Source organism: Nocardioides nematodiphilus (genome assembly GCF_020216525.1).
GTDB classification, from domain to species: domain Bacteria; phylum Actinomycetota; class Actinomycetes; order Propionibacteriales; family Nocardioidaceae; genus Nocardioides; species Nocardioides nematodiphilus.
In genome coordinates, this window is sequence record NZ_JAIWOY010000004.1 from 206288 (window position 1) to 319027 (window position 112740).

The 112740-nt window shown below is 71.3% G+C and carries 102 protein-coding genes, 1 tRNA gene and 2 pseudogenes (2 of these 105 only partly in view); 31 read left to right on the plus strand and 74 right to left on the minus strand.

Translation table 11 applies throughout. The annotated features are described in order from the left end of the window. Positions 1-191: the 3' end of a hypothetical protein gene (locus tag KSO98_RS09100; protein WP_225285060.1), read on the plus strand. The gene continues 751 nt to the left of window position 1, outside the view; 191 of the gene's 942 nt are visible here — the last part of the coding sequence; its start codon lies beyond the left edge, outside the window; it ends in the stop codon at positions 189-191. Between the two features lie 81 nt (positions 192-272). Here KSO98_RS09100 and KSO98_RS09105 read toward each other — a convergent pair whose 3' ends face one another. Beyond that, on the minus strand, positions 273-950 hold the full coding sequence (locus tag KSO98_RS09105; RefSeq protein WP_225285061.1) for a class E sortase: 678 nt from the start codon (positions 948-950) through the stop codon (positions 273-275). Between the two features lie 63 nt (positions 951-1013). Continuing rightward, a complete protein-coding gene (locus tag KSO98_RS18860) occupies positions 1014-1640 on the minus strand; it encodes an acyltransferase (protein WP_308012749.1) in 627 nt (208 codons plus the stop codon). Positions 1641-1786: 146 nt separating this feature from the next. On the opposite strand from KSO98_RS18860, the gene KSO98_RS09115 reads away from it, so the two are divergent. Next, positions 1787-2950 (plus strand): hypothetical protein, encoded by a 1164-nt coding sequence (locus KSO98_RS09115; protein WP_225285062.1) that lies wholly within the window; start codon positions 1787-1789, stop codon positions 2948-2950. Next, positions 2911-3852, plus strand: a complete 942-nt coding sequence (locus KSO98_RS09120; protein WP_225285063.1) for a WecB/TagA/CpsF family glycosyltransferase — start codon at positions 2911-2913, stop codon at positions 3850-3852. Before KSO98_RS09115 ends, KSO98_RS09120 begins: the two co-directional genes overlap by 40 nt. 83 nt (positions 3853-3935) lie before the next feature. Here the strand turns inward: KSO98_RS09120 and KSO98_RS09125 are convergent. After that, a pseudogene (locus tag KSO98_RS09125) lies at positions 3936-4604 on the minus strand (FkbM family methyltransferase); the annotation flags it as partial. A 319-nt stretch (positions 4605-4923) separates the two neighbouring features. Between KSO98_RS09125 and KSO98_RS09130 the strand changes: the two are divergent. The 7 genes from KSO98_RS09130 to KSO98_RS18865 all read left to right on the plus strand — a co-directional run bounded on the left by KSO98_RS09130 (position 4924) and on the right by KSO98_RS18865 (position 13205). Continuing rightward, complete coding sequence (locus tag KSO98_RS09130; protein ID WP_225285064.1) at positions 4924-5832, plus strand: hypothetical protein; 909 nt, start codon at positions 4924-4926, stop codon at positions 5830-5832. 227 nt (positions 5833-6059) lie between these two features. Further along, positions 6060-7535 carry a DUF4082 domain-containing protein gene (locus tag KSO98_RS09135; protein WP_225285065.1) on the plus strand — a complete coding sequence of 492 codons (1476 nt, stop codon included), beginning with the start codon at positions 6060-6062 and terminating at the stop codon, positions 7533-7535. A 148-nt stretch (positions 7536-7683) separates the two neighbouring features. Beyond that, entirely contained in the window at positions 7684-8475 is a 792-nt protein-coding gene (locus KSO98_RS09140) for a YveK family protein (RefSeq protein WP_225285066.1), read from the plus strand. Further along, complete coding sequence (locus KSO98_RS09145; RefSeq protein ID WP_225285068.1) at positions 8472-10457, plus strand: O-antigen ligase family protein; 1986 nt, start codon at positions 8472-8474, stop codon at positions 10455-10457. Before KSO98_RS09140 ends, KSO98_RS09145 begins: the two co-directional genes overlap by 4 nt. A 10-nt stretch (positions 10458-10467) precedes the next feature. Continuing rightward, the gene (locus KSO98_RS09150) at positions 10468-11379 is read left to right on the plus strand and encodes a glycosyltransferase family 2 protein (protein ID WP_225285069.1); all 912 of its coding nucleotides are present in this window, start codon (positions 10468-10470) and stop codon (positions 11377-11379) included. 24 nt (positions 11380-11403) lie between these two features. Beyond that, positions 11404-12126 (plus strand): class I SAM-dependent methyltransferase, encoded by a 723-nt coding sequence (locus KSO98_RS09155; RefSeq protein ID WP_225285071.1) that lies wholly within the window; start codon positions 11404-11406, stop codon positions 12124-12126. Next, the gene (locus KSO98_RS18865) at positions 12123-13205 is read left to right on the plus strand and encodes a glycosyltransferase (protein WP_225285073.1); all 1083 of its coding nucleotides are present in this window, start codon (positions 12123-12125) and stop codon (positions 13203-13205) included. The genes KSO98_RS09155 and KSO98_RS18865 overlap by 4 nt, the downstream gene beginning before the upstream one ends. Positions 13206-13259: 54 nt before the next feature. On the opposite strand, the gene KSO98_RS09165 is transcribed toward KSO98_RS18865, so the two are convergent. The 12 genes from KSO98_RS09165 to KSO98_RS09220 form a co-directional block, all read right to left on the minus strand. Next, a complete protein-coding gene (locus KSO98_RS09165) occupies positions 13260-14651 on the minus strand; it encodes a glycosyltransferase family 4 protein (RefSeq protein ID WP_225285074.1) in 1392 nt (463 codons plus the stop codon). Between the two features lie 2 nt (positions 14652-14653). Further along, positions 14654-15685 (minus strand): glycosyltransferase family 2 protein, encoded by a 1032-nt coding sequence (locus tag KSO98_RS09170; protein ID WP_225285076.1) that lies wholly within the window; start codon positions 15683-15685, stop codon positions 14654-14656. Next, entirely contained in the window at positions 15682-16731 is a 1050-nt protein-coding gene (locus KSO98_RS09175; protein ID WP_225285078.1) for a glycosyltransferase family 2 protein, read from the minus strand. The genes KSO98_RS09170 and KSO98_RS09175 overlap by 4 nt, the downstream gene beginning before the upstream one ends. Further along, positions 16724-18232, minus strand: a complete 1509-nt coding sequence (locus KSO98_RS09180) for a lipopolysaccharide biosynthesis protein (protein ID WP_225285080.1) — start codon at positions 18230-18232, stop codon at positions 16724-16726. Before KSO98_RS09180 ends, KSO98_RS09175 begins: the two co-directional genes overlap by 8 nt. After that, complete coding sequence (locus tag KSO98_RS09185; protein WP_225285081.1) at positions 18229-19155, minus strand: glycosyltransferase family 2 protein; 927 nt, start codon at positions 19153-19155, stop codon at positions 18229-18231. Before KSO98_RS09185 ends, KSO98_RS09180 begins: the two co-directional genes overlap by 4 nt. After that, a complete protein-coding gene (locus KSO98_RS09190) occupies positions 19152-20270 on the minus strand; it encodes a DegT/DnrJ/EryC1/StrS family aminotransferase (RefSeq protein WP_225285082.1) in 1119 nt (372 codons plus the stop codon). The genes KSO98_RS09185 and KSO98_RS09190 overlap by 4 nt, the downstream gene beginning before the upstream one ends. Further along, positions 20267-20911 (minus strand): PglD-related sugar-binding protein, encoded by a 645-nt coding sequence (locus tag KSO98_RS09195; RefSeq protein WP_225285083.1) that lies wholly within the window; start codon positions 20909-20911, stop codon positions 20267-20269. Before KSO98_RS09195 ends, KSO98_RS09190 begins: the two co-directional genes overlap by 4 nt. A gap of 67 nt (positions 20912-20978) precedes the next feature. Next, on the minus strand, positions 20979-22106 hold the full coding sequence (locus KSO98_RS09200) for a DegT/DnrJ/EryC1/StrS family aminotransferase (RefSeq protein WP_225285084.1): 1128 nt from the start codon (positions 22104-22106) through the stop codon (positions 20979-20981). Then, positions 22103-23125, minus strand: a complete 1023-nt coding sequence (locus KSO98_RS09205) for an NAD-dependent epimerase/dehydratase family protein (RefSeq protein ID WP_225285085.1) — start codon at positions 23123-23125, stop codon at positions 22103-22105. The genes KSO98_RS09200 and KSO98_RS09205 overlap by 4 nt, the downstream gene beginning before the upstream one ends. After that, the gene (locus tag KSO98_RS09210) at positions 23122-24198 is read right to left on the minus strand and encodes a Gfo/Idh/MocA family protein (protein ID WP_225285087.1); all 1077 of its coding nucleotides are present in this window, start codon (positions 24196-24198) and stop codon (positions 23122-23124) included. Before KSO98_RS09210 ends, KSO98_RS09205 begins: the two co-directional genes overlap by 4 nt. A gap of 71 nt (positions 24199-24269) precedes the next feature. After that, positions 24270-28370: a DUF4082 domain-containing protein gene (locus tag KSO98_RS09215; protein ID WP_225285088.1), complete on the minus strand. Its 4101-nt coding sequence runs from the start codon at positions 28368-28370 to the stop codon at positions 24270-24272. A 30-nt stretch (positions 28371-28400) separates the two neighbouring features. Next, on the minus strand, positions 28401-29276 hold the full coding sequence (locus tag KSO98_RS09220; protein WP_225285090.1) for a glycosyltransferase family 2 protein: 876 nt from the start codon (positions 29274-29276) through the stop codon (positions 28401-28403). A gap of 119 nt (positions 29277-29395) precedes the next feature. On the opposite strand from KSO98_RS09220, the gene KSO98_RS09225 reads away from it, so the two are divergent. From KSO98_RS09225 to KSO98_RS09240, 4 genes are read left to right on the plus strand one after another with little or no spacing between them, the layout of a single operon-like run. Beyond that, positions 29396-30535: an LCP family protein gene (locus KSO98_RS09225; protein ID WP_225285092.1), complete on the plus strand. Its 1140-nt coding sequence runs from the start codon at positions 29396-29398 to the stop codon at positions 30533-30535. Between the two features lie 27 nt (positions 30536-30562). Then, entirely contained in the window at positions 30563-31228 is a 666-nt protein-coding gene (locus KSO98_RS09230) for a hypothetical protein (protein ID WP_225285096.1), read from the plus strand. Beyond that, positions 31221-32324, plus strand: coding sequence for a TolB family protein (locus tag KSO98_RS09235; protein WP_225285098.1), 1104 nt, complete (start codon positions 31221-31223; stop codon positions 32322-32324). The genes KSO98_RS09230 and KSO98_RS09235 overlap by 8 nt, the downstream gene beginning before the upstream one ends. Next, positions 32321-32872 (plus strand): acyltransferase, encoded by a 552-nt coding sequence (locus tag KSO98_RS09240; protein ID WP_308012750.1) that lies wholly within the window; start codon positions 32321-32323, stop codon positions 32870-32872. Before KSO98_RS09235 ends, KSO98_RS09240 begins: the two co-directional genes overlap by 4 nt. 121 nt (positions 32873-32993) lie before the next feature. Here KSO98_RS09240 and KSO98_RS09245 read toward each other — a convergent pair whose 3' ends face one another. The 3 genes from KSO98_RS09245 to KSO98_RS18870 form a co-directional block, all read right to left on the minus strand. Further along, the gene (locus KSO98_RS09245; protein ID WP_225285099.1) at positions 32994-33647 is read right to left on the minus strand and encodes a sugar transferase; all 654 of its coding nucleotides are present in this window, start codon (positions 33645-33647) and stop codon (positions 32994-32996) included. A 95-nt stretch (positions 33648-33742) separates the two neighbouring features. Then, entirely contained in the window at positions 33743-34456 is a 714-nt protein-coding gene (locus KSO98_RS09250) for a LuxR C-terminal-related transcriptional regulator (protein ID WP_225285100.1), read from the minus strand. Further along, positions 34434-35840, minus strand: coding sequence for a sensor histidine kinase (locus KSO98_RS18870; protein ID WP_225285102.1), 1407 nt, complete (start codon positions 35838-35840; stop codon positions 34434-34436). Before KSO98_RS18870 ends, KSO98_RS09250 begins: the two co-directional genes overlap by 23 nt. A 459-nt stretch (positions 35841-36299) precedes the next feature. Here KSO98_RS18870 and KSO98_RS09260 point away from each other — a divergent pair, with 459 nt between their 5' ends. Continuing rightward, positions 36300-37016 carry a helix-turn-helix transcriptional regulator gene (locus KSO98_RS09260; RefSeq protein ID WP_225285107.1) on the plus strand — a complete coding sequence of 239 codons (717 nt, stop codon included), beginning with the start codon at positions 36300-36302 and terminating at the stop codon, positions 37014-37016. On the opposite strand, the gene pth is transcribed toward KSO98_RS09260, so the two are convergent. The 4 genes from pth to glmU form a co-directional block, all read right to left on the minus strand. Continuing rightward, on the minus strand, positions 37006-37587 hold the full coding sequence (pth, locus tag KSO98_RS09265; protein WP_225285110.1) for an aminoacyl-tRNA hydrolase: 582 nt from the start codon (positions 37585-37587) through the stop codon (positions 37006-37008). The genes KSO98_RS09260 and pth overlap by 11 nt on opposite strands. 7 nt (positions 37588-37594) lie before the next feature. Next, complete coding sequence (locus KSO98_RS09270; protein WP_225285112.1) at positions 37595-38221, minus strand: 50S ribosomal protein L25/general stress protein Ctc; 627 nt, start codon at positions 38219-38221, stop codon at positions 37595-37597. A 230-nt stretch (positions 38222-38451) separates the two neighbouring features. After that, a complete protein-coding gene (locus KSO98_RS09275) occupies positions 38452-39435 on the minus strand; it encodes a ribose-phosphate diphosphokinase (protein ID WP_225285113.1) in 984 nt (327 codons plus the stop codon). A gap of 45 nt (positions 39436-39480) precedes the next feature. Further along, entirely contained in the window at positions 39481-41001 is a 1521-nt protein-coding gene (gene glmU / locus KSO98_RS09280; RefSeq protein WP_225285114.1) for a bifunctional UDP-N-acetylglucosamine diphosphorylase/glucosamine-1-phosphate N-acetyltransferase GlmU, read from the minus strand. 59 nt (positions 41002-41060) lie between these two features. Here glmU and KSO98_RS09285 point away from each other — a divergent pair, with 59 nt between their 5' ends. Then, positions 41061-41753, plus strand: a complete 693-nt coding sequence (locus KSO98_RS09285) for a GntR family transcriptional regulator (RefSeq protein WP_225285115.1) — start codon at positions 41061-41063, stop codon at positions 41751-41753. 9 nt (positions 41754-41762) lie between these two features. On the opposite strand, the gene KSO98_RS09290 is transcribed toward KSO98_RS09285, so the two are convergent. The 22 genes from KSO98_RS09290 to KSO98_RS09395 form a co-directional block, all read right to left on the minus strand. Beyond that, entirely contained in the window at positions 41763-42485 is a 723-nt protein-coding gene (locus KSO98_RS09290) for an SDR family oxidoreductase (RefSeq protein ID WP_225285116.1), read from the minus strand. Further along, positions 42482-43120: a TetR/AcrR family transcriptional regulator gene (locus tag KSO98_RS09295; protein WP_225285117.1), complete on the minus strand. Its 639-nt coding sequence runs from the start codon at positions 43118-43120 to the stop codon at positions 42482-42484. The genes KSO98_RS09290 and KSO98_RS09295 overlap by 4 nt, the downstream gene beginning before the upstream one ends. Continuing rightward, positions 43117-44544, minus strand: a complete 1428-nt coding sequence (locus KSO98_RS09300; RefSeq protein WP_225285118.1) for a carboxylesterase family protein — start codon at positions 44542-44544, stop codon at positions 43117-43119. The genes KSO98_RS09295 and KSO98_RS09300 overlap by 4 nt, the downstream gene beginning before the upstream one ends. Continuing rightward, on the minus strand, positions 44541-46490 hold the full coding sequence (locus tag KSO98_RS09305) for a flavin-containing monooxygenase (protein WP_225285119.1): 1950 nt from the start codon (positions 46488-46490) through the stop codon (positions 44541-44543). The genes KSO98_RS09300 and KSO98_RS09305 overlap by 4 nt, the downstream gene beginning before the upstream one ends. After that, entirely contained in the window at positions 46487-48100 is a 1614-nt protein-coding gene (locus tag KSO98_RS09310; RefSeq protein WP_225285120.1) for an FAD-dependent monooxygenase, read from the minus strand. The genes KSO98_RS09305 and KSO98_RS09310 overlap by 4 nt, the downstream gene beginning before the upstream one ends. Before the next feature lie 25 nt (positions 48101-48125). Further along, entirely contained in the window at positions 48126-48953 is an 828-nt protein-coding gene (locus KSO98_RS09315) for an ABC transporter ATP-binding protein (RefSeq protein WP_225285121.1), read from the minus strand. Further along, a complete protein-coding gene (locus KSO98_RS09320) occupies positions 48946-49716 on the minus strand; it encodes an ABC transporter permease (RefSeq protein WP_225285122.1) in 771 nt (256 codons plus the stop codon). The genes KSO98_RS09315 and KSO98_RS09320 overlap by 8 nt, the downstream gene beginning before the upstream one ends. Beyond that, complete coding sequence (locus KSO98_RS09325; protein WP_225285123.1) at positions 49713-50558, minus strand: ABC transporter permease; 846 nt, start codon at positions 50556-50558, stop codon at positions 49713-49715. The genes KSO98_RS09320 and KSO98_RS09325 overlap by 4 nt, the downstream gene beginning before the upstream one ends. A gap of 67 nt (positions 50559-50625) precedes the next feature. After that, positions 50626-51612, minus strand: coding sequence for an ABC transporter substrate-binding protein (locus KSO98_RS09330; protein WP_225285124.1), 987 nt, complete (start codon positions 51610-51612; stop codon positions 50626-50628). Between the two features lie 121 nt (positions 51613-51733). Then, positions 51734-53383 carry a bifunctional 3-(3-hydroxy-phenyl)propionate/3-hydroxycinnamic acid hydroxylase MhpA gene (mhpA, locus tag KSO98_RS09335; protein WP_225285125.1) on the minus strand — a complete coding sequence of 550 codons (1650 nt, stop codon included), beginning with the start codon at positions 53381-53383 and terminating at the stop codon, positions 51734-51736. Further along, entirely contained in the window at positions 53380-54114 is a 735-nt protein-coding gene (locus KSO98_RS09340) for an HpcH/HpaI aldolase family protein (RefSeq protein WP_225285126.1), read from the minus strand. Before KSO98_RS09340 ends, mhpA begins: the two co-directional genes overlap by 4 nt. Continuing rightward, entirely contained in the window at positions 54111-54572 is a 462-nt protein-coding gene (locus KSO98_RS09345; RefSeq protein ID WP_225285127.1) for a nuclear transport factor 2 family protein, read from the minus strand. The genes KSO98_RS09340 and KSO98_RS09345 overlap by 4 nt, the downstream gene beginning before the upstream one ends. 8 nt (positions 54573-54580) lie before the next feature. Continuing rightward, positions 54581-55405: a 2-keto-4-pentenoate hydratase gene (locus KSO98_RS09350; RefSeq protein ID WP_225285128.1), complete on the minus strand. Its 825-nt coding sequence runs from the start codon at positions 55403-55405 to the stop codon at positions 54581-54583. 3 nt (positions 55406-55408) lie between these two features. Beyond that, entirely contained in the window at positions 55409-56284 is an 876-nt protein-coding gene (locus KSO98_RS09355) for an alpha/beta fold hydrolase (RefSeq protein ID WP_225285129.1), read from the minus strand. Beyond that, positions 56281-57225, minus strand: a complete 945-nt coding sequence (locus KSO98_RS09360; RefSeq protein ID WP_225285130.1) for a 3-carboxyethylcatechol 2,3-dioxygenase — start codon at positions 57223-57225, stop codon at positions 56281-56283. Before KSO98_RS09360 ends, KSO98_RS09355 begins: the two co-directional genes overlap by 4 nt. 98 nt (positions 57226-57323) lie before the next feature. Next, complete coding sequence (locus KSO98_RS09365; protein WP_225285131.1) at positions 57324-57986, minus strand: CoA-transferase; 663 nt, start codon at positions 57984-57986, stop codon at positions 57324-57326. Next, entirely contained in the window at positions 57983-58678 is a 696-nt protein-coding gene (locus KSO98_RS09370) for a 3-oxoacid CoA-transferase subunit A (RefSeq protein WP_225285132.1), read from the minus strand. The genes KSO98_RS09365 and KSO98_RS09370 overlap by 4 nt, the downstream gene beginning before the upstream one ends. Beyond that, positions 58675-59886 carry a thiolase family protein gene (locus KSO98_RS09375; RefSeq protein ID WP_225285133.1) on the minus strand — a complete coding sequence of 404 codons (1212 nt, stop codon included), beginning with the start codon at positions 59884-59886 and terminating at the stop codon, positions 58675-58677. Before KSO98_RS09375 ends, KSO98_RS09370 begins: the two co-directional genes overlap by 4 nt. Continuing rightward, positions 59883-60878, minus strand: coding sequence for a 3-carboxyethylcatechol 2,3-dioxygenase (locus tag KSO98_RS09380; RefSeq protein ID WP_225285134.1), 996 nt, complete (start codon positions 60876-60878; stop codon positions 59883-59885). The genes KSO98_RS09375 and KSO98_RS09380 overlap by 4 nt, the downstream gene beginning before the upstream one ends. Then, positions 60875-61729 (minus strand): fumarylacetoacetate hydrolase family protein, encoded by an 855-nt coding sequence (locus tag KSO98_RS09385; RefSeq protein WP_225285135.1) that lies wholly within the window; start codon positions 61727-61729, stop codon positions 60875-60877. The genes KSO98_RS09380 and KSO98_RS09385 overlap by 4 nt, the downstream gene beginning before the upstream one ends. Before the next feature lie 164 nt (positions 61730-61893). Further along, positions 61894-62844 (minus strand): AraC family transcriptional regulator, encoded by a 951-nt coding sequence (locus KSO98_RS09390; RefSeq protein ID WP_225285136.1) that lies wholly within the window; start codon positions 62842-62844, stop codon positions 61894-61896. A gap of 35 nt (positions 62845-62879) precedes the next feature. Then, positions 62880-63233 carry a hypothetical protein gene (locus KSO98_RS09395; RefSeq protein ID WP_225285137.1) on the minus strand — a complete coding sequence of 118 codons (354 nt, stop codon included), beginning with the start codon at positions 63231-63233 and terminating at the stop codon, positions 62880-62882. Positions 63234-63341: 108 nt separating this feature from the next. Here KSO98_RS09395 and KSO98_RS09400 point away from each other — a divergent pair, with 108 nt between their 5' ends. Continuing rightward, positions 63342-63782, plus strand: coding sequence for an SRPBCC family protein (locus KSO98_RS09400; RefSeq protein WP_225285138.1), 441 nt, complete (start codon positions 63342-63344; stop codon positions 63780-63782). Between the two features lie 100 nt (positions 63783-63882). On the opposite strand, the gene KSO98_RS09405 is transcribed toward KSO98_RS09400, so the two are convergent. The 4 genes from KSO98_RS09405 to KSO98_RS09420 all read right to left on the minus strand — a co-directional run bounded on the left by KSO98_RS09405 (position 63883) and on the right by KSO98_RS09420 (position 66238). Further along, positions 63883-63964: transfer RNA gene (locus KSO98_RS09405), tRNA-Gln, on the minus strand. Positions 63965-63981: 17 nt separating this feature from the next. Next, positions 63982-64209: a DUF6752 domain-containing protein gene (locus KSO98_RS09410; protein WP_225285139.1), complete on the minus strand. Its 228-nt coding sequence runs from the start codon at positions 64207-64209 to the stop codon at positions 63982-63984. Beyond that, positions 64206-65810, minus strand: coding sequence for a class I SAM-dependent methyltransferase (locus tag KSO98_RS18875; protein WP_225285140.1), 1605 nt, complete (start codon positions 65808-65810; stop codon positions 64206-64208). The genes KSO98_RS09410 and KSO98_RS18875 overlap by 4 nt, the downstream gene beginning before the upstream one ends. Next, positions 65807-66238, minus strand: coding sequence for an FAD synthase family protein (locus tag KSO98_RS09420; protein WP_225285141.1), 432 nt, complete (start codon positions 66236-66238; stop codon positions 65807-65809). Before KSO98_RS09420 ends, KSO98_RS18875 begins: the two co-directional genes overlap by 4 nt. 131 nt (positions 66239-66369) lie before the next feature. On the opposite strand from KSO98_RS09420, the gene KSO98_RS09425 reads away from it, so the two are divergent. From KSO98_RS09425 to KSO98_RS09435, 3 genes are read left to right on the plus strand one after another with little or no spacing between them, the layout of a single operon-like run. Continuing rightward, on the plus strand, positions 66370-68190 hold the full coding sequence (locus KSO98_RS09425) for a chorismate-binding protein (RefSeq protein WP_225285142.1): 1821 nt from the start codon (positions 66370-66372) through the stop codon (positions 68188-68190). A gap of 13 nt (positions 68191-68203) precedes the next feature. After that, positions 68204-69298: an ATP-dependent DNA ligase gene (locus KSO98_RS09430; protein WP_225285143.1), complete on the plus strand. Its 1095-nt coding sequence runs from the start codon at positions 68204-68206 to the stop codon at positions 69296-69298. A 21-nt stretch (positions 69299-69319) separates the two neighbouring features. Then, a complete protein-coding gene (locus tag KSO98_RS09435; protein ID WP_225285144.1) occupies positions 69320-69874 on the plus strand; it encodes a hypothetical protein in 555 nt (184 codons plus the stop codon). Between the two features lie 260 nt (positions 69875-70134). Here KSO98_RS09435 and KSO98_RS09440 read toward each other — a convergent pair whose 3' ends face one another. Next, a complete protein-coding gene (locus tag KSO98_RS09440) occupies positions 70135-71235 on the minus strand; it encodes a DNA polymerase domain-containing protein (RefSeq protein ID WP_225285145.1) in 1101 nt (366 codons plus the stop codon). Positions 71236-71309: 74 nt separating this feature from the next. Here KSO98_RS09440 and msrB point away from each other — a divergent pair, with 74 nt between their 5' ends. Beyond that, entirely contained in the window at positions 71310-71711 is a 402-nt protein-coding gene (gene msrB / locus KSO98_RS09445; RefSeq protein ID WP_225285146.1) for a peptide-methionine (R)-S-oxide reductase MsrB, read from the plus strand. A gap of 136 nt (positions 71712-71847) precedes the next feature. Here msrB and KSO98_RS09450 read toward each other — a convergent pair whose 3' ends face one another. The 4 genes from KSO98_RS09450 to hemQ all read right to left on the minus strand — a co-directional run bounded on the left by KSO98_RS09450 (position 71848) and on the right by hemQ (position 79469). Continuing rightward, complete coding sequence (locus tag KSO98_RS09450) at positions 71848-74001, minus strand: methyl-accepting chemotaxis protein (protein ID WP_225285148.1); 2154 nt, start codon at positions 73999-74001, stop codon at positions 71848-71850. Between the two features lie 113 nt (positions 74002-74114). Next, positions 74115-76304, minus strand: coding sequence for a methyl-accepting chemotaxis protein (locus KSO98_RS09455; protein ID WP_225285149.1), 2190 nt, complete (start codon positions 76302-76304; stop codon positions 74115-74117). A 121-nt stretch (positions 76305-76425) separates the two neighbouring features. After that, a complete protein-coding gene (locus KSO98_RS09460) occupies positions 76426-78642 on the minus strand; it encodes a methyl-accepting chemotaxis protein (protein ID WP_225285150.1) in 2217 nt (738 codons plus the stop codon). Between the two features lie 98 nt (positions 78643-78740). Next, entirely contained in the window at positions 78741-79469 is a 729-nt protein-coding gene (gene hemQ / locus KSO98_RS09465; RefSeq protein WP_225285151.1) for a hydrogen peroxide-dependent heme synthase, read from the minus strand. Between the two features lie 72 nt (positions 79470-79541). Between hemQ and KSO98_RS09470 the strand changes: the two genes are divergently transcribed. Next, positions 79542-79955 (plus strand): hypothetical protein, encoded by a 414-nt coding sequence (locus tag KSO98_RS09470; protein ID WP_225285153.1) that lies wholly within the window; start codon positions 79542-79544, stop codon positions 79953-79955. Here KSO98_RS09470 and KSO98_RS09475 read toward each other — a convergent pair. The 13 genes from KSO98_RS09475 to KSO98_RS09535 all read right to left on the minus strand — a co-directional run bounded on the left by KSO98_RS09475 (position 79921) and on the right by KSO98_RS09535 (position 93992). Further along, positions 79921-80580, minus strand: a complete 660-nt coding sequence (locus tag KSO98_RS09475; protein ID WP_225285154.1) for a response regulator transcription factor — start codon at positions 80578-80580, stop codon at positions 79921-79923. The two genes, KSO98_RS09470 and KSO98_RS09475, sit on opposite strands and share 35 nt — an antisense overlap. Then, positions 80577-82646, minus strand: a complete 2070-nt coding sequence (locus KSO98_RS18880; RefSeq protein WP_225285156.1) for a sensor histidine kinase — start codon at positions 82644-82646, stop codon at positions 80577-80579. Before KSO98_RS18880 ends, KSO98_RS09475 begins: the two co-directional genes overlap by 4 nt. A gap of 77 nt (positions 82647-82723) precedes the next feature. Next, positions 82724-83443: a hypothetical protein gene (locus KSO98_RS09485; RefSeq protein WP_225285157.1), complete on the minus strand. Its 720-nt coding sequence runs from the start codon at positions 83441-83443 to the stop codon at positions 82724-82726. Positions 83444-83729: 286 nt separating this feature from the next. After that, positions 83730-85043, minus strand: coding sequence for a protoporphyrinogen/coproporphyrinogen oxidase (locus tag KSO98_RS09490; RefSeq protein ID WP_225285158.1), 1314 nt, complete (start codon positions 85041-85043; stop codon positions 83730-83732). 77 nt (positions 85044-85120) lie between these two features. After that, on the minus strand, positions 85121-85645 hold the full coding sequence (locus tag KSO98_RS09495; protein ID WP_225285159.1) for a flavin reductase family protein: 525 nt from the start codon (positions 85643-85645) through the stop codon (positions 85121-85123). Beyond that, positions 85642-86136, minus strand: a complete 495-nt coding sequence (locus KSO98_RS09500; RefSeq protein WP_225285161.1) for an NADPH-dependent FMN reductase — start codon at positions 86134-86136, stop codon at positions 85642-85644. Before KSO98_RS09500 ends, KSO98_RS09495 begins: the two co-directional genes overlap by 4 nt. Positions 86137-86176: 40 nt before the next feature. Further along, positions 86177-87409, minus strand: coding sequence for a multidrug effflux MFS transporter (locus tag KSO98_RS09505; protein ID WP_225285163.1), 1233 nt, complete (start codon positions 87407-87409; stop codon positions 86177-86179). 11 nt (positions 87410-87420) lie between these two features. Next, positions 87421-88761, minus strand: coding sequence for an LLM class flavin-dependent oxidoreductase (locus KSO98_RS09510; protein WP_225285164.1), 1341 nt, complete (start codon positions 88759-88761; stop codon positions 87421-87423). Then, complete coding sequence (locus KSO98_RS09515) at positions 88758-90113, minus strand: LLM class flavin-dependent oxidoreductase (protein ID WP_225285165.1); 1356 nt, start codon at positions 90111-90113, stop codon at positions 88758-88760. The genes KSO98_RS09510 and KSO98_RS09515 overlap by 4 nt, the downstream gene beginning before the upstream one ends. An 11-nt stretch (positions 90114-90124) precedes the next feature. Beyond that, positions 90125-90967 carry an ABC transporter permease gene (locus KSO98_RS09520; RefSeq protein ID WP_225285166.1) on the minus strand — a complete coding sequence of 281 codons (843 nt, stop codon included), beginning with the start codon at positions 90965-90967 and terminating at the stop codon, positions 90125-90127. Next, a complete protein-coding gene (locus KSO98_RS09525) occupies positions 90957-91796 on the minus strand; it encodes an ABC transporter ATP-binding protein (RefSeq protein ID WP_225285168.1) in 840 nt (279 codons plus the stop codon). Before KSO98_RS09525 ends, KSO98_RS09520 begins: the two co-directional genes overlap by 11 nt. Continuing rightward, positions 91793-92890, minus strand: coding sequence for an ABC transporter substrate-binding protein (locus KSO98_RS09530; RefSeq protein ID WP_225285171.1), 1098 nt, complete (start codon positions 92888-92890; stop codon positions 91793-91795). Before KSO98_RS09530 ends, KSO98_RS09525 begins: the two co-directional genes overlap by 4 nt. Positions 92891-93086: 196 nt before the next feature. Beyond that, positions 93087-93992 (minus strand): TauD/TfdA dioxygenase family protein, encoded by a 906-nt coding sequence (locus KSO98_RS09535; RefSeq protein ID WP_225285172.1) that lies wholly within the window; start codon positions 93990-93992, stop codon positions 93087-93089. A 193-nt stretch (positions 93993-94185) separates the two neighbouring features. On the opposite strand from KSO98_RS09535, the gene KSO98_RS09540 reads away from it, so the two are divergent. The 4 genes and pseudogenes from KSO98_RS09540 to KSO98_RS09550 all read left to right on the plus strand — a co-directional run bounded on the left by KSO98_RS09540 (position 94186) and on the right by KSO98_RS09550 (position 96687). Next, entirely contained in the window at positions 94186-94905 is a 720-nt protein-coding gene (locus KSO98_RS09540; protein ID WP_225285173.1) for an ABC transporter permease, read from the plus strand. Next, positions 94902-95153: pseudogene (locus tag KSO98_RS18530) on the plus strand (ATP-binding cassette domain-containing protein); the annotation flags it as partial. The gene KSO98_RS09540 and the pseudogene KSO98_RS18530, both read left to right, overlap by 4 nt. 107 nt (positions 95154-95260) lie before the next feature. Beyond that, positions 95261-95701: an ATP-binding cassette domain-containing protein gene (locus KSO98_RS18535; protein WP_263642555.1), complete on the plus strand. Its 441-nt coding sequence runs from the start codon at positions 95261-95263 to the stop codon at positions 95699-95701. Continuing rightward, a complete protein-coding gene (locus KSO98_RS09550) occupies positions 95698-96687 on the plus strand; it encodes an ABC transporter substrate-binding protein (protein ID WP_225285174.1) in 990 nt (329 codons plus the stop codon). Before KSO98_RS18535 ends, KSO98_RS09550 begins: the two co-directional genes overlap by 4 nt. A gap of 70 nt (positions 96688-96757) precedes the next feature. Here the strand turns inward: KSO98_RS09550 and KSO98_RS09555 are convergent, their stop codons facing one another. Beyond that, positions 96758-97909, minus strand: a complete 1152-nt coding sequence (locus KSO98_RS09555) for an LLM class flavin-dependent oxidoreductase (protein ID WP_225285175.1) — start codon at positions 97907-97909, stop codon at positions 96758-96760. An 82-nt stretch (positions 97910-97991) separates the two neighbouring features. On the opposite strand from KSO98_RS09555, the gene KSO98_RS09560 reads away from it, so the two are divergent. Further along, on the plus strand, positions 97992-98906 hold the full coding sequence (locus KSO98_RS09560; RefSeq protein WP_225285177.1) for a LysR family transcriptional regulator: 915 nt from the start codon (positions 97992-97994) through the stop codon (positions 98904-98906). Here KSO98_RS09560 and hemE read toward each other — a convergent pair. After that, a complete protein-coding gene (gene hemE, locus KSO98_RS09565) occupies positions 98894-99979 on the minus strand; it encodes a uroporphyrinogen decarboxylase (RefSeq protein WP_372457775.1) in 1086 nt (361 codons plus the stop codon). The genes KSO98_RS09560 and hemE overlap by 13 nt on opposite strands. Positions 99980-100011: 32 nt before the next feature. On the opposite strand from hemE, the gene KSO98_RS09570 reads away from it, so the two are divergent. Continuing rightward, positions 100012-100635 carry a DUF3000 domain-containing protein gene (locus KSO98_RS09570; protein ID WP_225285180.1) on the plus strand — a complete coding sequence of 208 codons (624 nt, stop codon included), beginning with the start codon at positions 100012-100014 and terminating at the stop codon, positions 100633-100635. Then, the gene (locus tag KSO98_RS09575) at positions 100632-101939 is read left to right on the plus strand and encodes an HRDC domain-containing protein (protein ID WP_225285182.1); all 1308 of its coding nucleotides are present in this window, start codon (positions 100632-100634) and stop codon (positions 101937-101939) included. The genes KSO98_RS09570 and KSO98_RS09575 overlap by 4 nt, the downstream gene beginning before the upstream one ends. 36 nt (positions 101940-101975) lie before the next feature. Here KSO98_RS09575 and KSO98_RS09580 read toward each other — a convergent pair whose 3' ends face one another. The 4 genes from KSO98_RS09580 to KSO98_RS09595 all read right to left on the minus strand — a co-directional run bounded on the left by KSO98_RS09580 (position 101976) and on the right by KSO98_RS09595 (position 108620). Beyond that, positions 101976-103352: an extracellular solute-binding protein gene (locus KSO98_RS09580; protein WP_225285183.1), complete on the minus strand. Its 1377-nt coding sequence runs from the start codon at positions 103350-103352 to the stop codon at positions 101976-101978. A gap of 136 nt (positions 103353-103488) precedes the next feature. Then, positions 103489-104079 carry a hypothetical protein gene (locus KSO98_RS09585; RefSeq protein ID WP_225285185.1) on the minus strand — a complete coding sequence of 197 codons (591 nt, stop codon included), beginning with the start codon at positions 104077-104079 and terminating at the stop codon, positions 103489-103491. A gap of 58 nt (positions 104080-104137) precedes the next feature. Then, the gene (hrpA, locus tag KSO98_RS09590; RefSeq protein ID WP_225285188.1) at positions 104138-108004 is read right to left on the minus strand and encodes an ATP-dependent RNA helicase HrpA; all 3867 of its coding nucleotides are present in this window, start codon (positions 108002-108004) and stop codon (positions 104138-104140) included. A 34-nt stretch (positions 108005-108038) separates the two neighbouring features. Beyond that, positions 108039-108620 (minus strand): TetR/AcrR family transcriptional regulator, encoded by a 582-nt coding sequence (locus tag KSO98_RS09595; RefSeq protein ID WP_225285190.1) that lies wholly within the window; start codon positions 108618-108620, stop codon positions 108039-108041. A 58-nt stretch (positions 108621-108678) separates the two neighbouring features. Here KSO98_RS09595 and KSO98_RS09600 point away from each other — a divergent pair, with 58 nt between their 5' ends. Together KSO98_RS09600 and KSO98_RS09605 are read left to right on the plus strand one after the other, a co-directional pair. Then, the gene (locus KSO98_RS09600) at positions 108679-110220 is read left to right on the plus strand and encodes a flavin-containing monooxygenase (protein ID WP_225285191.1); all 1542 of its coding nucleotides are present in this window, start codon (positions 108679-108681) and stop codon (positions 110218-110220) included. Continuing rightward, complete coding sequence (locus tag KSO98_RS09605; RefSeq protein WP_225285192.1) at positions 110217-111062, plus strand: SDR family NAD(P)-dependent oxidoreductase; 846 nt, start codon at positions 110217-110219, stop codon at positions 111060-111062. The genes KSO98_RS09600 and KSO98_RS09605 overlap by 4 nt, the downstream gene beginning before the upstream one ends. Before the next feature lie 6 nt (positions 111063-111068). Here the strand turns inward: KSO98_RS09605 and KSO98_RS09610 are convergent, their stop codons facing one another. Together KSO98_RS09610 and KSO98_RS09615 are read right to left on the minus strand one after the other, a co-directional pair. Continuing rightward, positions 111069-112196 (minus strand): FUSC family protein, encoded by a 1128-nt coding sequence (locus tag KSO98_RS09610; RefSeq protein WP_225285194.1) that lies wholly within the window; start codon positions 112194-112196, stop codon positions 111069-111071. 82 nt (positions 112197-112278) lie between these two features. Further along, on the minus strand, positions 112279-112740 hold the final stretch of the coding sequence (locus KSO98_RS09615) for a site-specific DNA-methyltransferase (protein ID WP_225285195.1). The gene runs 726 nt beyond the window's last position; 462 of the gene's 1188 nt are visible here — the last part of the coding sequence; its start codon lies beyond the right edge, outside the window; it ends in the stop codon at positions 112279-112281.

The window sequence follows — 112740 nt, forward strand, 5'->3', positions numbered from 1 at the left end:
ACGTCATGCGCCGAGCGGGTATCGACGACGATGCGTGGCGGAGCATCCTGCTCATCGCGAAGGACATCTACTCGACTCCCGGGGAGACGGTCGAACGGATCCAGCGCGTCCTCCTGGAACGCGGCGAGTCCGGGGTCCCCAAGCGGCTCAGCGACCGCTGGCGTCGCTACTTCCCCGAGCGGGGCACGTGACACACCGCGCACCTGAGCGATGCGTACGGGCGGACAGCCCTATCTGCCGCGCCAGGTCCCGCGAGTGCGGGGTCTGACACGTCAGGGACGCGGCAGGCGGCGGACCAGGACGGCGATCTTGTCGATCCGGTGCTGCGGGTTGCCGAGCCGGTCGGCCCAGTAGTTGCCGCGGGCGTGGTCCTCGGGCGTCGCGCAGGTGGAGAGCGTCATCCAGGCCCGCTTCGCGGGCACGCCCGGCTGGCCGGGCACCGCGGCGCGCTGCAGGCGCAGCGAGTGCGGGGAGCGGAAGTCGGTCCAGCGGGTGCGGACCACGCGGTAGACGTAGCGCCACCGACCGGCGTCGATGAGGATCCGGGCGCCGCGCGCCAGGGAGGGCGTACGGCGGAACGGCGCTCCGTGCGAGCTGCGGTGGGCGGCGACCTGGTAGTTGCCGACCCCGCCGGGGCCGACCCCACCGCCCCGGCTCACCGGACCGATCGAGGCGGCCGCGATGCCACGGTTCTGGATCACGGTCCCCGGACCGTCGTCGGTGCGCCCGCGGTAGGCGACCACGGGGAGGCGGTGGATCCCGATCGCCGGGATGGTCAGCCGGGCGTCGCGGGCGGCACCGTCACTGGCGATCCTGGCGGTGCGTGCTGTCGGCGGGAACCACGCCGGATGGCCGCTGTCGGCGGCCTGCGCGGGAGGCGGGGCGAGCACCGCGAGGGCGGTGCCGGCGGCGGCGAGCAGGGTGACGGGGACCGAGAGACGGCGATTCACGGTTCAACAGTCCCCCGCCGTCCTGATTTCAAGCAGGCGCCCTCCTTCGTACGGACGCGATGATCACTCCCAGACCACGTCGGCGCGGATCACGCGCGCCGGGACACCCGCGACGAGCGCCCCGGGCGGGACGTCGCGGGTCACCACCGCACGGGCGGCCACGACGGCACCGTCGCCGATCGTGACCCCCTTCAGGATCGTGGCGCCCAGCCCGATCCACACGTGGTCCCCGATCCGGATGGGGGCGGTGTGAGGGTGCTGGTCGCCCATCGCGCTCTTCACCTGGTGGTTGTCGCTGTCGCGGATGACCACCTGCTCGGCGATCGCGACGTCGTGGCCGATGGTGATCGCCGAGAAGCACGCGATCCGGGCGTCGGAGTTGATGTAGCCGCTCCCGATGGTGAGCACCGCGTCGTCGTCGACCACGATGCGGGTCCCGGCGAACACGTGGAAGCTGCCCTCGACGCGGACGGCTCCCGAGGCGGCCACGTACAGCTGGCTGGGCGCCGCGAAGCCGTTGCGCCCCCACCGGAGCCCGACGTCGAGACGGCCGCCCACGCGCATGGAGCCCGCGACCTGCGTGGTCGCCGGGCGATGGACCCGGACCGTCCCTCCGCTGCGCCTGCTGAGCAGGAGACTGCGCAGCACGTGGAGCCGGCGCAGTCCGCCCCAGCGGCTCAGGCGGGACAAGCGGGACACTGTGCGGATGCCCTTCACCGTGCCGACGCTAGGTCTCGGACCACCGGCGTCGTGGGGCGAGATCCATGCTCCCCCATTTCGGGGAAAGCAGGCCGCTTCGCCTTAACCGGTCGCAGCCTGCGCGCGACGTTTCAATCATGGTCGCGACGCACCCCCACGCACAACAGGTCGGCACCGCCCGCGCCGATGCCATCGATCAGGTCAGCCTGGGCCTCGGCGCCTGGATGGGCCATCTGGTCTCGCTGGCCGCCCGTGGCCTGGCGACCGCCTACGACCCGGATGCGGACCGATTCCCGCAGACGGTACGGGCGGTGCGCGAGCCCGGCGGCGTGCACCTGCAGCGCGAGGGCACCAGCCTGCGCTACGCCTCGATCGCGGCCCTCGGCCTGAGCCGGGTGCCGCTGGCCCAGCAGCAGGAGATCCTCGGCGGCCTGGGCGCCGACGAGACGGCGGCACTGGCCGTACGTCGCGCGCAGCTCTCCGACGACGTCGGCGCCATCGCGCTCGCGACCTGGGCGGCCGCCGAGACCGGCGCATACGCCCGCCACCTGGTGGCGCGGCTCTGGTCGGCGGTCACCGAGGGCGACCCGTTGTCGACCGTCGATGCTGCGTGGACGCTCACCGCGGCCGTGAAGGCCAACGCCCTCGGCGACACCGACGACCTCGTCGCGGCCGCGACCGCGCTGATGCTCAGGCACGACGGGCCCGCGTATCCTCACACGCTGCCCGCGTCGGGCTCCTCGCGCTGGCGCGCGCACGTGGGCAGCTTCGCCGATCAGGTCTATCCGATCCAGGCGCTCGCGCTCGCGGCCACCCTCAGCGGCGACCACGCCCTGCTGGAGCGCGCGGACCGGACCGCCGCCACGATCGTCGCCGCCCAGGGCGAGGCCGGTCAGTGGTGGTGGCACTACGACGCCCGCGACGGAAGCGTGGTCGAGCGCTACCCGGTCTACAGCGTCCACCAGCACGCGATGGCTCCGATGGCGCTCTTCGACCTGTGGGAGGCCGGTGGTGCCGACCATCGCGAGGCGATCGCGCGCGGCGCCGGCTGGCTGATCAGCCACCCCGAGACCCTCGACGAGCTCGTCCACGAGCGCTACGGACTGGTGTGGCGCAAGGTCGGCCGGCGCGAGCCGCCCAAGGCCGCCCGCGCGGCGGGCGCGCTGACCACGTCCGTACGCGCCGGGCTGCGGATCCCCGGCTTGGACCTGGTGCTCCCCCCGGGCCCCATCGACCACGAGTGCCGTCCCTACGAGCTCGGATGGCTGCTGTACGCCTGGCTGCCACCGGTCGACCGATGAGCGACGGGGGCTGCCGCCTCTACGGCCTGGAGCTAGCGCCGCTCACCCTCGACGAGGCGGTGGAGCTGGCCGACGACGCCGTGGTGACCCGCACCCGTCTGCTGATCGGCGTGCTCAACGCCGCGAAGGTGGTCAAGCTGTCCCAGGACCGGGTGCTGCGCGACTCGCTGCTCGAGGCCGACGTGCTGCTCGCCGACGGCCAGTCGATCGTCTGGGCGAGCCGCCTGCTGCGCCGCCCACTGCCGGAGCGCGTGGCTGGGATCGACCTCTTCGAGGCGCTGCTCGGGCTGGCCGACCGGCACCGCCTCCGCGTCTACCTCCTCGGCGCGCGCCCCGACGTGCTGTCCGCCGTCGAGGAGACCATCCACCGGCGCTGGCCCGCCGCCCAGGTCGTCGGCAGCCGGGACGGCTACTTCGCCGAGGAGGAGTCCTCCGATGTCGCCGCCGACATCGTCCGCTCCCGGGCCGACCTGCTCTTCCTCGGCATGACGACGCCGAAGAAGGAGGTCTTCCTCGGCACGTACGGCCATCTGCTCGGCGTGCCGGTGATGCACGGGGTCGGCGGCTCCTTCGACATCCTCGCCGGGATCACCCGCCGCGCACCCGAGGCCTGGCAGCGCGCCGGGATGGAGTGGGCGTACCGCGTGCTGCAGGAGCCGGGCCGGCTGTGGCAGCGCTACCTGACCACCAACGCGGCGTTCCTCGGCATGTCTGCAGCCGAGCTCGTCCACCGGCGCATGCCCTACCCGCGCCCGTGCGACACGGTCACGCCGGTGCCGGCGAGCACACCTAATGCGCCATCGTGGATGGCGATGACGTGGCGCGCCGGCGAGGGCGGGTTCTCGAGCGCCTCGAGCGTCAGCTCCGGGAGCTCGCACAAGGTCCCGGTCGCCGGCACGTAGAAGAAGAAGCGGTAGCCCCATCCGGCGCAGCGCTCGTACCACGGGATCGAGCGCTCGCCGATGAGCATGATCATCACCGCGATAGCGCCGCGGGCCAACAGCGGCTCCGCCCCGGCGAGCACCTCAGGCTCGTAGCCGGCGACGTTGAGCTTGAGCACCGCGATCCGGTCCAGCCCCAGGTCGGCACAGACCCCGGCCAGGGTGCGGACGGGCACCCGTTCGGTCTGCGCGCCGACCCCGGCGTCGGGGCGGCTGAGGTAGGTGTTGCCCTGGGTGGCGAACTCCTGCTCGCCCTCCCAGCCGGCGAGGGCGAGGTGGTGCACGTGCACCCGTTCGGTGAGGCCGTTCTCGGTGAGGTTGCGCTGCAAGGTGGCGATGTTGCGTCCGCTCGGCTCGAAGGCGTGCACCACCGCGCCCGGCTGGTGGGCCGCGAACAGGGTGAACTGCCCGATCGCGGCGCCGACATCGAGCACGATCCCCTCACAGCCGACCTCGGAGAGGAAGGCGAACTCCGGGTCGATCAGCGTCCGGAAGACCACCAGTGCGGGCGGGACCTGCCCGGGCACCTCGAAGCCGACGGTGACCCCCGAGCGCAGCGGCGCGTGGGCGTACGTCGTCCGACCGAGCCGCAGCGCGGCCAGGCGAGCGACGCCGACAGCCGTCGGTCCCGCGCCGACGATCCCGGCGCCCCACCGGAGCTTGTGCCAGCCCTGGCTGGCCCGGCCACGAGCGGTGGCGAAGGTCGCGCGCATGGCGTCACTCTCTGCTGCGACGGCCTGGGGCGGCTGGATCGGCCGACCGCATCCCCTATTTGGGGGAGAAGTACCGCGCTCAGAGCGTGATCTACCTCACAGCCTCCCACCACTTGTCCAGTTTGCTCAGGGCGTAGATGCACCTTTCCCGGCAAATTTCTACGCTGCCTCGTCCCCCAAATTGGGTATATCCCACCCGCTAATATGCACGCCGTCCGGGTCGATATTCGTCCGAAAGGCGATTTGCGTCAGGCCACCTGGTCTGGACACTTGGTTGAAGTTCGAAGACATCCCCCGCCATTTCGTTCAGGAGACCGTCGTGTTGAACCTCCCTCGGGCTCGAAGCATCGTCATGCTCGCTGCCGCCGCCAGCCTCCCGCTCGGTGCGGTCGTGGCCACGGATGCCGCCGCAGCCGGCGCCCACCACAAGCATCATCACCACAAGCACCACCGCAAGCACGCCCACAAGCACCACCACAAGAACCGCCACCACCACAAGAAGGCACGTGCTGAGGTCGAGGCGGGCGTGGTCCCCGGCACCCGCCTCCGCTCCTCGGGCAGCGTCACGGTGACCACGCCGGGCACGGTCGTCAAGGGTCTCGACATCAACGGCACCCTCACCATCGCCGCCAACAACGTCACCGTGAAGAACACCCGCGTGACCTCCGGCAGCGCCTACAACATCGTCAAGGTCGACGACAGCGCCACCGGCGTCACCCTCGACCACGTCACCGTCGACGGCAAGGGCATGAACGGCACCGAGGGCGCCAACGGCGTCTACGGCCCCGGCACCTACAACGCCGTCGCCGTCTCCGGCGTCGAGAACGGCTTCGTCCCCAGCTCCGGTGCCACCATCACCGGCTCCTGGGTCCACAACCTCGCCTCGCCCGGCTCCCCGCACTACGACGGCATCCAGATCGACGGCGCCCGCTCCAACATCACCGTCAAGAACAGCACCGTCGACCTCACCGGACTCACCCAGACCTCCGCCGTCATGGTCGACAACTACTTCGGTCCCGCCACCAACATCAACATCACCGGCAACCGCCTGCTCGGCGCCGGCTACACCGTCTACGCCGACGGCCAGTTCAACTCCAACCCCATCACCGTCACCTACGCCAACAACCGCATCGGCAAGGGCCAGTGGGGCTACAGCCTCCTGCGCAGCGCGAGCGTCCGGTGGTCGGGCAACACCGACGCCCGCTCCGGGCACGCCCTCGGCCGCTGAGCTCCACCCGAGGGAGAAGCCCCGCCCATCGGGCGTCTCTTCTGCGCGGCTGAGCAGCAACGGAGCCACCGCGTCCCCCGCCTATACCCCAAATTGGGTATATCGGGCCGATATCTGTGCGCAGAGATCAGGCCCTCCCGCCGCGCGCCGAATTCTTCCGGCAATCGCCGCGACGCATCACCACCCCGCCATCGTCCTGCCCTTTCCCCTCATTGATCGGAAATCCCATGTTCTCCCGTTCCATCACGTCAACCAGGCCGAGCACCCGCCTCGCACTCGTTGCCGTCGCCGTCCTGCCGCTCTCGTTCGCGGTGTGTGAGGCCGTCGCCTCCACCGGATCGGCCTCGGCCGCGACCGCCGCGGTGGCGAGCACCGAGAGCTACTACCCGGCCACCACCACGGCCCCGGTCGAGATCGACCCCGCCTCTGTCGAGCTCGGCACCCGCTTCAGCGTCACCACCGCGGGCACGGTCACCGGAATGCGCTACTACGGTCCCGCGATCACGACGCAGCGCACTGGCAGTCTCTGGTCCAGCAACGGCGCCCGCCTGGCCACCGCCACCTTCGCGAAGAGCACGTCCGCCGGCTGGCAGAAGGTCACCTTCGCCACCCCGGTGCACATCAACGCGTCGACCACGTACGTGGTCTCCTACCTCTCCCCCGGCGCGGGCTACGCGTTCACCAGCAACGCTTTCCGCAGCACGACGACGCACGGCCACATCGTCACGAAGTACGGCGCCGGCGTCTTCAAGTACGGCACCACCGGCGGCTTCCCGAACCAGACGTACCAGAACGGCAGCTACTACGCCGACGTCCTGTTCACCCCCGACAGCGCCACCACGTCGGCCACGACCACGCAGCCGACCGGCACCACGACGCCGACGCCGACCCCCACTCCGACGCCGACGCCCACGCCGACGACCGCCCCGACGAGCACTGCCCCGTCCTCCGCGCCGACCACCGCCGCGGCCGCACCGTCGAGCAACTTCGGCTCCAGTGCCGGCGTCCCGGCCGGGACCGCGTTGAAGGCCTCCGGCAGCGTCACCGTCACCACGCCTGGCACCGTCGTCGACGGTCTCGACATCAACGGCACCCTCACCATCGCCGCCAACAACGTCACCGTGAAGAACACCCGCGTGACCTCCGGCAGCGCCTACAACATCGTCAAGGTCGACGACAGCGCCACCGGCGTCACCCTCGACCACGTCACCGTCGACGGCAAGGGCATGAACGGCACCGAGGGCGCCAACGGCGTCTACGGCCCCGGCACCTACAACGCCGTCGCCGTCTCCGGCGTCGAGAACGGCTTCGTCCCCAGCTCCGGTGCCACCATCACCGGCTCCTGGGTCCACAACCTCGCCTCGCCCGGCTCCCCGCACTACGACGGCATCCAGATCGACGGCGCCCGCTCCAACATCACCGTCAAGAACAGCACCGTCGACCTCACCGGACTCACCCAGACCTCCGCCGTCATGGTCGACAACTACTTCGGTCCCGCCACCAACATCAACATCACCGGCAACCGCCTGCTCGGCGCCGGCTACACCGTCTACGCCGACGGCCAGTTCAACTCCAACCCCATCACCGTCACCTACGCCAACAACCGCATCGGCAAGGGCCAGTGGGGCTACGCCCTGCTCCGCAGCTCCGCGGTGACCTGGTCCGGCAACACCGACGACACGACCGGTCAGCCCGCCAACTGACCGCTTCCCACCCACGACAGCCTGCCGCCCCCGATGGCAGGCTGTCGTGCATTTCCCGGCGCTCCCCGATTTGGGGGAAGCCGAGCGCGATGGCCTCCCGGCGCGACCTCCGCGACCGATCCTCGAGAAGAGGCTCAGGAGGCCCTATATGTATCTGCGTGACGTGATGGCAAGTCTTCTCCGGCGGTGGTACCTGGTGATCGTCGCCCTGCTGCTCACCGGTCTCGCGTGCGGCTACGTCGCCCGCGCCATCGGCCCGACGTACCAGATGTCGGCGAGCGTGCTCCTCATCCCACCGAAGGACCCGACCGGCCTCGTCACCAACCGCTACCTGAGCCTCGGCTCCACGGGCTCCGCGCTGCAGGTGCTCGCCCGCTCGATGAGCAGCGATCCGACGCACAAGGAGGTGCTCGCGGGATTCAAGGGCGCCGACTACACCGCCGGGCCCGACGGGGCGAGCAGCGCGCCGATGCTGCTGCTCAACGCGAGCGCGCACTCTCCGGCGGACGCCCGGGGGGTCCTCGCCCACGCGCTGGCCCGGGCGCCGCAGAACCTCGCCGCTCTGCAGCAGGCCCTCGGGATCGCGAACGCCGCCCAGATCGACTCGCAGCTGATCAGCCAGGACGCCGAGCCGAAGTTCGCACTGAAGCCACAGCTGCGCCCGACCATCACCGTCGGTGTCCTGCTGCTCGGCCTGTTCGCCGCCCTCATCGCCGGGATCGACACGCTGCTGTCGACGCGAGGCCGCACCCGACACGACCGTCCCTCGCGGCGGTCCCGGCGCGCAGCGCGCGCCGCCGGCGACGACCTCACCTCGGACCTCGAGGACGAGCCACGCGGCGACATCCGGCGCATCAGCCCGAGCGAGCCGAAGTCGGTGCGCAAGGCCGTGCCGAAGGCGGCCGCCGAGCCACCCCGGCGCGAGCGACGGTTCCGGTGAGCCGCCAGGACCACATCCCCAGCGGGCTCATCGCGTACCTCGTCCTGCTCTTCGCCGTGCCCTCGGCGCTCACGGTCCCCGCCCTCGGCGGGGCCGGCTCGCCGGCCCGGATCGTCGGGCTCCTGCTGATCGGCTGGTGGGGCTACGACCACATCCAGCAATCGCGGCGCGCCCCGAACGCGGTCCAGGCCGCGTACTTCGCCTTCCTCGCCGCGGTGCTGCTCAGCTACATCGCCGCCACCACCCGCGCGATCCCCGTCGAGGAGATCTCGACCGCCACCCTCGGGATCGTGCTGGTGATCTCCTTCGGTGGCTCCCTGTTGATCGCGAGCAACGGGCTGTCATCCGTGGAGGCGATCACGAGGATGCTGCGCCTGATCGTGCTCGCCGGCGCCGCCGTCGCGGCGTTCGCGTGCTTCCAGGTGTTCACCCACCGCGAGTGGGCGGACATGCTGCACATCCCAGGGCTGTCGGCGAACACCCCGATCTACCAGCTCGGCAACCGCGACGGGCTGCCGCGACCCAACGGCACCGCCACCCACCCCATCGAGCTGGGCATGGTGCTCACGATGGTCCTCCCGATCGCGATCAACCTCGCGATCACCGACCGGAGCCGCTCCGCGCTGCGTCGCCTGAGCCCCGTCATCCTGATCCTGGCCGCGATCTTCCTGTCGATCTCGCGCTCGGCGATGGTCGGGGCCGTCGTCGGACTCCTCGTGATCGCCGTGCGCTGGACGCCGGAGGTGCGCCACCGCGCGGCGCTGGCGGCGCCGGTCTTCGGCTTCGGCGTCTTCGTCATGGTCCCCGGCCTGCTCGGCACCATCGTCGGTCTCTTCACCGGGGCCGGCAACGACGACAGCGTGCGATCGCGGACCGACTCCTACGCGCTGGCGTGGTCCTTCATCCACCGTGCGCCGTGGTTCGGGCGCGGTCTGGGCACGTTCCTGCCCGAGTACCGGATCCTCGACAACCAGTGGCTGGGGCTCCTCATCGAGATCGGAGTGGTCGGCACCCTGTGCTTCGGCGTCCTGATCCTGACCGCGCTGAACGCTGCCGAGTCGGCGCGGCGCGCGAGCCTCGGTGCCGGCAGCGACCAGCTGGCCCAGGGCGTCAAGGCCTCGGTCGCGGTCGGTGCGACCTGCCTGCTGTTCTTCGACGGGTTCTCGTTCCCGGTCGGCTCGGGGCTGCTGTTCCTGATGATCGGCGTCGCCGGCTCGTTCGGGCGGCTCACCGCCGCGGCCCGCCGCCCCGAGCGCCATCCGCGGCTGCCGCAGATCGCCCCGCTCCCGCTCCCCCTTCGAGCGATGGGGCCGGCGGTCCTCCGCCGCTGGTACGTCACGGTGCCCGGGATCGCGCTCAGCCTGTTCGTGGCGATGAGCACCCTCAGCCGCCCGCCGCTCTACTGGACCCAGACCGACACCTACCTGCTCGCGCCGATCAGCCATCGCTTCCCCAACTCGATGACCTCGACCTCGGAGGCGCTGATCGCGACCGCGGGCCTCGTGGTCGCCGACGTCCAGGGACGCTCGCCCGTGCCACCCACCGCGTCGCCCAACGCCCACCTCACCGGGCTCGGGGTGCGCTCCGGCTTCCTGCTGCGGGTGCCGGACATGGGCGGGCAGTGGGAGCACAGCTTCACCCGCCCGGTGATCAGCATCGAGGCGATCGGCTCCGATCCGACCGCCGTGGCGAACCAGGCCGCTGACCTCATCGATCGCATCCGGACGGACCTCGCCGCCCGCCAGCAGGCCGACCACGTGCCCGTACGGGACCGGATGACCGCCACCCTCGCCCCGACGGCCACCCAGGTCTTCGACATGTCCGGACAGCCCTCCCGGGGCGCCGCGGTCACCCTCCTGCTCGGCCTGTGGGCGACCCTCATCGCGGCCGCGACCGCGGACTTCCTCCTCCCGCGCCTGCGCGCCCGCCTCCGGGCGCGCCGACGCGCCCGCCATCCGCGCGCGACCCCCGCTCTGCACTGAGGAGAGCCCGATGAACCCTCCCGAGATCACCCTCGTGGTGGTGACCTACAACAGCGAGCAGGTGATCGGCGATCTGCTCGACAGCCTCCCGGCCGCCCTCGCCGGGCTGCGCGCCGAGGTCATCGTGGTCGACAACTCCTCCACCGACGACACGCTCGAGCAGGTGCGGGCACACGCCGACCCGCACGCCGAGCCACTGCCGCTGCGCTTCATCATCGAGCCCAACCACGGCTACGCCGCCGGTCTCAACGCAGGCGTACGGGCGGCCCGCGGCACCGGCCCGATCCTGGCCCTGAACCCGGACACCCGGCTCGCGCCCGGCGCGATCACCGCGATGCTGCGCGCACTCGGGCCGGGCGTCGGGGTGGTCGCGCCGCGGATCGTGAACGCCGACGGCAGCCTCTTCTGGTCCCAACGCCGGCAGCCGACCCTCCTACGCTCGGTCGGCCTGGGCCGTACGGGCTGGCCGGTGTTCAGCGAGGAGGTCCGCGAGCCGGACAGCTACGACCGGACCGCCTGCCCGGACTGGGCACTGGGCGCCGCGCTGCTGGTCTCACGCGAGTGCCACGAGCTCCTGGGCGGCTGGGACGAGTCGTTCTTCCTCTACTCCGAGGAGACCGACCTGTGCCTGCGGGCGCGCGACGCCGGCCTGCGCACGGTCTTCGTGCCCGATGCCGTCGTCACCCACATCGGCGGCGCCTCCGGGCGCTCCGCGACGACCTACGCCATCGAGTCGATCAACCGGGTCCGCCTCTATCGCCGCCGCCACGGTCTGGCCCGGACGTCCGTCTTCTACGCGCTGGCGCTGCTGGCCGAGCTCTCCCGCGCGGTCCGGGGACGACCGGAGGCGCACGCGGCGCTGCGCGCGCTGGCACGACTCCCCAAAGTTGGGGAGCCCCTGCCGTGGTCGGCCGTCTCGTGACCGGCGCGATGCTCTGCTGATGCCATGACCGTGACCCAGCAGCTGAGCTCCGATCTGCCCGCCTTCCACCAAGGCGGCGCGGCCCACTGGAGTGCACTCCCCGGCATCCTGGCCGCACTCGAGCAGAGCGTCGGGCCGGGCGTCCGGTCCATCGAGACCGGCTGCGGAGCCTCCACCGTCGTCTTCGCTGCCGGCGGCGGCGAGCACACCGTGATCAGCCCCGACGCGCGCGAGCACGAGCTGGTCCGGACCTACTGCGACGAGCAGGGCATCGACCACAGCCGCGTCACCTTCGTCGCCGACTCCTCGGACCGGGTGCTGCCGCAGATCGCGACGCCCGGCAGCCTGGACCTCGCCTTCATCGACGGCGCGCACTCCTTCCCGTACGCGATCGTCGACTGGCACTACCTCTCGCTGGCGCTCAAGGTCGGCGGCCGGATGCTGGTCGACGACGTCGCGATCCCGGCGATCACGCCGCTCTTCCACTTCATGAAGAGCGACGCCGCCTGGCGCTACGAGTCGCTTCCTGACAACCGCGCCGCGCTCTTCACCAAGCTGGCCGAGCCGGCGGCGATCGAGGACTACACCAAGCAGCCGTACAACCGGCGCAGCGACTTCTCCTTCGCCCCGCCGCTGACACGTGCGCGGCTGATGGGCGAGTCGATCGCGACCCGCTCGCGTCGCTCGGTGGGCAGGCGGATCCCGGCTCTTCGTACGGCCTACCGGCGGTTGAACGAGCAACGGTGATCGTCCTCTCGGCCGCCAACTCCTGGGACGACCGCCGGATGGCGGACGCCCAGCTGGCGCTGGCGCTGAGCAGGCACGCCGATGTCCTGTACGTCGACCCGCCGCGATCCCTGCACCGGGCGCGGCTGGGCTGGGTGCGCCCCGGTCTCGCGCGGCTCTCACCGGAGGGCCTGCCGGGCATCTCCCGCGCGCCGGTCGCGGCGGCCAACCGCCGGCTGATCGCGCGTCAGGTGACGCGGGCGCTCCGCCGCTTCGAGAGCAGCGCGACGGCGCTGGTCGAGGCCAACCTGCTCAGCCCCGTCCTGGGTCTGGCAGACCTCGGTCGGACCGTCTATTGGGCACAGGACGACTTCGTCGCGATGGCGCCGTTGGTCGGAGTCGATCCGCGGATCTTCGCCGCCAACCACGAGCGGCTGATCCGCGAGGCGTCACTGATCGTGGCGGCCAACCCGGCCGTCGCCGCGAGCATCACCGCCGCCACCGGGCGGGACGTGCAGCTGATCCCGTTCGGCTGCGACGCCGCGCTCTTCAACCGCACCGCGCCGGCCGCGGCCACCGGCACCGCCGGTGGCCTGGCCGTCCTGATGGGCACCCTCAACGAGCGACTCGACCTCGGCCTGCTGACCGCGGTCGCCGACAGCGGCGCGAGGCTGCGGATCATCGGGCCGTGCAGCCCCCGCGGGGCGCCCCCGGGACTCGCCGGCCTGGTCTCGCGCGCCAGCGTGGAGTGGCTGGGCGAGCGGGCCTTCGCCGACCTCCCCCGCCTCCTGGCGGGCGCGAGCGTGGGCCTGGTGCCGTACACGCACTCGGCGTTCAACGAGGCGAGCTTCCCGCTGAAGACGCTCGAGTACCTCGCCGCCGGCCTGCCGGTCGTCGCCACCGACCTGCCCGCGGTCCGGTGGCTGGCCGCGCCCGACGTGCACGTCGCCGACGACGCCGCACTCTTCGCCAAGACCGTCCGGACGCTCCTCGACGTGACCCCCGCCGAGGCCGAGCAGACGCGGGAGCGCGCCCGGGCGACCGCACAGCAGCACACCTGGGCGGAGCGGGCGAAGCGGTTCGCCGACCTCCTCGGGTAGTCCGGGACGTTCTGGCTGGGTTCGGAGGGGGAACCCCAGCCAGAACGTCCCGGGCTATCCGGTGGCTCGGGCGGCACTGGCCGCCTGCTGCAGCACCTCGGCGTGGCGATCGAGGCAGCGCTGCGGATCGAAGCGCCGGGAGGCCTCGGCAGCCATCCGGTCGCGGCGGGCCGCCCACACGTCGCGCTCCACCACCATCCGGGTGAGTGCCGCGACCAGCTCGTCGTGGTTGGGCTGGCGGCGGAAGCGGGCGGCCGAGACGCTCTCCCAGCTGACCTCGAGATCACCGCCGGGGTTGCCGACCAGGATGCCGGCCGGCTCGCCGCCGGCCGGGAGGGCGAGCTGCTCACGGGCGCCTGCGACATCGGAGAGCACGACCGGCAGCCCGCTGGTCATCGCCTCGGTGGTGGCCAAGGACCAGCCCTCGAAGAACGAGTCCAGCACGAAGCAGTCGGCCGCGGCCATCAGCGCCACCGGATCGGGCGTGTGGTCACGCAGATGGATGCGATCGGCGAACGCCGAGGCCCGCGCCAACCTCGCCACCTGGGCGAAGTACCGCTTGCTGTCGACCCGCCCGGCGATCACCAGGTGCACCTCGGGATGGGCGGCGGCCACCTCGTCGAACGCGGCGACCAGACCGTAGCCGTTCTTCTGCAGCGCGTGCCGGGCGAGCGAGACGAAGAGGAACTCGTCGTCGAGCCGCAGCGCGGCGCGGGCCTGCTCGCGTACGACCGGCGGCTGCGCCCGCGACCAGGCGCCGTTGGGGATGGTCCAGGCGCGCTCGGGCGCGAAGCCCGGCGCGACGGCCAGGAACTGGCGGCGGACGAGCTCGCTCACCCCGACGACGCCGTCGAGGTGCGTGACCCGCTCGGCGAGCACCGCCGGGTCGGCGTCGAACGTCGCCCCGGCACCGTGCAGCACCTCGATCTGCGGTACGCCGAGGCGGGCGACCTCAGCGACCGCCCACCCCGGCGCGTCGTGGATGCTGACCACGTCGGGGTCGGCGGCGGTGAGCAGCTCGCCGAGCGTCGAGCGCGAGGCCGTCCGCACGGCGAACCCCTCGCCGGTGAGCGTCTCCGCCAGTCGACCCGCCCACCCGACCGGGTCGAGCGCGATCACGATCTCCACGACCGCGTCGCGGGCCGCGAGACCACGACTCAGCAGGGCCACGAACTCGTCGAGGCCCCCGACGTCGAGGACACTGGTCAGCACGACCACCCGCAGCCCCGGCACGCTGACCGCAGGCTCCGACAGGGGCGGCGCGACGCGCGGCAGCCGGCGCAGGTCCGCCACCGGGCCGTCGCCGACCAGCGCGGTCGACCAGTCCTCGGCGCCGGGCGCCGAACGGTCCGCGAGCGCACCGGCCAGGACGCGCAACAGGCGTCGTACGGGTGCCGGCAGGCGAGTCGCCCACCGGCCCAACGAGACCATCGTCCGCGCGAGCATGCTCAGATCCCGTACCGTCGCCACAGCCGCCACCGCAGCCGGCCGTCGAGGTCGCGATGGGCGCGGCCGGGCAGGCCCCACCACATCGGCCCGCCGGCATTGAGCTGGTGGGTCAGCGACCACCACTTCAGCGTCCGGACGACGTCCGGCCATACGTCCTGCGCCTCCCGCAGATAGGGGCGCACGTCGTGCCCGTCGTCGAGCTCCTCGAACGCGAGTCGCAGCGCGTCGCGCCCCAGCGCACGCTGCAGGACCTGCTCGAAGTCGCCGCGGAAGCCCAGCCGGTGCCCGGCCTCCTCGAGGAAGAGCTCGAAGGCGAGGCGGCGCGCCCGCAGATCAGCCAGCTTCCCGGCATGGATCGTGGTCGACATGCTCGCCGCGTGCCGGCGGTAGAGGCCCTGCACCGGACCGTGCAGCCGGGCGACGTCGCCGACCGAGGCGAGCCGCAGCCAGAGATTGAGATCGCTGGCCGCCGGCACCTCGGCCCGGTGGCCGCCGACCTGGTGCAGCGCCTCGGTGCGGATCATCACCTCAGGCTGCAGGATGACGTTGCGCAACCGGCGGGCGCGCTGCCAGATCCAGCGGTGCCCGGGCCAGATCATGACCGGTCGCAGCGACGGCGGCGCATACTCCGGAAGCGTCGGCGTCGGGCCCTCGAACGGCAGCACCGGACCGTAGACGAACGCCACCCCGGGATGGGCCTCGAGTACGTCGGCGGCCCGTCGCAGCGCCCCGGGCGCGAGCACGTCGTCCGGGTCGAGCTTGACCAGGTACGGCGCGGTGGCACTGCCCAGCGCCTCGTTGAAGGTCGCGATGTGGCCGTGGTTGCGCCCGTGCGCGATCACCCGCACCCGATCCTCGGCCTCCTCCCAGCCGCGCGCGATCCTCAGGCTGTCGTCGGTCGACGCGTCGTCGACGATGGTGACATCGACGTCCACGCCCGTCTGGTCGAGGGCCGAGGTGATCGCCTCGTCGAGGTAGCGGGCGTAGTTGTGGCTCGGGATCACCACCGAGACCCGCGGCAGCTCGCTCATCGCTGGTACCTCCACATCCAGTGGAGGTGGTGGTTCCAGTGCGCCTGGCGGGCGAGGCGCGAGGGCGAGCGGCGGGGCGTCGGCGTCTCCTTGCCTGCGGCGATCCGGTGCTCCAGCTCGTGCCAGCGCCGCGTCCTGCACACGCGCCGGTCGAGCTCGACCGCCAGGGCCCGCAGCTCATCGACCGGCGCCGAGGACGCGCGGGCGCCGTCGAACGCGTCGAGCGCGTGGAACACCGCCTCCCTCGCCAGCGTCAGCCGGATGCGGCGGCCCACCTCCGCCGCATCGTCCACGAGATGGCCACGCTCGTCGAGGAAGAGCTCGAACGCAGTGGCGCGGGCCCGCAGATCGCGCACGATGCCGGCGTGCAGGGTGTGCTGCATCGACTGCGGGTGCACGCGGTAGAGCCCCTGGACGGCGCCCCCGATCCGCGCGATGTCACCGACGGTCGCCAACCGGAGCCACAGGTGGTAGTCGCTCGCCTCCGGGATCTCCGGTCGGTGGCCGCCGACCTCCTCGAGGGCGGAGCGCCGGATCATCACCTCCGGCTGCCGGATGACGTTGATGCCGCCGCGGGCCCGGCGCCAGATCCACTCCTCGCCCGTCCAGGCCTCGGTCGTCACGACGCGGCGGCGCGGTGCCTGCGGCGGGTCGCCACGGAAGTAGAGGCTGCGACCGTAGACGAAGGCGAGCCGCGAGTTCTCCCGCATGGCCCGGGCGGCGCGCCACAGCGACCCGGGCGTGAGCAGGTCGTCAGGGTCCAGCTTCACGACGTACGGCGCGGTGGCCGACTCGAGCGCGTGGTTGAAGGTGTCGATGTGACCGCGGTTGGTCGCATGCGTGACGACCCGGACCCGGGGATCGACCTCGGCCCAGCGGCGTGCGATCGCCGGGCTGTCGTCGGTGGAGGCGTCGTCGACGATGGTGACGTCGAGGTCGACCCCCTCCTGGCCCAGTGCCGAGCCCAGCGCGTCGTCGAGGTAACGCTCGTAGTTGTGGCACGGCACCACGACGGAGACCCGTGGCATGACCATCGACTCAGGCATGGCAGCCCCTTCCCAAAGCTCCGAGGCGCCTCGACACGCGCCGCACCAGGCGAACCAGCTCGGCGTACTCCTCGGCGAGGACCAGCCGTACGACACCGAGGTGGACCACCCCGATGACCAGCCCGGTGAGCGCGACCGCCACCAGTGCGTTGGCGTCGGCGAGCAGGGCGAACGCCGCCATGCCCGCGGCGCTGGCGACGAGTGCCGCGAGCAGGACCCGGAAGAACGGTCGTGCGGTCGCTCTCGCGCTGATGCCGAGCAGGTCCCCCACGAGCCGCCAGCGCCACGCCGTCGCGACCAGGGCCACGCCGATGAGGCCGAGCACCGTCGCGAGCAGCCCCCAGTGCACCAGGACCGCCGTGGTCGCGACGGTCAGGACGTCGATGGCCAGCGCGTACCGGAACCAACGGCTCGGGCGGCCGCAGCCGTAGAACAGTGTCTGGTCCAGCGTGGCGGCCAGGGTGAGGATGCCGGCGACAGCGAGCGCCTGGGTCGGCGCCACGCTGTGGTCCCACTGCCGCCCGAAGACCAGCGGTACCACCCGGGGCGCCGCGATCGCGATCAGCACCATGATCGGGACGACGGCGGCGTAGGTGAGTCCGACGGCGCGCAGGTAGCCGGTGCGCAGCCGCTGCGCGGAGTCGCGGACCTTGGCGAAGAAGACGGTCGTCACCGGCAGCACGGCAGCCGCGCTCAGGTCCTGCGCGGCGAGGATCAGGCGTTGCGCGACGTTCAGGTAGCCCAGCCCGACGACGCCGAGGGTCGAGACGATGATGATGTTCTCGGCCCAGGTCCTGAGCAGCGCGACGATCTCCACCGCGACGACGTTGGCGCCGAAGCCGACGATGCCGCGCAGGTCCGCGAGCCGGAAGAGGAGGCTCGGGCGCCAGCCCGAGGCCACCCATGCGAAGACCGTCGTGCTCAGCTGGGCGGTGAGCGCCTGCCCCACCAGCGCCCAGGCGCCGGTGCCGAGGAGTGCGAGCACGACGGCCGCGACCTGGGAGAGCAGCGCCGCCACGCACGACTGGACGGCGAGCGTGCGGAAGCGCATCTGCCGACACAGGATCGCTGTCGGTACTCCACCGACCGAGACCAGCACGACGAGGGGCACCAGTCCGAAGATGATCGGGGTGGCCTCGGGGACGTCGAGGCTGGCGGCGAGCAGCGGGGCGCCGGCTGCCAGGCAGCCCGCCAGCACCAGACCCGCGCCGAGCGCGTACCAGAAGACCGTGCTCGTCAGCGCCGCGTCCGGATCCTTCGCCTGGACGAGGTAGGTGCCGAAGCCCATGTCGACCATGAGGTAGATCAGCGGCAGCACCGACATCGCCACCGCGACCGTGCCGAAGTCCGACGGGGCGAGCAGCCGGGTGGTCAGGATGACGGTCGCGAACCCCGTCAGGCGCGTCACCCAGCGCTGGACCGCGGACCACGCGACGCCGGTGATCGCGGTGTGCCCGAGCTCGTCGGCCGGCAGGTCCGGTTCAATGACGGGCGCGCTCATGTCCCCCACCAGCGCCAGCGGTACGAGCGCACGAACAGGTGGGCATCGCTGATCGCACGGGCCTGCCACCGCGCCGGGCCGTGGCCGGGATGGGCGGCCCGGGCGATCATGGCAGCCTCCCGCGCCAGGCCCCGCTCGAGCGTCCGGCGCAACCGGCCCAGCGCCGGCTCGGCCCGGAAGAAGGCCTCGAAGGCGCGCCCTGCCTCACTGAGATCCGTGGTGGGCTCCGCGAACCGGGTGAGGTGCATGTTGGCCTCGTGGAGTCGATAGCCGGCCTGCACCGCGCCGTTGACCCGACCGACATCGGAGACGGCCGCTGCGCGCAGCCACATCAGCAGGTCTCCTGCGTGGGGGTGCGCGATGTCGTAGCCGCCGATCTGGTTGAGGACGGATCTGCGCAGCACCGCCTCGGGACTGCTGATCACGTTCTGTCCCCGCGCACAGATCCGCTCGATCCACTGCTCGCCGCGCCATGTCGACCAGCTCACGCGGCGCGCCTCGCTGGGCGGTGGCTCGGTTGCGAACGACGCCGGCCGCCCGTAGACCAGACCGACCCGCGGGTACGCCTCCATCAGTGCGACGGCGCGGGTGAGCGAGTCGGGGGTGAGCAGGTCGTCGGCGGAGAGCAGCACGACGTAGTCACCGGTCACGGCCGCGAGGCCGTCGTTGTACGTCTGGATGTGGCCGCGGTTGGTCTCGTGGCGCAGGAGGCGCACGCGCGGGTCGGCGTCGGCCAGGCGCAGGGCGACGGCGGCGCTGTCGTCGGTGGAGCAGTCGTCGACGATCAGCACGTCGACGTCGAGACCGGACTGGTCGAGTGCGGAGCCCACCGCGTCGGGCAGGTAGCGGCCGTAGTTGTAGCAGGGCACGACGACCGAGACCCGGGGCCGGGTGCGCAGCGGGACCGGGCGCCGGCGCGTCATCGCAGGTCGCCGTCTGTGACGATCCGGCGCAGCTGGTCGACGACGTGCTCCTGCTCCTCGGCGCGCAGGTGCGGGTGCATCGGCAGCGAGAGGATCTCCCCGGCGGCGCGCTCGGCGACCGGGCAGGTGCCGGGGCCGAGCCCGAGGTGGGCGTACGCGCCCGTGAGGTGGACCGGCGTCGGGTAGTGCACCCCGGTCCCGATCCCGGCGTCGCCGAGGGCGGCCGCGACCCGGTCACGGTCGCGCAGCCGGACGACGTAGAGGTGCCAGACGTCCTCGTTCACGGGGATCGTGTGGGGTGCGAGGACGCCTGGCACGTCGGCGAGGAGCTGCGCGTACCGGTCGGCGACCTGGCGGCGCAGCTCGTTCCACTTCTCCAGCCGCCCGAGCTTCGCGCGCAGGTAGACCGCCTGGAGGGTGTCGAGGCGCGAGTTGCGCCCGACCACGTCGTGCACGTACTTCGTCGGCGATCCGTGGGCGGCGAGCACGCGTACGCGCACGGCGAGCCGGGGGTCGTCGGTCAGCACCGCGCCGGCGTCGCCGGCGGCACCGAGGTTCTTGCCGGGATAGAAGCTGGTCGCGGCGACGGTGCCCAGCGAGCCCGCTGAGCGGCCGTGGCGCCGGGCGCCCTGCGCCTGGGCGGCGTCCTCGACGATCGGTACGCCGACCGCCCGCGCGAGCGGCGCCAGCTCCTCGATCGGTGCGGTCTGCCCGAACAGGTGCACCGGCACGATGGCCTGGGTGCGCTCGGTGATGGCCCGCTCGACGGCCGCCGGGTCGATCAGCAGATCGAGGTCGCGGACGTCGACCGGCACCGGGACCGCTCCGATCGCGGAGACCGCCTCGGCGGTCGCGATGAACGTGTTGGCGGGCAGGATCACCTCGCCGCCCGGGCGTACGCCGACCGCGCGCAGGGCCAGCTCGAGGGCGTCTGTGCCGTTGGCGACGCCCACGCAGTCGCTGACGCCGATGAAGGCGGCGTACTCCTCCTCGAAGGCGGTGACCTGCGGCCCGCTCACGAAGGCGGTGCGCTCGAAGACCTCCTCCAGACCCTGGCGGACCTCGTCGGCGATCTCCGCGTGCTGGGCGGCGAGATCAAGGAAGGGAACGTTCATCGGACCAGCTGCCTCGGGATCGCGTGGTGCGCCGCGGGGACGCCGGTCCAGGTCTCGCCGGCGGGCAGGTCGCGCACCAGCACCGCGCCCATGCCGAGCACGGCGCCGGGACCGATGGTGACGTCCTGGCGCACGCTGGCGTTCATGCCGAGATAGGCCGCCGCGCCGACGGTGACGCCACCGCCGAGCGCCACCCCGGCGCACAGGGTGGCGTAGTCCTGGACCACGTCATCGTGGGTGAGGGTGACGTGCGGCATCACCACGACGTGCCGGTGGAGGTGGACGTCGCAGGTGAGCACCACCCCCGCCAGGAGCACCGAGCCGGGGCCGATCGTGCAGGTCGACGGGACCCGTACGGACTCCTCGAGCACCACCGGATAGCGATCGGCGCCCACCCCGAGCGCGCCCAGCCGCTCGACGATCGCGCGGCGCGCGGCTCCCGAGCCGACGCAGACCACGATGTCGCCGGTGCCCGGCTCGGCGGCCACCGACGGCGGACCGATGACCAGGGCACCGTGGATGCGGGTGCCCCACAGCTGCGAGTCGTCGTCGACCACGACGACGTCGTCGTAGCGATCGCGGACGACCATCATCACCTCGCGGGCGAGCCCGCTGGCTCCGACCAGGACGACGCTTCTCATCGACGTCCTCGCTTCACTCCGTGGGCCGACGGGGCACGATGACCGCCGCATCGGACGGTTCGCTCGCTCATCGCGACTCCTCCCGCAGCACGTCGATCACCCGGGCCTGCTCGGACTCGGAGAGCTCGTGGAAGAGCGGCAGGATGACGGTGGTGTCGGTGAGCCGCTCGGTCACCGGCAGGTCCGCGCTCGAGCCGCGGTACGGCGGCTGCCGGTGGGCGGCCATGATGCCCCGGCGCGCGGACACCTCAGCCTCGGCGAGCGCTGTCATGAGCTGCTCGCGATCGAGCGGGTAGGCGGCGCCGACCTCGACCCAGAAGGACTGGAAGTTGCCCGTGCCCCAGGGCGGGTCGGCGACGGCGCGCAGGCCGTCGATCTCGTCGATCGCCTTGGCGTAGACAGCGGCCAGCTCGCGACGGCGCGCGACGGCCTCCGGCAGCCGGCCGAGCTGGACCAGCCCGACGGCGGCCTGCAGATCCGTCATCCGGTAGTTGAACCCGATCTCGCCGTACTCCTCCGGCGGGGCCAGGACGCTGCCGTGCCGGTCGGCGGCCGAGACGCTCATTGCGTGCTCGCGCAGTCGGCGGGCGCGGGCGGCCCAGTCCGGGCGGGAGGTGGTGAGCATGCCGCCCTCGCCGGTGGTGAGGATCTTGCGCGGGTGGAAGGACCAGGCCGCGATCTCGGCGCCCGCTCCGACGGGGCGGCCGCGGTAGGTCGAGCCGGCACCGCAGGCGGCGTCCTCGATCACCACGATCCCGAGCGGGTCGCACACGTCGCGGATCGCCTGGAGGTCGACGGGCACGCCGCCCTGGTCGACCGCGACCACCGCCGTCGTGGCCGGGGTCAGCGCCGCCCGTACGGTCGCGGCGGTGAGGTTGCCGGTGACCGGGTCGACGTCGGCGAAGACGGGCCGCGCGCCGACGTAGGTGGGCGCGTTGGCGGTGGCGATGAAGGAGAAGGACGGGACCACGACGTCCTGGTCGCGACCGACGCCGGCGACGACGAGCGCGAGGTGGAGGGCGCTGGTGCACGACGAGGTAGCGACCGCGTGCGCAGACCCCATCGCGGTCGCGAAGGCCCCCTCGAAGGCGGCCACCCGCGGGCCCTGGGCGACCCAGCCGGAGCGCAGCACGTCCGCGACCGCGGCGACCTCCTCCTCACCGAGCCACGGCTGCATCACGTTGACGCGACTCATGACGCCACCGCCTCGGCCCGGGCGTCGGCGGAGGTACGGCCTGCGGCGATCTCGGCCCGAAGCGGCCGCCACCACTCGACGAGAAGCCGCAGGCCGTCCTCCAGTCCGATGGTCGGCTCCCAGCCGAGGTCGCGGCGCGCGGCCGTGATGTCCGCGAGCCGCCGGGTGACGCCGTTGACCGCACGCTCGGGCCCGTGCTCGACGCCGAGACCCTCGGCGCCCATGACCCGCAGCAGCGCCTCGGCCAACCCGAGGAGCGAGGTCTCGGTGCCGCTGGCGATGTTGTAGACGCCCTCGGTCAGGGGGCCGCTCGCGGCCAGGATGTTGGCGCGGGCGATGTCGGGCACGCAGACGAAGTCCATCGTCTGGAGGCCGTCGCCGAGGATCAGCGGTGGCCTGCCGTCGGCGATCCGCTCCATCCAGCGCACCAGCACCTCGGTGTAGAGGCCGTGCACATCCATCCGCGGCCCGTAGACGTTGAAGTAGCGCAGCCCGACGTAGTCGAGCCCGGTCATCGCCCGGAAGCTGCGCACCAGCCCCTCGTTGAAGGACTTGGCCGCGCCGTAGAGCGTGTCGTTGTGGTGATGGTGGTGCTGCTCGGGCGTCGGGAACTCCTCGGCCAGGCCGTAGACCGAGGCCGAGGAGGCGTACACGAGCTTGCCGACCTTGGCGGCGGCCGCCGCCTCGACGACGTTGAACGTGCCGTCGACCAGCACCTCCAGGGCCAGCCGCGGCTCCTCGGCGCACTGGGTGATCCGGATCGCGGCCTGGTGCAGGACGAGGTCTTTGCCGCGGGTGAGGTCGTGCACCAGATCGCGGTCGCCGATGTCGCCGGTGACCAGGTCGGCCCGGCCGGTGGCGAGTGCGTCATCGAGGTTCGCGCGGCGGCCGCGGACCAGGTTGTCGAGGACGTCGACGTGCCCGGCGCCGGCGGCGAGCAGCTGGTCGACGATGGTGGAGCCGATCGTGCCGGCTCCCCCGGTCACCAGCACCTGCGCGCCCTGCAGCGGCGCGCTCATTGGACGATCTCCAGCACCGGAGCGGGGGCGGCGACCTCGACGAGCGCGCCATGGGCCCGCAGGCTCGTCTGGGCCGCCTCGAGCACCGACAGCACCCGCAGCCCGGCGTCGCCGTCGGTCGCGGGATCGCGATGCTCGCGGATCGCCGCGGCGTACTCGCGCACCATCTCGCCGAGCGCCTCGCGCTCGGGCAGCGCAGGCGCCCAGGTGTCGCCGAGGCGGTAGTTGATCGAGGCCGTACGGCGATCGGCGCTGTCCACGCTCTGCTGGATGAGGTCGACGCCGCGGTCGAAGACGCTGAGCCGCTGCTGCGGGTTGAGGTCGTCCCAGACCAGGGTCCGCTTCGACCCGCCGATCACCATCTGGCGGATCTTGGTGGGGCTGAGCCAGTTGACGTGGACGTGGGCCATCGCGCCGCCCGCGAGCGGAAGGGTGAGGTAGCCGAGGCAGGACTTGCCGGCGCTGAGCGGGTCACCGCCCTGCGCGGAGACGCCCACCGGCTGCAGCCCGCCCGGGAGCACGTAGTCGAGGATCGAGAGGTCGTGCGGCGCCAGGTCCCAGAAGACGTCGACGTCGGGCTGGACCAGGCCGAGGTTGATCCGCACCGAGTCGACGAAGAGGATCTCCCCGAGCGATCCGTCCTCGACCAGCTCGCGGATCCGCTGTACGGCCGGGGTGTAGCAGAACGTGTGGTCGGTCATCAGGACCAGGCCGCTGTGGCGGGCGAGCTCCACCATGGCCCGGCCGGCCTCGACGCCGTCGGCGAGCGGCTTCTCCACCAGCACGTGCTTGCCGGCACGGAGCGCCTGCTCGGCGAGTGCGCGGTGCGTACGGGCGGGGGTGGCGATCGCGACGGCGGCGACGTCGTCGCGGGCCAGCACGGCGGCGAGGTCGCCGGTCACCTCGATCTCGCTCTGGGCGCCGACCACCTCCCGCGCGCGCTCGGTGTCGAGGTCGCACACCGCGACCAGGTCCCACTCGGGGCTGGCGCGGAAGTTGCGGATGAGGTTCGGGCCCCAGTAGCCGGCGCCGATCACGGCCACGCCCAACGGGGCGCTTGTCTCTGCGGTCATGACCTCATCGAATCGATCGGCGGGCGGCTTCGGGGGTGCTCCGGACGGCTATCCCCTCTATTGGGGAGTGCTCAGAGCAGGCCGGTGGTGAAGGTCCAGCTGGTCGTCGGCAGGGTGGCTCCAGCCGTCGAGGTGGCGCCCGTGATCGTCACCGTGTAGCTCGTGAACGAGCTCAGCCGCGAGCTCGGGGTGAAGGTCAACGTGCTGCCCGATCGGACGCTCGTCCCGGTCACGGTGGTCGTGCCGCGCTTGAGGCTGATCGTGCCGCCGGCGAGCGTCGCCGACAGGGTCGCGGCCGGCTTGACCGAGCGGCTCACGTTGCTCGCGCCCGAGGCGGGCGTACGGGAGGTGATCGTCAGGGGCGGCGGTGTCGCGGACGGTGTGGCCGACGGTGACACGGTGACGCTCGGTGACGCGCTCGCCGTGGCTGTCGGCGTGGCCGACGCGGACGCCGATGCCGAGGGCGACGGCGACGGCGCGACCCCGCCCGCGGTGTACGCGACGTCGACGAAGTAGTTCGTCGCCTGGTAGGTCGAGGTCGGGAAGCCGCCCCCTGCCCCGTAGAGATAGCGCCCGTTGCTTCCAGCCGGGGCCGTCAGCCCGCCCGCCGTGTAGTCGGAGGCGAAGTAGTTCGGCGTGTTCGCGTAGTGGCCCAGCGGCGCGAGGTACGACACGACGTACGTGGTCCCGGCGGTGACCGAGACGGGTGTCGAGAGGGTCGCGGTCTGCCAGCCCTGGCTGCTCTCGCCGGTGAACGTCACGCTCGCCAGCAGGGCACCGCTCGCGGACCACAGGTGCCCGACGTGGGTGCCGTCGTTGCCACTTCCCTTGTAGAAGCCGATGCCGCTGACGACGCCGTCCTTCGCCGGGACGAAGGCCGTCCCGAGCTCCACCGCGGCGCTGTCGTCGGTCGAGGCATACTGCGGCACCTGGCCGGGGAAGAGCGTGAGCCCCGTCGAGCCGGTCGAGCCCGTCGGCGTGAAGACCAGGTCGACGAGGTAGCTGTTGGACGTGGCCGTGGTCGGGAAGGCGGCGCCGTAGGAGTAGGCGCCCGCGGTGGAGGTGACGTGCAGTGGCCCGTACGACAGGTCGGAGGCGGCGAACGCGTTCGGCGTCGCGGAGTAGTTGCCGACCTCGGTGCGGTAGGACGCCACGTACGTGGTGTTCTTCGCGATGCTGACCGGTTGGCTGAAGGTCAGCGTGGCCCAGCCCGACGACGGCTCGTTGGTGAAGGTGCCCTCGGCCAGCTTCACGCCGCCGGCCGACCACAGCGTGCCGGTGTGGGTGCCGGTGTTGTTCGGGCCCTTGTAGAACCGGATGCCGGTGACGGCTCCGGCGGTGTCCGCGCTGAAGGAGACGCCGAGGGTCACCTGGTTGGTGTCCACCGCCTCGAGGAGGGTCGGCGTCGTGCTGTCGGAGAAGAGGCTGCACGGGCACACTCCCGGCGGACTCTGCGGCACCGCGGTGGTGAAGGACCAGCTCTTCCCTGCGCTCAGGGCGACCCCGGTCGGGTCGGTGGCGGCGAGCGTGACCGTGTACTTCGTCGCGCCGGCCAGCGCGGCCGAGGGGGTGAACGTCACGGTGCGACTGGTGCTGTCGTAGGTGGTGGTGCCGGCCACCGAGGCGCCGGCGGCGTCCTTGACGCTGACGCTCACGCTGGAGGCGACGACCGCCCTGGAGAACGTGGCGCGGATCGTGGTCGACGGCGGGACCGAGGCGGCGTCGGCCGCCGGCCACTGGCTGCCGGCGCTCAGCGGCGCGGAGTCGGTGGTGGTGAAGAGCGCGTCGACGTAGTACTGGCTGCCCTCGTAGTTGGATTGCGGGTACTTCCCCGCGAGGGCGTAGACCCCGGCCGGGGCCGCGCCGAAGCCACCGGCGACCTGCAACGGCGGCGCGAGGAGCGGGGCCTCGTTGAAGGCCCAGTACTGGTAGGCGTAGTGCCCGTTGGGCGCGGTGTAGGAGACCGTGTACGTCTGGCCCGCCGAGACCGGGATCCCGGCGCCGAAGGTGGCCTGCTGCCAGCCGGTCGCGGTCTCGTTGGCGAAGGTCACCGAGCCGAGCCGCTGGCCCGAGCTGTCCCACAGGGAGCCGACGTGCGTGCCGGTGTTGCCGGTGCCCTTGTAGAACCGCACGCCGCTGATGAAGCCGTCGCTCTGCGGGGTGAAGCGCAGGCCGAGCTCGACCGCGGAGCCGTCGGAGGTGTCAGCGGGGGCCGAGGGTCCGGTGACCGACGTCCAGGTGGTGGGCAGGGGGGTGGCGCCGAAGATGCTGCACGGGCAGGCCACCGCGAACGAGCGGCTCACGGCCGTGCCGATGTTGGCGCTGTCGTCGACCGCGCGCACCTGTACGGGCACCGTTCCCGACCCGTGCTGGGTGTAGGTGAAGCTCCACGACGAGGTGCCCTGCGCGGGGTGCCAGCTCGTGCCGCCGTCGAGGGAGTACTCCACCCCTGCCACGACGCCCGCGACCCCCGAGCCCGACGGATCGCTCGCGCTGCCGCTGACCGTGACGCGGGTGCCGTTGGCGATCGCGGTCCCGGCTGCCGGCGAGCTGATCGTGACCGTCGGCGCGGTGACGTCGGCGGACTTGCTGGCGGCGCTCAGCCCGCTCATCAGGGTCGTCGGCTGCACGCCCATGTCGGCCAGCACGTTGACCTGCGCCTGCTGCATCCGGCTGTCCGCCGGCGCGTAGGCGTACGGCGTGTCGTGGTCGTCGTCGAGACCCCACGCCCACTGCACCGAACCGGCGCTGAAGACCAGGGCCCCGCTCGGCGCCTTGTAGAGCGTGAGCGAGTGGGTGGTCGTCGCGGAGGTGGTGTTCAGGCCGTAGTCGGTCATGTAGTTCGAGACCTGACCGGTGGTGGTCGACAGGTCGATCAGCCCGGCCGGCCGGAAGCCGTTGTCCTGGTCCTCGTCGGACTCGTAGCCGACGGTGTGCGGCGCGAGCGACGTCGAGGCCCCACTCATCGAGGACAGCCCGGTGTTGCGCCACAGCCGCAGACTCCCCTGGGCCCGGGTGACCGTGAGGGGCAGATCGGTGTAGTTGGACATGAAGGTGGTGCCGCTCAGCGCGTTCTCCGGACGCCCGCCGCCCTGTGACGTCGGGGCGTAGCGCGGGTCGCGCCAGGTCGACGTCGACTCCGGCGAGGGGTCGATCTTGGCCTGGGCCCAGGCCTCCTTGTACGTGACGAGCGTGCGGTACGGCGTGTGGCCCGCGTCGATCGAGGTCTCGTACCGGGTGCGCCAGTAGACCTCGTTGCCGGAGAGGAACTGCAGGTTGACCCCCGCATCGCGCGCGGCCTCCACGTTGGCCCGTTGGGCACCGCTCCAGTACTCGTCGTGGCCGACCGACAAGAAGACCTGGTGGTTCTTGAGCAGGCTGCCGTAGCGGTCGGTGTCGACGCCGGAGATGTAGCTGAGGTCGTACCCGTTGCGCTCCAGGAACCGGATCGCGGGGTACTCGTTGGCCATCAGGAAGTCCTGGCCGCCGGGCGAGAGCCGCGCCAGCATCGGCCGGTTGTAGCTGACCTTGTAGGCGCGTCCGTGGGCGCCGCCCTGATAGAAGTCGGATCCGCCGTAGGTGTTGTAGGCCTCCCACGTGGGATCGGAGGTCTGGAAGACGACCGCGGAGTGACTGGCGTCGTTGCGCACGATGAAGGTGATGTTGCTGTCGTCGCCGTTGTCGACTCGCTCCAGGTGGGCGATGTAGACGCCGGAGACCGCGGTGGACGGCACCGCCCAGGAGGCGGAGAGCCCCCAGTTGCCGCAGTCGGTCAGCTCGGTGGTCGAGTCGGTGATGCACGGCGGCTGGGTCTGCGGCAGCGTGGCCGACGGCGTGATCGTGGTGATCTGGCGCGCGCCGTCGCCGCCGTACCAGCCCATCCGGAGGATCGTGATCCCGTACGCCCTGGCGTCGGTGTCGATCTTGAACCCGATCGTCGAGCCGGCATTGACGCTGATGTCGGTGGAGAAGCCCTGGATGTCGCTGTCGCCGGCGCCGGTGATCTCCCACTCGCTCTCCGGTGTGCCGGGCTTGGAGTTCTCGCACGCCACGGGGTTGCCGCCGGAGCCGCACGGGTCGGCGGCCGCGCTCGGCGGCGCGACGCTGAGCGCCGCGAGGAACATCCCGGTCAGGACCAGCACCAGGACCGCGGCCAGGTGCCGCCCGCGCATCCACGTCATCCTCATGATCATCTCGGCTCCTCAGCCTGCGAAGCGATCGGTGAGTCGCGAGCTCTCGTCGCGCAGCCAGGCCGGCGCGACACCGCGCCGCTCGGCCCGTCGGGTCAGGTTCCAGGCCAGCCCTCGCGCCACCAGCGCGGTCACGAGGAACAGCGGGATCAGCGGCACCAGCCGCGCGTCGCGGCGTCCGACCGCGGCCAGCGCCCGCACGGACGTGCCGGACGCGGGCGAGCGCAGGCCGAGCCGGTCGGCCTCGCGGTTGCCGGCCGCCACCCGGATGCGCCGGCGGATCAGGTCACCGGCCGTGCGCGGCGCTCGGATGGTCACCACCGCCTCGCGTACGATCCGGCGCTCGCCCGGGGTGAAGGCCTCGGAGATCGCCAGGTCGTCGCTCAGCACGGGCGGCAGCAGGTCGACGCGCCGCTGCCCCTCGGGCGACAGGGCGATGACCCCGCGGCCGTAGAGTCCGTCGCGCACGCCGGGCAACCGCTCCCACACGCGGTAGTAGCCGCGCACCCACCACGAGGACCCGGTGGTCTGGAGGTGGCGGCCGGGAGCGGTGGCGAGGACCCCCGGCTCCTCGAGCGCCTGCACCAGGCGCAGCACGTCGGCGCCCGAGATCGCGCAGTCGGCGTCGAGGTGCACGCGTGGCAGGTGACCCCCCGTACGGGCTCCGGCGGCGAGCGCCGCGGCCTTGGACGGCGTGTCGAGCTCGACGACGCGGACTCCGGCGAAGGTGCCCGCGATCGCGGCGGTGGCGTCGTGGCAGCCGTTGGCCACCACGACCACCTGGAGCGTGCCGGCCGGCACCCCGCTCAGCAGGGAGCGCAACGTGTGGCCGATCAGAGCGGCCTCGTCGTGCGCAGGGATGATGACATGCACCGTTGGCGTCGCCATATGACCGTCCTACGACCCGCCGCGCCACCCGCCGCCGGTGGTGCGGAGCGCTCACCACAATTGAGTACGGTGCCCGCACTCCTGGGTCGGGACGGCCGATCGTGCGGTCGGATCGACTCATGAGCAGCACCACGGAGCGCGAGCCGGGGACGGCGCTGGAGGACCTCCTCACCGCCGACTCCCCGACCGACGGCTCCGCTCCCGAGCAGGCACCCGCGCCCGCACGGCGGCGCAGGCGGCGCAGCCCCTTGAAGCGGGTCATCCTGTGGCTGTTGGCCTGCGGGATGTTCCTGGCCGCGGTGCCGCTGACCGTGGCGCTCTACGTCGGCTGGCGCCTCGACCACAACATGCACCGGATCGACGGCGTCTTCAACGGGCTCACCAACCGTCCCGTGAAGGCGGCCGGCGCCGGCGGCGCTGTCGACATCCTGCTGCTCGGCACCGACCTGCGCTCGGACGTGCCGACGACCGGCACGGACGGCTCCGCACCGGCCTGGGTGCCGGGGGCGGACCGCGCGGACACGATGATGCTTCTGCACATCGCCGCTGACCGGCGCAGCGCTTCGGTGATCTCCATCCCGCGCGACTCGTGGGTCCCCATTCCCGGGCACGGCAACGCCAAGATCAATGCGGCGCTCTCCTACGGCGGACCGTCGCTCGCGGTCGAGACCGTCGAGCAGCTCACCGGCGTGCATGTCGATCACCTCGCGGTCATCGACTGGTCGGGCTTCATCGCCCTCACCGACGCCGTCGGCGGCGTCGACGTCGACATCCCGGCCACGGTGCACGACTCGGCGCGCAACATCACCTGGACGGCCGGACGCCACCACCTCGACGGCGCGCACGCGCTGCTCTACCTGCGCCAGCGCTACGGACTCCCCGGCGGGGACCTCGACCGCGTCGCCCGCCAGCAGGCCTTCCTGCGCACCCTGATGAGCGACAGCCTGCACCAGGAGATGCGCAAGGACCCGACGATGCTCTACGACTTCCTCGACACCATCACCAAGCACGTCAGCGTCGACTCGGACTGGTCGACGACGAGCATGGCGAAGCTGCTGGTATCGATGCGCAACATGCGCTCGCTCGACATCGGCTACCTCACCGCCCCGATCGCCGGGTTCGGGCGCGAGGGCGCGCAGGACGTCGTACGGCTGGCACCCGCCGCCGACGCCGACCTGTGGGAGGCGGTCCGCGCGGACCGGATGCCGCAGTGGTCGGCGATCCACTGGGCCGACCTGACCCCCGACGTCGTGGACTGAGTGGGAGCCGAGATGCCGATCCGCCGCATGGCTGCCCTCCTCCTCGCCGGGCTCCTCCTCGGAGTCGTCTCCTGGTCGCTCGCCCGCGCCGGTGGCGCGGAGAGTGCCGACCCCACCCCGACGCCTCGGAGCGCCCCCCAGACTGCGCCGGGTGCCGGCGGGACCACCCCCGATGTGGGCTCGCCGGCGCCCGGCGCTTCCAGCCCCGGCCGCCCCGGACATGCCGCACGGGGCGGCCGGCACGTGACCAGCGAGATCCTGCCGTCGCCGTCGTCGGCGCCCAGCCGGGCGACGGGTCTCCCCGGCCTGAAGGCGCACTCGACGACCGCGCCGCTGGTACCCCGCCCGCTGCCCCGGCCTGCCTCAGGCACCGGCACGCTCGCGGTCGGGTTCCCCGGCGTCCTGATGCCGCCGGATCGCGACACCATCGCGGTGAGCAGCGTCACCGGCTCCGACGGTGTCCTCCAGGCCAGCCTCACCGCGAGCTGCCGGCGCCCGTGCGACCCGCTACGCCGCTACCGGGTGCGCCTGGCCGCCCGCGGCTTCGCCGAGATCGCGGTGCCGAGCGTGGAGAACAGGCCCACCGCCGCGCTGCAGCGCGGCAGCGACAGCGTCACGGTGAGCCTCACCAGCGACGAGGGCAGCAAGAAGGTGGAGTACGCCCTCCTCGCCGTGCTCCACGCCGGTGGCTGAGGTGCGCGCGCCACGGGTCCGGACGGCGCGGCCCTCGAGCCCGCTGCGCCTCGCGCTGAGCGCGGTCGTCGTCGCGGCGATCGCAGGGGCCACCGCGTACGGCCTCGACGCCTGGCAGCACCCGCCTGCCGGCGGCACCCGCGCCGCCGCAGTCCCGGTCAGCGCCCAGGGCGCCGGACGGATCGCCGGAGCAGTCGCCGACCGCTCCGTCATCGAGGCCGCACCCCGGATCGTCTTCCGTCACACCGGCCTCGACGCGCGCTACGGCCAGGTCGCCGAGGTCGCGCTCGCCGACCCCGCCGGCCCGCGCGCGTTCACCGGCGTCGACTGCGACCGGGTCTACGCCCGCCCCGGCGTCGCCACCTGCCTGCGGACGCAGACGGGGGTGAGCACGAGCTATCAGGCCGACGACCTGGTCACCACACCCGGCGCGGACTGGCGCCAGACCGTCTCGGTGCCGCTGCCGGGCATCCCCAGCCGTACGCGCCTCTCCCCCGACGGCACGCTGGCCGCCTCGACCGTGTTCGTCACCGGCGACTCGTACATGACCACCGGGTTCTCCGCGCGGACCATCATCCGCCACGCGGGGAGCACGAGCGTCGACGACCTCGAGAAGTTCCTGATCGTGATGCACGGCCGGCAGGTGCGCCCGCGCGACCGCAACATCTGGGGCGTCACCTTCGCCCCCGACGACCGCACCTTCTACGTCACGCTGGCCACCGGCGGGCGGACCTATCTCGCGCGGGGCGACCTCGCGGCCCGGACCATCACCACGATCGCCGACCACGTCGAGTGCCCGTCGTTGTCGCCCGACGGCACCCGGATCGCCTTCAAGCAGGCGCGGACCGATCGTGCGCGCGGCAGCTGGTGGACGCCTGCGGTTCTCGACCTGGCCACCGGCCGGAGGACCGTCCTCACCGCTGAGACCCACACTGTCGACGACCAGATCGAGTGGCTCGACGACCACACCCTCCTCTACGGGCTGGCGCGGGAGAACCAGGGTGGCGTCGACGACGTCTGGGCCCTGAACGCCGCCGGTCACGGTGCGCCCCGCGTCCTCATCCCGGATGCCTGGTCGCCGGCGGTGATCCGGTGAGCGCGCCCCGGATCGAGCCCTCCGCGGACGTCGACCCGCGCGCCATGATCGGCGACGACACCCTGGTCTGGCACCTGGCACAGCTGCGCGAGGACGTCCGGGTCGGGCGCGAGTGCGTCATCGGACGCGGCGCCTACCTCGGCCCCGGGGTCGTCGTGGGCGACCGCTGCAAGATCCAGAACCACGCGCTCGTGTACGAGCCGGCCGTCCTCGGAGACGGTGTCTTCGTCGGGCCGGCCGTCGTCTTCACCAACGACCTCCTCCCCCGCGCGGTCACCCCGGACGGGCGGCTGAAGGACGGCTCCGACTGGGAGGCCGTCGCGGTCACGGTCCTCGAGGGCGCGAGCATCGGCGCCCGGGCGGTCTGCGTCGCCCCGGTCACCATCGGTCGCTGGGCCCTCGTCGCCGCCGGCTCGGTCGTCATCCACGACGTCCCCGACTTCGCCCTCGTCGCCGGTGTCCCCGCCCGCCAGATCGGCTGGGTCGACAGGACCGGCAACCGGACCGACGCCCCACCGCCGGACGACGGGTCCGTCACCGTCGCGTGAGGTTCGCCCACGCCACCGCGACGCGATGGCGCTCGGGATCGGGGTGGTGTCGACGAGGCACTGCGGCGCGAGGCCTGCCCGAGCGCCGCCCAGGGACCGGGCGACGCCGCTCCGCAACCTCCTAGTAGGCCCCGCTGTGCCCGAGGACCGCCCTGGCCGTACGGGCGAGGATCCGCGCGTCGAGCGCGAGCGACCAGTGGTCGACGTAGTCGAGGTCGAGCCGGATCGCATCGTCCCAGGCCAGGTCGGAGCGCCCGGAGACCTGCCACAGCCCCGTCATGCCCGGCACGACCTGGAGCCGGCGCCGGGCCTCACGGTCGTACCGCTCGACCTCGGCGAAGAGCGCCGGGCGCGGCCCCACCAGGGCCATCTGCCCGCGGATCACGTTGACGAGCTGCGGGAGCTCATCGAGGGAGTAGCGCCGCAACAGGCGTCCGACCCGGGTGATCCGCGGGTCCTGGCGACTCTTGAACAGCACCCCGTCGCAGTCGTTGCACACCTCGTCACGGTGCGCCTCGGCGTCGGCGGCCATGGTGCGGAACTTCAGCATCGTGAACGCCCGTCCATCGCGCCCGACCCGCACCTGCCGGAAGATCACCGGACCGCCCGAGTCGAGCCTGATCGCGATCGCGATGAGGAGCAGCAGCGGCACGATGAGCAGTCCGCCGAGGACTGCCGCGGCCGGCTCCCACACCCGCTTGAGCACCCGCTGCAGCCCGTGTCGGCTGCGCACGCGGTGCGCCGGGGTGGTCGCGATGGTGGTCAGTACCGTCATGGTGAGATTCCCCTTTCCGACGAGGGCCAGTCCAGCGGATCCGGTCCTCGCGAGGGCCGCGCAGCCCCCGGGCTTGCCCCAAACTGGGGATGGGCTCAGCGCGACGAGCGCGGCGTGCCGGGCTCGGCGGCGGGATGCCAGCCGACGTGGTGCGCGAGACCGACCGCCGCGATCTGCGACGTCACCTCGAGCTTGGCCAGGATCGCCTTCACCTGGGTGCGCACGGTCGCCTCCGAGACCACGCTCGCCGCGGCGATGTCGTGCACCGTCATCCCCTCCATCAGGCGCCCGAGCACCTGCGACTCACGCGGCGTGAGCCGGTCGATCTTGGCCTGGAGCTCGGCGAGCTCGGCGTTGCGCTGATGCCACAGCCGCAGCAACGACTCGCGCTCCTCGACCTCCATGACGGGCTGGCCGTTCCCGAGCCGGCGCACGACCGCGAGGATCTCGTTGAGCGGATTCGACTTCGACCGTACGGTGCGCGCGCCGTAGCGCAACGCCTCGCCCCACCGGACCTTGTCGGGATTGGCGGTCACCACCACGACGTTGATGCCGGCGGTGGCCAACGGCCCGACGAACCGCAACCCGTCGCCGAAGTGGCCCAGGTCCAGATCCAGCAGGACGATCCGCGGTGCCTGCCGGATCACCGACGCGAGGATCGAGCTCGGCGTGGTGCCGTTGAGCGGCAGCTCGACCCGCTTCACGTCGTACCCCTCGACCGACAGGGCGAGCTCGAGGGACTCCGCGAAGAGGACGTGGTCCTCGATGATGACGACCTTGATCTGGCTACGCGATGTGGGCTGAGTCATCGTCATCTCGTCGAGCTCGGGGGAAGCGGGCCACGAACGTCGCCCCGCGGGCGGCGGCATCGTCACGCAGGGTCAGGTGGCCTCCGTGGCGCCTGGTCAGGTCCTGTGCGATGTGGAGACCGATGCCTTGTCCACTCGATCGCGGTCCGCGCGCGCCCCATTCGAAGAGGTGCGAGCGCACCTCCGGGGAGACACCCGGGCCGTCGTCGGCGACGGCGACCTCGATCGCATCCGCGACCGTCTGCACCGTGACGGAGGTGTCGCTGCGTCCGTGCTTGGCCGCGTTGTCCAGCAGGATGTTGAGCACCTCCGCGACCTGGTCCGGCTCGCCCGCGACCCGGGCCCCGCTGGGCAGCCAGTTCACCCGGTTGCCGCGGGCCTCATGGGCCAGTACGAGGTTGCCGATCGTCGCGTCGAGGTCGACCTCGACGGGCACGGTACGACGCGCCTCCTCGGCACGGGCCGACGGCTCGTTGAGCAGTCGCTGCAGCCGTCCGAGCTCGGCATGGATCATGTCCTGGAGCAGCGTTCTGCGCGCTGCGCCGATGGTGTGGTCCTCATGCAACAGCCGGGTGGCCGAGGCCAGCCCCGCGATCGTGGAGTTGATCTCGTGGATCCGGGCGCGGTCCTGGCGCAGCCCGGCCTCAAGCTCGTCGACCCGCAGCTGGAGCCGGTCACGGTCGTCGTTGCCGACACCGATCGTCAGTCGCAGCATGGCCACGGCGGCGGCGGAGAGGAAGACCGCGCCGGCGAGGTCGGAGCTGAGGGTGATGAGGCTGCCGGTGACCGTGGCGGGGTGCCCGGCCAGGAAGGCGGACAGGTGGGCCAGCGCGTAGAGGAAGAGCGCGGCTCCCAGCCGGCTGCTCGCCCAGCGAGGCACGTCGGGCAATAGCCAGAGCAGCAGCACCGTCGGGACCACCACCGCGAGGAAGCCGAGGACCGCGGTCGGACGGCTCACCCAGACGGGGTCCAGATCGGGCAGCAGGACGATGCTCGCCAACCGTCCCAGGCCGAGGATCAGCCCCGCGCCCAGCCCGATCAGGACCGGGTCGCCCAAGAGTGACCGCTGTCCCGCGGAGGTGACGAGCCACCCGATGACGAGCATCGTGAGGAAGTCGAACGGCACCATCCACAGGTTCTCGTTGAAGGCGCGGTCGATGGTGGCGAGTTGCAGACCGGCCATGATGACCGCCTGCACCGCGAGGGTCGCGGTGCTGGCGGCGAGCCAGGCCAGCTGACGCTGGCCGCTGAGTCGCCAGGCGACATAGAGACAGACGGTCGCCACCACGGCCGAAGGGCCGCGGACCAGGCCGTCGAGACTCGCCGCAGCGGCCAACCGGTTCGGCTGGTCCGTGGAGAGCCATGCTAAGGAGAGGATCGGCACTGCTGCGACTGCAAGCAACAGCAGAGTGCACCGACCATTCCAATAGTGTCGGATATTCGAATTATTCATCGTGCCCCCGATAACAAAGACCAGGTGCGCAGCTGAGCAAACGTCCCCCCACGCCCCGAGAGCGCCCAGACCGGCGTCGCCGGTGCGTATGTCTGGCCACCTTGTTGTGCCCTGACGACGCTACGAGCATCGCTGCTGGCGTCCCCAACAGAAGGGACGCTATACCGCAATTTGGCGACATTAGGCGAATAGGATGAAATTTGGATCTTCTGTCGAGAACGCAACTTTAGGCCGATTGTCCTGGGCGCCTGTCCAAGAAATTTCGGGCTTACCCCAATATAGGGAGAAAGCCTTCTCCCCTCCCTCGCCCGCCGGCGGATCGCGAGGATTGAGGTCGAGGATGGGCCGATGGGGCGGGCCGTCGCAGGCGACGACGACGCGGGGTACGGGATGGCTTCCACTCATCACGACGAGCAGGACGTCCAGGTGCACGCCGTCGTCGCCGCCGAGCAGTCGCTGATCGTCGAGGCGGTCTGCACCGCCCTGGGCAGCAGCGGGCTCGAGAGCGACCGCGAGCCCTGGCCGGGCGTCCTGCCCTCGCCGCGCGGCCATCATGCCGAGGCTCGGCACACGGCCGGCCTGTTGGTCTGCGACCTCAAGGACTGGCGTCAGATCCGCGCGAGCGGGCTGGTGCTGCGTCGGCGCTCGATCCCGTGGGCCGTGCTCACCAGCGCGGTGCCCGGCCCGGCCTGGGGCGCCGTCTACGACCACGGCGCCCGGGTGGTGCTCTCCGCGCAGACACCTCTCGATCAGGTGGTGAGGACACTGACCACTCTCGCTCTCAACCCCACGGCGAGCGAGCTCGACGAGGACCCGGAACAGCGCCAGCGCTTCCAGACCCAGTGGCGACACCTGTGTGAGCGGCGCGCCGAGCTCAGCAGCCGGGCACGCGCCCTGACCCCGCGCGAGCGCGAGGTGCTGATGCTGCTCTACGAGGGCGCGATGATCACCGAGATCGCGGCCCTGCTGCAGGTCTCGCCCTCCACCGTGCGCAGCCAGGTCAAGGCCGTGCGCCAGAAGCTCGGCGTGACCTCGCAGCTCGCCGCGGTGGCGGCGTACGGCTCCCTGATCGAGCCCGACCTGGGTCGGGCCCTGGTCACGAGTTGAAGCGCTGCTGCGCCTTCTCGAGGCCCTCGTTGATGAGGCACTCGATCGCATCGGCAGCCGTGTCGACCTGGAACGGCAGCACCTTGCGCTCGGCGGTGGAGTAGTTCGACAGCACGAAGTCGGCGACGTCCTGGCGACCGGGCGGGCGGCCGATGCCGACGCGCACGCGGTAGAAGTCGCCGGTGCCCAGCGACGAGCGCATCGACTTGAGGCCGTTGTGACCGTTGTCGCCGCCGCCGAGCTTGAGCCGCATCGTGTCGAAGGCGATGTCGAGCTCGTCGTGCACGGCGATGATGTGGTCCGGCTCGATCTTGAAGAAGGACGCGACCGCCTTGACCGGCCCGCCCACCTCGTTCATGTACGAGGACGGGCGGCACAGGACGACGCGAGGGCCGCCTGGAGTCAGGCGGCCCTCGACGGTGTCGGAGCGCCCGGACTTGTGGCGCTTCCACGCACCACGCATCCGGGTGGCCAGCTCGTCGTTGACGAGGTAGCCGATGTTGTGACGATGACCCGCGTAGGTCGGACCGGGGTTGCCCAGACCGACGACCAGCCAGGTCTCGTCACTCATGGGTGGATCAGTCCTCGGTGCTCTCAGGAGCGTCGTGCACGATACCGGCCTCGGCCTCGGCGGAGGCCAGGTCGGCCTCGGCCTGGGCAGCGGTCGGGGCAGCGGCGATGTGCACGATGACCGAGTCGGCGTCGGCGGCCAGGGTGGTGCCCTCCGGCAGGGTGATGGCACCGGCGGTGACGTTCTCGCCGGCCTCCAGGCCCTCGATGGAGACCTCGAGCGACTCGGGCACGTGGATGGCCTCGGCCTCGACGGTGAGGGTGGTGTGCTCGAGCGTCACGATCGTGCCCGCGGCAGCCTCACCGGTGGTGACGACCGGGATGTCGACGGTGACCTTCTCGCCCGCGACGACGGCGACGAAGTCGATGTGCTCGATCTGGCGGCGCAGGTTGTCGACCTGGACGGCCTTGGTCAGCGCGAGCTGGACCTTGCCGTCGATGCTGAGCTCGAGGAGCGCGTTGAGGCCGTGGTGGCGCAGCGCCATCATGGTCTCGTGGCCCGGGAGGGACACGTGGATCGGGTCGTTGCCGTGGCCGTAGATGACGGCGGGGATGCGGCCGGCGGCACGCGTACGGCGGGCGAAGCCCTTGCCGAACTCGGTGCGCAGCTCTGCGGTGATCTTCTCGGTGCTCATGGGTGCCTCCTCGGCAATCGTGTGAATACGGCTGCCAAGGCCCAGTCGATAACGGAGACAAGCTCCCTCGCCGAGGCAACGCCGCTCATCCTAAGGGCGGTCGCATCTTCTCCGAAATCAGCGTCGTCTCCGCGGGTGCGGCCGTACGGGGCCACCGCGGAGGCGGCCTGGGGCGGAGCGGACGGTCGTGTGGCGTGCGACGCCGCGGACGCTCCGCCGGGCGGTGTCGATCAGGCGTGACCGTCGAACATGGAGGTGACCGACCCGTCCTCGAAGACCTCGCGGATGGCGCGGGCCAGCATCGGGGCGATCGAGAGCGTGGTCAGCTTGTCGAACTGCTTCTCGGCGGGGATCGGCAGCGTGTTGGTCACGATGACCTCCATCGCCGCGCTGTTCTTGAGCCGGTCGACGGCCGGGTCGGAGAGGATCGCGTGGGTGGCACAGATGATCACGCCGGCGGCGCCCTCGGCCATGATCGCGTCGGCGGCCTTCACGATCGTGCCGCCGGTGTCGATCATGTCGTCCGTCAGGACGCAGATCTTGCCCTTGACCTCACCGACGACCCGGTTGGCGACGACCTCGTTGGCGATGTCGGTGCGGCGGGTCTTGTGGATGAACGCCAGCGGCACGCCGCCGAGCTTGGCCGCCCAGCGCTCTGCGACCTTGATCCGGCCGGCGTCCGGGGAGACGACGGCGAGCTCCTGGTCGCCGTACTTCTCCTTGATGTAGTCCGTGAGGACCGGCAGCGCCATCAGGTGGTCGACGGGACCGTCGAAGTAGCCCTGGAGCTGGTCGGCGTGCAGGTCGATGGAGATGATCCGGTCGGCGCCGGCCGTCTTGAAGAGGTCGGCGACCAGGCGGGCCGAGATCGGCTCGCGGCCACGGTGCTTCTTGTCCTGGCGCGAGTAGCCCCAGAACGGCATCACGACCGTGATCCGCTTGGCCGAGGCGCGCTTGAGCGCGTCGACCATGATCAGGTGCTCCATGATCCAGTTGTTGATCGGGCTGGTGTGGCTCTGGATCACGAAGGCGTCCGCGCCGCGGACCGACTCCTCGTAGCGCACATAGGTCTCGCCGTTGGCGAAGTCGTACGCGCTCGTCGGGACCAGGGTCGCGCCGAGGTGCGTCGCCACCTCCTCGGCCAGCTCGGGGTGCGCTCGACCGCTGAACACCATCAGGTGCTTCTCAGTCGTCTTCTTGATGTCGGTGGTCACGAGCGCCGCTCCCGTGTTCGCTGGTCCGCCAGAGGTGGTGGTACGTCAGGATTCTGACCTACGGGAGTCCGCCGCCCCAACCCCAGGACCGCCGGTGTGAGACTCCTCATGTTCACCGGACGTTTGCGCACCGGCGACCAGGACACCTTCGGCTGCCGCGCGGGCGGCCGCCTCGGCCATCGCCGTGCCTGCGCGTCGGGTCTGTGCCCAGTCCTCGATGACCCGCTGGGGTCCGGCCGACATCGCCATCGCGCCCGGCGGGACGTCCTGGCGGATCAGCGAGCCGGCTCCGGTGCCGGCGCCGTCCCCGACGGTCACCGGGGCCACGAAGGTCACGTTGGAGCCGGAGCGCACGTGCGCGCCGATCGTGGTGTGGTGCTTCTTCACCCCGTCGTAGTTGGCGAAGATGGTGCCGGCCCCGATGTTGCTCATCTCGCCGATCGTCGCGTCGCCCACGTAGGACAGGTGCGGCACCTTGGCACCCTCGCCGATCTCGGCGTTCTTGGTCTCGACGAAGCCGCCGATCTTGCCGCGCGCGCCCAGGACGGTGCCGGGGCGCAGGTGCGCGAACGGACCGACGTCGGCGCCGTCGCCGATGACGGAGAGCGTCGCCTGCGTGCGTACGACGTGGGCGCCCGCGCCGACCTCGCAGTCGGTGAGCGTGACGTCGGGCCCGATCAGCGCGTCCTCGCCGATCGAGGTGGCGCCGAGGAGCTGCACGTCGGGCAGGATCGTGACGTCCTGGCCGAGGTCGACGTCGACGTGGATCCAGGTGCTCGCGGGGTCGATCACCGTGACGCCCGCGCGCATCCACCGCTCGACGATGCGCCGGTTGAGCTCGCGGCCGAGCGCGGCGAGCTGGACCCGGTCGTTGGCACCCTCGGTCTGGATCCGGTCGGCGAGCAGATAGCCGCCCGTACGGACGCCGTCGGCGGCGGCGAGCTTCACCGCGTCGGTGAGGTAGTACTCCGCGCTGGCGTTGGCATTGCCCAGGCGTGGGAGCGCGCTGGCCAGGAAGTCCAGGTCGAAGGCGAGGATGCCGGAGTTGATCTCCGCGATCGCACGCTCCTCGGCGCTGGCGTCCTTCTCCTCGACGATCGCTCGTACGTCGCCGCCCTCGCCGCGCACGATCCGGCCGTAGCCGGTCGGGTCGGGCACCTCGGCGGTGAGGATCGAGACGGAGCGGTTCGCCTCGCGGTGGTGCTCCATGAACCAGACCAGCGTCTCCCCGGTGAGCAGCGGGGTGTCGGCGGTCAGCACGAGCACGTCGCCGCTCGTGGCGCCGGACGCGGCCAGGCCGACACGGGCGGCGTGGCCGGTGCCGAGCTGCTCCTCCTGGACCGCGATCGCGATGCCGGTGTGGTGCTGCTCGAGGTGACCGATGACCTGCTCGCGGGCGTGCCCGACGACCGCGACGACGCGGTCGGGTTGGAGGGCCTCGACGGCGGTCAGGACGTGGCCGACCATGCTGCGCCCTCCGATGGTGTGCAGCACCTTGGGCGTCTTGGACTTCATCCGCTTCCCATTGCCGGCGGCCAGGACGATCACGGTGAGCTCGCGGGTCATAGGGGCGAGCCTAGGCGAATCTCCATAATGCGTTCCGCCGCGTTGGCTACATTGTTCCTATGGCACGCACCACGCAATGGGACTCACTGAGCAGTCAGATTCGCGACGCCCTGCGTACGGACATCCTCAGCGCAGCCTGGTCCCCCGGGACCAAGCTCCAGGTCGCCCAGCTCTCCAAGCGGTACGAGACCAGCACGACCGTGGTGCGCGAGGCGCTCACCCGCCTGGCCGGCGAGCAGCTGGTGACCCTCATCCCCAACCGTGGCTTCTTCGTCGCCGAGCTCACCCTCGACGAGCTGCGGGACCTCACCGAGTTCCGCTGCCGGATCGAGGGGTTCGGCATCGCGCTGGCCATCGAGCGCGGCGACCTCGCCTGGGAGTCCGAGCTGATCGCGGCACACCACATGCTCGAGCGCACCCCGCGGCGCCGCCCCGACGACCCGCACCACATCTCCCCCGAGTGGATGTCGGCGCACCAGGCCTTCCACGCCAAGCTTCTCGAGCCATGCCAGATCGACGCGCTCACCGACCTCGCCGCGACGCTGGCCGACGCCACCGTGCTGTATCGGCAGTGGACGGCGCCGTCGCAGGCCGCCGAGCAGCGTGACATCGAGGCCGAGCACGCCGCGATCCTTCAGGCTGCGCTCGACCGCGACCCTGTGCTCGCCGAGCAGCGGCTGCGGGCGCACTACACCGGCACGGTCGAGGTCATCGCCCGCGCGCTGGACGCCTCCGAGACCGAGGCCGTCTGAGCCGGTCGCTCAGACGGAGCGGCTGATGCCGCCGTCGACCCGGATGTTCTGTCCGGTGACGTAGCTGGACTCGCTCCCGGCGAGGAAGCGCACGACCCGTGCGATCTCCTCCCGGCCGCCTGCCCGGCGCAGCGGGATCCGCTCGGTCCATGAGGGCGCCACCGCGGCGGGGTCGTCGACGTTCCAGCCCGGGAGCACGTTGTTCATCCGGATCCCGGCCCGCCCGTACTCGTCGGTGTAGAGCTTGACGAAGGACGCCAGGCCCGCCCGGAAGGTCGCCGAGATCGGGTAGCGCGGGTTGGGCTCGAAGGGCGAGCTGGTCGAGATGTTCACGATCGTGCCGCTGCCCGCCTCCACCAGATGGGGCGTGACGACCCGCGCCATCCGCACCACGTTGAGCAGGTAGCCCTCCAGGCCGTCGCGCCAGTCGGCGTCGCTCAGGTCGAGCACCGGCCCGCTCGCGCCATGGCCGGAGTTGTTCACCACCGTGTCGATCCGGCCGTACGTCGACAACGCCAGGTCGACGATGGCCCTCAGGTCGTCCTCCGACCGGTTGCTGCCGTCGAGGCCGACGCCGCCGAGGCTCTCGGCGAGCTCGCGGCCGGCGCCCGAGGAGGAGAGGACAGCGAGGCGATAGCCGTGCTCGTGCAGCTCGCGCACGACCGCGGCGCCGATGCCGGATCCGCCACCGACGACGATCGCGACCGGGCTCGTGTCAGGAGCGTCGCTCATGCGCCGGTCTCCTCGAGCAGCTGGCTGGCACGGCGCGCGATGAGCGCCTCCACCGCGGAGGCGGAGAGGTCCGCGAACTCCGCGAAGTCGATCTCGTCGCCGGCGCAGGCGGCGATGTAGAAGCCATCGGTGAGGGCACGACCGAGGACGACCATCTTGCGCCCGAACTCGGGGTCTGCGGCCAGCACCTCGGGCGGGATCTGGGGCTCGACGCGAGCGACCATGAGCTCGAACATCTGCTTGCGCACCTCGAGGTACTTCTGCCGGGCCTTGTTGTCGGCCAGCCGGCGCTCGAGGGCGAAGAGCAGCGCGAGGATCCAGAACGCCTCGGTCTTGTTCTCCGGGTTCGACGAGCCCCCCGCCGACCCGGCGATGCTGCGGCGCAGCAGGTCGCGGTTGGTCGGACCGGTGTGGTCGGCCTTCCAGGTCTCGAAGCAGAACTCGATCAGGTCGGCGAAGAGCTGCTCCTTGTTCTCGAAGTGCCAGTAGACCGAGCCGATCGGCAGCCCGGAGAGGCGGGCGACCTCCGACATCGTGGTGCCCTCGTACCCCGCGGTCACCGCCAGAGTGAGGGCGGCGTCGAGGATCGCCCGCTCGTTCTCGGGGGTGGACTTCTGGACGCGCCGCTTGTTCATCGCGGACTCCTCTCGAGGGGCTGAAGCAAAGAAAGGCTGTCATATCGCGCGGCTGCAGCTCCGGAGGAACCGATCGCGAGCAGCCGCGGGTCGTCGCGGCGCCATCGCGGCGTGCTGCCCTCGACACCGCGGACGAACGCGATCACCTCGTCCTGCAGCGCGCAACGGGTGCGCTCGAAGAGCTCGTCGTCGAACCCATCGAGCATCGGGGCGTCGAGCCAGGCGGCGCGGTCGCCGAAGAGGAAGGGCAGCGTGAAGCAGTGCGGCGCGAGGGCCCGCGGCAGCGGGCTGCGGACATCGAGCCGAACGTGACCGGCCGGGACGGTCGCGGCCGCGGCCAGCTCGTAGGCGGTCGAGGTGAACTGCGCCAGCGTCGTCGCCGCGACCAGTGCCTCGTACGCCGTTTCCTCCCCCGTGACCCGGTCCTCCGCATACCGGAGCGCGGCGTCGGGGTCCGCGAAGGTCGAGCCGACGTACTCCTCGAGGCGGGCACGGGTGAAGCTCTCCGGCGGCTGTGGCCTCAGGAACGCCGCGGCCTCGCTCGCGGTGGTGACGAGGAGGAGGGACCCGGTGTGCAGCCGGGGTGCGCTGAGGGCCGGCTCACCCAGCCACGCGGGCAGCTCCTCCGAGGCGGCGGGCGCGAACGGGAAGCCCTGTCCGCGGTACGCCGGCGGCACCTGCCGTTGCGCGGCCAGCACGTCGGTGACCGGCGCGGTGTCACACGCCGCTGGCGCGAGGTGCGAGGCGAAGGCCTCGGCCCGCTCGGTGTGGTCGGCCCCGGAGAGCGGCGCCATCCGCGGCATGCTGACCAACAGCGTGCGGGCGAACCGGCCGGCGATCCACGGCAGCAGGCTCAGGGCGTGCGCGAACCAGGCGCCGGCGGAGTCGCCGGCGATCGTGATGGCGGCGGGGTCGCCGCCGAAGGCGGCGATGTTCTCGGCGACCCAGCGCGTCGCCCGGTCGAGATCGCGTACGGGAAGGCCCGAGCCGTCACCGCCGGTCCCGGACAGGACGCCGAGGGCGCCCAGCCGGTAGCCGACGGTGACGAGCACGATTCCGCTGGCTGCGACCAGGTCGTGGGCGTCGTACCAGCGGGCCTCGGGGCTGCCGGAGGTGAAGCCGCCGCCGTGGATGAAGAGGAGCACCGGGGCGCCGCTGGCGTCCGCAGGCGCCTGGATCCGGATGCCGAAGGCGTCCTCGCCCTGCTCGAGCTCACCGAGGGCGGGGCCGAGCAGAGCGTCCAGCAGCCCCGGCGTCTGGGGGAAGGACGCCGGGGCCGCCTGGGCGACGTCCGGAGGACCCACCTCGGCGCCGCGGGGGGCGAAGCCGTAGCGGATCCCCCGGACATCCACGACACCATCGCGCACGATGCCGGTGACGGCCCCCGTGGAGACGGCAAACGTACGCAACACAGTCACGCTCACCGGAAGGTGTAGTCCTGCGGGTCGATCCGCTCGGTGATCTCCCAGTACTCGGCGTTGGTGTACGGCCAGACCTGCGAGACCCGGCCCGCACCGTTCTGGTACCAGCTGCTGACGTAGGGCTGGCCCCAGGCCATCTGCTGGTTCTCCCGGTCGACCCACTCGACGAACCGATCCAGCGCCTCGGGCGTCACGTCGAGCGACGCCACTCCGCGGGTGAGGAGCTCGCGGACGGCCTCCAGGGCGTACTCGGCGGCGCGCTCGAGCATGAAGTGCAGGCTGCCGGCGACAACGCCGCCCACGTTGGGGCCGTACTGCATGAAGAAGTTGGGGAAGCCGGGGACGGTGATGCCGTTGTACGCCCGTGCGTCGCCCTTCCAGAACTCGTGCAGCTCGACGCCGTCGCGCCCGACCACGTCGATGGCGTCGAGGTAGTCCGAGGGCTTGAAGCCGGTGGCGAGGATGACGACGTCCAGCTCGTGCTCGACCCCGTCGGCCGTACGGATGCCGTGCTCGGTGAACGCCTCGATCCCCGACGTCACCACGGTGGTGTGCGGGGCGCGCAGCGCCTGCGCCCAGACGCCGTTGTCGCGCAGCATCCGCTTGGCGCCCGGCGGGTAGGACGGGATCGCGATCTCGAGCAGGTCGGGACGGCCCTCGAACTGCTCGGCGAGGCGGCCGATGAGCTCGTCGCGGACGGCCTGGTTGATCGGCGAGACGCTGAGCGGCGCCCCGCTCCAGCCCTCCTCGGCGCGGACGGTGTGGAAGCGACCGGGGATGCCCTGGACGGTCACCCACAGCCGGAACCACTGGCCGAAGTGCGGCACCTTGCGGGCCAGCCAGTCGAAGGTCTCCGACATCGGCGCGTGGTAGGTCGGCGCGGGCAGCATCCAGGGGGCACTGCGCTGGAAGACGGTCAGGCTCGCGACGTCGGCGTAGATCGCCGGGACGATCTGGTACGCGCTGGCGCCGGTGCCGATGACGGCGACGCGCTTGCCCCGCCAGTCGACGGACGGGTCCCACTCCTGGGAGTGCATCGTGACGCCGCGGAAGTGCTCGAGGCCCTCGAAGTCGGGGATATTGGGCAGGTCGAGCTGGCCGACGGCGCTGATGACGGCGTGGAACAGCCGGGTGCGGTCGCCGTCGGCCGTCCGGGTGACGACCTCCCACGCGTCGGCGTCCTCCTGCCACGTGGCGCTGACCAGCCGGGTGCCGAACTCGATCCGGTCGCTCAGCCCGGCGCGCTCGGCGACGGTGAGGAGGTAGTCCTCGATCTCGCCGCCCTGGGCGAACTGGTGGGGCCAGTCGGTGCGCTGCGCGAAGGAGTACGAGTAGCCGAACGTCGGGGTGTCGAGCCGGACGCCGGGGTAGCGGTTCTTGCGCCAGGTGCCGGCCAGGCCGTCGGCGGCGTCGATCATGGTGAACGGGACGCCGGCCTGGCTGAAGCGGTGACCGGCCGCGATGCCGGCCACGCCGGAGCCGACGATCAGGACGTCGAAGGGCCGCCCACCGGCGAGCTCGGCGAAGTGCCAGTCGGGCGCTCCACCCTTGTCGGCGGCCAGGTCGAGCTCGTGCTTGAGCGAGTCGGCCCACGCGCGGCGGCCGTCGGTGAGGTAGTCGAGGAGCTCGGTGACGGTGTCGTCGGGGAGGGTGTCGACGGTGGTGATCTGCTGGTCGCGCAGCCGGCGCAGCCCCTCGTACGCGAGCTCGCGGGCACTCGCCTGCTGCTCGGCCGTCATCCCGCCGTGCGGGTGGCCGACGGTGTTCACCGGGGTGAGCGGCGGGCGCAGCTCGGGGGTGAGACCGGCCGTCTCGCCGGTCGCCGCGGCCAGCGCGACGAGCAGCGGCGGCAACTCAGCCTGCTCGACGATCTCGCGCAGGAAGGCGTCGCTCTCGGTGATCGGCTCGTGCCGGTCGCGCCAGAACAGGTCGTCGTGTCGCTCGCTCATGCGGTCGCCTCCTGGCGCTGGGACAGGTCGAGATAGCTGCGAAGCCCGTCGACCACCTGCCGCTCGCTGCCGGCTGTGAACACGGCGGCGACGTAGCGGTCGGGGCGGACCACGACGGCATGCGCGACGGACAGCGGGTGGGCCGTGTCGACGAGCAGGCCGGTGGGGTCGATGAGGGCGTCGGGGCGGGTGCTGGCCTCCGTCGCACCCGCGGCACACAGGCGTAGGCGCGCGGCGCCGTTCCAGTACGGGTCGCGGGCGATCGTGCCCTCCGGGCCGAGGTGGAGGACCGCCCAGCCGGGGCCGAGTAGGTGGTCGAGGGGCGTGCGGGCACCGGACGCGTCGGCCACCGTCGGCTGGCTCAGCGACGTGCCGACCATCGCGGCCAGCGCGGGGTCGACGTCGGGGGCCGGCGCGACCGTGAGGCCGTCGGCATAGTTCGGCGGAGTGATGAAGCGCATCGACGAGAGATACGCATGCGCCGGAGGCACGAGCCTGGCGAGGCCGAAGACGGCGTCGCGCAGCACCGCGGCGACACCGCGCGCCATCACGACCGAGCCGGTGATGTGCGAGACCCGGACCATCTTCCTCGCGTGGGCGCGGCGCTCCTGCTCGTAGGTGTCGAGCAGCCGGTCCGAGCCGTCGCCGGCGAGGACGGCGAGCAGCTTCCACGACAGGTTGGCGGCGTCGCGCAGGCCGGCGTTGAGGCCCTGTCCGGAGAAGGGCGGCATCAGGTGGGCGGCGTCGCCGGCGAGGAGGGCACGGCCGACGCGGTAGGTCTTGGCCAGGCGCCGGTGGGCGACGTAGACGACCGCGCGGCGGATCTCCTGCTCGGTCACATCGGGGTGGAACGGCAGCACGAGCTCGCGGATCCGCTCGGGGCGGGTGAGCTCGTCGGCGTCGTCGCCGGGCAGCATCATGTACTCGAGGCGGAGCCGGCCCTTGATGCCGGGCACGAGCACGTACGGCCGCCGGCCGTTGCCGTGGAACTCCGCGTACGGCTCGCGCTCGCCGGGGGCGTTGAGCAGGTCGATGACGACCCAGCGCTCCTCCTGGGTGGACCCGACCAGCGGCACGCCGATCTCGTCGCGGGTGAAGCTGCGACCGCCGTCCGCGCCGATCAGCCAGGAGCCGCGCAGCGTGGTCGTGGCGTCGTGCTCGTCGGCGAGCGTCACAGTGACGCCGTCGGCGTCCTGGGCGATCGCGGTGGCCCGATGCCCGGCCCGCAGGTCGAGCAGGGGGTGCGCGACCGCGCGGTCCCAGAGCAGCTGCTCGAGGACCGGCTGGTCGAACTGCGACTTCGCCGGGTGGCCGAGGCGCGAGGCGACCGGGCGTGACTGGGCGAGCAGCCGGTCCCCGCGCCCGAAGTAGCGCGCGCCGGTGTCGAGGTAGGTCTCCGCCTTGAGCGGGTCGGCCAGGCCGAGCCGGTCGATGATGCGGAAGGACTCGTCAGCGATGCTGATCGCCCGGGGCAGATCCCCCGGTGCGGTCAGCGGGTCGACGACCGTGACCCGCGCGCCGCCCTCCGCGAGGAGGAGCCCCGCGGTCAGCCCGACCGGCCCTCCCCCGACCACGATGACGTCGATCTGGTCGTCCTGCTTGTCCGCCATGTGAGTCCGTCTCCCGTTCTGCTGCTCAGACCGTCGAGGTCTGTTGGGCACTCGTGGCGCCGCCCTTGTTGGTCTTGGCGATCTGGACCTGCCCGTACACGTGCGCGCGCAGCTCGGTGAAGCGCGGCATCGAGCGGGTCTCGAGCTGGTCGCGCTCGGCCGGCAGGTCGATGGCCAGGTCGTCCTGGACGACCGTCGGCGAGCTGGACAGGACCAGCACCCGCTCGGCGAGGTAGACCGACTCGTCGATGTCGTGGGTGACGAAGAGGATCGTCATGTTGTGCCGCTTCCAGACCGCACGGACCAGGTCCTCGAGGTCGGCGCGGGTCTGCGCGTCGACGGCCGCGAAGGGCTCGTCCATGAGCAGCACGCTCGGGTGGGTCGCCACGGCGCGGGCGATCGCCACCCGCTGCTGCATGCCGCCGGAGAGCTGCCACGGGTAGCTCTTGCGGGCGTTCTCCAGCCCCACCGAGGTGAGGGCCTCGTCGACCCGAGCCCGGCGCTCGGCCTTGGAGAGCTTGGCGACCTTCAGCGGGAGCTCGATGTTGCCCTCGACGGTGAGCCACGGGTACAGGCTGCGGCCGTACTCCTGGAAGACCACCGCCATCCCCTTGGCCGGGCCGTTGACCTTCTTGCCGTCGAGGACGACGGTGCCCGAGGTGGGCTGCATGAGCCCGGCGATGCACTTGAGCAGGGTGGTCTTGCCGCTGCCGGACGGGCCGACGAGGCAGGCGAACTCGCCCTCGTGGAGGTCGAAGGTCAGCGATCGCACCGCCTCGAACTCGCGGCCGTCGCGACGGTAGACCTTCTGGACCTGGCTGACGCTCAGCCGGACATCCTGGCGCTCAGACATTGGCGCTCTCCTTCAATCCTTCGTACCACCCGAGGACGCGCCTCTGGACGAGTTGGAACAACACCGACAGCGCCACGCCGATCAGACCGAGCAGCACGATGCCGCTCCACATCTCGGGGATGGCCACCTGGTTCTGGAAGTTGATCGTCGCGTAGCCGATGCCCTCGGTCGCGGCGAACATCTCGGACGTGACCATGAGGACCAGTCCGACGGCGAGGCTCTGCCGGATCCCCGCGAAGATCTGCGGCGAGGCCGCCGGCAGGACGAGGTAGCGCAGCCGGTCGAGGCCACGCAGGCCGTACACCTCGCCGGTGCTGAGCTGGACCTCGTCGATGGACGCGACGCCCTTGACCGTGTTGAGCAGGACCGGCCAGATGCAGCCGAGCACGATCACGGTCACCTTCATCGCGTCGTTGATGCCGATGACGAGCAGCAGCACCGGGATCAGGATCGTTGAGGGCACGGCGCGGAGGAACTCCAGCAGCGGGCCGAGCAGCCAGCGCACCCAGTCGACCGAGCCGATCACCACACCCAGGCCGATGCCCAGGGCGATGGAGATGATCAGGCCGGCGGCGAGGCGGGTCAGGCTCGGCACGACGTCCTTGTGGAAGCCGTCGCCCAGCCAGACCGTACGGAAGGCGTGGACGAGCGGTCCCGGCTTCGGGACGAAGAAGCTCGTGCCGTTGCGGCTGGTCGCCCACCACAGCACGATCAGCAGAGCGGGCAGGCCGACGAAGTAGAGGAATCGCTTCAGCAGCTTCATGACTTCACTCCTCCGCGCACCGACGCGTGCCAGAAGAGCAGCCGGCGCTCGAGCAGGCCCATGAGGCCGTTGACGAGCATGCCGAGCACACCGCTGGTGAGGATCAGCGCGTACATCGAGGGTGTGGCGTCGTTGATCTGGGCGAGGGCGACCTTCTGGCCCAGGCCCGGGGTGCCGACGATCAGCTCCACACCGATGGACAGGATCAGGGCGACCGTCGCGGCGAGCCGGATCCCGGTCACGAGGTAGGGCAGCAGCGTCGGGAACACGAGGTAGCGGACCCGCTGCAGGTACGACAGGTGCATCGTGTGCGCGGTGTCGGTCGCGACCTTGTCGACGTCCGCAACGCCGTAGAGCACCTGGACCAGGACGATCCAGAAGCAGGCGAAGGCGACGATCAGCAGCTCAGCCTTGAGCACCGGGCCGTAGAGCAGGGCCGCGAGCGGGATCAGCGCGACCGACGGGATCGGGCGCAGGAACTCGATCGTCGAGTGGGTCGCCTGCCGCAGGAAGTCGCTCGAGCCGATGATGACGCCGAGGACGATGGCGCCGAGGGTGGAGATCACCAGGCCTAGCAGCCACGCCCGCAGGGTGTAGCCGGTCGCGGTCCAGAAGTCGGCGTAGCCGAGGTTCTGGAAGAACTGCGGCAGCACGTCGGACGGCGGCGGGAGGAAGTGCGGGTCCACCGGACCGATCTCGGAGAAGATCTGCCAGGCGAAGAGGGCACCCACGATGCCGAGGGCACCGAGGAGGGCCGGCAGGCCGCGCTCGAGGAGGGAGGCCCGGCGACGCGGCGTCGCCGGCGGTGCGGCGAGCTGCACGTTGTCGTGTGCCACGCTCATGGCGGAGATCCTTTCCGGGGGAAGCTTCAGGAGGAGCGGGCCGAGCCGAGTCCCGGCCCGCTCGGGGTCACTTGGTCCAGACCAGCTTCGACAGATCGGGCTCCTGCTGGATGATGCCGAACTTCTTCAGCAGGGTGCCGAACTGCGCGAGGGCGGCAGTGTCGAGGTGCTCGTCCCAGTTGATGAAGTCGGTCTTGGCGGCGACGGCCGGGTCGGTGCCGATCACCTTGGGCAGCTCGGCGCGGACCTCGTCGACGTGGCCCTGGGCGTACGTGAGCGTCTCGTCGAGGGCGGCGTCGAAGTTCGAGACCATGTCCGGCTTCGCCGCGACGGTCTTGCCGCCGGCGACGATGACGAGCTCGGCACCACCGAGGCCGGCCTTCTGGATGAAGTCGCTGGCCACCGCGCCGCCGGCGCCCATGATCTGCTGCATGAACGGCGGGCCGGCCATGCCAGCGTCGATCTGGCCGCTGGCGAGCTGCGCGGCGACCTGGTCGAAGCCGAGCTGGACGAAGGTCACCTTGCTCGGGTCGCCGCCGTCGAGCTCGACGGCCTGCTTGATGCCGATCTCGCCGATGCTGCCGAGGGCGTTGATCGCGACCTTCTTGCCGACGAGGTCCTTGGCCGACTTGATCGGCGAGCCCTTGCCGACCATCACGGCGACGGAGTCGGTCACGATGCTGGGGTTGTTCTTCGCGTAGCCGGCGACGATCTTGAGGTCGAGGCCCTTGGAGTCGGCGACCAGCGGGGTCGTCGGGCTGGAGAGCACGAAGTCGAGGCTGCCGGAGTTGACCGCCGGGAGCTGAGCGGCGCTGGACTGGCCCATCACGAGCTCGAGGTCGATGCCGTGCTCCTTGAAGAAGCCCTTGTCGATGCCGAGCTGGAAGGCGCCGACGGCCGAGGACGGGAACAGGCCGATCTTCACGTGGGTGAGCTTGCTGCCGCTGTTGTCGGCCGCCGCCTTGCCGCCGTCCACGGAGCCACCGCCACAGGCGGTGAGGGAGAGCGAGAGGGCGACGCCGGTGGCGGCCACCGCGGCGAGGGTCTTCTTCATGGTGCTTCCTACTTCCTTGCAGCTTCGCTGGCTTGGGTCAGGGTGTGACCCCCGTAACATCACACTAGTTCGGCTGTTACGCATTGGTCAATGGATATTGCATTTCTTTAGCATCGTGCATTCAGGCGCGGAGGTGGGCCGCCCGGAAGACGGCACCGAGGGTCGCCTCGAGCTCCTGGGCGAGGCACTCCGCGGCCACGACGTGGTCGGGCCGGACGACGACGACCGAGGTCGGCCGGGCATCGAACCAGGCCTGCAGCGTGCCGAGGTCACCGACCACGACGACGCCGGGAGCGGCGTTCGTGGCGGCCCAGTGCAGCTGGGTCGACGGCACGATCTGCACCAGCGCCCCGCCGAGGCGCTCCACCGCGGCGATCGCCTCCGCACCGAGGAGCGCGGTCGGGTCGTTGTTCCAGACCAGCACCCGCCAGCCTTGACCGGTGGCGTCGTCGAGCAGTCGGTCGACGCCGTCCGTCGTACGGACGGTGGGCTGCGGGTAGATCGTGCCCGCGACGCGCGGCACCTCTCGGTCCGGCAGCGTCTTGAACGTGGCGGCGGGCGTGTGCACCACCGCGCCGATGTCGTACTTCGGCTGCGGCTTGAACGCCTGGTTGCGGACGGCCGCCTGCTCCTCGGGGGTGCGCTGCGCGGCTGCTAGATCGCGCAGGCGGGTGCGCTCGGCGTCGTGGTCGGTCATCTCGTTGGCCATGCCCACCGAGATCGCGACCATCTGCTGGACGTGGACCAGCCGCTCGCTCTCGTACGTGTCGAGCAGGTCGTCGCCGGCGAGGCCCTGGACGACTGCGGCGAGCTTCCAGCCGAGGTTGACCGCGTCGCGGATGCCGGAGTTCCAGCCCTGGCCGCCGACGACCGGCATCACGTGGGCGGCGTCGCCGGCTAGCAGGATCCGACCGACGCGGAACCGCTCGGCGATGCGGGCATGGTGGGTGTAGACGCGGCGGCGGATGATGTCGAGGCGCTTCGGGTCCGGGACGTGCTCGGCGAGCAGGTCGTAGATGAAGGCGTCGTCCTCGGCGAGGGACTCGGGCTCGTGCGGGAAGAGGGTGAACTCCCAGCGGCGCAGTCCGTGCGGCAGGGAGATCGAGGCGTAGCCGCGCTTGGGGTCGCCGCCGAAGACCGCGTGCGGGGTGCCGATCGGGTCGTTGCGCACGTCGATGACCAGGCCCTTGGACTCACGCGTCTCGCCCTCGAAGGTGAGGCCGAGGCGCTTGCGGGTCGAGGAGCTGCCGCCGTCGGCGCCGACGAGGTAGCCGGCGCTGAGCACCTGCTCCCCGCCGCCATCGGTCCGCAGCGTGACCTGCACCCCATCGGCGTCCTGGGTGGCGTCGAGGACCTCGGTCGCGAAGCGCACCTCGACATGCGGGAAGCGGTCGAGACCACCGAGCAGCACCTGGTCGACGAGCGGCTGGACGAAGCCGTTGCGGCGCGGCCAGCCGAACTCGCGGGTCGTCGGGTTGACCTCGGAGAGGATGGTGCGCTCCCCGTTGATCATGTAGATCTTCTGGTCCGGGATGGTGTGCTCGAGCACCTCCTCGACGAGACCGAGCGTCTGCATCACCCGCAGCGCCTCGTCGTCGATGCCGACGGCGCGCGGGTAGTCGATCAGCTCGCCGAGGGCCTCGAGCACAAGGGTGCGCACGCCGCGCTGGCCGAGGAGGTTGGCGAGGGTCAGTCCGACGGGCCCGGCTCCGACGATGAGGACGTCGGCGTCGCGACCGGCCTGGCCGAGCGGCTCCACAGCGCTGGTCATGCGTTGCTCCTGAAGGTGTCGATGGTGTTCTTCGCCGCCTGGCTGACGAAGACGAGGTCGATGCCGAGGCCGACGTAGTCGACCAGCCCGTCCTCGATCAGTGCCTTGGCGTAGGCGGCGGACGCGCAGTAGCTGCCGAGCGTGACTCCCGCCGCGCGGACGCTCGTCGCGAGCTGGACGATCGCGTCGCGCACCGGGCCGTCGACCCAGTCGCCGCGACCGGGGAGGCCGTACGTCACGGCAAGGTCGGCGGGACCGATGTAGACCGAGTCGAGGCCCTCCACCGCGAGGATCTCCTCGACGTTCTCCAGCCCGGCACGGGTCTCGATCTGGATGATCGCGGAGACGGCCGCGTTCCCGGCGGCCGTGTAGTCGTCGCCGGTGTACAGCGCGGGCCGGGACGGCCCGAGGCTGCGTGCGCCGAGCGGCGGGTACTTCGTCGCCGCGACGAGGGCAGCGGCCTGGGCCGCGGTCTCGACGGTCGGCGCGATGATGCCGCGCGCACCGGAGTCCAGCAGGCGCAGGATCGTGGCGGGGTCGATCGAGCCGACGCGGGCGTAGGCGTGGGCGTTGCGCTCGCGCGGGATCGCGCGCAGCATCCGGCAGGCGTCCTCCAGGCCGACCTCACCGTGCTGCAGGTCGATGATCACGCCGTCGTAGCCTGCGGCCATCGCGAACTCGGTCACGGCCTGGGACGCGATCGCCTGGTGCAGCAGCGCAGGAGCGTTCATGACTTCTCCCCGTCGGCGAGCCGCTTGGCGTGCGCGGCGGCGTTGGCGCCGCCGAAGACCGGGACGATCTCGCGGCGCGCGAAGCGCCACTCGCCGTCGACCTGGCGGTACTGCTCGCGGAACTCGCCGACGCTGGCCGGCCTGAGGACGTCCTCGGAGGCGTCGCGGAAGGTCAGGTACGCGATCGTGCCGGTGAGGACGTCGCCCTCCCAGGAGAGCCGGATGCCGCCGATGAAGTGCCGCCCGACCAGGTCGGTCTGCAGCGCTCGCTTCGCGCCCCAGGCCTTGATCGCCTCGCGGCCGTCCATCACACCGAGCGGACCGACGCTGACCGCGTCCTCGGTGTAGAGCTCCCAGGTGGTGTCGGCCCTGTTGTGGTCCAGGCGCCACAGCAGCTCGGCGATGAGCTGCTCGATCGCGACGCGGGTCTCGGTGTCGACGCCGTACGTGGTGGTCATCTCGGTCCTCAGCTGTTCGAATCGAGGGTCGCGGTGACGCGGCCCAGTCCGGTGATGGTGGCGATGCACTCGACGTCGGCCGGCCACGGCTCGATGTAGCCGATGGAGCCCGACAGCAGGACCTCGCCGGCGCGCAGTGGCTGCCCGATCCGCAGCGCGGTCTCGGCGAGCCACTGCACCGCGTTGATCGGGTCGCCGAGGACGTTGCTGCCCACACCGCGGGTGATCTCGACGCCGGCGGCGGTGGTGATCACCATCTCGACGCCGGCGAGGTCGACCTCGCCGTACGGGTGGCGCTCCTCCCCCAGGACGATGCCGTCGCAGCCGGCGTTGTCGGCGATCGTGTCGACGATCTGCCCGACGCTGCCCGGGTAGCGGAAGTCGACCAGCTCGAAGGCGGGCGTCACGTAGTCGACGGCGTCCTTGATGACGTCGAGGTCGGCGTCGAGGATGTCCTTGCCCAGGACGAAGGCGACCTCCGCCTCGATCCGCAGGAAGTTGTGCTGCGAGGCCCGGCGCACGACACCGGAGGCGTGCACCATGTCGTCGTGCAGGATCCCGTAGTCGGGCTCGAAGACACCGACGCGCTTCTGCACGAGCGGGTTGGTCAGGCCGACCTTCCGGCCGGCCCGCTTCACGCCCAGCTCGGCCTCGCGACGGGTCGCGACCAGCTCGGAGATCCGGTACGCGGCGTCCAGGTCGTGCTCGGGCAGCCGCGGGCTGACGAAGTCGATGGTCGTGACGGCGCGACGGGCCTGGTAGAGGTCGTCGGCGATCTGCTCGATGAGGCTCTGCTCGGTGGTGCTCGGCCGGGGGGTGCTCTGCTCGGTCATGGTTCAGGCCTTCCGGGCGAGGAAGTCGAGGGCGTTGCGGTTGAAGGTCTTGGGGTCCTCCCACTGCGGCCAGTGCGCGGCGTCCTTGACGAGCAGGTACTCGCCGTCGGGGATCAGCCCGGCGAGGCGCTCGCCCAGGTCGGGGCCCCCGGAGGGCTCGTGGTCGGTCCAGACGAGGAGCGCCGGGACCGGGATCGCGGCGTAGTCCTCGTCGGTGACGCGGTTGCGGTAGCGGGTCTCCGCCTCGCGCAGCACCGCGATGTGGCGCATCGAGGCGCCGAAGCCCTCACGGGAGTAGACCGCCTGGCGGATCCTGACCAGCTCGTCGGTGATCTTCTCCGGATCGTGGATGACGACCTGGAGCCGCTGCTTGACGTTCTCGTACGTCGGCTCGGCGACCGCCTGCCGGCTCACCGACTGGGCGCGGTCGACGCGGGCCTCGTCGGTGACGCGGCCGCCGGGGGCGCTCAGGATCAGGGTGCGGACCCGGTCGGGGTGGTGGGCGGCGAACTTGATCGCGATCCAGCCGCCGAGCGACTCGCCGCACAGGTGCGGGCGCTCGAGGCCGAGGACGTCGAGCAGCCCGAGGAGGTGCTCCTCGTACTCGGGGATCTCGAGGTCGTGGTCGGTGAGCGTGGTGAAGCCATGCCCCGGGTAGTCGTACCCGATCACGCGGCAGCGCGACGCGAGGGCGTGGATGTTCTGCGTGAACGCCTCGATGTGGCCGGTGGTGCCGTTGAGCAGGACGATCGTCTCCTCGTCCGGCTCGCCGGTGCCGCCGACGGTCAGGACGCGGGTGCGCCACGGGCCCACCTGGACGTACTCGAGGGTGTGGGGCAGGTCGGCGATCGCCTGCCAGAACGTGATCTGGTCGCTCATGCCCGGTCCTCGCTGATGGCAGCCTGGATCCCGAAGCCGGCGCCCCAGGTGGGCACGGCCCAGTAGCGGTCGACCGCCATCCGGTACGCCCCGGCGGTGGAGAGCGCGGCGTACGCGGCGATCCAGCTGCGCATCTCGTGCGCGGCGCTGCCGCCCTCGGCGAGGAACCAGTCGTTGGCCCAGGCGTCGACGGTGGACAGGTCGCCGGAGCGGAAGACGTCGAGGACGAGGGTGTCCCACTCCTCGTTCAGCGGCTCGCTCGAGGCCTTGCCGTCGGCGATCGCCTGGATGCCGGTCACGATCGCGCGCTCGCGCGCCGCCCGCTCCTCGCGGGTGGGGGCGTACGAGATGAGCCGCTCCTGGAGCGTCCCCGGCGCGCCGTCCCAGCGCGGGACGGGCGGGCTGTGCGAGATGCCGCCCGAGGCGAGCATCAGCACGCGCTTGTCGAGCTGCGCGGCGGCCTTGCCGAAGGCCTCACCCATGGCTCGGACGCGCTGCATCGGGGTCAGCGGGAAGCCGAGGGAGTTGACGAAGACCGGCACGATCGGGCGCGACAGCGGAGCGCCGAAGAGGAACTCGACCGGCTGCATGATGCCGTGGTCGACCTTCATCCGCTCGGAGCGTCCGAGCTCGACGCCCTGCTCGAGCACGAGGGCGTGCAGCTCGCGGGCGACCTCGGCGTCGACCGGCACGGAGCCCGAGGTGGTGCCGTAGTCACCCACGCCCTCGGCCTGCGCGCCGACGGTCCACGGCGTGATCAGCGAGTACAGGTGCCCGTTGAAGTGGTCGGGGCCGAAGACCACCACGACCTCCGGGTCGAACTCCTCCACGAAGGTGCAGACCTCGGCGATGGCGGCGTCGATCTCCGCCTTGATCGTCCCGCCGGGGTCGACGTTGCCGAACGACGGTGCGTGGGACAGGGCGGCCACGGCCAGAGCCATCTCGGGTTCCTCTCGATTGCTTGAACCTTGTTTCTAGAATCGTGATTCTAGTGACGGCAGTCACGTCCGTCCAGGGGGTCGGAAGGAAAATGTTTTCTTCAGCCGTCGAGGCCGAGGCGACGACGCAGCTCGAACTCGTCCACGCCGTACGTCTCGCGGATGCCGACGCCCTCGGGCGTCAGGTCGAAGACGCCGTGGTCGCTGTAGACGCGACTGACGCAGCCGACGCCGGTAAGCGGCATGGTGCACGCCTCGACGAGCTTGGGGCTGCCGTCCTTGGCGAAGAGCGTCATCATCACGAAGACGTCCTTGGCGCCGATGGCCAGGTCCATCGCCCCTCCGACCGCGGGGATGTCGCCGGGCCGGCCGGTGCTCCAGTTGGCGAGGTCGCCCGTGCGGCTGACCTGGAAGGCCCCGAGGACGCAGACGTCGAGGTGGCCGCCGCGCATCATCGCGAAGGAGTCGGCGTGGTGGAAGTAGGAGCAGCCGGGCGTCTCGACGACGGGGACCTTGCCGGCGTTGGTGAGGTCGGCATCAATGACATCGCCGAGTCGCTCCTCAGCCTTGCGGCCCATGCCGAGCATGCCGTTCTCGGTGTGCAGGACGACGCCCTGCTCGGGCGTCAGGTGGTCGGCGATCTTGGTGGGCTGGCCGATGCCGAGGTTGACGTACGAGCCCTCGGCGATGTCGCGCGCGATCACCGCGGCGAGCTCGTCCATCGTCAGCACGCGCCCGGAGGTCGAGCCTGTCGAGGCCTTCATCGCGCCCCCTCGACGGTGTAGTGGCGGGCCTCTACCTGGACGATGCGGTCGACGTAGATCGAGGGCGTGACGATGGCCTCGGGATCCAGCGCCCCGATCGGCACGACCTCGCCGACCTGGACGATGGTGGTCGTCGCGGCGGTCGCCATGACAGGGCCGAAGTTGCGGGCCGTCCTGCGGTAGACCAAATTGCCCATCGCGTCGGCACGGTAGGCGCTCACGAGCGCGTAGTCGCCCTTGATCGGATATTCCAGGACATAGTCGCGGCCCTCGATGGTGCGGGTCTCCTTGCCCTCGGCGAGGGGGGTGCCGACCCCGGTCGGGCAGAAGAAGGCGCCGATGCCGGCCCCAGCCGCGCGCATCCGTTCGGCGAGGTTGCCCTGCGGGACGACCTCGAGCTCGATGCGCCCGGCGCGGTAGAGCTCGTCGAAGACGTAGGAGTCGACCTGGCGCGGGAAGGAGCACAGCACCTTTCGCACCCGGCCGGCCTGCAGCAGGGCGGCCAGGCCGACCTCGCCGTTGCCGGCGTTGTTGGCCACGACCGTCAGGTCGGTGGCGCCCTGGCGGATGAGGGCGTCGATCAGGTCGAACGGCATCCCGGCCAGGCCGAAGCCTCCGATCAGGATCGTGGAGCCGTCCTCGATCCCCGTGACGGCCTCGTCCGCGCTGTCCAGGAGCTGCGCGCGGCTCATCGCGTGGCCTCCGCGGTCGTGTCGAGGTTCTCCAGGACGACGGCCAGACCCTGGCCGACGCCGATGCAGATCGCCGCCACGCCGTACCGCTCACCGGATGCGCGCAGGACCTTGGCCAGGGTGCCGAGGATGCGGCCGCCCGAGGCGCCGAGCGGGTGACCGAGCGCGATCGCGCCGCCCTGGGCGTTGACCAGCTCCGCGTCGCGCAGTCCCAACGTGAGCCAGGCGTCCACGCAGACCAGCGACTGGACCGCGAAGGCCTCGTTGAGCTCGACGGCGCCGACCCGCTCCCAGGCGACACCCGCCCGGGCCAGCGCATGGTTGGCCGCCACGACCGGGGCGTAGCCGAACTCCCGGGGGTCGAGGGCGTACGCCGCACGGCCCGCGATCCGGGCGATCGGAGCGAGGCCGACGACGCTGGAGGCCCGCTCCGATCCGATCAGGAGCGCCGATGCGCCGTCGGAGAGCGGGCTCGCGTTGCCCGCCGTGATCGTGCCGTCGGCACGGAAGGAGGGGTTGAGACCCGCCAGCCCCTCGGCGGTGGTGTCGGCGCGGATGCCCTCGTCGCGGATCAGCTCGGTATCAGCCACCGGGGTGACGAGGTCGTCGTAGAAGCCCTCGTCCCAGGCCCGTGCGGCGAGCCGGTGCGACCGGGCCGCGAAGGCGTCCTGCCGCTCGCGCGAGATCCCGAAGCGCTCCTGCAGCTGCTCGTTGCACTCCCCCAGTGAGACGGTCCACGCCGTCGGCATCGCCGGGTTGACCAACCGCCAGCCGAGCGTCGTGGAGACCGCGGTGACGTCGCCGGGCGGGAAGCCCTTCGCCGGTTTGGGCAGGACCCACGGCGCACGGGTCATCGACTCCACGCCGCCGACCAGCACGATCTCGGCGTCGCCGGCATCGATCTGGCGCGAGCCGATCATCGCCGCATCCAGGCTCGAGCCGCACAGCCGGTTGACCGTGCTGCCCGGGACGCTCGTCGGCAGGCCCGCGAGCAGGCCGGCCATCCGGGCTACGTTGCGGTTCTCCTCGCCGGCGCCGTTCGCGTTGCCCCAGACGATCTCCTCGATCGCGGCCGGCTCGAGGCCAGGTGCCTTGGCCAGCAGCCCGGTGATCGCGGCCGCGGCCAGGTCGTCGGGCCGGACAGCACTCAGCGCGCCGTTGAAGCGGCCGAACGGCGTCCGGGAGGCGGCGTACAGGAAGGCGCTCATGACGCACTCCCCTCAACCGGCCGCTCGACGAGTCGCGCGACGGGCTCAGAGAGCATGATCCCGAAGCCGTTGCCCCACGCGTGGACGGGCCAGTACCACTGGTCCGCGATCGCGATGTCCGAGCCGGTGGCAGCGTGGGCGGCGGCGAAGGTCGCCACCCACGTCCGGATCTCGTGCGCGGAGCCGCCGCCGACCTCGGCCATCCAGTCGTTCGCCCAGCCGTCGGTGCTCGTGATCGAGCCCGAGGCGAGCGTGGCCATCACCATCCGGTCGAACTCCTCGTCCAGGGGCTGCTGGCGCGCGATGTCGGCAGGTGTCTCACCGCTCTGCGCGAGGGCGGCCTCGATGACGCGGCGCTGTCGCTCCCGACGCTGCTCGGGGGTGTAATCCCGGCCGTCGATCAGCCGCTCACGGATCTCGTCGGAGGCCCCGGCCAGCTTCGGCACCGGGGGGTCGTGGGACAGACCGCCGGAGCCGAGGACGAGCACGCGCTTGTCCCACGAGGCGATCTCGCGGCCGATCGCCTCGCCGAGCCGACGTACGCGCCGCATCGGTCCGAGCGGGAGGCCGACCGCGTTGATGAAGACCGGCACGATGGGCCGCTCGTAGTCGGCACCGAAGAGCATCTCGAGGCTCTGCGCCATGCCGTGGTCCACGTAGAGCCGCTCTGACTGGGCCACGTCGATGTCGGCCTCGAGCGCCGCATCGACCAGCCGTCGGGCCGCGTCGGCATCGACTGGCAGAGCGCGCTTGCGCGTACCCCAATCCCCCACGCTGGAGGCTGCCGAGCCGATGCAGAACGGCGGCATCATGTCGTAGAAGACGCCGTTGAAGTGGTCGGGGCCGAAGACGACCGTGACCTCCGGGTCGAAGGCCTCGATCGCCCGCCGGACCTCGGCGACCGCGGTCTCGATCTCGTCGAGGACGCCCGCGCCCGGGTCGATCTCGCCGATGAGCGGCGAGTGCGACAGGGCGCAGGCGAGGACGGTCACGCCTGCTCCGCGACGATCTCGTTGCGCAGGACGCCCAGGCCGGTGATCTCGACCTCGACGACGTCCCCGGCGCTGAGCAGGGCGGGCGGGTCCATGAAGAGACCGACGCCGCCGGGCGTGCCGGTGACGATGATGTCGCCAGGCGCCAGCGGGGTGAACGTCGAGATGTGCTCGATGAGCTGATCGATGGTGGTGCGCAGGTCGGCGATCTGGGCCTTCTGGCGCTGCTCGCCGTTGACGCGGGTCTCGAGGGTGCAGGAGTCGAGGTCCTCGATCTCGCCGGCCGGCACGAAGTAGGGGCCCATCGCGCCGGTGCCGGGGAAGTTCTTGCCCGGGAACCACTGCGAGGTGGCGCGCTGCCAGTCGCGCACGGTGAAGTCGTTGTACGCGCTGTAGCCGGCGATGACCGAGGCGTATTGGGCCGCCGGGACCTTGACGGCCGGGGCGCCGATGATGACGGCGAGCTCACCTTCGTAGTCGAACTGCTTGCCGACCGCGGGGATCTCCACCGGGACGAGGTGCCCGGTCTGGCTGTCCGCGAAGCGCGGGAAGAGGGTCGGCACGGTGATCTCCTCACGGCCGGTCTCCTCGAGGTGGGAGCGGTAGTTCACGCCGACGCAGACGATCTTGCCGGGGTTGGGGATCACCGGCTGGAAGGTCACCTCCGACTCAGCGGCGACCGGCACGAGCGTGTCGATCAGCGTGTCCGCGAGCAGGCCGGCGGCGATCGCGTCTCGCAGCGTGGGCGCGACGGCCGCACCGGTCGGGCCGAGGTCGTAGACCTGTCCGTCGACCGAGGCGCCCCAGGTCGGCTGCTGCGTCGCCACAGCGAGGAAACTCATGTACTTCATCCCGTACTCCACATCATCGACTTTAGAATGCATTGTCGGGAAGATAGTACTCTGACTTGCCGCCGCGTCAACGGTCGACTCGTAGCCCCTGCGGCCGAGGGGAGCGCTGGCAGGGGTGAGGGACGGACGGTCCAGCCGCCCGCGACCCGGAGGGGTCGCGTCGATCAGCGGCGCAGCGTCTCGCTCGGCGACTCGCCGTACATCCGCCGATAGTGAGCGCCGAAGCGGCTGAGATCGGCGAAGCCCCAGCGTGCCGCGATCTGGGTGACGGTGAGGCCGCCCGCCGGGTCGGCGGCGCTCAGCTCGGCCCGGACCCGGTCGAGTCGGACCCGTCGCAGATACGTCATCGGGGTGGTGTCCAGGTGCCGGCGGAACGCCGCCTGCAGGGTGCGCACCGACACGTGGGCGGCCCGGGCGATCTCGACGACGCCCAGGTCGAGATCGGGATTGGCCTCGAGGAAGGCGGCCGCTCGGCGCACCGTCGCCTGGGTGGAGCCGATCGGCTCGTCGATCCCGGACGGCGCGGCCTCGGCGGTGAACGCCGCGATCGTGGAGGCGGCGAGCATCCGCCCGGCCGCACCCAGGACCAGCGGGCTGGCGGCGGCGTCGGCGTCGGCGACGAGGTCGGTGACGTAGTCGACGGTGCGGCGCCAGAGACGTGCCTGCTCCGGTCGGAGAGCGCCGCGCTCGAGGCGGCGCAGGACCTCCGGGACGGCGCCCTCACACGCCTGCTCGATCAGGCTCAGGTCCAGGCCGACCGCCTGGGCGCTGCGAGTACGGGTGATCGCGTGGTAGCCCTCATCAGGCTGGGCACACAGGAAGACGTCACCGGCGCCATAGCGGCGGCTCGGACCGCGCTCGCCGGTGAACTCCATCTCGCCGTCCCGCATCCGCAGGATCAGGACGTAGCCGAGCGGGTCCATGTCGTACTCGCTCAGGAAGGAGTACTGCACCTCATCGACCCGGACCTCGCCGAGGTCCTGGCGGCGACGACCGAAGATGAGATCGCCGGACGGCTCGAAGCGCACGCTGCCCGCGCCATAGGCCGCCGCGAGCAGGGCATGAGCGCCCTCCGCATCGGTGGCGGTCTCTTCGGTGTACACGGGATCGTGCATGGGTGTCCCCTCGATGGACTCCGGTGCGACGAACCCTACAGCTCCCCCGGCTCCGCGTTGCGCGGTCGCGGCGGCACGATCACCTCGACCCGCTCGGTGAGCCCCGCGACGCGCAGCGTCTCCTCGGCGGCGCACCCGGCAGCGCAGCGGATCGCGACGCCGTCCTCCAGCAGCTCCTCGATGAGGACGACCGCGGGTCCGGTGAGGTCGGTCAGCCCGCTCAGGTCGACCGTGCGCGCTGTGGCGGTGAGCAGTCGGACGGCGATCTCGGCGCGGGCGGACGGCACGACGTCGAAGTCGAGCTCGCCGGTGAGACTGACTCCACCGGACTCCAGATCCTGCTCGACCGCCAGCTTCGTACGCCTCAGCGCCCGCACCTCCAACTCCATGCCCCACACGTTCTCGGCCTCCGGATAGTGTCGAATGCGGAGACCGGGGCGAACTAGGCGCTGAGCGCAGGCTTCGGCGCGCGATCGGGCGAAAAGCGAAGGAGAGCAATGTCGGGCATCGTCGAGCACAGCGTGGAGATCGCGGCACCGGTCCACGAGGTCTTCGCGTACGTCGACGACTTCACCAAGACCAAGGACTGGATGTACGGCCTGGACCGCATCGAGCCCGTCGGCGAGCAGCTGCGCGGCCTCGGAGCGACCTACGACGGGGTGATGAAGCTCGGCGTCTCGCTGACCTCGCGGATCCGGTGCACCGGCTACGAGCCGGACCGGATGGTGGAGATCTCCTCGATCCGCGGGATCAAGAACACCCAGCGCTGGACCTTCACCGACCTCGGCGACGACCGCACCCGCCTCGACGCGTGGATCAGCTACACCCTGCCCGGTGGCCCGGCCGGCAAGGTGATCGAGAAGGCGGTCAACCCGGTGATCGCGATCGCCGTCAAGCACACCAGCGAGCGACTCGTGCACAACCTCGAGCAACGCTAGGCGGGGCTCCGGTGGGCCAGACCCCGCGACGCGATCGCTCGCGGCGGGTTGGACCCGTTCGGCTCGGGACGCCGCAGGCCGCGTCGTTCTCCGGAGCAGGTGGCTCCCCAGGATGGAGTCGAACCATCGTCGCTAATCCTGATTCAAAGTCAGGCGGGCCCTGCCGGCAGACCAACTGGGGAATGTGAGGCCAAGACTCTCAGATCTGAGAGCGGTACCGCGCAAGGACCTCCTGGACCTTGGCCTCGTCGCGGTCCTGGATCGGGATGAGCAGCTCGGCGACGACGTCGGTCAGCTCCGCGATGCGGCGGTTGAACTGACGCAGCTCCTGGACCTCGTCCTCGAGAGCGCGCAGGCGCGCCCGGACCGTACGGCCGCTGGCCCGCTCGGCCTTCCACTTCTCGACGTTCTCAGCAAGCTTGCTCATGCGCTCTTTCCCTTCGGCGAAGGCCAGGTCGCCCGGATCCGGCACACCGCCGGGTCGGGTCGGTCGAAGAGGTCGACCCCGGGGCCGATCTCGAAGTGCTCGATGACGCCGCCGCGGTCCTTCATCTCGGCCACGACCACGACCGGGTCGACGCGGTGCTCACGGCCGTCCGGATCCAGGGCGATGCCCTCGGCGTCGTCGGCGTCGTCGAGGGTGGCGGAGAACTCCACGAAGAGCGCGTGCTCGCCACCGCGCAACCCCATCGAGCACAGCTGCCAGAACTGCTCCCGGGCGGCGTCGTCGATCGCGTTGAGCAGGCGGCGCGCGTAGATGTGGTGCGGGTCGCGGGCGAGCCGGGCGCCGAACGTCAGGGACTGGCGCAGCTCGCCGAGGATCAGCTGCTCGGTGCGCACCGAGACGTGGTGCCGGTTGATCCGCCGGCCGGCCGCGTGCAGCGCACCGCGGGAGAAGTCGACCGCCCAGACGCGGTGGCCGCGCTTGGCGAAGCGCACCGCGTCGCGGCCGTTGCCGCAGCCGACGTCGACGATCGCGGAGCCGGGCGCCAGCTGGGGCGATACCCACTTGCGGAAGGAGGAGCTGCGTCGTGCCACCTTCGCGCCCCGTGACCCGGACCAGAACTCGGTCCACAGCCCCATCGTCGTGCGGAAGCCGCGCAGCCAGCCGTTGAGGCGGCGCACGCCGGGAGCCGGGTCGTTGTACTTGAAGGACGGGTCGGGCACGCGCCACTGCGGGCCGTACAGGAACGCCAGCATCCGCTCGGGCTGCGCCGGAGCCGGGAAGCGATAGCCGTGCAGCTCGACCTCGGACAGGGGCGTGATGACCTCTCGCGGCAGGTGCCCGTTGCGGTTGCCGAGCTGGTAGAAGGTCCCGCGGACGTAGAACGCCACGAAGATGTCGATGTGGCAGTTGCGCCCGTCGCTCAGGGGCAGCAGCACCTTGATGTCGCCGCCGGACATGCGCAGCAGGATCCAGCCGTTGGCGCGCATGGTCCGCTCGATCTTGTACGACTCGGCGATGAGGTCGGCCGGCGACTCGTGCCGTGAGAGGTAGCAGACGTCGGTGTCGGAGTCGTGCGCGATCATCGCGCCGTCGCGGATCGTGCCGAGCAGGGCGCCGTAGTTGAGGTACGCCTCGACGCCGCACTTCTCCTTCAGGTCGCGCAGCACACGCTGCGTGCCCTCCAGGATCTCGTTGCGGATGCCCTCGTCGGTCGCCGCGAACGAGCGCCCGAGGTGGCCGACCTTGTCGACCGAGAGCGGGTAGCCGTCGCCGTCGACGACCTCGATGTGACCCTCGCCCGATCCGAGCGTGACGTCGGCGTCGAAGTACACGGTCTCGCCGGTGACGTCGGCGACGCTGATGCGGGCCGTGCCGTTCAGGTAGCGCTCGAGGACGTGCGGCCAGGCGACCAGCCAGCCGCCGTCGAGTGCCGCACCATCGCGCTCGGGGGTGATCGACCAGAGGTAGCGGTCGTCGAGGCTCAGCACGAGCGGGCCGGTGCCCTGGGCGGTGACGAGCACGCCGCGGTCGTCGACCGCGACGCCACCGGTCGCCGCCGGTCGCGAGGGACTGGCGGTCACGAGACCTGCTCGTCGCCGATGTTGAGGTGGCGGCGCAGCGCGGTGCTGGAGGTGTGCATCGTGTACGGGAAGTAGACGACCTCGACACCCACCTCGGCCATCTGCTGCTCGAGCCGCTCGCCCTTGGCGGTGCCCTTCCAGTCGTCACCCTTGAAGATCTTGTGGAACCCGACCGCGCGCCAGGCGTCGCGCTTGTCCAGGCTCGTCTCGACGTACGCGTCGTCGACGATCCCGATCGCCTTGACGATCTCCAGGCGCTCGATCAGCGGGACGGTCGGCACGATGCCCTTGCCGGCCTCGCACATCTCGTCGGAGACGACGCCCGCGACCAGCACGTCGCACATGGAGCGCGCCTGACGCAGCGCGTTGAGGTGCCCGACGTGGAAAAGATCGAAGACGCCGGGCACGTATCCGACGACCTTGCTCATGGACGAAAGACTACCCAACCGCCAGCATTACGTTCGCTTCGCGAACGTGGCTCGCTCGCTCGTGTCAAGCGCCCCCGGCTCGTCCCTCGCCGGGGCGCTGAGCACTCGCTCGTTCACCTAGGCTGGTTTTCATGGAACGTTCAAGCCCGGGGCGGCCGGACCGGCCGGGGCACATCGTTCTGGTGGACAACCACGACTCGTACACCTTCAACCTCGCGGCGCTGCTGACGTCGGCCGGCGCCGAGGTGAGCGTCGTGCGCAACGACGACCCGTCGCTGCTGAGCGTCGAGGGCGTCGATGGGATCGTCCTCTCCCCCGGCCCGGGCTCACCGTGGGTGGCCTCCGACGTGGGGTACGGCCCCGCGCTGCTGGCGCGTCTCCCGGACGTGCCGGTGCTCGGTGTCTGCCTCGGCCATCAGCTGCTCGCGACGCTGCACGGCGGCGAGGTGGCCCGCGTCGAGCCGGCGCACGGCAAGATCGCCTCGATCCGGTACGAGGAGCCTGCCGGCAGCACCAGTCTCCTGGCCGGACTGCCTCAGGGCTTCGCCGCGACGCGCTACCACTCGCTCGCGGTGACCTCGGCGCCCGGCTGCGGCTTCGACGAGACGGCCTGGGCCGAGGACGGCACCGTGATGGCGCTGGCCGTGCGCGACCGGCCCCGGTGGGGCGTGCAGTTCCACCCTGAGTCGGTCGAGACCGAGCTGGGGTCGCGGATCATCGCGGCGTTCGTCGAGGTGGTGCACGGCACCGCCGTGCTGCGCCGCAGCATCCCGGGGAGCTTCGATCCGGGCGTGCTCTTCGAGGCGCTGCACGCCGCCGACCCGTACGCGTTCTGGCTGGACGGCCCGACGACCTACCTGGGCGCGGGCGTACCGACCGACACGGCGTCGCTGAGTGGACCGCGGCTGCGTGACCCGCTGCCGGGCGGGTTGGTGGGCTGCCTCGAGTACGAGGGCGCCGAGCGCTGGCTGTTCGTCGAGCGGGTGATCGCCCTGACCCCGGCGGGAGCCGAGCTGCGGGCGCTGCCCGGCGAGGGCGCCGAGGAGTGGCTGCAGGCGAGCGCCGCGACGCTCGAGCTGCTGCGCGGCGTCACCGCCGACGTCGAGGTGACGCCGGTCGAGCCGGCGGTGCCCCGGGCCGCGCGCACCCGCGAGGCCTACCTGGGCGACATCGCGGCCTGCAAGGAGCTGCTCGCCGGCGGCGAGAGCTACGAGCTCTGTCTCACCAACCGCCTCCATCTGCCGCCCATCGAGGACCCGCTGGCCCTACACGGCCAGCTGCGCGCCCGGACGCCGACAGCGCGCAGCGCCTTCCTGCGCCTCGACGGGACCGCGATCTGCTCGGCGACGCCCGAGACGTTCCTGACCGTGAGTCCCGGCGGCACGGTCACCGCGCGCCCGATCAAGGGCACCGCCGCTCGGCACGCCGACCCGGCTCGCGACGCGCAGGCGGCCGCGGCGCTGGTCACCGACCCGAAGACCCGCGCCGAGAACCTGATGATCGTCGACCTGCTGCGCAACGATCTCAACCAGGTCTGCGAGCCCGGCTCGGTGGCCGTGCCCGGCTACCTCGAGGTGGAGTCGTACGCGACCGTCCACCAGCTCGTCTCGACGGTCACCGGGCGGCTGCGGCCGGACGCGACGCCGCTCGACGCGGTCCGCGCGGCGTTCCCTCCGGGCTCGATGACCGGTGCCCCGAAGGAGCGCACGGTCGCGCTGCTCGCCGAGCTCGAGCCCGAGCCGCGCGGGATCTACTCCGGCGCTCTGGGCGTCGTCGGCGCAGACGGCTCGGTCGACCTGTCGGTGGTCATCCGCACCGCGGTGTGCACCCCCGAAGGGGTCACCATCGGCACCGGCGGCGCGATCGTGTGGGACTCGGTGCCTGCGGACGAGTACGACGAGACGATGCTCAAGGCGCGCGCGCTGCTGGAGGCGTACGCCGCGACGCTCTGACACCATCGGAGGCATGGACCTACCCGTGATGCCTCCGGTGCTGCCGATGCTCGCCAAGTCGGTGGCGAAGGTGCCCGACGCCAGCGGCTACTCCTTCGAGCCGAAGTGGGACGGCTTCCGCTGCCTGGTCTTCAAGGACGGCGACGAGGTGGAGCTGGCCTCTCGCAACACCAAGCCGCTGACCCGCTACTTCCCCGAGGTGGTCGAGGCGATGCGGGCCCAGCTACCCGAGCGCTGCGTGCTCGACGGCGAGCTCTTCGTCGCCAGCGGCAGCCGGCTGGAGTTCGAGGTGCTCCAGGAGCGGATCCACCCCGCTGCCTCGCGGATCACCAAGCTCTCGGAGGAGACGCCCGCCTCGTACGTCGCCTTCGACCTGCTCGCCCTCGGCGACGTGTCGCTGCTGGAGCGGCCGTTCGGCGAGCGGCGCGCGGCGCTCGAGACCGCGCTCGCCGGCCTGGGCGAGGAGGGCCCCTGCCACCTCACCCGCACCACCACCGACCCGGCCGAGGCGACGGCGTGGTTCACCCGGTTCGAAGGCGCCGGACTCGACGGCGTGATGGCCAAGCCGCTCGACGCCCCGTACGCGCCCAACCAGCGGACGATGCTCAAGATCAAGCACGCCCGGACGGCCGACGTGGTGCTCGCCGGCTACCGGCTGCACAAGACCTCCACGCCGGAGGCGCCGCTGCTCGGCAGCCTGCTGCTCGGCCTCTACGACGCCCCGCCGGATCAGGGTGGCGAGCTCCAGCACATCGGTGTGGCCGCCTCCTTCACCGCCAAGCGCCGCGCCGAGCTGATCGAGGAGCTCGCGCCGCTCGAGGTCGCCATCGAGGACCACCCGTGGGGGCGTTGGCAGGAGTTCCTCACCGCCAATCCCGATCGCGTGCCCGGCACCCAGTCGCGCTGGTCGTCGGGCAAGGACCTGAGCTTCGTCCCGCTGCGCCCCGAGCGGGTGCTGGAGGTCGGCTACGACCACATGGAGGGCCGTCGCTTCCGGCACACCGCCCAGTTCAAGCGGTGGCGGCCCGACCGCGATCCGGAGTCCTGCGGGTACGAGCAGCTGGAGGAGCCGGTCTCGTACGACCTCCAGCAGGTACTCGGCGGCTGATTCCTGGGTAGTGTCAGGGCCATGGCTGACTCTGAGAGCACCAAGGCGACCTACGACGTCGTCCTCCTCGTCGAGCAGGCGCTGAGCGCCGCCGACGCCGCGCGGGTCCACTCCCTGCATGAGGGCATCGAGGACCCGGTGGTCTACCACGTGCTGCTGCCCGTGGAGGACGCCGCGGCCCGGATCGAGGCGGCGATGGGCTCGATGCCCAGCAGCGAGCTGCTGGGCGCGCCGGCCCTCCTGGCCGAGAACGTCGACCTGGCCGAGGTGGAGAAGGACGCCCGCGACCGGGCCCAGGCCGAGCTCGCGACGACGCTCGCGGCGCTGACCAAGGACGGCGCCACGGCCGTCGGCGGTCTGGTCGAGGAGCCGATCGAGTCGCTCGTCGCCACCGTCAAGAAGATCGACGGCCGCGAGGTCATCATCTTGACCCGGCCGCACGTGGTCGCGGAGTTCTTCCACGTCGACTGGACCGCCCAGGCGCGCCGCAAGCTCGGCGTGCCGGTGCTGCACCTGCTCGAGCACGAGACCTTCGAGGAGCAGGCCGGCGAGGGCGAGGGCATCAACGGTTTCTGAGCCGGTCCGCCATCCCCGCTTCCCGCGGAAATGTATACGTTCTGTTACCGAAGCAGGCGGGGATGTCACCGCATCGAGGCTTGCGCAACCGTAGTGTTTGACCCGCACTCAGTCCTAGGGATATGAGCGCGCCAGAGGCGTCGAAGCACCGTCGGACGTGTCCGAGCAGTAGGTCGGGGGACTCACTGCTTCGTGTTTCGTAAGCGGCCCGCTGCGTGATCGGGGGATCACGGCGGCGGGCCCTGCCTCATTTCCCGGGCCTATTCGGCGATCCTGTTCCCCGCGTCGTCCCAGTGCTCGGCGACCTTCTTCGAGGGCTGCACCCGCGGCGGCTCGCCCGGCATCTTCGGGTAGTCCGGCGGGTAGTTGAGCTCGCCCCCGGGCAGTGTCTCCCACAGCTCGAGCAGCGGCTCCAGGCCGTAGGCCTGCTCATCCATCGACGCCCAAGCGTCGCCCTCGGAGGCGAGGAAGTCGCCGACCGTGACCACGTTGAGGTCGCGCGGATCGCGCACCTCCGCGATTCGCGCCCAGGTCATCGGCGTGCTCACCGGCGCGCCCGGCTTCGCGCGCACCGACCAGGCCGACGCGATGGTCCGATCCCGGTTGTTCTGGTTGAAGTCGATGAAGATCGAGCCGTCCGGCCGCTCCTCCTTCCACCAGTTGGTGGTGACTCCCCCGTCGCGACGCTCGAGCTCGCGACCGAAGCCGATCGCGGCGTGGCGCAGGTCCTCGAAGGACCACTCCGGACGGATCCGGACGTGGATGTGGATGCCGCGGTTGCCGCTGGTCTTCGCGAACCCGCGCATCCCGAGCTCCTCGAGGAGCTCGCGGGCGATCTCGGCGACCCGCTGCGCATCGGCGAAGACCGCGCCCGGCTGCGGGTCGAGGTCGATCCGCAGCTCGTCGGGGCGGTCGACCAGCGGCCTGCGCACCGGCCATGGATGGAAGGTGAGCGCCCCCATCTGGGCGGCCCAGACCAGGGCGGCGGGCTCGGTGGGGCACAGCTCGTCGGCCGTACGTCCGCTGGGGAAGGTGATCTCGACGGTCTCGACGTAGTCGGGGGCGCCCTTGGGCAGCCGCTTCTGGCAGAAGCCGTCGGCGTCCTTGTCGAAGGGTCCGAGCGCCAGCCGCATCCCCTCGCGCCAGCCGTCCGGCCAGCGCTCCATCGCGGTCGGGCGCTCCCCGATGGCGCGCATCAGCGGCTCGCCGGCACCGGCGAAGTAGCGGCAGATCTCGAGCTTGGTCAGCGCCGGGGTGCGCTCGGTCGCCTCGAAGACCACCCGGTCGGGGCTGGAGACCCGGACCTCGCGCTCCCCCGCCGGACCCGTCACAGGCACCATCACCGCCGCAGCCTTGGCCATGGCGTCAACCTACGCGACGAAGCGAGCGGTCGCCGGTAGCGAACTGCCCTTCGCCGGCCGCCTAGAATCATGACGTGGCCTACAACGTGGAGAAGTCCGACGCCGAGTGGCGTGAGCAGCTGTCGCCCGAGGAGTACCACGTGCTGCGCGAGGCGGGCACGGAGCAGGCGTTCCGCGGCGAGTACACCGACACCGAGACGGTCGGCGTCTACCGATGCCGCGCGTGCCAGGCGAAGCTCTTCGAATCTGACACGAAGTTCCACTCCGGCTGTGGCTGGCCGTCGTTCTACCAGCCGGTGGTGGACACGGTGGAGTACATCGAGGACACCTCGTACGGGATGAAGCGGGTCGAGGTGCGCTGCGCCAACTGTGGCTCGCACCTCGGGCACGTCTTCCCCGACGGGTACGGCACCCCGACCGGCGACCGCTACTGCATCAACAGCCTGAGCATCACCCTGGAGCCGGCGGCCGAGTAGGCGCCCGACGTGGGGACTGAGCCGCCCCACACGCGGCTCAGCCCCACCTCAGGTCTTGGCGATCCAGGCTAGACAGTCGGTGGGATCGCACCGCCAACTTGTCGAGCACAGGACGACCCTGCAAATAACGTGCCGCTCAGTAGCGGAAGGCGCCGACGAGGCCGTCCAGCGCCGTGGCCATCCCGGCGAGTTCGCCCGCGGCCGCCGAGGTGCCCTGCGCACCCGACTGGGCCTGCGTGGTCGCGCTCGCCACCCGGGTGATGTCCTCGGCGATGCCCGTGGCGCCGGAGGCGGCCTCGTTGACCGACCGGGCGATCTCGTTGGTCGTCGCGGTCTGCTCCTCGACCGCCGAGGCGATCGTGCCCGTGATGTCGTTGATCTGCCCGATCACCGAGGTGATCCGGGTGATCGCCTCCACGGCACTGACGGTGTCGCCCTGGATCGCCTCGATCCGCTCACCGATCTCCTGGGTCGCCTTGGCCGTCTCGGAGGCGAGCTCCTTGACCTCGTTGGCGACGACCGCGAAGCCCTTGCCCATCTCCCCGGCCCGGGCCGCCTCGATGGTGGCGTTGAGGGCCAGCAGGTTGGTCTGCTGAGCGATCGAGGTGATCACCTTGATGACCTCGCCGATCTCCGCGCTGGACACGCCGAGGGAGTCGACCGTGGTGCGCGCGTCGTTGGCGACCACGACCGCCTCGGCAGCGACCGTCGAGGCGTCGGTGGCGTTGCGCGCGATCTCCATGATGGAGGCCGACATCTGCTCGGCGGCGGTCGCCACCGTGCTCACGTTCGCGGACACCTGCTCGGCAGCCGCCGAGACGTTCCCGGCCAGATCCGAGGCGTGCGCCGTGCCACGCGACATGTCGGAGCTGACCGCGGTCAGCTCCTCGGCTGCGGCCGCCATCGACGTCGAGGTCTGCCCGATCTGCGTCATGTTGGCGCGCAGCGCGGTGGTCAGCTGCCGCAGTGAGTCGGCCATCCGGCCCAGGGCGTCCTCGCCCTCGATGCCGAGCTCTCGCGTCAGGTCGCCCTCGGCGACGTGCTGCACGTACTCCAGGACGATCGCGACGCGAGCCGCGGTCTCCTCGGCCACCCGAGCAGCCTCGGCGGCGCGAGCGCGCTCCTCATCTGCGGCGGCCTGCTCCCGGGCACGCTCGGCGTCGGCGAGCTGCTGCTCGCGCTGGCGCTCGGCCTCGGCCGCCACCTGCTCGGCCTCCAGACGCTCCCGCTCGATCTGGGCCTCGCGGGCCACCCGCTCCGCCTCCGCGGCGGCCTTCTCCTCGGCCGCGCGCGCCTCCAGCTCGGCGCGCTCGATCGCCACGCGCTGCTGCTCGGCGGCGGCCGCCTCGCGCTCGGCGAGCGCGGCGGCCTGGGCCTCGTCGGCCGCGTCGAGCGAGACGACGACCTCGTCGATGGAGTCCGCGATCGAGCCGATCTCGTCCTGGTTGGCGTGGCCGACACGCTGGGTGCGATCGCCCGATGCGATGGCCCGCAGCACCTCGACGACCCGTCGCAGCGGGCGCGAGATCGAACGGATGATCAGCAGCGCGACACCGACGAAGAGGATCGAGCCGAGGACCGCGACGACGATGAGGCTCAGCCGGAGGGAGGTGAGCGAGTCGTCGATGGCGGCGGCGCTCTCAGCGGAGGCCTGGCCGGCCAGCTTCGTCATCTTGGTGAAGCCGTCGTCGACCTGGGTGTACATGTCGTTGCCCTGGATCATGGCGATCCGGGCCGCGGTCTTCATCTGACCCTGCTGCATCGCGGTGATGGCCTTCACCTCGATGTCGGTGTGGTAGCTGTCCACCAGCTTCTCCAGCGCCTTGAGCCCGGCGATGGCGGCGCGTCCGGTGGCACTGTCATCGTCACCGATGGCGTCGATGGCTGCCCCGAGGTGCCACCGGGCGGAGTCGGAGTCGCCCGCGAGGTCGTTGATCATCTCGTCGACGGTCCCGGGTGCCTCCGACTCGATCGGCGACACGCTGAGGGCGGACTGGACGTCGTCGTCGCTCGCGACCCATGCCGTGTAGGCCGCGTTCATCGCGGCGATCGCACGCGCCGTGGAGGTGTTGGCCTGATTCGCGTTGATCGTGGGACCGACCCGCATCACGCCGATCGCGGTCATGACCACGAAGACCACGATCGCGAGGGCCGCCATCGCAATGAGCTTCTGACGGATGCTCACCCGGCGTAGCAGCCCGGACCGCCTCTCCTGCTCAGGGATCACCTCGGCCGAGGCGTCGTCGTGGAGGTCGAGCTCGGTGTCGCGCGGCGGCGCCACGATGGTCATGGATCTGTCCTTACGTCGAGTTACCCCGTACGTATCGGCCAGCGGGGCCGGAACGTGACACGCGCATCGTCACGATGCGAACGAATTGGTCACGTTCCGGCCCCATCACGCCATCAGTACCGGAACGCTCCGACCAGCCGGTCAAGGGTGACCGCCATTCCGGAGAGCTCCGAGGCCGCTGCCGAGGTGCCCTGAGCGCCGGACTGCGCCTGGGTGGTCGCACTCGCCACCTGAGTGATGTCGCTGGCGATGCCGTGCGCGCCGTTCGCCGCCTCGGTCACCGAGCGCGCGATCGCGTTGGTGGTCGCGGTCTGCTCCTCGACCGCCGAGGCGATCGTGCCCGTGATGTCGTTGATCTGTCCGATCACCGCGGTGATGCGGGTGATCGCCTCGACCGCGCTGGTGGTGTCGCCCTGGATCGCCTCGATCCGCTCGCCGATCTCCTGGGTCGCCTTGGCGGTCTCGGAGGCGAGCTCCTTGACCTCGTTGGCGACCACGGCGAAGCCCTTGCCGGCATCGCCTGCCCGAGCGGCCTCGATGGTGGCGTTGAGCGCCAGCAGGTTGGTCTGCTCCGCGATGCTGGTGATCACCTTGATGACCTGACCGATCTGGGCGCTGGACACGCCCAGCGAGTCGACCGTCGTACGGGCGTCGTTCGCCACGACGACCGCCTCAGCGGCGACCGAGGAGGCATCGGTGGCGTTGCGGGCGATCTCGCGGATGGAGGACGACATCTCCTCAGCAGCGGTCGCGACCGACGCGACGTTGGCGCTGACCTGCTCGGCAGCCGCCGACACGTTCCCGGCCAGATCCGAGGCGTGACCGGTGCCGCGCGACATGTCGGAGCTGACCGTCGTCAGCTCCTCGGCCGCCGCGGCCATCGACGTCGAGGTCTGGCCGATCTCCGAGATGGAGTCGCGCAGAGCAGTGGCGAGCTGTCGCAGTGCGTCGGCGACCTGGCCGAGGGCGTCCTGGCCATCGACGTCGAGGTGGCTGGTCAGGTCACCGGCGGCGAGGGCTCGGGCGTAGGTCAGCATGACGCCGACGCGGCGAGCGTCGTCAGCCGCCTGGGCCGCGACGGCGGCAGCGCGAGCGCGCTCCTCGTCTGCGGCGGCCTGCTCCCGGGCACGCTCGGCGTCGGCGAGCTGCTGCTCGCGCTGGCGCTCGGCCTCGGCCGCCACCTGCTCGGCCTCCAGACGCTCCCGCTCGATCTGGGCCTCGCGGGCCACCCGCTCCGCCTCCGCGGCGGCCTTCTCCTCGGCCGCGCGCGCCTCCAGCTCGGCGCGCTCGATCGCCACGCGCTGCTGCTCGGCGGCGGCCGCCTCGCGCTCGGCGAGCGCGGCGGCCTGGGCCTCGTCGGCCGCGTCGAGCGAGACGACGACCTCGTCGATGGAGTCCGCGATCGAGCCGATCTCGTCCTGGTTGGCGTGGTCGACACGCTGGGTGCGATCGCCCGATGCGATGGCACGCAGCACCTCGACGACCTTGCGCAGCGGACGCGAGATCGAGCGGATGATGAACCAGGCGACGACGATGAAGAGCATCGCGCCGACGATCGCGACGATCGCCAGGGTGCTGCGCAGCGAGGTGAGCGAGCCGTCGATCGAGGAGGTGTTCTCGTGCGTGACCTGGGTGGCGAGCTTGATCAGCTTGGTGAACGCGGCGTCGATCTTCAGATAGGGGTCGTACGCCTGGATGATGGCGATCCGGGACGCTGCGGTGTCGTCGCCCGCCTTCAACGCCTCGATCGCCTTGAGCTGGATGGTGCTGTGGTACGCGGTCACCTGCTCGAGCAGGTCGTTGAGCGCCGCGGTGGCACCCGCCGAAGCGGCCCCACCCTGCGGAACGCCGTCGAGCGCGCTCTTCAGGTGCTTGATGGCAGCCTGGTAGTTGTCCTCGACGTAGCCGATGCTGGTCTCGGTGATGCCCGGCGACTCCTTCTCGATGGCGGGCGAGTTGAGCGCGGACTCCATCATGTCGTCGCTCGAGACCCACGCCTGGTACGCGGCGTTGGTCTGCGCGATCGACCCCGCGGTCTGGCCGTTGAGCTGGTTCGCGGACAGCGACGGACCGACCCGCAGCATCCCGATCGTGCTCATCACGGCGAAGACGACGATCGCGATCGCCGCCATGGCGATCAGCTTCTGCCGGATGCTCACCCGACGAAGCAGGCCCCGGAGGCCGCCCGGCCGCTCGGGCGCGGCCGGTCCGGTCACGGGCCTGCGGTCGGGGTGGTCGGATGGGCGCGGAGCGGAACGGTCTGCGCCGCGCTCGAAGGCCAGGACGGCCATGGGGTCCTCCAAGTACGGATCGTATGGATGAGTCCCATCGGCCGCTCGGCCGCCCGCCATAGCGCAACGTCAAGACGAGCGTCCGGACGACCACCAGAAGTGGCTGTCGGACGCCCGTCTGACGACGATCGGCTCAGTAGCGGAACGCTCCGACCAGCCGGTCGAGGGTGCTCGACATCCCGGCCAGCTCCGAGGCGGCCGCAGAGGTGCCCTGGGCTCCCGACTGTGCCTGGGTGGTCGCGTTCGCCACCTCGGTGATGTCGGAGGCGATGCCGTTGGCGCCCGACGCCGCCTCGCTGACGGAGCGGGCGATCTCGTTGGTGCTGGCGGTCTGCTGCTCGACAGCGCTGGCGATAGTGCCGGTGATGTCATTGATCTGACCGATCACATCCGCGATCCGGGTGATGGCCTCGACCGCGGAGGTGGTGTCGCCCTGGATCGTGTCGATCCGCTGTCCGATCTCCTCGGTGGCCCTGGCGGTCTGAGCGGCGAGCTCCTTGACCTCGTTGGCGACGACCGCGAAGCCCTTGCCGGCGTCGCCGGCCCGAGCTGCCTCGATGGTGGCGTTGAGCGCCAGCAGGTTGGTCTGCTGGGCGATGGCGGTGATCACCTTGATGACCTGGCCGATCTCGGCCGACGAGACGCCGAGCGAGTCGACGGTCGTACGGGCGTCGTTGGCCACCTCGACCGCCTGACCGGCGACCGTGGAGGCATCGGCGGCGTTGCGCGCGATCTCACGGATGGACGTCGACATCTGCTCCGCGGCCGAGGCGACGGCCCCGACGTTCGCGCTGACCTGCTCCGCGGAAGCGGAGACGCTGCCGGCCAGGTCCGAGGCGTGACCCGTGCCGCGGGTCATGTCGGCCGACACCGCGGTGAGCTCCTCGGCGGCCGTGGCCATCGAGGCGGACGTCTCGCCGATCTGGGCCATGCTGCCGCGCAGCGCGTCGGTGAGCTGGCGCAGGGCCTCGGCCATCTGGCCGACGGCGTCCGCGCCGCTCACCTCGAGGGTCGCGGTCAGGTCGCCCTCGGCGACCTTCTTCACGTACTCGAGCACGATCGCGACACGGGCCGCGGTCTCCTCGGCCAGCCGGGCCGTCTCGGCGGCGCGGGCCGCCTCGGCCTCGGCGGCGGCCCGGTCCCGGGTGCGCTCGGCGTCGGCCAGCTCCTGCTCGCGCGCCCTCTCCGCGGCGGCCGCGGCCTGCTCGGCCTCGAGCCGCTCGCGCTCGCGCTGTGCCTCGGCCTCGCGCTGCGCGGCCTCGGCCTCGGCCTGCTGCTGCGCGGCGCGCGCCTCGGCGGCGGCCCGCTCCTCGGCCGCCCGACGCTCGGCCTGGCGGCGCTGCTCGCGCTCCGCCGAGGCCGCGGCGGACGCGGCGTCGGCCTCGTCGAGCGAGACGACGACCTCGACGATCGAGTCGGCGATCGAGCCGATCTCGTCCTTGCGGCCGTACTCGATGCGCTGGGTGCGATCGCCGGCGGCGATCGCCTGGAGCACCGCGACCACGCGGCTCAGCGGGCGCGTGATCCGACCGATGACCAGCCAGGCGACCACGAGGAAGATCAGGGCGCCGAGCACGGCGATGATCACCATCAGGTTGCCGAGGCTGCCGGCCGCCTTCTCGACCTGGCCGGTGCGGTGCCCGGCGTCAGCGGTGGCCTGGGCGACCAGACCGCTGAGCTGGCCGTTGACGTCCTTGGTCAGGTCGACCGCGGGGCTGGTGTCGTCGAGGATCTTGGCCAGGGCGTCGTCGGTGCGGCCGGCGTCGAGGTCGGCCTGCACCTGCGGGAGCAGGTCGTGGAACTGCGCGATCTTGCTGGCGACGTCGTGGATCGCCTGCTGCGTCTGCGGGGTCGCCTCCTTGGCGGCCGCGGTGAGCGCTGCGGTCGCCGCGGTGAAGTCCGCGTCGAAGGCATCGACGCGCATCTGGGCGTAGGTGCCCACGCCGTTGACGTTCCACTGCGTCGCGTTGACGTAGGCCTGCAGGTCGCTGCGCATGAGGGCGAAGTGGTCGTACGCCTCGCTGACGTGCGCCGCGACCTTCTGCATCGTCTGCGTGGTGCGGGCGTCGCTCTTGACCGGCGCGAGCCGCAGCACGCTGATCGTCGACATCAGCGCGAAGACGATGATGCCGATCGCGGTGAGGCCCCACAGGCGCTGCTTGATCGAGGTCTTGCGGAGCAGGTCGAACCCGGCCTTCTGCGCGGCCTCCTCAGGCTCTGCGTCCTCGGGCCCTGCGACCTCGGGTCCTGCGACTTCGGGTCCTACGAGCTCCGGGTCGACGTCATCGAGCCCACTCGACTCGAGCGGTACGTCCGGAAGCGCTGCGCGCTCGTCGGCGACGATGGCCATGGTTCCCTCCACAAGGTCGAGCAGGGCCCACCCTCCCTGGCCGGCCCGTCACACAAGCGAGAACCATGCCGTAACGGACGTCACACGTAAAGGACGCGCTACGGGAGCTGGCGGAGCAGATCCGCGACGTCGACGCGGCGCCCGGTGTAGAACGGCACCTCCTCGCGCACGTGGCGGCGGGTCTCCGAGCCGCGCAGGTGGCGCATCAGGTCGACGATCCGCGACAGGTCGTCGGCCTCGAAGGCGAGCATCCACTCGTAGTCGCCGAGCGCGAAGGACGGCACCGTGTTGGCGCGCACGTCGGGGTAGTCGCGGGCCATCGCACCGTGCTCGGCAAGCAGCCGGCGACGCTCGGCGTCCTCGAGGAGGTACCACTCGTAGGAGCGGATGAAGGGGTAGACCGCGACGTAGTCGTGGGTGCGCTCGTCGGCGAGGAAGGCCGGCAGGTGCGAGCGGTTGAACTCAGCGGGGCGGTGCAGCGCCATCTGCGACCAGACGGGGGTGAGGCGCTGGCCGAAGGCCGTGCGGCGGATCCGGTGATAGGCGCTCTGCAGCTGGTCGGACGACGCCGCGTGCAGCCAGAACATGACGTCGGCGTCGGCGCGCAGCCCGGCGACGTCGTAGAGGCCGCGCAGGACCACGTCCTCCTCCGCGAGCGCGGTGAGGAGCGCCTCGAGCTCGGCGATCTCCTCGGCGCGCTGGGCGTCGTCGTCATCCTCGAAGAGGTCGTCGAGGGCGAAGACCGACCACATCGTGTACCGGATCGTGTCGTTGAGCTCGTTGATCTTCGCGGCGTTGGTCTTGATGTGGGCCTGCGGGTCGGTCATGGGGCCATTGTGTCAGCGGGTTGAGCACGCCTACTCATGCGCACCCCGTACGCGGTCGCGAGGCTGGGGCCCATGACGCGATCACGCACCGCCATCGTCCTGACCGCCCTGCTTCTCGCCCTCGCCGCTGCCGCCTCCTGGTGGGGCTGGCTCGGCTGGGACACCAGCTATCAGACCGATCCGCGGACCGGGGTCATGAGCGGGCCGTACGAGGCGTGGCAGGTGATCGGCTGCGTGCTGACACTGCTGGGTGCCGGCGTCCTCGGCGCGACGTTCGTCCACCCGCGCGCGCTCGCGCTGATGCCGTGGGGCTTCACCATCGCCTGGTCGATCACCTCGTCGCGTGACGACGAGACCGGTCTGTGGCTGGTCGGCGCGTTCATGGTCCTGATCGGGATGTCCCTCGGCTGCCTGGTCGTCGGGCTCGCGGGCCGAGGGCTCGGCCGGCTGCTCAGTCGCGGCCGTACCCGGCTTCGCGTGCCTTGATGATCGCCTCCGCGCGGCCGGCCGCGTGCAGCTTGCCGTAGATCGCGGAGACGGCGTTGCGCACCGTCTTGCTGGAGACGTAGAGCTCGCCCGCGATCTGGTCGTTGGAGCGACCGGCGGCCAGCAGCCTGAGCACGTCGCGCTCGCGCTCGGTCAGCTCCGGGAACGGCTCGGGCGCCTCGGTGCGGGTGCTCACACCGGAGAAGTACGTCGCGACCTGGGCGGCGAGGCTGGCGCCGAAGACCATGCCGCCGGCGGCCGCCGCCTTGATCGCGTTGTGCACCTCCTCGGCCCCCGACCCCTTGAGCAGGTAGCCGCTGGCGCCGGCCCGCATCGCGGAGAGCACCGTCTCGTCGTCGTCGCTCATGGTGAGCATGACGACCCTGACGCCGGGGTGGCGCGCAGTGATCCGCCGGGTCGCCTCGAGGCCGTCCAGGCGGGGCATCTGGATGTCCATCACGACCACGTCGGGGCCGTCCTCCCCCGCCCGGGCCTCGTCGACCTGGTGCAGGGCGTCGAGGCCGTCCTCGGCCAGGCCGATGACCTCGACGTCGAGCGCGCCGAGCAGCGACTTGAGGCCGTCGCGCACGATCTGGTGGTCGTCGGCGATCAGGACGCGGATCATGAGGGCTCCTCGGCGTTCTCGGGGGTGACGTGCGGGCTGGGGGCGATCGGCAGGCAGGCGCGGACGAGGGTGCCTCCGGTCTCGGGACAGGAGACCTCCACCCGGCCGCCGAGCTCGGCGGCGCGCTCGCGCATCGAGCGCAGGCCGACCCCGGCGGTGGTCTCGGCCTCGATGCCGGTTCCGTCGTCGGCGACCTCCGCGCGGATACCGTCGGGCGTACGGCACAGCCGGACCTGGACGCTGGTGGCCGATGCGTGCCGGACCACGTTGGTGAGTGCCTCGGCGACGATCCGGTAGACCGCGACCTCCACCGCAGCGGGCAGCGCGTCGACTCCTCCGGACTCGACCTCGATGGCGGGGCCTCCGCGCGCGAGCCCGGCGGCGAGCTGGCTGATCGCGCCGACCAGGCCGAGGTCGTCGAGGGCCGGCGGGCGCAGGTCGTGCACGAGTCGGCGGACGTCGGCGACGACCGCCTGGACCTCGCCGCTGGTCTGGGCGATCTGATCGATCGCGGTGGCCGGGTCGCGCTCGACCAGGAGCCGGGCGCTCTCCAGGCGGAAGACCACACCCGACAGGGCGGGCCCGAGACCGTCGTGGAGATCGCGGCGGATGCGCCGACGCTCCTCCTCGCGGGCGGTGACGAGCCGCTCGCGGCCGGCCTGGAGCTCGGCGGTCAGCTCGCTGGTGCGGGCGGCGATCGCGGCCTGGCGCACGAGGTTGGTGAGCAGCTGGTCGTCGCGGCGCGAGAGCCGGCTGCGCACGCCTCGCGCGGGCAGTACGATCCGGCCGACATCGGCGCCGCGGTAGACGATCGGGACGGTCCGGGTCTGCTCGGGGGCGGTCCCGTGGGTGGCGATCAGCCGCTCGCCACTGCCCCGGTCCACCTCGATCGCGACGTACCGGACCCGGAAGGCGTCGGCCACCGTGACGGCGACGGCGGCGAGCTGCTCGGGACCCTCCTCGGTCGACTCGAGGGTGGCGGCCAGGCCGGCGACGACGTCGAAGGGGTCGGTGCGCGCGCCGAGCATGACCCGCTGGACGCCGCGGATGAGCCGCTGGCGCAGCGGACCGTAGAGCAGCACCGAGACGAGCAGCACGACGAGCACGACCTGGCGTTGGCTCAGGGAGTCGTCGAGCACCGTGGTGAGCGCGGCCAGGACCAGCAGGTCGGCCAGCAGGATGACGACGGCGAGCGCGGCGTAGACGAAGGTGCGGCTGAGCAGTGCCTCGATGGAGACGAGCCCGGGGTCGACGATGGCGATCGTCATGCCGATCGAGGGCACCAGGGCGAGGATGAAGATGAAGGCGTCGCCGTACGAGACCTCCAGCAGGGGCGGGACCACGATCAGCAGCGCCACCACCACGACGCTCCACAGCAGCCACCGCATCCGGTCGCGCTCGAGGTCGCGCGAGCGGCGGTAGCGCACCACCACCGAGATCATCGAGAGCACGAAGCCGAGGACGGTCAGAGCCCCGGTGGCGTTCTGGATCGCCGCGGCGACGGCGTGCGGGAGCAGCACCGTGCCGGCGTTCGGATCGACATCGGGCGGCAGCCGGACGCCGTCGGGCGCGCTCATCGGGACGACCAGGACGACGAGGGACCCGATCACCATGCCGGCGACGCCGGCCCAGCTGGCCGCGCGCCAGCGACCGGGCAGGAAGCGGCCGGTCGGGAAGAGGAAGAGCTGGAGCGCCACCGTGAGCGGGAGGAACGAGCCGAGGCGCATGAGGCTCCACACCGCGAGGGTCACGCCGGGCAGCGCGTGATCGTCACGGATGCCGAACTCGACGTAGGACTGCGACAGGCCGTCGGTGGCCCAGAAGAACCCCGCGCCGAGCAGGCCCCAGCCGAAGCCCTGATGCGGGTCGCGACGCAGGATGAGCATCGCCATCGCCGTCTGGACGACCCCGATCAGGACGTACGTGGAGCCCACGCCGGGGGCGTAGCCGGCGCCGGGCGCGCCCGCATCCGTGTGCAGGTCGAACCAGGCCGCGAGGACGAGGCAGACCAGGCTGGAGCACACGGCGAGCACGAGCACCCCGCGAGCCGTACGGGTGTGGGACACGCGCACATTCTGGACGGCCGAGCGCCGGCCCGGACCCGTTTGGGCCGGACCGGCGGACTCAGGACCGCACGGAATGCTCACGCGGTGCGGAACTTCTTGTCGCCGGCGAAGAACCCGACGGCGGTGACGAGGGTCCACAGCGTGCCGGGGACGGCGGCCATGTACTCCAGCGGAGAGACGCCGAGGGCGATGGTCAGGCCGCCGAGGACGAGGCCGGTGCGGCCGATCCAGCGCGGCACCCCGCCGGTGCGGGAGACCACGTACGTCGCCAGGCCCGCCAGGCCGCTGAGGGTGAACAGCCACGGGATGGTGCCGACCCAGTGGTTGTACATGACGGCGGCCTCGGGGACGATCGCGTCCGGCTTCGTCGACAGCGTCATCATGAACTCGGTGTCCAGGCCGCTGCCCAGGACACTGACGACCGCGGTGCCGACCAGGCCGGCGAAGGCGACCAGCGGAGCGATGCTGCTCGGCGCCACCGCCCGCAGACGGGCGGAGAGGCCGGCGGCGAAGACGACGGTGAGCACCGCGCCGATCGCGGTGATCGAGTGGAACGCGAACATGTTCGGCGTCAGGTCGGCGAGCTTGTCGGCGATGCCCTGGGCGTTGCCGCCGAGCTTGTCGTCGTAGACCGCGCTGATGCTGGACGAGGTGATGACGGTGCCGATGCCGAGGAGGCCGGCGCCGATGCCGGCGGCGGCCCAGGCGCGGGAGGCGCGGCCGACGGGGCTGGGGCCGGAGACCGTCTCGGAGAGGTCGGCGCGGGCCGGGTCGAAGGTGTGGAGGTGGGTGCTCATCGGGTGCTCCGGTGGGTGTCCGGCGGGCCGTTCCCGCCTTGATGACACGACCATCTCGGGCCGGTTGTCCCACCCACCAGGGACAACCCGGCAAGGCTGCCGCGCGCCAAACGGTCACGGTGACCCTTCGCGGCGACAGTGACCGTTCGCAACGGTCACGCTCGGCTCAAACGGTCACGGTGACCCTTCGCGGCGACAGTGACCCTTCGCAACGGTCACGCTCGGCTCAAACGGTCACGGTGACCCTTCGCGGCGACAGTGACCCTTCGCAACGGTCACGCTCGGCTCAAACGGTCACGGTGACCGTTTGGGCGGCGCGGCGCGCGGAGGCGATCACCGCGGGGATGCCGACGCCGTCGTACGCGGCGCCGCACACCACGATCCGTCGCCCGGTGCCGCCGGCGGCCCGTGCGACGTCGGCACGGACCCGCTCGACCAGGTCGAGGTGACCGACGGCGTACTGCGGCAGGCCGTCGACCCAGCGCTGGACGTGCACGTCCACCGGTGCGGCGGTGACGCCGGCGATCGTCTCGAGGTCGGCACGGGAGGCGGCGATCAGCGCGTCGTCGTCCTCGCTGAGGGTCTCGCCGGCCCGACCGAGCGAGGTGCGCAGGTGGACCACGCCTTCGGCGGCGCCTGCCGCGCGGACCCAGTCCCACTTGGCGAAGGAGAAGGTGGAGGCCTTGATCGCGGTCGGCTCGACCGGCGGGATGAGGAAGCCGGAGCGCTCCTCCCCGAGCTCGGCGGCGACGTCGGCGGCCCGGAAGGCGAACGTGACCACCGCGCTGGTCGCGGACTCGACGCCGCCGAGGAGCGCGGCGGCCTCGGGGGCGGCGTCACGCAGCAGCCGGGCGGTGGGTCGGGCCGGGGTGGCGAGCACGATCGCGTCCGCGTCGAGGTCGTCGAGGGACCCGACGGTCGTGGACAGGCGCACGTCCAGGCCCTCGGCGAGGCGGCCCGGAAGACGGCCCATGCCGCCGGCCAGCCCGGCGAAGACCGGGGCGGTGGACGGCTCGATCGCGGCGGCCTGCGGGGTGAGTGCGCCCCTGGCCAGCATCGTGAGCAGCTGCGGGACCGCGGCCGCCGCCGAGATCCGGCGGGCGCGCCCGGCGTAGACGCCGCCGAGCAGTGGCTCGACGAGCCGGTCGGTGACCTCGTCGCCGTAGCGGGCCGCGACCAGGTCGCCGACCGAGATGTCACCGGCCGGCGGCTCGACCGCCAGGGCGGCCTCCGCCCGCATCCGGGCGACGCCGTCGGCGCTGAGGACACCGGAGGCGGCCAGCTCCTCGACGTCCATGGGGACGCCCATGATCGATCGCGGCATCCGGCGCAGGGCACCGTAGGACAGGATCCGCGAGGTCGCCCGGGTGGGGTGCACGATCGGCATCCCGAGCGCTTCGGCGAGCGCGACGCCCTCCGGACGCCGGGCGAGCATCGCCTCGGCGCCGACGTCGACGCTCACACCCGCGACGCTCTCGGTGCGGAGCTTGCCGCCGACCCGGTCGGAGGCCTCGTACACGAGGACCTCGTGACCGGCCCCGGCCAGCTCACGGGCCGCGGTGAGTCCTGCGATGCCTGCCCCGACGACGACTGCCTTCACCTGGACCACTGTGCCAAAGAGACCTCGCGGGACGGCCTCCGGGTGCTGGGGACCGTCCCGCGAGGGGCTGGTGGGGGTCAGCCGGCGAGGCGGCCGAACCCGGAGCGGTGGAAGACCAGTGGCTGACCGACGCTCTGCTGTAGCGCGTGCAGGCGCAGCAGGACGATGGTGTGGTCGCCGGCCTCGACCTCGTTGTAGATCGTGCAGTCGAAGCGCGCGAGGCCGTCGGGCAGCGTGACGGCCCCATCCTCGGAGACCGTCACGGCGAGGCCCTCGAAGCGATCCGCGGGCTCGCCGGCGAGCTGGCGGCAGACGGCGCCGTGATGCTCGGCGAGGATCGTGACGCCGACGTGCTCGGCGCGGCGCAGGTCGGGCCAGGTCTTGGAGGTCGATGCGATCGAGAACGACACCAGCGGCGGATCGATGCTGACCGAGGTGAAGGACGAGGCGGCCAGGCCGACCGGCACGCCGTCGACGATGGCGGCGACCGCCACCACACCGGTCGGGAAGACGCCGAAGGCGTCCCGCAGCGCCCGGGGGTCGAGGTCCTGATTGGTCGACAGCTCGGCGGTGTCGATCCCGGCGGAGGTCACGGTGGTCATGGGCGTCCGTTCAGATAGGTCGTGATGAGCGGCGCGGTGGCGCTCAGCCAGTCGGCATAGGCAGGGGGGTCGTCGTGCTGGGAGTCGAGGACGTACAGCCCTCGGCCCGGGACGGTCGCGCCGATCTCGGTGAGGATCGGACGCAGGGTGAGCTCGGGGGCCAGCGAGTGAGCGGGGCTGCCGCCGAGCATCAGGGGCACGGCCAGCCCCGAGAGCCCGGTCCCGCCGGCGAACCGGTCGAGGAAGAGCTTGAGCAGCCCCGTGTACGCCCCCTTGTACGTCGGGCTGGCCACGATCACCAGGTCGGCCGCGCCGACCTGCTTGACCAGGTCGGTCACGTCCGGGTCGGCCCAGTCGAGGATCGCCGGGCCGAGGGTGGCCAGGTCGATGACGAGGTCGGGCGCACCGGCGAGCTCGGTGGCGAGGTGGGTGGCCGCCGCGAGGGTGCGGCTGTTCGGCTTCGGGTTGCCGACCACGATGGCGGTTGTCATGGCGCTCACTCCGATCATAAGTCGTGTATATGAATCTACTTTATGCGAATACGGTCTCTACTAGCGGGTGACGCACCACCCACCAGCGGCCGATCACGAAGGCGGAGGCGGCGGCCAGCGCGGTCACGGCCATCACGACGGCGGTCGGCAGCGCCGACCCCACTCCCCCGAAGGCGCTCGCCAGCGGCGTGGCCGCCGCGCCGAAGCCGAACATGAACAGGCCGAGCACCGCCGACCCGGCGCCGGGCAGGTCACGTGCCTGGGCCATCGCGAGCCCCATGCAGTTTCCGGTGACGAGGTTGACGCAGAACGCGTTGGCCACCGACGGGATCACGATCAGTGCCGGCCACGGCGTCTGGGCGATCACCGCGAGGGCGAGACAGCAGACGACGACCCCCGGCAGCGCGAGGGCGGCCGTACGGGCGGGGTGGATCTCCCGGCGGGCGAGCCGACTGGAGAAGAGCCCGGCGGCGATCATGGCGACCGCGTTGGCCGCGAAGACCAGGCCGTAGCCGACGGGGCTGAAGCCGAGCACCTCTTGGTAGATGAAGGACGAGCCGGCCAGGTAGGCCATCATCACCGCGACGCTGAGCCCGAGGGTGACGCCATAGGAGAGGTACGCCGGGCGGGCCAGCACACGACCGAGGTCGGCGTACTGCACGCGGGCCGTACGACGTACGGCCGGGAGCGTCTCCGGCACCCAGCGCACGCTGACCACCAGCTGGGCGGCCACGATCGCTGCGAACACCCCGAGCACGCCGCGCCAGGGCAGGAAGGTGGCCATCAGGCCGCCGAGCGTCGGCGCGACGACCGGCACCACGCCGAGGATGGTCATCATCAGGGTGAGTGCCCGGACACCGGCGTAGCCGTGGGCGCGGTCGGCGATCATCGCGCGAGCGATCACCATCCCCGACCCGGCGGACAGCGCCTGGACCAGGCGCCCTGCGATCAGGACGTCGATCGTCGGCGCCAGCGCGACGAGGATGGACGAGGCCACCGTGATCGTGTTGCTCAGGATCAGGGGCCGGCGCCGGCCGTACCGCTCGGAGATCGGTCCCCAGATCGGCTGCCCGATCGAGATCCCGACCAGATAGGCGGTCAGGGTGAGCTGCACCATCGTCGGCGTGGTCGCCAGGTCCCGCTGGATGCCCGGGAAGCTGGCGAGGTACAGGTCGATGGCGAGCGGGGAGGCGGCCGCGATGAAGGCGAGCAGGACCAGGAGGCGGAGCCCCACCTCGGCCTCCCGATCCCGCTCGGCCCCCACGCGGGCCACGGCGGTCAGCGTCATCCGGCGGCCGCGGCCCCGACTCGGGCGTACTGGTTGGCCGGCTTGGGCAGGCCGTAGTGCTCACGCAGCGTCGTCCCGGCGTACTCCTCGCGGAACAGGCCCTTGGCCCGCAGGATCGGGACCACCTGCTCGATGAAGGTCTCGAGCCCGGACGGCAGCGCCGCGCCCATCACGTTGAAGCCGTCGGCCCCGCCGTGGTGGAACCAGCACTCGATGACCTCGACGATCTGCTCGGGCGTGCCGACCACGACGTTGTGGCCGCGCCCGCCGCCGAGGCGGCCGAGGATCTGGCGGACGGTGAGGTTCTCCCGTACGGCCAGCTCGATGATGAGGTTGGCCCGCGAGTCGAAGCCCTCACGCGAGGTCCGGCCGGTGATCGCCGGCGAGAGCGGGGCGTCCAGCTCGAGCTGGGACTCCGGTACCTCCAGGACGCCCGCGAGCATCCGCAGCCCGAAGGCCGGGATCCGCAGGTCGTCGAGCTGCTGGGCCAGCGCGATCGCCTCCCGCTCGGTCGAGCCGATGATCGGCACGATGCCCGGCAGCACGACGACGTGGTCGGGGTTGCGGCCCGCGGCCGCGGCGCGCGCCTTGATATCGCTGTAGAAGGCCTGCGCGAGCTCAAGGGTCTGGTGGGCCACGAAGATCGCCTCGGCGTACGTGCCCGCGAACGCCTTGCCCTCCTCCGAGGCACCCGCCTGGACGAGCAGCGGGTAGCCCTGGGGCGGGCGCGGCACGTTGAGCGGGCCGGCGACGCGGAAGTGCTTGCCGACATGATCGATCGCGCGCAGCTCGGCCGGGTCGCCCCAGCGGCCCCCGGCCTTGTCGCCGAGGAAGTGGTCGTCGCTCCACGAGTCCCACAGCTTCAGCGCGACCTGGAGGAACTCCTCGGCGCGCTCGTAGCGGGCACTGTGCGCCGGGCGGTCGGCGAGGCCGAAGTTGGCCGCCTCCTGCTCGGTCGCCGAGGTGACGATGTTCCACCCGGCCCGGCCGCCGCTGACGTGGTCGACGGACGCGAACTTCCGGGCCAGGTTGTACGGGTCGTTGTAGGTGGTCGAGGCGGTCGCGATCAGACCGATCCGCTCGGTGACCCCGGCCAGCGCGGTGAGCAGGGTGAGAGGCTCGAGCTGCCCCGGGGTGCGGAACTCGCCGGTGCCCTGGGCGACCGGACCGTCGGCGAGGAAGAGCGAGTCGAACGTCGCGGCCTCGGCCAGCTGCGCGAGCCTGACGTAGTGGCCCAGGTCGAAGCTGGCGCCGGGGTCGGCCTCGGGCAGCCGCCAGGCGGCCTCGTGGTGGCCGGCCTCCATGAGGAAGGCGTTGAGGTGCAGCTGGCGGCTCATGCGAGCGCCTGCTCGCGCTGGGCGTAGACCGACTCGGGGCGCGGTAGGCCGTAGTGCTCGCGCAGCGTGCTGCCCTCGTACTCGGTCCGGAACAGGCCGCGGTCCTGCAGGATCGGCACGACCTTCTCGGTGAAGGCGTCGAGCAGCTGCGGGTAGAGCGGCGGCATCACGTTGAAGCCGTCGGCCCCGCCGCCCTCGAACCACTCCTGGATGGTGTCCGCGATCTGGGTCGGGGTGCCGTGCACGACGTTGTGCCCCCGGCCGCCCGCCAGCCGGTGCAGCAGCTCGCGCAGGGTCGGGCGGTCGCGCTGGACGATGTTGGCCACGACCTGCTTGCGGGAGCGGTCGTTGTTGAGCACGTCGCCCGCGGCACCGAAGACGTCCAGCGGTACGGCCTCGTCGAGCTCGAGGTGGCGCAGCGAGACGCCGGCCATGGTCTCGAGCTGGCGGATGCCGTACTCGGGGACGGTGAGGCTGTTGAAGTGTCGGTAGAGCTCCTCGGCCTCCGCCGGGGTGTCGCCGATGAAGGGGCTGATGCCCGGCAGGACCAGGACGTGGTCGGCGTTGCGGCCCAGCTGCGAGGCGCGCGACTTGATGTCGGCGTAGAACGCCTGGGCGTCCTCGAGGGTCTGGTGTGCGGTGAAGATCGCCTCGGCGTGCCGGGCGGCGAAGGCGCGGCCCTCGTTCGAGGAGCCGGCCTGGACGTGCACGGGGCGGCCCTGGGGGGATCGCGGCGCGTTGAACGGACCCTTGACCCGCAGGTAGCGCCCGACGTGGTCGATCGGGTGCACCTTGTCGGTGTCGAGGAAGACCCCGGAGGCCCGGTCCGCGACGATCGCGTCGTCCTCCCAGGAGTCCCAGAGCCGGTCGACGACGTTGACGAACTCGTCGGCGCGGCCGTACCGCTCCTCGTTGCTCGGCACGCCGGTGAGTCCGAAGTTGTGGGCGGCGCCCTCGTTGAAGGTGGTGACGATGTTCCAGCCGGCGCGACCTCCGGAGATGTTGTCGAGCGAGGCGAAGAGGCGAGCGAGGTTGTACGGCTCGTAGAACGTGGTCGACGCGGTGGCGATCAGTCCGATCCGCTCGGTGACCGCGGCGAGCGCGGTGAGCAGCGTGATCGGCTCGAACTGGTTGTGCGGACGGTGGCCGCCGCCCCAGAACGAAGGGCTGTCGGCGAGGAAGACGGCGTCGAGCTTGGCGGCCTCGGCCTTCTTGGCGATCTCCTGGATCCAGGTGACGTCGCCGACCCGCTCGACCGAGCTGTCGGCGTGACGCCAGGAGGCCTCGTGGTGGCCGGTGTCGTGTAGGAAGGCGTTGAGGGAGAGGGTGCGGGGCTTGCGGGACTGGGGCATGACAGTTCCTTTCAGGCACGCCAGCGCGAGAAGCGGCGCTCGAGGGCGATGAGGGCGTAGTTGATGAGCACGCCGAGGACCGTGGTGGTGAGGATCGCGGCGTACATCGTGGGGATCAGGAAGTTCTGGTTCCCGTAGTTGATGAGGAAGCCCAGCCCCGCGGTGGCGCCGATCATCTCGGCGGCGATGAGCACGAGGATCGCGGCGGCGCCGGAGATCCGGATGCCGGTGAAGATGGTCGGGATCGCGGCCGGGAAGACCACCTTGCGGAAGGTCGCCACCGGGCTGAGGCCCAGCACCTTCGCGGAGCGCAGCAGCTGCGGGTCGACGGTGGCGACGCCGGTCACGGTGGCGAGCAGGATCGGGAAGAAGCACGCGTAGAGGACGATGGCGATCTTGGAGGTCTCGCCGATCCCGAAGATCAGGGTGAAGACCGGGAGGATCGCCAGTGCCGCGGTGTTGCGGAAGATCTCCAGGACCGGCTGGAGGAACTCGCGGACCGGGCGGTACCACGCGATCGCGGCGCCGAGCGGGATCGCGATCGCGATGGCGGCGAAGAAGCCGGCTGCGGAGCGGATCAGGCTGGCCCGGATGTGCTTCTCCAGCTCGCCGTCTCGCATCATCTCCCACCACGTTCGGGCGATCACGTGGAAGGGCGGGATGAAGTAGTCGTTGACCAGGCCGGCGCGCGGTGCGAACTCCCATACGGCGAGGAAGGCGATCACGCCGAGCAGACCTCGGGTGGCGGTGACGGCCCTCGTACGTCGGGGCGAGGCGCCCTTGGCCTTGACCGACTCCTCCTGGCGGGGGTTGGGACGGGCCTCGGTCTTCTCGGCCAGCAGGCTAGGCGACATGGGTCAGCTCCTTCTCGGCGTCCACGGGTGCCGGGGCGCTGAGGTTCTGCTCGCGCAGCAGCGACCAGATGTGGTGGCGGTAGTCGGCGAACTCGCGGGTGGCCCGGATGTCGCGCTCCCCCGCGCCGGCGCGGTCCAGCTCGATCGGGACGACCTCGCGGATGCGGCCGGGACGGGCGCTCATGACGGCGACGCGCTGGCCGAGGAAGACGGCCTCCTCGATGTCGTGGGTGATGAAGACGATCGTGGTCCCGGTGCGCTGCCAGATCCGGACCAGCTCCTCCTGGAGGCGCTCGCGGGTCTGGGCGTCGAGCGCGCCGAACGGCTCGTCCATGAGCAGCACCTGAGGCTCGTACGACAGGGACCTCGCGATCGCGACGCGCTGCTTCATGCCGCCGGAGAGCTCGTGCGGGAATCGCTGGGCGAACTCCGTCAGGCCGACCAGGTCGAGGTAGGTCCGCGCCCGCTCGGCGCGCTCCTTCTTCGTCAGGCCGCCCTTCGCCTCGAGGGCGAACTCGATGTTGGCCTGGGCGGTGCGCCAGGGCAGCAGCGTGTACTGCTGGAAGACGACGCTGCGATCGAGGCCCGGACCGGTGATGGGCTTGCCGTCGATGGCGAGCCGCCCGCTGGTCGGCTTGGCCAGTCCGGCGATCAGGTCGAGGACGGTGGACTTGCCACAGCCCGAGGGGCCCACGACGGTGAGGAACTCGCCCGGCGCGACGTCCAGGTCGAGGGAGTCCAGCGCGACGAACTCGCGCAGCTGCTTGTCGTCGTTGCCGCGGACCCAGAAGGTCTGGCCGACGCTCTCGAGAGTGATCCGACTGCTCATGAGGCACCTCCGGTGGACGGGGTGGCGGCGGGGGTGCCCGTGCTGGTGGCCGAGCCGCCGTCGGCCCACGGGTTGAGCTCGTTGGTGTAGACGTCCGACGGCTTGACCGAGCCGGGCGCGATGTCACCGTGACTGGACAGCCAGTCCGTCCAGCGAGTGATGTCGCCGTCGGCGATCACCGGCTTGGGAGTGAGGCCGAGGGTGCCGGGGAAGTTGGCCTTGATGGCGTCCTCGTAGTCGGCGAAGCCGTGCTTCTCCAGGTAGGGGAAGAGGACCTTGAAGACCTCATCCGCTGAGTGCGTCTCGATGAACTCCACAGCGTCGGCGATGCCGGCGATGAGCTCGCGCGAGGTGTTGGGGTTGGCCTTGATGAAGTCGTCGCGCAGCGTGTAGCCACCGCCCGCGTACGGGCCACCCACGACGTCGGTGTCGTCGACGAGGTTGCGCAGCTTCACCGACTGGGAGGCGACCTTGTAGCCGAGGAACGACAGCGCCGCGGCGTCGACCTGGCCCTTGGCCAGCGCCTCCGGCATGTTGAGCGGCGGGAGCACGACGAGCGTGACCTTCTTGATCTCGTCCTGGCTGAGGCCCTCCTTGGCCAGCCAGGTGTCGATGATGGCCTCGCTGTTGGCACCCAGCGTGTTGACGGCGATCTTCTTGCCGATCAGGTCACGGGCCGTCTTGATGGAGGAGTCCTCCGGGACGGCGAGCTTCTGCTGGATCTTGTCGTTCGAGCCGTAGCTGGGGAAGACCGCCTTGATCCTCGCGCCCGAGGAGACCAGCTGGGCGATCGCGCCGTAGAACGCGGAGCCGCCGATGTCGGTCTGGTTGGACACCAGCGCCTGCAGCGCCTGCGGGCCGCCGGTGATGTCGCCGACTCGCTTGAGGGTCAGGCCCTTGAGGTCGCCGAGGGCGTCGGCGAGCAGGAGGGAGTCCACACCGCCGGCGTAAGACTGGTAGCGGATGGTGGTGACCTCCTTGCCCTTGCCGGCAGCGGCCTCGCTGCTGGCGCAGGCGGTGGCGCTCCCGACCAGGGCGAGGGAGGCGAGCAGACCGGCGGTCAGCTTCACGCGGGCTCGGGCGGTGCGGGTCATCGGGTGCTCCTGTGGGTTGGGTGCGGACCAGGTCCGTTTGGTCTTGTTTGTTTAGTAGTTCACTGAACTTTATAGACCTACCGGGACGTAGGTCGGAATGTCTCACATCGTGGGCGTGTCGTCCGCCACCTGGACGATCGTCCGGACGAGCAGGACTGCGCCCGCCGCACCCGAGAGCGGCGGGCGCAGCGGCGGATCAGGCGGCGACGGTCTCGTCCGAGGGCGTGTAGTGGCTGGCGTCGCCCTTGAGCACGGTCGAGCGCTCGCCGGAGACCGAGACCGGGACCGTGCCCGAGACGGTGACGCGGGAGAGCTTGCGCGGGGCATTGCCGTAGTTGTCGATCGCGTAGTGCTGGGTGATCCGGTTGTCGAAGGCGACGAGCTGGCCGGGCTGCCACTGCACCCGCAGGATGTGCTCCGGCTTGGTGACGTGGCTCTGCAGGATCCGGATGAGATCACGCGAGTCGTTGCTGTTCAGGCTCTCGATGCGGCGGGTGAAGCCGCCGATGAACAGACCCTTCTCCCCCGACTCCGGGTGCACGCGTACGACCGGGTGGCGGGTCTCGAACTCCAGGGACTGGAAGACCTCGCGGTAGCTCTTGGCCTTCTCCGACAGGTCACGGTCCGCGGCGATGTCGGCGTAGTCGTACTGGTTGGAGTGGATCGCCCAGAGGGTGTCGGCCAGCGCGCGCAGCGGGTGCGGGAGGCTGCGGTAGGCGGCGGCCGTGTCCGCGATCAGGGTCTCGCCGCCGTACGGAGGCAGGGTGATTGCCCGCAGCGTCGTGATCGACGGCGGGTTGTGCACGAAGGTGACGTCGGTGTGCCACTCGTTCGCCTTCGAGGACATCGAGTCGACGTCGAGGATGTTGATCGTCGGGTCACCCGGCACGGTCGGGTGCGAGGTGGTGATCGCACCGAAGCGGCCGGCGAACCGCTCCTGGCCCTCGGCCGTGAGGCCGGGCGCGTCGAAGACGAGCGCCTTGTGCTCGACCAGGCCGGCGCGCAGCTCCTCGAGCTGGCTCGCGGAGAAGTCGGCGGTGATGTCGATACCCGAGACACGAGCTCCGAGATTGGCGCTCAGCTTGGTGAAGGAGATGCTCATGGGGGACGGCTCACTTTCCGTGATTGCGTATCTGTATCAATTTACTCGACTTTGATCACGCTCCCACTCGTCCGGAGTCCAGGTCAAGCACCTTCGGCATCTTTGTCGCGTATTTCGATTGTCTTTAGCAACATGCTCTATGGTGATAGCCATGTCCGTTCACGGGGTAGTCAGACCCCTCTCACCTCTCGCCGTGATCCTCCTGTGGCAGCTCGCGTCCTGGACGGGCGTGCTGAACAGCGCCACCCTCGCCTCGCCGGTTGACCTGGCCCATACGGCCTGGCGGCTGATCCAGAGCGGTCAGCTCGGCGACGCGATCGTGGTCTCGTCCCGGCGCGCCGCCCTCGGCTTCCTGCTCGGCGCCGGCGTGGCGATCGTCGCGGCCACCATCGTGGGCCTCTCGAAGATCGGCGATGCCCTCCTCGACCCGATCATGCAGGCGCTGAGGATGCTGCCGATCTTCGGCCTGGTGCCGTTGTTCATCATCTGGTTCGGGATCAAGGAGGAGCCGAAGATCTACCTGGTCGCGCTCTTCGTGATCGTGCCGATCTATCTGAACCTGGTCGCGGCGCTGCGTGACATCGACCGCGACCTGACCGAGGTCGCGGGCGTCCTGCGGCTCAACCGGCTCGAGCGTCTGCGCGACCTCTACGTCCCGCAGGTCCTGCCGGGCTTCCTCGTCGGCCTGCGGCAGTCGCTGGGCGCCGCCTGGATCGCGCTCATCGTCGCCGAGCAGGTCAACGCCGGCGCCGGCCTCGGCTACCTCATCAACAACGCCCGCGACTTCCTGCAGACCGACGTCATCGTGGTCGGGCTGCTCTGCTACGCCGTCCTCGGCCTGCTCACCGACTCGATCGTCCGACTGCTCGAGCGCCGCGCCCTGCGCTGGCGCGACGAAGGGAGCGCCGCATGACCACCTCCAGCATCACCGCTACCGGCACCGATACGGCCGACGGGACCGGCCGTGGCCGCGTCGTGGCGAGCCTGAGCGGGGTCGGTCGCCGCTTCGGCGAGCGCCAGGTCCTGGCCGGCATCGACCTCGAGGTGCACGCCGGCGAGTTCGTCGCGCTGCTCGGGCACTCCGGCTGCGGCAAGTCGACGCTCCTGCGGATCATCGCCGGCCTCGACACGGGGGCCACCGGCGAGATCGTGACCGGCCAGGAGCCGTCGGTGGTGTTCCAGGAGGCCCGGCTCCTCCCCTGGCGCCGCGTCCTGGACACGTCGCGCTCGGGCTGCGCGGTCCCGATCCTCGCGGGCGTGCCGCCACCATGCTCTCCGAGGTCGGCCTCGCCGGTCGCGAGAAGGACTGGCCCCGCCAGCTCTCCGGCGGCCAGCGCCAGCGGGTGGCACTCGCCCGAGCGCTCGTACGCGAGCCGGACCTGCTCCTCCTCGACGAGCCCTTCTCCGCCCTCGACGCCCTCACCCGGATCTCGGCGCAGGACCTCGTCCGCCGCCTGGTGGACGCGCACAGCCCGGCGGTCGTGATGGTCACCCACGACGTCGAGGAGGCGCTGCTCCTCGCCGACCGTGTCCTGGTCATCGCCGACGGCGTGATCACCCACGACCAGCGCGTCGCGCTCCCCCGGCCCCGTCGCCGCGACCACCCCGAGATCGTCGCCCACCGCGCCGCCCTCCTGCGCCTCCTCGGCGTCGACGAGGGCCTCCCCCACGACCCCGCACCCATCACCCCAGAGAAGGAACCCGCATGACCTCCCTCCTCCGCCGCAGCTTCGTCGCAGCCACCGCGCTCGCCCTGACCGGAACCCTCGCCGCCTGCGGCTCATCGAGCGACGACAGCTCGGGCTCGTCGGCCGCCGACGGCAAGCCGGTCCTGCGCGTCGGCGTGCAGAAGGACGGCATCCGCTCGGTCCTCAAGGCGGCCGGCCTCCTCGAGAACCTCCCCTACACGATCGAGTGGTCGGAGTTCACCGCCGGCCTGCCGATCGTGGAGGCCGCCGCCGCCGACCAGATCGACGTGGCCTGGGTCGGCGGCGTGCCGCCGATCTTCGGCGCCGCGTCCGACGCGAACTTCAAGGTCGTCGCCGCTGTCCACGAGGCCGACAAGCAGAACGACTCGATCCTGGTGCCGAAGGGCTCGGACATCCACTCGATCGCCGACCTCAAGGGCAAGAAGATCGCCGTCTTCAAGGGCTCATCGGCCGACGGGCTGATGCTCACCTCCCTGGCCCAGGCCGGGCTCACCCTCAAGGACGTCCAGCCGCAGTACCTCGCGCCCGCCGACGGCCTGGCCGCGTTCAAGACCGGACAGGTCGACGCGTACGTGACGTGGGACCCGTTCGTCGCCCAGGCCCAGGTCGAGGACGGCGCCGTCGACCTCACCGCTGCGACCGACACCGTCGCCGACGACGCCTGGCGCCAGTTCGAGGTCGCCTCGAGCAAGTCCCTGGACGACGCGGGCACGCGCGCCAACATCGCGTCCTTCGTCAAGCTCGTGGGCCAGGGCTTCGACTGGGCCAAGTCCCACTCCGACCAGTGGGCGCAGGGCTGGTCCGACGAGTCCGGCATCCCCGTGGACATCCTGAAGAAGGTCACCGCGCGCAAGCAGAGCACGGTCGAGCCGGTCAGCGCCGAGGACATCACCGCCACCCAGGAGCTCGCCGACCGGTTCACCGAGGCCGGGGAGATCCCGAAGAAGGTCGACATCAAGAGCATCGTGGACAGCGTCCTCGAGTAACCATCAGAACGAGAACGAGGGGCGGTCGCCGGCATCCGGCGACCGCCCCTCGTTGTTGCAGGGTGCGGGCTCAGTCGACCGCCGCACCGAACGGCACCGACGCCCGGCTCGCGTACGGCGCGGGCGCGGCATTGCTCCAGCGGCCTCGGCGCTCGAGCTCGGGCAGGACGCCCTCGCCGAACCAGTACGCCTCCTCCAGGTGCGGGTAGCCGGAGAGCACGAACTCCTCGATTCCGACAGCGGCGTACTGCTCGATGAGGTCGGCGATCTCGGCGTGGCTGCCGACCATGGCGGTGCCGGCCCCGCCGCGGACCAGACCGACGCCGGCCCAGAGGTTCGGGTGGATCTCGAGGTCGTCCTTGGAGCCGCCGTTGAGCTCGAGCATCCGGCGCTGGCCCTCCGAGCCGCTCTTGCGCAGGCCCGCCTGCATCCGGGCGATCTCCTCGTCGCTGATGCCCTCGAGCAGGCGCGCCGCCTCGGCCCACGCTGCGGCGGAGGTGTCCCGCGCGATCGTGTGGAGCCGTACGCCGAAGCGCAGGGTGCGGCCGTACGCCGCGGCCGCGGCGCGGACGCGCGCGATCTTCTCCCCGACCGCGGCCGGGGGCTCACCCCACGTCAGATAGACGTCGGCGTGCTTGGCCGCGACCTCGATGCCGACCGGCGAGGAGCCGCCGAAGTAGATCTGCGGGAGCTCGCGCGGCAGGTTCTGCAGGCTCGAGTCCTCGACGGCCAGGTACTTCCCGGCGAAGTCGACCGTCTCACCGCTCCACAGCGCGCGGACGATGGTCAGGAACTCGTCACAGCGCGCGTAGCGCTCGTCCTTGCCCAGGAAGTCGCCGTACATGCGCTGGTCGTGGTCCTCGCCGCCGGTGACGACGTTGAGCATCAGGCGCCCGCCGGTGAGGTTGACGTACGTGGCGGCCATCTGGGCGGCGACGTACGGCGCGACCGCGTCGGGACGGAAGGCGACGAGGAACTTCAGACGCTCGGAGACCGCCGTCAGCATGGACGAGGTCACCCATGCGTCCTCGCACCAGGGCCCCGTAGGGATCAGCGCGCCCTCGAAGCCCTGCTGCTCGGCCGCCCGGGCGATCTGGCCGAGGTAGGCGACGGAGGCCGGGCGGCCGGCAGCGCCGGCCGTGACGCCGTGGCCACCGCCGACGACCGCGCGGCCGTCACCGCCGTTGGCGGGGATGAACCAGTGGAAGGTCAAGTCAGTCATATGTCACTCCGCGGAAGGGTAGGCCTATCACCAGTTAACCTACTATGTCAGTAGACATTATTGGCAAGAGGAGGGCCGGCCGGTGCGGTTCGAGCAGTTGGAGTACGTCGCCGCGGTCGCGGCCCACGGATCGCTGCGGCGTGCCGGCGAGCACCTCAGGGTCTCCCAGCCCGCGCTGAGCGAGGCGATCACGCGGCTGGAGCGCGAGCTCGGGGTGAGCCTGTTGGATCGTCGGCGCTCCGGGGCGCGGATCTCGAGCATCGGCAAGGACCTGATGCCGCTGCTCGCCGACATCCTCGACGCGGTCGCGCGGTTCGAGCAGCAGGCCGGAGGACACACCGGTGTGGGACGCACGATCCGGGTCGGGACCGTCAACACCGCGACCGCGCACATCGTGCTGCCGGCGATCAAGGCCCACCAGAGCGGTCATCACCCGGCACCGATCGAGGTCCGCCAGCTGCAGCAGGACGAGATCCACACCGGCCTGACGGAGGGCACTCTCGACCTGGGCCTGGTCAACCTGCTCGTCACCGACGACCTGCACCCCGACGTCGACGGCACCGAGCTGCTGCGCGGTGAGCCCGTCGTGGTGATGCCGACGCAGCACCCGCTCGCCGCCCTGGACGCCGTGTCACCCGACCAGGTGCTCGCGGCCGGCTTCATCGGGATGCGTGAGGGCTACCTCATGTACCGCGTCGCACGGCGACTGTTCGGCGACGCCGTCCCGCCGGCGTGGCACACGACCGACGGCGCCGAGATGGGCATGCAGATGGTCGGCTCGGGGCTGGGCGTCACCATCCTGCCGGACTTCAGCGTCACGGATGCGCCGCTGCTGCTCGCCGGCGTGATCACCACCCGGCCGCTGGCCGTCGACCCCATCGGGGTGCGGATGGTGATGCTGACCCGCCGCGGCGCCCGCCTGCCGGCGAGCGTGGACGCCCTCATCGAGGCGCTCCGGGCGCGGGTCGCCCAGATCCGGTCGGCTCAGACGGGGTAGCCCTGGACGAACTCGGCCAGCTTCTTGAGCTGGTCGGGGTTCGTGGAGGGGATGACCCCGTGGCCCAGGTTGAAGATGTGGCCCTTGGCCCGCTTCCCGGCCTCGATGACGTCGCCGGCGCGCTGCAGCATCACGCCCGTCGGCGCGAAGACCAGTGTCGGGTCGAGGTTTCCCTGGACCGCACGCTCGGGGCCGATCTTGTCGATGCCGTACTCCAGCGGGGTGCGCCAGTCGACGCCGACGACGTCTGCGCCGGCCTCCCCCATCTGGTCGAGCAGCATCGCGCTGTTCACTCCGAAGTGGATCCGCGGGACCCCCAGCTCGCCCGCGCGGGCGAGGACGGCCGAGGAGTACGGACGCACATAGGTGGCGTAGTCGCTCGGGGTGACCGCACCGGCCCAGGAGTCGAAGAGCTGGATGGCGGAGGCGCCGGCGTTGACCTGGACCTCGAGGAAGGTCGCCGAGATGCCGGCGATCTTGCGCATCAGGGCGTCCCACACGTCCGGGGCACCGAACATGAGCGCCTTGGTCTTGGCGTACTCCTTGGACGGGCCGCCCTCGACGAGGTAGGACGCGACCGTGAACGGCGCGCCCGCGAAGCCGATCAGGGGCGTGCCACCGAGCTCGGCGACCAGGTTCTGCACGGCCTGGGTGATGAACGGGACGTGCTCCGGCGTCAGGTCCGGGATCGCCTCGACGTCGGCGAGCGTGCGCACCGGGTTGGCGAAGACGGGGCCGACACCCGGCTTGATCTCCAGGTCGAGGCCGAGCGGCTTGAGCGGCAGCACGATGTCGGAGAAGAAGATCGCCGCGTCCACGCCGTAGCGGCGGACCGGCTGGAGGGTGATCTCGGTGATGAGATCGGCGTCCATGCAGGCGTCGAGCATCGCGACGCCCTCGCGGACCTTGTGATACTCCGGCAGCGCCCGGCCCGCCTGGCGCATGAACCACACCGGCGTGTGCTGCGGCGTCTCGCCGCGGGCCGCCTTGAGGAAGGCGGAGTCGGCCAGACGGGGATCGCGTGCAGTCGTCACGCTCACGATCGTCGCACCCACCCCGGCGTGTTCGCACATCCGTACGAGGAACCCCGACTTACCCTGGACACATGGTCGTTCGGGAAGAAGCACGCCCTGGCGCGGGTTCTGCCGTGCCTGCTGTGTTCCGTGCTGCCGTGGCGACGATGCACACGGCGGTCCTGCGACCGGAGATCTTCTGCGAGGAGATGCCAGCGCCGCAGCGCATCGCCCCGTACGCGAGCGCCCTCTCGGCCGACGTCACCGTCGACGAGGAGGACCTCGGCACCGGCCGGCTGATCCTGCTGCACGACCCCGAGGGCAACGACGCATGGGCGGGCGGCACCTTCCGCTGCGTGCTCTACACCCGCGCCGAGGTCGAGCTCGAGCTGGTCAGCGACCCGCTGCTCGGCGCGGTCGGCTGGTCGTGGCTGACCGAGGCGCTGGAGTCCAACGGCGCCACCTACGAGGCGGCCTCCGGGTCCGTCACGCGGGTGGCCACCGAGAGCTTCGGCGGGATGGCCGACGAGGACGGCTCGGCGCAGGTCGAGATCCGGGCGTCGTGGACGCCCGTGGCCGACGAGGACGGGTATGTCGATGTCCGCCCCCACGTCGAGGCGTGGGCAGAGCTGATGTGCACCGCTGTCGGCCTGCCGCCGGTCCCCGAGGGGGTCGCTGTGCTCCCCTCCCGGCGTGGCCAGCGAGGAACTGCGTGACAGAGGAAGCGGCGGCGACGCCGGAGAGCATCACCACCCCCGGCTTCGAGGGCGGCGAGGACGAGCAGGCCGAGGTCGGCGAGGAGGCCCCGGTCTCGCCGCTGCTGACCCTGCGCGACGGCCTGACCGCGGTCGTGGACACCGACGCCGGGCTGCGTGAGGCCGCGGCCGCGCTGGCCGCCGGCACCGGCCCGGTCGGAGTCGACGCCGAGCGCGCCTCGGGCTACCGCTACAGCAACCGCGCGTACCTCGTCCAGCTGCGGCGCGAGGGGTCCGGCACCTGGCTGATCGACCCGATCGGCCTGTCGACCCTGGATCCCCTGATCGAGGCGCTGGACGGGGTCGACTGGATCCTGCACGCCGCCACCCAGGACCTGCCGTGCTTGGCGGAGATCGGCCTCAGGCCGACCGCCGGACTCTTCGACACCGAGCTCGCCGGACGCCTCCTCGGCTATCCGCGCGTCGGCCTGGCCACGCTGGTGGAGACGGTGCTCGGCTTCCACATGAAGAAGGAGCACTCCGCAGCCGACTGGTCGACCCGACCGCTGCCGGCCGCGTGGCTGGAGTACGCCGCACTCGACGTCGAGGTGCTGGTCGAGCTGCGCGACGCGCTCATGCTCGAGCTCGCCGAAACCGGGAAGGCGGAGTGGGCCCGCCAGGAGTTCGAGGCCGAGCGGTCCTTCGAGCTCGTGCCGCGCACCGATGCCTGGCGGCGTACGTCCGGCATGCACCGCATCCGCAGCCGACGCGAGCTCGGCGTGATCAAGGCGCTGTGGGAGGCCCGCGACGAGATCGCCCAGCAGCGCGACGTGACGCCCGGGCGGATCATCCCCGACGCCGCGATCGTGGTCGCCGCGGCCGCGATGCCGACCGATCGCGCCGCACTGCTCGGTCTCAAGGGCTTCCACGGCCGCGGCGCGGAGCGCTACTCCTCGCGCTGGATCGCGGCGATCAAGGAGGTGCTCGCCCTCGAGGAGAGCGAGCTGCCGCCGCGCAACCCGAAGAGCGAGGGCGGCCCCCCGCCGCCGCGCGCCTGGGCCGACAAGGACCCGGTCGCGGCCCGCCGCCTGACACTGGCTCGCGAGTCGATCACCGCGCTCGCCGAGGAGCGCAAGGTCCCGCTCGAGAACCTGCTCACCCCCGACTACCTGCGGCGCGCGATGTGGACCCCGCCGGGCACCCGCGACCCGGGTGCGCTGCTCGACGAGGTCGCCACCCAGCTCAGCGGGTACGGCGCCCGCGGCTGGCAGATCGCGCTGACCGCTCCCCTGCTGGTCGACGCGATCCTCGGCGCCGAGGCCTGACCCGAGCGTGCAGCTGCGTACGCGCAGACGCGGTGGCTAGTTGGTCGGGGTGGCCGTCGGCGAGGGGTGCAGCACGCCGTTCTGAGCGGCGAGGACCGGCTGGCTGGCCGCGTCGATCTGCTGGGTGAGCGACGCGGTGTCGGCGCCCGGGCGGAAGAGGTTGGCGATCAGGCCGTCGGTCTGGCGGTCGATCTCCTCGAGATACGTCGAGCCGATCGGCAGGATGTGCATCGCGCGGCTCGCGTTGACGAAGACCTGCGCGTGCGCCGGGCGCTGGTAGGGCTGGAGGAAGTCCTCGGACATCGCGACCTCGGCACTGGCGGGGACGATGTAACCGGCGTGAGCGACCAGCGAGACCGCCGGCCGGGAGATCAGGTACGCGAGCAGGTCGGCAGCCGCCTGCGGATCCTTGCTCTGGGCGCTCATGCACAGACCGGTGTAGTCGCCCACGGTGGCCTGCTCGCCGACGGCCGGCAGACCGATGACATCCCAGTGCAGCCCGACCTGATCACGCAGCGCCGGCACCATCGAGCGGTCGCCGACCAGCATCGCGAGTCGTCCGCGGCGGAACCACTGGAGCGCCGAGTGCCCACGCAGCTGCCGGCCGGTCACGGCCGTCTCCGCGTCGCTGAGGACCGGAAGGACCTTGTCCCAGACCCCCTGGTTGCTGTCGTCGGAGAGCGCCAGCGAGGTGGGCGACCCGTCGTCGTCGACGACCTTGCCGCCGCCGGAGTAGAGGTACGGCGCCAGCCCCGTGATGTCCGTCGGCTGGACGAAGGCGCGGATGCCCTGGGCCGGACGCGCAGCCCAGTGGGCCGCCGCGTCGAACTGCGCGAGGTTCCACTTGCCGGACGTCAGGTCGCCCGGCACCGGCTGGCCCTGGGCCTTCATCGCGTCGAAGTCCACGAGGTCGGTGTTGTAGAAGAGCACCTGCGGCGTCGCGGCGTACGGCATGCAGGTGAGGTGGTGATCGGCGGAGAACGCCTCGAGGGCCTCTCGCGAGTAGCCATCGCCGAGGTCGACGTTGCGCGCGGCGAGCAGGTCGTCGAGGGGCTGGGTCAGCTTGCTCCCCTGCAGTACGTCGAGGTCGCCGCGCTCGGCGAGGAAGATGTCCGGGGCGGGGGTGCCGCCGGCGAGGTCGCGCATCATCAGCGCCGCGTTGCGCCAGGTCTTGAGCGTGAGCGTCACCCGTTGGTTGGCGGCGTCGTAGTTGTCGATGGCCGCCTGGTAGGCGGCGATCTCACGAGCCGTGCCGAAGAAGCCGACCGTCAGCGCGACGGGCTGCGGCGTGACCGTGACCGTGGCGGTGGGGCGCGGCGCGGTCGTGTTGGCGGCGCCGCCACATCCGGCGAGGACCAGCGGGACTGCCGCGGTGAGTGCGAGTGCTGCCGCGACCGCCCGAATCGACCTCAACCCGACGCCTTCCCTTCGACAGACAAAGTGAGCACGCCGGACCGGGAGCGCCTCACGGCGCGTGGCCGCTCGTAGCGGCTTATTTTGGGACCCGGGGCTGCCACGGCCCGACGTGCTCGATGGCTATCTTAACGGCTCACCCCAAGCGTCCGGCGAGTTCTGCATGACCTGCCGCCTCGAGCTGCTCGGCAAGGGCCAGCGTGTGCCGCACCTCGGTCGGCTCGTGCTCCAGGGCAGCCCGTCCGGTGGCCACCACCCGGGCGAACGCGGCGGCGCGCAACAGCACGTCGGCGAACTCGCTGCCGGCGATCCCGCGCAGCACCTGGTCGACCAGCGCCTTGAGCTCCTCGGGTCCCGGCGGCTCGGCCACACCGGCCACCACGCGGGCCACCGGAGCGCCTCGCCGACCGGCGTCGAACTGTCGGGCCAGCTCGTACGGGTCGGCGTAGACCCAGCTGCGCAGGAGGTAGAGCCGCCACAGGCTGCCGGCCAGCGAGTCGGCCGGCGCACCGGCCCACACCTCGGCGATCGTCTCGATCCCCTCGGTGTCGGCCAGGTGCAGCAGCCGCTCGGTCACCGCCGGGTCGTCGCTGTCGCGCGCGCCGCGCACCAACAGCGCCGCGGCGCGGTCGGCGGCCTCGCGCAGCTCGATCGGGTCGACTCCTCCGGCGACCTCCTCCAAGAAGCGGTCGCCCGGCTGCATGGGGCGGTGGTGCTGGCGGCTCATCCCTTCAGCCTAGGTCGTGCGGTCGGCCCGGCCTAGGTGACGGCCCGGCGGCACGACCTCAGCCGAGGATCTTGCGGATCCGCTGGTCGCTGACGGTCTGCGCCGTGCCCAGCTGCTGGGCCCACAGCTGGATGCGGTACTCCTCGAGCATCCAGCGCACCTGGCGCAGCCGCTCCCCCGGCGGGCGCCCGGGCGGCAGTGCCGCGACCTGGTGCAGGTAGTGCTCCTGCAGATCGGCGATCCGGTCCTGGGTCTGGCGGTCGACGTTGAGGTTCGCGTCCAGCTTGCGGCGGCGCTCGATGATCGCGGCGAGGTACGTCGGGTAGCGGCGCAGCTGCGTCGCACCGGCCTCCCGGATGAACCCGCTCCCGGACCTGTCGACGTGCATCAGCCGCGCGACCTGGTCCTTCATGTCGGTGAGCGCGGGCAGCTGGTACATGTCCGCGCGGCCGCTGAGCACCTTGTCGACCTCGCGCCAGCTCGCCAGCGCCCGGAGCGCGTCGGAGAGCACCGCGACGACGGCCGCCTGGTGGTCACCGGCCCCGCCCAGGGCGGCGCGGAGCTCGGCGAAGGCCGCCTCGGTCATCGCCCGCGGCCGGGCGTCGACGACCTGCTGGACCACCGCGGCGCGGCAGTCCTCCACCAGCGCGGCGGTGTTGGCGTACGGCGTGGAGGCGAGCGCGAGCTTGTCCTGCAGCGACAGTCCGTCGATCACCTGCTTGACCGGGCTCGGGGTGGCGAGCAACAGGAGCCGCGCGACGCCGAGCCGGTGGCGGGCCTCGGCCTCCTCGAGTCCGCCGCAGACCACGACGCCCGCGGTCGCCCCTTCGTCGTCGAGCGCCGGGTAGACGGTGACCTCGTGTCCTGCCCGCTTCTCGGTGACGGTCGCCGGCAGGTCGCCGATCGTCCAGGCGGTGAGACCCGTACGGGCCAGACCGACGTCGGTGGCGACCTCGGCGATGGCCTTGCGGAACTCACCGGCCAACGGCGCCTTGAGCGCGGCGAGGTCCTTGCCCCGGGCCCGCTCCTTGCCGGACTCGTCGACGACGCGGTAGGTCGGGCGCAGATGCTCGGGGATCTTGCTCTGGTCCCACGCCTCGCGCGGGATGTGCACGCCCGCGGTCGCCCGGCCCCAGCGCTCGAGCGCGTCGAGCAGTGGCTCCTCGCCCGCAGGGACCTCGGCGAGGAAGCGCCGGGCCTGGTCCGGAGCCGGTACGAAGCTGGTCCGCAGGCTCTTGGGCAACGAGCGGATCAGCGCGGTGACGAGCTCCTCGCGCAGACCGGGGACGTTCCAGGAGAAGTCGTCGTCGCCGACCCGGTTGAGGGTCGCGACGGGGACGTCGATGGTGAGGCCGTCGTCGGCGGTGCCGGGCTCGAAGTGGTAGCCGATCTCGAAGGTGAGCGGTCCGCTCTCCCACACGCTCGGGAACTCGGTCTCGTCGATGTCGTGCTCGCGGGTGAGCATGTCGAGGTCGAAGGTGAGCAGACCCTTGTCGCGCTGCTGCTTCCACCAGCGGTCGAAGTGCGCGCCGCTGACGACGTTCTCGGGCACCCGGGCGTCGTAGAAGTCGAAGAGGGTGTGCTCGTCGACGACGATGTCGCGGCGCCGGGCGCGGTGCTCGAGCTCTTTGGCCTCCTCCATGAGGGCGGCGTTCTCGGCGAGGAACCGGTGGTGGGTCTGCCACTCGCCGTAGACCAGCGCGTGCCGGATGAAGAGCTCACGGGCGATCGCGGCGTCGATCCGGCCGTAGTTGACCAGCCGGTCCGCGACGAGCGGCACGCCGTACAGGGTGACGCGCTCACGGGCCATCACGGCGGCCCGCTTGCGCGACCAGTGCGGCTCGGAGTGGGTGCGCTTGACCAGCTCGCCGGCCAGCCGCTCGGCCCACTCCGGCTTGATCGCGGCGTTCTGACGCGCCCAGAGTCGGGAGGTCTCGACGAGCTCGCCGGACATCACGAACTGCGGGTTCTTCTTGTGCAGCACCGAGCCGGGGAACAGCGCGAACTTCGTGTTGCGGGCGCCGAGGTACTCGCGCGGGCCGGGGCGGCGCGGCTTGTCCCCGCCGCGCGCCTGCCCGGGCTTCTCCTTCTCGCGCTCCTCGAGCATCCCGATCTGCGAGAGCAGGCCCGACAGCAGCGCCTGATGGATGCCGTCCTCGTTCGCCCCGAAGTCGGACGCCAGCTCCGCGACGGCGCCGAGCTGGATCTTCATCTCCTTGCAGACCTGGCGCAGCTGCGACTCGAACTCCTGCCACTCGCGTACGCGCAGGTAGTTGAGGAACTCGCGCTTGCACATCCGGCGGAACGCGCTGGAGGAGAGCTCCCGCTGCTGCTCCTTGAGGTAGCGCCACAGGTTGAGCCAGGTCAGGAAGTCCGATGCCTCGTGCTTGTAGCGGGCGTGGAACTGGTCGGCCTGCGCCTGCTCCTTGGGGTGGTCCTGCCCGGGGCGCTCGCGCGGGTCCTGCAGCGAGAGCGCGGCGGCGATGACGATGACCTCGCGGACGCAGCCGAGCCGCTCGGCCTCGAGGATCATCCGCGCCAGCCGGGGGTCGATCGGGAGACGGGCGAGCTTCTTGCCCAGGCCGGTGAGATGCGGCGTGCGCCCGGCCGTGCCCGGCGCCAGCGCGCCGAGCTCCTCGAGTAGCTGGACACCCGCGGTGACGTTGCGGTTGTCGGGCGCCTCGACGAAGGGGAAGCGGTTGATCTCGCCGAGGCCGAGGGAGGCCATCTGGAGGATGACCGAGGCGAGGTTCGTCCGCAGGATCTCCGGGTCGGTGAACTCCGGACGGCCCTCGAAGTCCTCCTCGGAGTAGAGCCGGATCGCGATGCCGGCCTCGACGCGGCCACAGCGACCGCTGCGCTGATTGGCCGACGCCTGGGAGATCGCCTCGATGGGGAGACGCTGCACCTTGCTGCGCGCCGAGTAGCGCGAGATCCGGGCGACGCCGGAGTCGACGACGTAGCGGATGCCGGGGACCGTCAGCGAGGTCTCGGCGACGTTGGTGGCGAGCACCACGCGGCGCCCGGTGTGGGGCTGGAAGACGCGGTGCTGGTCGGCGGCCGAGAGCCGGGAGTAGAGCGGGACGATCTCGACGCCGCCCCCTCCTCCGCGCACCGACCGGGAGATGTCGGCCAGCGCGTCGGCGGTGTCGCGGATCTCCCGCTCGCCGGGCAGGAAGACCAGGATGTCGCCGGGTCCCTCGGCGCTCAGCTCCTTGACGGCGTCGACGATCGCCTCGGTCTGGTCGCGGACGACCGGCTCGCCCTCGTCGTCGTTCTCCGGCAGCTCCATCAGCGGCCGATAGCGGACCTCGACGGGGAAGGTCCGTCCGCTGACCTCGATGATCGGTGCCGGCTCGCCCGTACGGACGTCACTGAAGTGCTCGGCGAAGCGAGCCGTGTCGATGGTGGCGGAGGTGACGATCAGCTTGAGGTCGGGCCGGCGCGGCAGCAGGCGCTTGAGGTAGCCGAGCAGGAAGTCGATGTTGAGAGAGCGCTCGTGCGCCTCGTCGATGATGATCGTGTCGTACTTCTTGAGGTCGCGATCGCGCTGCAGCTCGGCCAACAGGATGCCGTCGGTCATCAGCTTGATCCGGCTCGCGGCGGACGTACGGTCGGTGAACCGGACCTGGTAGCCGACGACCGATCCGACGCCGTCACCCAGCCCGTCCTGGGCCAGCTCGTCGGCGATGCGCTCGGCGACCGACCGCGCGGCGATCCGACGCGGCTGGGTGTGGCCGATGAGCCCTCCGCCGCCCTCACGCCCGGCACCGCGGCCGAGGTCCAGGCAGATCTTGGGCAGCTGGGTGGTCTTCCCGGATCCGGTCTCGCCGGCGACGATCACCACCTGGTGGTCCCGGATGGCCGCCGCGATGTCCTCGCGGCGCTCGCTGACGGGCAGGTGCTCCGGATAGGTGATGTGCATGGCGGGGACCATTCTCCCTCACCCGGCCAGCGGTTTACGCCGCCGCCGTCACCAGCGCGATCAGGGAGCCCGAGAGCAGGTCGACGAGCTGCTCCCGCGTGACTTCCCCGGGCTCGGCGACCCAGCTCAGCACCAGCTCCTCGGCGTAGGAGGCCCAGCCCTTCACCACCAGCCGCACGACCGGCGTGTCCGGGATCAGGCCCGAGTCGTCGGAGCGGAAGATCCGGTCGGTGAGCGCGAACCGCGCGCTGTCGTACACGTCGCTCAGCACCGGGTCGGAGGCAGCGCCGCGGCGCAGCGAGAGATAGCCCTCGTGGTTGCGCTCGACCCAGTCGAGATAGGCGCCCATCGACACGACCAGGCGCTCGAGCGGCTCCCCCGTGGCCGGGGGCGCGGTGGCGGCCACGAGGTCCTCGGCGGCGCGACGGACCACCGCCTCGCGGAAGCCCAGCTTGTCGCCGAAGTAGTGGTAGATCAGCCCGCGCGAGATCCCCGCCTCCTGGGCGAGCACGTCCACCGACAGCTCGTCGAGGGAGCGCCGGGCGAAGAGCCGCACGCCGAGGTCGAGCAGCTGCACGCGTCGCTGCTCGGGCGACAGACGGATCCGGGAGGCCATGTGAAGAACCCTAGACGCCTATTGACATCTGTTCAATAGGGGACCTACCGTCGAGTACATGACTCAGACAGGCACTGCGATCGAGGTGGACCACCTCATCGTCGGCGCGGGCTTCGGCGGCCTCTGCGCAGCGATCAAGCTCGACGAAGCAGGCGAGCGCGACTTCGTCGTCGTCGAGAAGGACAGCGACGTCGGCGGCACGTGGCACATCAACACCTATCCCGGTGCCGAGTGCGACGTCCCGAGCCAGCTCTACAGCTTCTCGTTCGCGCTCAACCCGGACTGGTCGAAGGTCTACTCCCCCCAGCAGGAGATCTGGGAGTACACCAAGCGGGTCGCCACGGAGGCCGGCATCCTCGACCGCTGCGTCCTCGACACCGCCGTCGACCACGCCACCTGGGACGATGCGCAGCAGCGCTGGATCGTCACCACCACGCACGTGCGGACCGGCGAGGAGCGGACGTACGCCGCCCGGACCGTCGTCTCCGCCTCCGGCGGCCTCTCCGAGCCGTCCCTGCCCGACATCGACGGCATCGACTCCTTCGCCGGTGAGGTGTTCCACAGCGCCCGCTGGGACCACGACGTGGACCTGCGCGGCAAGCGCGTCGCCGTGATCGGCACCGGCGCCTCCGCGATCCAGCTCGTCCCCGAGGTCGCGAAGATCGCCGGCCGCGTGGACGTCTACCAGCGCACCCCGAACTGGATCATCCCGCGCAACGAGCGCCGCTTCACGAGTCTCGAGAAGACGCTCTTCCGCTACGTCCCGGGCGCCCAGCGAGCCGTACGCGCGGGGGTCTATGCGACCCTCGAGGCTCGCGTGCCGGCCTTCGTCCGCTTCCCCGTCGCGATGAAGGCGGTCGAGGCGCAGGGCAAGAAGAACATCGCCAAGGGCATCTCCGACCCCGCTCTGCGCGCCGCGGTGACCCCGCAGTACCGCGCCGGCTGCAAGCGCATCCTGGTCTCCAACAAGTGGTACCCGGCGCTCGACCGCGACAACGTCGAGCTCGTCACCGACGGCATCGCGAAGGTGACCGCCGGCGGCATCGTCGACAGCACCGGCACCGAGCGCGAGATCGACGTCCTCGTCATCGCGACCGGCTTCCACGTCACCGACGCGCCGATCGCACAGCACGTCACGGGCCGCGAGGGCCGTACGCTCGCCGCGGTCTGGGACGAGACCGGGATGCGCGCCTACAAGGGCACCGCGATCCACGGCTTCCCCAACCTCTTCCAGATCGTCGGCCCCAACACCGCGCTCGGCCACAGCTCGATGATCTTCATCATCGAGTCGCAGGTCCGGTACGTCGTCGACGCCGCCCGCACCATGCGCCAGCAGGGCCTGGCCGCGATCGAGCCGACCGCGGAGGCCCAGGAGCGCTGGACCACCGCCGTGCTCGAGCGGATGAGGAAGACGGTGTGGACCACCGGCGGGTGCGCCTCGTGGTACCTCGACAAGTTCGGCAACAACGTCACCCTGTGGCCGGGCCAGACCTTCACGTTCCGCCGCCACCTCTCCCGCTTCGACCCCACCAGCTACGACGTCACCGCGCTCACCGACGCCGTCGACACCACCACCGCCACGGAGGCTGTTTCCGCATGAAGAACTTCAAGAACAAGGTCGTCGTGATCACCGGTGCCGGCTCCGGCATCGGTCGCGCCCTCGCGCTGGACTTCGCCCGCCGTGGCGCCAAGCTCGCGCTCTCCGACATCAACGAGACCGGCCTGAAGGAGACCGCCGCCGCCGTCGCCGACGTGGCGCCGGTCGACGTGCACACCGCGCAGCTCGACGTCGCGGACCGCGACGCCTTCGAGGCGTACTCGCTGGCGGTCCTGGACCACTTCGGCGGCGTCAACGTCGTGATCAACAACGCCGGGGTCGCGCTCGCCGGCGACCTGGTCGACCTGGAGTGGAAGGACATCGACTGGATCATCGGGATCAACTTCTGGGGCGTCGTGCACGGCACCAAGTTCTTCCTGCCGGCCCTGCTGGAGTCGGGTGCGGCGTCCGGTGACGCGCACATCGTCAACATCTCCTCGCTCTTCGGCCTGGTGTCGATGCCGGGTCAGTCGATGTACAACGCCGCCAAGTACGCGGTGCGCGGCATGACCGAGGCGCTGCGCGAGGAGATGCTGATCGGCAAGACCGGCGTCGGCGTCACCGCCGTCCACCCCGGTGGCATCAAGACCGCGATCGCCCGCTCCGCGCGCACCTCGGCCAAGGAGGACCAGGCGGCGACCGCGAAGTTCTTCGACGAGAAGCTCGCGCGCACGACGCCGGAGAAGGCCGCCGAGGTGATCATCCACGGCATCGAGAAGAAGCAGGCCCGCGTGCTGGTCGGCCTCGACGCCCACATCGTGCACAACTTCGGCAAGTACACCGGCTCGCGCTACCAGGACCTCATCGCCCTGGGTGCGAAGTTCGCACTGCCGCCGAAGAAGTAGCCCCCGTCAGAACGGCGGGAGCGCGTCGGTCGCCTCGAAGGGACCCATCCCGGTCATCTGCAGCAGATCGACGATGACCGAGCGCAGCTGGAGCAGGACGCCCTCGGCGTTGAGCACGGCGGAGCGGGGCAGCGTGCTGCTCCGCTCCCCCAGCTCGACCAGCCGGGGGCGTACTGCTGACGCCATCCGGTTCGCCTTCAGCTCGGCGCCGAGCTGGTCGGTCGCCTCGGCGAGCGCGAGCGCCAGGTCCGCGTACTCCTCCGGGACCGGCTGCCCACGGTAGGCCGCCACCGCGACCTGACGCACCAGCACGCGGGTGGAGCGCAGGGCCCGGTCGAGCGGCTCGATCAGCTCGCTCATCGCCCGGACCTGCTCGCGGTGCCTGATCCGGAACGGGCTCGATGCGACCACCGAGATGCCCTCGTCGGCGGCGGCCTGGAGCTCGCGGACGAGCGGGTCCGTGCTGCGGGCGTCGGCCAGGACGGCCATCCCGTGCACCGCGTCGGCGTCGCGGATGACGTCGGCGGCGGCGCGCAGCAGCGTGGAGATCTTGCCGACCACGACGGCCGCCTGCTCACGGGGTCGGCGCAGCGGCGCGGCGGGCACGATGGCGGCAGCCAGCAGGGCGACCGCACCACCCACGAGGGCGTCGGTCCAGCGGGTCCACGCCGCGCTCGCCGACGGGACGAGCGCGGTCACGAAGACGCCCTGCACCGCCGCCTGGTTGAGGAAGATCTGGCCGCCGTCGAGGAAGAGCGCGATCGACATGCCCAGCGCGACGATCACGCCGATCTGGACCGGCCCGACGCCGAAGGCGAGGACGAGCAGGTCGCCGAGCAGCACGCCGAGCGCGACGCCGAGCGTCACCTCGGCGACTCGGCGCAGACGCTGACCGTACGACGTGCCGAGCGAGACGATCGCGGCCACGGCGGCGAACACGGGCGACTTGTGACCCAGGAGCTCGTGCGCCAGCAGCCACGCGACGCCGGCCGCCCCCGCGCACTGGGCGATCTGGAAGCGACGCGCGTTGAGCCGCGCGCGGCGGGCGCGCATCGACACCCGGCCGCGGTGGAGTCCGGGCTGGAGACGCGCAGGGATGCGCGAGGGGATCCGCCAGCGCTCAGCACCGCTCACCGCGTGAGTCCGTTCGCCGGCACGGCCGCGGCGGGGTCGGGACGGTGGGTGCGCTGCGGTCCGCAGTGGCGGCAGGCATCGTTCACAGGCTGCGCTCCTCGAGGCCGCCACCGAGGGTCTCGGCGACCGCTCGCAGGCGAGTACGGGTGATGTCGGCGACCGTCACCAGGCCGGCCAGGTCCGCATTGGAGCCGGGGCGTACGGCCTCGGGGTGGTTCACGCTGAGGCAGGTGCGGGCGCCGCCGTCGGCGACGTTCTGCAGCGCGACCGCGTGGCCGGTGGTGCCGGAGCCGGCGAAGAAGTCGAGCACCCGGGCGTCGGCCGGCATCGTCTGCAGGATGCGACGGATCAGCCCGGTCGGCTTGGGCGACTCGAAGAGGTGCCCCGCCAGCTCCTTGAGCTCGGCGACGGCGGTGTCGGTGGAGCCGATCTCGGCGGCGGTCCAGATGGTGCGCAGCTTCTTGCGACGGGGCGTGCTGCCGCCGTCGGTGTGCTCGAGCCAGTCACGCTGGGAGATGTCGATCCGCTCCCCCAGCGTCCCGGC

Excerpts from the sequence above, each read along its gene's own strand:
- KSO98_RS09115 (WP_225285062.1), top strand. The coding sequence starts at position 1,787 with ATGGTCGCGACGCACCCCCACGCACAACAGGTCGGCACCGCCCGCGCC.
- KSO98_RS09120 (WP_225285063.1), top strand. The coding sequence starts at position 2,911 with ATGGCTGCTGTACGCCTGGCTGCCACCGGTCGACCGATGAGCGACGGG.
- KSO98_RS09135 (WP_225285065.1), top strand. The coding sequence starts at position 6,060 with ATGTTCTCCCGTTCCATCACGTCAACCAGGCCGAGCACCCGCCTCGCA.
- KSO98_RS09140 (WP_225285066.1), top strand. The coding sequence starts at position 7,684 with ATGTATCTGCGTGACGTGATGGCAAGTCTTCTCCGGCGGTGGTACCTG.
- KSO98_RS09150 (WP_225285069.1), top strand. The coding sequence starts at position 10,468 with ATGAACCCTCCCGAGATCACCCTCGTGGTGGTGACCTACAACAGCGAG.
- KSO98_RS09155 (WP_225285071.1), top strand. The coding sequence starts at position 11,404 with ATGACCGTGACCCAGCAGCTGAGCTCCGATCTGCCCGCCTTCCACCAA.
- KSO98_RS09165 (WP_225285074.1), bottom strand. The coding sequence starts at position 14,651 with ATGCTCGCGCGGACGATGGTCTCGTTGGGCCGGTGGGCGACTCGCCTG.
- KSO98_RS09170 (WP_225285076.1), bottom strand. The coding sequence starts at position 15,685 with ATGAGCGAGCTGCCGCGGGTCTCGGTGGTGATCCCGAGCCACAACTAC.
- KSO98_RS09175 (WP_225285078.1), bottom strand. The coding sequence starts at position 16,731 with ATGCCTGAGTCGATGGTCATGCCACGGGTCTCCGTCGTGGTGCCGTGC.
- KSO98_RS09180 (WP_225285080.1), bottom strand. The coding sequence starts at position 18,232 with ATGAGCGCGCCCGTCATTGAACCGGACCTGCCGGCCGACGAGCTCGGG.
- KSO98_RS09185 (WP_225285081.1), bottom strand. The coding sequence starts at position 19,155 with ATGACGCGCCGGCGCCCGGTCCCGCTGCGCACCCGGCCCCGGGTCTCG.
- KSO98_RS09190 (WP_225285082.1), bottom strand. The coding sequence starts at position 20,270 with ATGAACGTTCCCTTCCTTGATCTCGCCGCCCAGCACGCGGAGATCGCC.
- KSO98_RS09195 (WP_225285083.1), bottom strand. The coding sequence starts at position 20,911 with ATGAGAAGCGTCGTCCTGGTCGGAGCCAGCGGGCTCGCCCGCGAGGTG.
- KSO98_RS09200 (WP_225285084.1), bottom strand. The coding sequence starts at position 22,106 with ATGAGTCGCGTCAACGTGATGCAGCCGTGGCTCGGTGAGGAGGAGGTC.
- KSO98_RS09205 (WP_225285085.1), bottom strand. The coding sequence starts at position 23,125 with ATGAGCGCGCCGCTGCAGGGCGCGCAGGTGCTGGTGACCGGGGGAGCC.
- KSO98_RS09210 (WP_225285087.1), bottom strand. The coding sequence starts at position 24,198 with ATGACCGCAGAGACAAGCGCCCCGTTGGGCGTGGCCGTGATCGGCGCC.
- KSO98_RS09215 (WP_225285088.1), bottom strand. The coding sequence starts at position 28,370 with ATGCGCGGGCGGCACCTGGCCGCGGTCCTGGTGCTGGTCCTGACCGGG.
- KSO98_RS09220 (WP_225285090.1), bottom strand. The coding sequence starts at position 29,276 with ATGGCGACGCCAACGGTGCATGTCATCATCCCTGCGCACGACGAGGCC.
- KSO98_RS09225 (WP_225285092.1), top strand. The coding sequence starts at position 29,396 with ATGAGCAGCACCACGGAGCGCGAGCCGGGGACGGCGCTGGAGGACCTC.
- KSO98_RS09230 (WP_225285096.1), top strand. The coding sequence starts at position 30,563 with ATGGCTGCCCTCCTCCTCGCCGGGCTCCTCCTCGGAGTCGTCTCCTGG.
- KSO98_RS09245 (WP_225285099.1), bottom strand. The coding sequence starts at position 33,647 with ATGACGGTACTGACCACCATCGCGACCACCCCGGCGCACCGCGTGCGC.
- KSO98_RS09250 (WP_225285100.1), bottom strand. The coding sequence starts at position 34,456 with ATGACTCAGCCCACATCGCGTAGCCAGATCAAGGTCGTCATCATCGAG.
- KSO98_RS09260 (WP_225285107.1), top strand. The coding sequence starts at position 36,300 with ATGGCTTCCACTCATCACGACGAGCAGGACGTCCAGGTGCACGCCGTC.
- pth (WP_225285110.1), bottom strand. The coding sequence starts at position 37,587 with ATGAGTGACGAGACCTGGCTGGTCGTCGGTCTGGGCAACCCCGGTCCG.
- KSO98_RS09270 (WP_225285112.1), bottom strand. The coding sequence starts at position 38,221 with ATGAGCACCGAGAAGATCACCGCAGAGCTGCGCACCGAGTTCGGCAAG.
- glmU (WP_225285114.1), bottom strand. The coding sequence starts at position 41,001 with ATGACCCGCGAGCTCACCGTGATCGTCCTGGCCGCCGGCAATGGGAAG.
- KSO98_RS09285 (WP_225285115.1), top strand. The coding sequence starts at position 41,061 with ATGGCACGCACCACGCAATGGGACTCACTGAGCAGTCAGATTCGCGAC.
- KSO98_RS09290 (WP_225285116.1), bottom strand. The coding sequence starts at position 42,485 with ATGAGCGACGCTCCTGACACGAGCCCGGTCGCGATCGTCGTCGGTGGC.
- KSO98_RS09295 (WP_225285117.1), bottom strand. The coding sequence starts at position 43,120 with ATGAACAAGCGGCGCGTCCAGAAGTCCACCCCCGAGAACGAGCGGGCG.
- KSO98_RS09305 (WP_225285119.1), bottom strand. The coding sequence starts at position 46,490 with ATGAGCGAGCGACACGACGACCTGTTCTGGCGCGACCGGCACGAGCCG.
- KSO98_RS09310 (WP_225285120.1), bottom strand. The coding sequence starts at position 48,100 with ATGGCGGACAAGCAGGACGACCAGATCGACGTCATCGTGGTCGGGGGA.
- KSO98_RS09315 (WP_225285121.1), bottom strand. The coding sequence starts at position 48,953 with ATGTCTGAGCGCCAGGATGTCCGGCTGAGCGTCAGCCAGGTCCAGAAG.
- KSO98_RS09320 (WP_225285122.1), bottom strand. The coding sequence starts at position 49,716 with ATGAAGCTGCTGAAGCGATTCCTCTACTTCGTCGGCCTGCCCGCTCTG.
- KSO98_RS09325 (WP_225285123.1), bottom strand. The coding sequence starts at position 50,558 with ATGAGCGTGGCACACGACAACGTGCAGCTCGCCGCACCGCCGGCGACG.
- KSO98_RS09330 (WP_225285124.1), bottom strand. The coding sequence starts at position 51,612 with ATGAAGAAGACCCTCGCCGCGGTGGCCGCCACCGGCGTCGCCCTCTCG.
- mhpA (WP_225285125.1), bottom strand. The coding sequence starts at position 53,383 with ATGACCAGCGCTGTGGAGCCGCTCGGCCAGGCCGGTCGCGACGCCGAC.
- KSO98_RS09340 (WP_225285126.1), bottom strand. The coding sequence starts at position 54,114 with ATGAACGCTCCTGCGCTGCTGCACCAGGCGATCGCGTCCCAGGCCGTG.
- KSO98_RS09345 (WP_225285127.1), bottom strand. The coding sequence starts at position 54,572 with ATGACCACCACGTACGGCGTCGACACCGAGACCCGCGTCGCGATCGAG.
- KSO98_RS09350 (WP_225285128.1), bottom strand. The coding sequence starts at position 55,405 with ATGACCGAGCAGAGCACCCCCCGGCCGAGCACCACCGAGCAGAGCCTC.
- KSO98_RS09355 (WP_225285129.1), bottom strand. The coding sequence starts at position 56,284 with ATGAGCGACCAGATCACGTTCTGGCAGGCGATCGCCGACCTGCCCCAC.
- KSO98_RS09360 (WP_225285130.1), bottom strand. The coding sequence starts at position 57,225 with ATGGCTCTGGCCGTGGCCGCCCTGTCCCACGCACCGTCGTTCGGCAAC.
- KSO98_RS09365 (WP_225285131.1), bottom strand. The coding sequence starts at position 57,986 with ATGAAGGCCTCGACAGGCTCGACCTCCGGGCGCGTGCTGACGATGGAC.
- KSO98_RS09370 (WP_225285132.1), bottom strand. The coding sequence starts at position 58,678 with ATGAGCCGCGCGCAGCTCCTGGACAGCGCGGACGAGGCCGTCACGGGG.
- KSO98_RS09375 (WP_225285133.1), bottom strand. The coding sequence starts at position 59,886 with ATGAGCGCCTTCCTGTACGCCGCCTCCCGGACGCCGTTCGGCCGCTTC.
- KSO98_RS09385 (WP_225285135.1), bottom strand. The coding sequence starts at position 61,729 with ATGAAGTACATGAGTTTCCTCGCTGTGGCGACGCAGCAGCCGACCTGG.
- KSO98_RS09390 (WP_225285136.1), bottom strand. The coding sequence starts at position 62,844 with ATGCACGATCCCGTGTACACCGAAGAGACCGCCACCGATGCGGAGGGC.
- KSO98_RS09395 (WP_225285137.1), bottom strand. The coding sequence starts at position 63,233 with ATGGAGTTGGAGGTGCGGGCGCTGAGGCGTACGAAGCTGGCGGTCGAG.
- KSO98_RS09400 (WP_225285138.1), top strand. The coding sequence starts at position 63,342 with ATGTCGGGCATCGTCGAGCACAGCGTGGAGATCGCGGCACCGGTCCAC.
- KSO98_RS09410 (WP_225285139.1), bottom strand. The coding sequence starts at position 64,209 with ATGAGCAAGCTTGCTGAGAACGTCGAGAAGTGGAAGGCCGAGCGGGCC.
- KSO98_RS09420 (WP_225285141.1), bottom strand. The coding sequence starts at position 66,238 with ATGAGCAAGGTCGTCGGATACGTGCCCGGCGTCTTCGATCTTTTCCAC.
- KSO98_RS09425 (WP_225285142.1), top strand. The coding sequence starts at position 66,370 with ATGGAACGTTCAAGCCCGGGGCGGCCGGACCGGCCGGGGCACATCGTT.
- KSO98_RS09430 (WP_225285143.1), top strand. The coding sequence starts at position 68,204 with ATGGACCTACCCGTGATGCCTCCGGTGCTGCCGATGCTCGCCAAGTCG.
- KSO98_RS09435 (WP_225285144.1), top strand. The coding sequence starts at position 69,320 with ATGGCTGACTCTGAGAGCACCAAGGCGACCTACGACGTCGTCCTCCTC.
- KSO98_RS09440 (WP_225285145.1), bottom strand. The coding sequence starts at position 71,235 with ATGGCCAAGGCTGCGGCGGTGATGGTGCCTGTGACGGGTCCGGCGGGG.
- KSO98_RS09450 (WP_225285148.1), bottom strand. The coding sequence starts at position 74,001 with ATGACCATCGTGGCGCCGCCGCGCGACACCGAGCTCGACCTCCACGAC.
- KSO98_RS09460 (WP_225285150.1), bottom strand. The coding sequence starts at position 78,642 with ATGGCCATCGTCGCCGACGAGCGCGCAGCGCTTCCGGACGTACCGCTC.
- hemQ (WP_225285151.1), bottom strand. The coding sequence starts at position 79,469 with ATGACCGACCCGCAGGCCCACATCAAGACCAACGCCGCGAAGATCAAC.
- KSO98_RS09470 (WP_225285153.1), top strand. The coding sequence starts at position 79,542 with ATGACGCGATCACGCACCGCCATCGTCCTGACCGCCCTGCTTCTCGCC.
- KSO98_RS09475 (WP_225285154.1), bottom strand. The coding sequence starts at position 80,580 with ATGATCCGCGTCCTGATCGCCGACGACCACCAGATCGTGCGCGACGGC.
- KSO98_RS09485 (WP_225285157.1), bottom strand. The coding sequence starts at position 83,443 with ATGAGCACCCACCTCCACACCTTCGACCCGGCCCGCGCCGACCTCTCC.
- KSO98_RS09495 (WP_225285159.1), bottom strand. The coding sequence starts at position 85,645 with ATGACCACCGTGACCTCCGCCGGGATCGACACCGCCGAGCTGTCGACC.
- KSO98_RS09500 (WP_225285161.1), bottom strand. The coding sequence starts at position 86,136 with ATGACAACCGCCATCGTGGTCGGCAACCCGAAGCCGAACAGCCGCACC.
- KSO98_RS09510 (WP_225285164.1), bottom strand. The coding sequence starts at position 88,761 with ATGAGCCGCCAGCTGCACCTCAACGCCTTCCTCATGGAGGCCGGCCAC.
- KSO98_RS09515 (WP_225285165.1), bottom strand. The coding sequence starts at position 90,113 with ATGCCCCAGTCCCGCAAGCCCCGCACCCTCTCCCTCAACGCCTTCCTA.
- KSO98_RS09520 (WP_225285166.1), bottom strand. The coding sequence starts at position 90,967 with ATGTCGCCTAGCCTGCTGGCCGAGAAGACCGAGGCCCGTCCCAACCCC.
- KSO98_RS09525 (WP_225285168.1), bottom strand. The coding sequence starts at position 91,796 with ATGAGCAGTCGGATCACTCTCGAGAGCGTCGGCCAGACCTTCTGGGTC.
- KSO98_RS09530 (WP_225285171.1), bottom strand. The coding sequence starts at position 92,890 with ATGACCCGCACCGCCCGAGCCCGCGTGAAGCTGACCGCCGGTCTGCTC.
- KSO98_RS09535 (WP_225285172.1), bottom strand. The coding sequence starts at position 93,992 with ATGAGCATCTCCTTCACCAAGCTGAGCGCCAATCTCGGAGCTCGTGTC.
- KSO98_RS18535 (WP_263642555.1), top strand. The coding sequence starts at position 95,261 with ATGCTCTCCGAGGTCGGCCTCGCCGGTCGCGAGAAGGACTGGCCCCGC.
- KSO98_RS09550 (WP_225285174.1), top strand. The coding sequence starts at position 95,698 with ATGACCTCCCTCCTCCGCCGCAGCTTCGTCGCAGCCACCGCGCTCGCC.
- KSO98_RS09555 (WP_225285175.1), bottom strand. The coding sequence starts at position 97,909 with ATGACTGACTTGACCTTCCACTGGTTCATCCCCGCCAACGGCGGTGAC.
- hemE (WP_372457775.1), bottom strand. The coding sequence starts at position 99,979 with ATGTGCGAACACGCCGGGGTGGGTGCGACGATCGTGAGCGTGACGACT.
- KSO98_RS09570 (WP_225285180.1), top strand. The coding sequence starts at position 100,012 with ATGGTCGTTCGGGAAGAAGCACGCCCTGGCGCGGGTTCTGCCGTGCCT.
- KSO98_RS09585 (WP_225285185.1), bottom strand. The coding sequence starts at position 104,079 with ATGAGCCGCCAGCACCACCGCCCCATGCAGCCGGGCGACCGCTTCTTG.
- hrpA (WP_225285188.1), bottom strand. The coding sequence starts at position 108,004 with ATGCACATCACCTATCCGGAGCACCTGCCCGTCAGCGAGCGCCGCGAG.
- KSO98_RS09595 (WP_225285190.1), bottom strand. The coding sequence starts at position 108,620 with ATGGCCTCCCGGATCCGTCTGTCGCCCGAGCAGCGACGCGTGCAGCTG.
- KSO98_RS09600 (WP_225285191.1), top strand. The coding sequence starts at position 108,679 with ATGACTCAGACAGGCACTGCGATCGAGGTGGACCACCTCATCGTCGGC.
- KSO98_RS09605 (WP_225285192.1), top strand. The coding sequence starts at position 110,217 with ATGAAGAACTTCAAGAACAAGGTCGTCGTGATCACCGGTGCCGGCTCC.